113 protein-coding genes, 2 tRNA genes and 1 riboswitch (1 of these 116 cut by a window edge) are annotated in these 112,040 nt (G+C 71.9%); of the genes, 76 read left to right on the forward strand and 39 right to left on the reverse strand.

Annotated features, from left to right (window positions below):
- Positions 1-512, reverse strand: partial view of a glycosyltransferase family 4 protein gene (locus P2424_RS08475; RefSeq protein ID WP_276475164.1) — the beginning only. The gene continues 880 nt to the left of window position 1, outside the view; only the first 512 of its 1,392 coding nucleotides appear in the window; it begins with the start codon at positions 510-512; its stop codon lies beyond the left edge, outside the window.
- A gap of 260 nt (positions 513-772) precedes the next feature.
- Between P2424_RS08475 and P2424_RS08480 the strand changes: the two genes are divergently transcribed.
- Complete coding sequence (locus P2424_RS08480; protein ID WP_276475165.1) at positions 773-1,426, forward strand: TetR family transcriptional regulator; 654 nt, start codon at positions 773-775, stop codon at positions 1,424-1,426.
- 53 nt (positions 1,427-1,479) lie between these two features.
- Here the strand turns inward: P2424_RS08480 and P2424_RS08485 are convergent, their stop codons facing one another.
- The 3 genes from P2424_RS08485 to P2424_RS08495 are packed head-to-tail and all read right to left on the reverse strand — an operon-like array spanning position 1,480 to position 3,958.
- Positions 1,480-2,394 (reverse strand): biotin-dependent carboxyltransferase family protein, encoded by a 915-nt coding sequence (locus P2424_RS08485; RefSeq protein ID WP_276475166.1) that lies wholly within the window; start codon positions 2,392-2,394, stop codon positions 1,480-1,482.
- Positions 2,391-3,182 (reverse strand): allophanate hydrolase subunit 1, encoded by a 792-nt coding sequence (locus tag P2424_RS08490; protein WP_276475167.1) that lies wholly within the window; start codon positions 3,180-3,182, stop codon positions 2,391-2,393. The genes P2424_RS08485 and P2424_RS08490 overlap by 4 nt, the downstream gene beginning before the upstream one ends.
- Positions 3,179-3,958, reverse strand: coding sequence for a 5-oxoprolinase subunit PxpA (locus P2424_RS08495; protein ID WP_276475168.1), 780 nt, complete (start codon positions 3,956-3,958; stop codon positions 3,179-3,181). Before P2424_RS08495 ends, P2424_RS08490 begins: the two co-directional genes overlap by 4 nt.
- A gap of 124 nt (positions 3,959-4,082) precedes the next feature.
- Here P2424_RS08495 and P2424_RS08500 point away from each other — a divergent pair, with 124 nt between their 5' ends.
- The 11 genes from P2424_RS08500 (at position 4,083) to P2424_RS08550 (ending at position 16,606) form a co-directional block, all read left to right on the forward strand.
- Complete coding sequence (locus tag P2424_RS08500) at positions 4,083-4,793, forward strand: GntR family transcriptional regulator (RefSeq protein ID WP_276475169.1); 711 nt, start codon at positions 4,083-4,085, stop codon at positions 4,791-4,793.
- A 178-nt stretch (positions 4,794-4,971) separates the two neighbouring features.
- Entirely contained in the window at positions 4,972-5,724 is a 753-nt protein-coding gene (locus tag P2424_RS08505) for a DUF969 domain-containing protein (RefSeq protein ID WP_276475170.1), read from the forward strand.
- Positions 5,721-6,689 (forward strand): DUF979 domain-containing protein, encoded by a 969-nt coding sequence (locus tag P2424_RS08510; protein WP_276475171.1) that lies wholly within the window; start codon positions 5,721-5,723, stop codon positions 6,687-6,689. The genes P2424_RS08505 and P2424_RS08510 overlap by 4 nt, the downstream gene beginning before the upstream one ends.
- 51 nt (positions 6,690-6,740) lie before the next feature.
- Positions 6,741-7,403, forward strand: a complete 663-nt coding sequence (gene pcp, locus P2424_RS08515; protein WP_276475172.1) for a pyroglutamyl-peptidase I — start codon at positions 6,741-6,743, stop codon at positions 7,401-7,403.
- Positions 7,400-8,500: a DUF2891 family protein gene (locus tag P2424_RS08520; protein WP_276475173.1), complete on the forward strand. Its 1,101-nt coding sequence runs from the start codon at positions 7,400-7,402 to the stop codon at positions 8,498-8,500. Before pcp ends, P2424_RS08520 begins: the two co-directional genes overlap by 4 nt.
- A 270-nt stretch (positions 8,501-8,770) precedes the next feature.
- Positions 8,771-8,866, forward strand: a riboswitch (cobalamin riboswitch).
- Positions 8,867-9,069: 203 nt separating this feature from the next.
- Entirely contained in the window at positions 9,070-10,392 is a 1,323-nt protein-coding gene (locus tag P2424_RS08525; RefSeq protein WP_276475174.1) for a prenyltransferase/squalene oxidase repeat-containing protein, read from the forward strand.
- Between the two features lie 290 nt (positions 10,393-10,682).
- Positions 10,683-11,339, forward strand: a complete 657-nt coding sequence (locus P2424_RS08530; protein WP_276475175.1) for an SCO2322 family protein — start codon at positions 10,683-10,685, stop codon at positions 11,337-11,339.
- Between the two features lie 3 nt (positions 11,340-11,342).
- A complete protein-coding gene (locus P2424_RS08535) occupies positions 11,343-12,821 on the forward strand; it encodes an energy-coupling factor transporter transmembrane component T (RefSeq protein WP_346660071.1) in 1,479 nt (492 codons plus the stop codon).
- The gene (locus tag P2424_RS08540; RefSeq protein WP_276475176.1) at positions 12,818-14,560 is read left to right on the forward strand and encodes an ABC transporter ATP-binding protein; all 1,743 of its coding nucleotides are present in this window, start codon (positions 12,818-12,820) and stop codon (positions 14,558-14,560) included. Before P2424_RS08535 ends, P2424_RS08540 begins: the two co-directional genes overlap by 4 nt.
- A gap of 89 nt (positions 14,561-14,649) precedes the next feature.
- Positions 14,650-15,528 carry an ECF transporter S component gene (locus P2424_RS08545; RefSeq protein ID WP_276478883.1) on the forward strand — a complete coding sequence of 293 codons (879 nt, stop codon included), beginning with the start codon at positions 14,650-14,652 and terminating at the stop codon, positions 15,526-15,528.
- Between the two features lie 484 nt (positions 15,529-16,012).
- Positions 16,013-16,606 carry a TetR/AcrR family transcriptional regulator gene (locus P2424_RS08550; protein ID WP_276475177.1) on the forward strand — a complete coding sequence of 198 codons (594 nt, stop codon included), beginning with the start codon at positions 16,013-16,015 and terminating at the stop codon, positions 16,604-16,606.
- Positions 16,607-16,666: 60 nt separating this feature from the next.
- Here the strand turns inward: P2424_RS08550 and P2424_RS08555 are convergent, their stop codons facing one another.
- A complete protein-coding gene (locus tag P2424_RS08555; protein WP_276475178.1) occupies positions 16,667-17,542 on the reverse strand; it encodes an AraC family transcriptional regulator in 876 nt (291 codons plus the stop codon).
- Between the two features lie 137 nt (positions 17,543-17,679).
- Between P2424_RS08555 and P2424_RS08560 the strand changes: the two genes are divergently transcribed.
- The gene (locus P2424_RS08560; RefSeq protein ID WP_276475179.1) at positions 17,680-18,090 is read left to right on the forward strand and encodes a DUF2000 domain-containing protein; all 411 of its coding nucleotides are present in this window, start codon (positions 17,680-17,682) and stop codon (positions 18,088-18,090) included.
- On the opposite strand, the gene P2424_RS08565 is transcribed toward P2424_RS08560, so the two are convergent.
- Both P2424_RS08565 and P2424_RS08570 read right to left on the reverse strand, forming a co-directional pair.
- Positions 18,011-20,134, reverse strand: coding sequence for a bifunctional glycosyltransferase 87/phosphatase PAP2 family protein (locus P2424_RS08565; RefSeq protein WP_276478884.1), 2,124 nt, complete (start codon positions 20,132-20,134; stop codon positions 18,011-18,013). The two genes, P2424_RS08560 and P2424_RS08565, sit on opposite strands and share 80 nt — an antisense overlap.
- Positions 20,135-20,689: 555 nt before the next feature.
- Positions 20,690-21,709 (reverse strand): helix-turn-helix transcriptional regulator, encoded by a 1,020-nt coding sequence (locus P2424_RS08570; protein ID WP_276475180.1) that lies wholly within the window; start codon positions 21,707-21,709, stop codon positions 20,690-20,692.
- 85 nt (positions 21,710-21,794) lie between these two features.
- On the opposite strand from P2424_RS08570, the gene P2424_RS08575 reads away from it, so the two are divergent.
- Together P2424_RS08575 and P2424_RS08580 are read left to right on the forward strand one after the other, a co-directional pair.
- Positions 21,795-22,091, forward strand: coding sequence for a hypothetical protein (locus tag P2424_RS08575; protein WP_276475181.1), 297 nt, complete (start codon positions 21,795-21,797; stop codon positions 22,089-22,091).
- A gap of 373 nt (positions 22,092-22,464) precedes the next feature.
- Positions 22,465-22,827, forward strand: a complete 363-nt coding sequence (locus tag P2424_RS08580; RefSeq protein WP_276475182.1) for an antibiotic biosynthesis monooxygenase — start codon at positions 22,465-22,467, stop codon at positions 22,825-22,827.
- 1 nt (position 22,828) lies between these two features.
- Here the strand turns inward: P2424_RS08580 and P2424_RS08585 are convergent, their stop codons facing one another.
- The 4 genes from P2424_RS08585 to P2424_RS08600 all read right to left on the reverse strand — a co-directional run bounded on the left by P2424_RS08585 (position 22,829) and on the right by P2424_RS08600 (position 27,651).
- A complete protein-coding gene (locus tag P2424_RS08585; RefSeq protein WP_276475183.1) occupies positions 22,829-23,488 on the reverse strand; it encodes an HAD-IA family hydrolase in 660 nt (219 codons plus the stop codon).
- Between the two features lie 180 nt (positions 23,489-23,668).
- The gene (locus P2424_RS08590; protein WP_276475184.1) at positions 23,669-24,874 is read right to left on the reverse strand and encodes a peptidoglycan-binding protein; all 1,206 of its coding nucleotides are present in this window, start codon (positions 24,872-24,874) and stop codon (positions 23,669-23,671) included.
- A gap of 125 nt (positions 24,875-24,999) precedes the next feature.
- The gene (locus P2424_RS08595) at positions 25,000-26,988 is read right to left on the reverse strand and encodes an MDR family MFS transporter (protein WP_276475185.1); all 1,989 of its coding nucleotides are present in this window, start codon (positions 26,986-26,988) and stop codon (positions 25,000-25,002) included.
- Positions 26,989-27,066: 78 nt separating this feature from the next.
- Positions 27,067-27,651, reverse strand: a complete 585-nt coding sequence (locus tag P2424_RS08600) for a TMEM165/GDT1 family protein (RefSeq protein ID WP_276475186.1) — start codon at positions 27,649-27,651, stop codon at positions 27,067-27,069.
- A gap of 484 nt (positions 27,652-28,135) precedes the next feature.
- Here P2424_RS08600 and P2424_RS08605 point away from each other — a divergent pair, with 484 nt between their 5' ends.
- Together P2424_RS08605 and P2424_RS08610 are read left to right on the forward strand one after the other, a co-directional pair.
- Complete coding sequence (locus tag P2424_RS08605) at positions 28,136-28,816, forward strand: HNH endonuclease family protein (protein WP_276475187.1); 681 nt, start codon at positions 28,136-28,138, stop codon at positions 28,814-28,816.
- Positions 28,817-28,963: 147 nt separating this feature from the next.
- Positions 28,964-30,682 (forward strand): alkaline phosphatase D family protein, encoded by a 1,719-nt coding sequence (locus P2424_RS08610; protein ID WP_276475188.1) that lies wholly within the window; start codon positions 28,964-28,966, stop codon positions 30,680-30,682.
- Positions 30,683-30,725: 43 nt separating this feature from the next.
- On the opposite strand, the gene P2424_RS08615 is transcribed toward P2424_RS08610, so the two are convergent.
- Positions 30,726-31,385, reverse strand: coding sequence for a superoxide dismutase family protein (locus P2424_RS08615; protein ID WP_276475189.1), 660 nt, complete (start codon positions 31,383-31,385; stop codon positions 30,726-30,728).
- Between the two features lie 214 nt (positions 31,386-31,599).
- Between P2424_RS08615 and P2424_RS08620 the strand changes: the two genes are divergently transcribed.
- On the forward strand, positions 31,600-32,430 hold the full coding sequence (locus tag P2424_RS08620; RefSeq protein WP_276475190.1) for a VTT domain-containing protein: 831 nt from the start codon (positions 31,600-31,602) through the stop codon (positions 32,428-32,430).
- On the opposite strand, the gene P2424_RS08625 is transcribed toward P2424_RS08620, so the two are convergent.
- Positions 32,399-33,436, reverse strand: a complete 1,038-nt coding sequence (locus P2424_RS08625; protein WP_276475191.1) for a chitinase — start codon at positions 33,434-33,436, stop codon at positions 32,399-32,401. The genes P2424_RS08620 and P2424_RS08625 overlap by 32 nt on opposite strands.
- A 350-nt stretch (positions 33,437-33,786) precedes the next feature.
- Here P2424_RS08625 and P2424_RS08630 point away from each other — a divergent pair, with 350 nt between their 5' ends.
- The gene (locus P2424_RS08630; protein WP_276475192.1) at positions 33,787-34,680 is read left to right on the forward strand and encodes a GH25 family lysozyme; all 894 of its coding nucleotides are present in this window, start codon (positions 33,787-33,789) and stop codon (positions 34,678-34,680) included.
- A 4-nt stretch (positions 34,681-34,684) separates the two neighbouring features.
- A complete protein-coding gene (locus P2424_RS08635; RefSeq protein WP_276475193.1) occupies positions 34,685-34,945 on the forward strand; it encodes a hypothetical protein in 261 nt (86 codons plus the stop codon).
- Positions 34,946-35,129: 184 nt separating this feature from the next.
- Here the strand turns inward: P2424_RS08635 and P2424_RS08640 are convergent, their stop codons facing one another.
- Positions 35,130-35,705: a CGNR zinc finger domain-containing protein gene (locus tag P2424_RS08640; RefSeq protein WP_276475194.1), complete on the reverse strand. Its 576-nt coding sequence runs from the start codon at positions 35,703-35,705 to the stop codon at positions 35,130-35,132.
- 82 nt (positions 35,706-35,787) lie between these two features.
- On the opposite strand from P2424_RS08640, the gene P2424_RS08645 reads away from it, so the two are divergent.
- Complete coding sequence (locus P2424_RS08645) at positions 35,788-36,960, forward strand: epoxide hydrolase family protein (protein WP_276475195.1); 1,173 nt, start codon at positions 35,788-35,790, stop codon at positions 36,958-36,960.
- Positions 36,961-37,322: 362 nt separating this feature from the next.
- Here the strand turns inward: P2424_RS08645 and P2424_RS08650 are convergent.
- Positions 37,323-37,397 (reverse strand) — tRNA-Val (locus P2424_RS08650).
- Between the two features lie 1,447 nt (positions 37,398-38,844).
- On the opposite strand from P2424_RS08650, the gene P2424_RS08655 reads away from it, so the two are divergent.
- The gene (locus P2424_RS08655) at positions 38,845-39,633 is read left to right on the forward strand and encodes a GntR family transcriptional regulator (RefSeq protein WP_276475196.1); all 789 of its coding nucleotides are present in this window, start codon (positions 38,845-38,847) and stop codon (positions 39,631-39,633) included.
- Here the strand turns inward: P2424_RS08655 and P2424_RS08660 are convergent.
- On the reverse strand, positions 39,617-40,627 hold the full coding sequence (locus tag P2424_RS08660) for an XRE family transcriptional regulator (RefSeq protein ID WP_276478885.1): 1,011 nt from the start codon (positions 40,625-40,627) through the stop codon (positions 39,617-39,619). The genes P2424_RS08655 and P2424_RS08660 overlap by 17 nt on opposite strands.
- A 660-nt stretch (positions 40,628-41,287) precedes the next feature.
- On the opposite strand from P2424_RS08660, the gene P2424_RS08665 reads away from it, so the two are divergent.
- The 18 genes from P2424_RS08665 (at position 41,288) to P2424_RS08750 (ending at position 53,525) form a co-directional block, all read left to right on the forward strand.
- Positions 41,288-41,503 (forward strand): hypothetical protein, encoded by a 216-nt coding sequence (locus P2424_RS08665; protein WP_276475197.1) that lies wholly within the window; start codon positions 41,288-41,290, stop codon positions 41,501-41,503.
- A 122-nt stretch (positions 41,504-41,625) separates the two neighbouring features.
- Entirely contained in the window at positions 41,626-41,898 is a 273-nt protein-coding gene (locus P2424_RS08670; protein ID WP_276475198.1) for a hypothetical protein, read from the forward strand.
- A complete protein-coding gene (locus P2424_RS08675; protein WP_276475199.1) occupies positions 41,895-42,551 on the forward strand; it encodes a GGDEF domain-containing protein in 657 nt (218 codons plus the stop codon). Before P2424_RS08670 ends, P2424_RS08675 begins: the two co-directional genes overlap by 4 nt.
- Complete coding sequence (locus tag P2424_RS08680; RefSeq protein ID WP_276475200.1) at positions 42,548-43,543, forward strand: DUF2637 domain-containing protein; 996 nt, start codon at positions 42,548-42,550, stop codon at positions 43,541-43,543. Before P2424_RS08675 ends, P2424_RS08680 begins: the two co-directional genes overlap by 4 nt.
- The gene (locus P2424_RS08685; protein WP_276475201.1) at positions 43,540-43,662 is read left to right on the forward strand and encodes a hypothetical protein; all 123 of its coding nucleotides are present in this window, start codon (positions 43,540-43,542) and stop codon (positions 43,660-43,662) included. Before P2424_RS08680 ends, P2424_RS08685 begins: the two co-directional genes overlap by 4 nt.
- 91 nt (positions 43,663-43,753) lie before the next feature.
- Positions 43,754-45,985 (forward strand): cell division protein FtsK, encoded by a 2,232-nt coding sequence (locus P2424_RS08690; protein ID WP_276475202.1) that lies wholly within the window; start codon positions 43,754-43,756, stop codon positions 45,983-45,985.
- 142 nt (positions 45,986-46,127) lie between these two features.
- Complete coding sequence (locus P2424_RS08695; RefSeq protein WP_276475203.1) at positions 46,128-46,376, forward strand: hypothetical protein; 249 nt, start codon at positions 46,128-46,130, stop codon at positions 46,374-46,376.
- Between the two features lie 27 nt (positions 46,377-46,403).
- Positions 46,404-46,592 carry a hypothetical protein gene (locus tag P2424_RS08700; protein WP_276475204.1) on the forward strand — a complete coding sequence of 63 codons (189 nt, stop codon included), beginning with the start codon at positions 46,404-46,406 and terminating at the stop codon, positions 46,590-46,592.
- 11 nt (positions 46,593-46,603) lie between these two features.
- Positions 46,604-46,828 (forward strand): hypothetical protein, encoded by a 225-nt coding sequence (locus tag P2424_RS08705; protein WP_276475205.1) that lies wholly within the window; start codon positions 46,604-46,606, stop codon positions 46,826-46,828.
- The gene (locus P2424_RS08710) at positions 46,825-47,082 is read left to right on the forward strand and encodes a hypothetical protein (protein ID WP_276475206.1); all 258 of its coding nucleotides are present in this window, start codon (positions 46,825-46,827) and stop codon (positions 47,080-47,082) included. Before P2424_RS08705 ends, P2424_RS08710 begins: the two co-directional genes overlap by 4 nt.
- A gap of 23 nt (positions 47,083-47,105) precedes the next feature.
- Positions 47,106-47,360, forward strand: coding sequence for a hypothetical protein (locus tag P2424_RS08715; RefSeq protein ID WP_276475207.1), 255 nt, complete (start codon positions 47,106-47,108; stop codon positions 47,358-47,360).
- Between the two features lie 3 nt (positions 47,361-47,363).
- Positions 47,364-47,726, forward strand: a complete 363-nt coding sequence (locus tag P2424_RS08720) for a hypothetical protein (protein WP_276475208.1) — start codon at positions 47,364-47,366, stop codon at positions 47,724-47,726.
- 88 nt (positions 47,727-47,814) lie between these two features.
- On the forward strand, positions 47,815-48,699 hold the full coding sequence (locus tag P2424_RS08725) for a bifunctional DNA primase/polymerase (RefSeq protein ID WP_276475209.1): 885 nt from the start codon (positions 47,815-47,817) through the stop codon (positions 48,697-48,699).
- Positions 48,696-49,856 carry an AAA family ATPase gene (locus tag P2424_RS08730; protein WP_276475210.1) on the forward strand — a complete coding sequence of 387 codons (1,161 nt, stop codon included), beginning with the start codon at positions 48,696-48,698 and terminating at the stop codon, positions 49,854-49,856. The genes P2424_RS08725 and P2424_RS08730 overlap by 4 nt, the downstream gene beginning before the upstream one ends.
- On the forward strand, positions 49,853-50,074 hold the full coding sequence (locus P2424_RS08735) for a helix-turn-helix domain-containing protein (RefSeq protein WP_276475211.1): 222 nt from the start codon (positions 49,853-49,855) through the stop codon (positions 50,072-50,074). Before P2424_RS08730 ends, P2424_RS08735 begins: the two co-directional genes overlap by 4 nt.
- Positions 50,071-51,282 (forward strand): site-specific integrase, encoded by a 1,212-nt coding sequence (locus P2424_RS08740; protein WP_276475212.1) that lies wholly within the window; start codon positions 50,071-50,073, stop codon positions 51,280-51,282. Before P2424_RS08735 ends, P2424_RS08740 begins: the two co-directional genes overlap by 4 nt.
- 1,239 nt (positions 51,283-52,521) lie before the next feature.
- Positions 52,522-52,968 carry a GntR family transcriptional regulator gene (locus tag P2424_RS08745; protein ID WP_276475213.1) on the forward strand — a complete coding sequence of 149 codons (447 nt, stop codon included), beginning with the start codon at positions 52,522-52,524 and terminating at the stop codon, positions 52,966-52,968.
- A gap of 2 nt (positions 52,969-52,970) precedes the next feature.
- Entirely contained in the window at positions 52,971-53,525 is a 555-nt protein-coding gene (locus P2424_RS08750) for an HD domain-containing protein (protein ID WP_276475214.1), read from the forward strand.
- A 4-nt stretch (positions 53,526-53,529) separates the two neighbouring features.
- On the opposite strand, the gene P2424_RS08755 is transcribed toward P2424_RS08750, so the two are convergent.
- Together P2424_RS08755 and P2424_RS08760 are read right to left on the reverse strand one after the other, a co-directional pair.
- Positions 53,530-54,003 carry an NUDIX domain-containing protein gene (locus tag P2424_RS08755; protein WP_276475215.1) on the reverse strand — a complete coding sequence of 158 codons (474 nt, stop codon included), beginning with the start codon at positions 54,001-54,003 and terminating at the stop codon, positions 53,530-53,532.
- A gap of 14 nt (positions 54,004-54,017) precedes the next feature.
- Positions 54,018-54,773, reverse strand: a complete 756-nt coding sequence (locus P2424_RS08760) for a helix-turn-helix domain-containing protein (protein WP_276475216.1) — start codon at positions 54,771-54,773, stop codon at positions 54,018-54,020.
- Positions 54,774-55,973: 1,200 nt separating this feature from the next.
- Between P2424_RS08760 and P2424_RS08765 the strand changes: the two genes are divergently transcribed.
- The 16 genes from P2424_RS08765 (at position 55,974) to P2424_RS08840 (ending at position 68,696) form a co-directional block, all read left to right on the forward strand.
- The gene (locus P2424_RS08765) at positions 55,974-56,591 is read left to right on the forward strand and encodes a GGDEF domain-containing protein (protein WP_276478886.1); all 618 of its coding nucleotides are present in this window, start codon (positions 55,974-55,976) and stop codon (positions 56,589-56,591) included.
- A gap of 205 nt (positions 56,592-56,796) precedes the next feature.
- Positions 56,797-56,979, forward strand: coding sequence for a hypothetical protein (locus tag P2424_RS08770; protein ID WP_276475217.1), 183 nt, complete (start codon positions 56,797-56,799; stop codon positions 56,977-56,979).
- A gap of 118 nt (positions 56,980-57,097) precedes the next feature.
- Complete coding sequence (locus P2424_RS08775; RefSeq protein WP_276475218.1) at positions 57,098-57,355, forward strand: DUF6284 family protein; 258 nt, start codon at positions 57,098-57,100, stop codon at positions 57,353-57,355.
- Positions 57,352-58,635: a hypothetical protein gene (locus P2424_RS08780; protein WP_276475219.1), complete on the forward strand. Its 1,284-nt coding sequence runs from the start codon at positions 57,352-57,354 to the stop codon at positions 58,633-58,635. The genes P2424_RS08775 and P2424_RS08780 overlap by 4 nt, the downstream gene beginning before the upstream one ends.
- Positions 58,632-58,970, forward strand: coding sequence for an RRQRL motif-containing zinc-binding protein (locus tag P2424_RS08785; protein WP_276475220.1), 339 nt, complete (start codon positions 58,632-58,634; stop codon positions 58,968-58,970). Before P2424_RS08780 ends, P2424_RS08785 begins: the two co-directional genes overlap by 4 nt.
- An 85-nt stretch (positions 58,971-59,055) precedes the next feature.
- Positions 59,056-60,627, forward strand: coding sequence for a hypothetical protein (locus P2424_RS08790; protein WP_276475221.1), 1,572 nt, complete (start codon positions 59,056-59,058; stop codon positions 60,625-60,627).
- A 1-nt stretch (position 60,628) separates the two neighbouring features.
- Complete coding sequence (locus P2424_RS08795) at positions 60,629-62,791, forward strand: hypothetical protein (protein ID WP_276475222.1); 2,163 nt, start codon at positions 60,629-60,631, stop codon at positions 62,789-62,791.
- A gap of 212 nt (positions 62,792-63,003) precedes the next feature.
- Positions 63,004-63,444: a hypothetical protein gene (locus tag P2424_RS08800; RefSeq protein ID WP_276478887.1), complete on the forward strand. Its 441-nt coding sequence runs from the start codon at positions 63,004-63,006 to the stop codon at positions 63,442-63,444.
- Positions 63,445-63,454: 10 nt separating this feature from the next.
- On the forward strand, positions 63,455-63,643 hold the full coding sequence (locus P2424_RS08805; RefSeq protein ID WP_276475223.1) for a hypothetical protein: 189 nt from the start codon (positions 63,455-63,457) through the stop codon (positions 63,641-63,643).
- Positions 63,644-63,662: 19 nt separating this feature from the next.
- Entirely contained in the window at positions 63,663-63,980 is a 318-nt protein-coding gene (locus tag P2424_RS08810) for a hypothetical protein (protein WP_276475224.1), read from the forward strand.
- 13 nt (positions 63,981-63,993) lie between these two features.
- Entirely contained in the window at positions 63,994-64,452 is a 459-nt protein-coding gene (gene ssb, locus P2424_RS08815) for a single-stranded DNA-binding protein (RefSeq protein WP_276475225.1), read from the forward strand.
- A 95-nt stretch (positions 64,453-64,547) separates the two neighbouring features.
- Positions 64,548-65,426: a bifunctional DNA primase/polymerase gene (locus tag P2424_RS08820; RefSeq protein ID WP_276475226.1), complete on the forward strand. Its 879-nt coding sequence runs from the start codon at positions 64,548-64,550 to the stop codon at positions 65,424-65,426.
- A complete protein-coding gene (locus P2424_RS08825; protein WP_276475227.1) occupies positions 65,423-65,755 on the forward strand; it encodes a hypothetical protein in 333 nt (110 codons plus the stop codon). The genes P2424_RS08820 and P2424_RS08825 overlap by 4 nt, the downstream gene beginning before the upstream one ends.
- Positions 65,752-66,984 (forward strand): DUF3631 domain-containing protein, encoded by a 1,233-nt coding sequence (locus P2424_RS08830; protein ID WP_276475228.1) that lies wholly within the window; start codon positions 65,752-65,754, stop codon positions 66,982-66,984. Before P2424_RS08825 ends, P2424_RS08830 begins: the two co-directional genes overlap by 4 nt.
- A gap of 165 nt (positions 66,985-67,149) precedes the next feature.
- Complete coding sequence (locus P2424_RS08835; protein WP_276475229.1) at positions 67,150-67,410, forward strand: excisionase family DNA-binding protein; 261 nt, start codon at positions 67,150-67,152, stop codon at positions 67,408-67,410.
- Positions 67,411-67,490: 80 nt separating this feature from the next.
- Positions 67,491-68,696: a tyrosine-type recombinase/integrase gene (locus tag P2424_RS08840; RefSeq protein WP_276475230.1), complete on the forward strand. Its 1,206-nt coding sequence runs from the start codon at positions 67,491-67,493 to the stop codon at positions 68,694-68,696.
- A 114-nt stretch (positions 68,697-68,810) separates the two neighbouring features.
- On the opposite strand, the gene P2424_RS08845 is transcribed toward P2424_RS08840, so the two are convergent.
- Positions 68,811-68,882, reverse strand: a tRNA-Val gene (locus P2424_RS08845).
- A 169-nt stretch (positions 68,883-69,051) separates the two neighbouring features.
- On the opposite strand from P2424_RS08845, the gene P2424_RS08850 reads away from it, so the two are divergent.
- Both P2424_RS08850 and P2424_RS08855 read left to right on the forward strand, forming a co-directional pair.
- A complete protein-coding gene (locus P2424_RS08850; protein ID WP_276478888.1) occupies positions 69,052-70,308 on the forward strand; it encodes a hypothetical protein in 1,257 nt (418 codons plus the stop codon).
- Between the two features lie 292 nt (positions 70,309-70,600).
- On the forward strand, positions 70,601-71,272 hold the full coding sequence (locus tag P2424_RS08855; RefSeq protein ID WP_276478889.1) for a DUF4383 domain-containing protein: 672 nt from the start codon (positions 70,601-70,603) through the stop codon (positions 71,270-71,272).
- 10 nt (positions 71,273-71,282) lie between these two features.
- Here the strand turns inward: P2424_RS08855 and P2424_RS08860 are convergent, their stop codons facing one another.
- From P2424_RS08860 to P2424_RS08870, 3 genes are all read right to left on the reverse strand, one after another.
- A complete protein-coding gene (locus P2424_RS08860) occupies positions 71,283-72,239 on the reverse strand; it encodes an HAD family hydrolase (protein WP_276478890.1) in 957 nt (318 codons plus the stop codon).
- Between the two features lie 38 nt (positions 72,240-72,277).
- Positions 72,278-74,776 carry a phosphoribosyltransferase gene (locus tag P2424_RS08865; RefSeq protein WP_276478891.1) on the reverse strand — a complete coding sequence of 833 codons (2,499 nt, stop codon included), beginning with the start codon at positions 74,774-74,776 and terminating at the stop codon, positions 72,278-72,280.
- Between the two features lie 80 nt (positions 74,777-74,856).
- Positions 74,857-76,023, reverse strand: a complete 1,167-nt coding sequence (locus tag P2424_RS08870; protein WP_276475231.1) for an HpcH/HpaI aldolase/citrate lyase family protein — start codon at positions 76,021-76,023, stop codon at positions 74,857-74,859.
- 271 nt (positions 76,024-76,294) lie between these two features.
- On the opposite strand from P2424_RS08870, the gene P2424_RS08875 reads away from it, so the two are divergent.
- Positions 76,295-77,515 (forward strand): TerD family protein, encoded by a 1,221-nt coding sequence (locus P2424_RS08875; RefSeq protein ID WP_276475232.1) that lies wholly within the window; start codon positions 76,295-76,297, stop codon positions 77,513-77,515.
- 113 nt (positions 77,516-77,628) lie between these two features.
- Here P2424_RS08875 and P2424_RS08880 read toward each other — a convergent pair whose 3' ends face one another.
- The 6 genes from P2424_RS08880 to P2424_RS08905 form a co-directional block, all read right to left on the reverse strand.
- The gene (locus P2424_RS08880; RefSeq protein ID WP_276475233.1) at positions 77,629-78,390 is read right to left on the reverse strand and encodes a Tellurium resistance; all 762 of its coding nucleotides are present in this window, start codon (positions 78,388-78,390) and stop codon (positions 77,629-77,631) included.
- 131 nt (positions 78,391-78,521) lie between these two features.
- Positions 78,522-79,682, reverse strand: a complete 1,161-nt coding sequence (locus P2424_RS08885) for a DUF475 domain-containing protein (RefSeq protein WP_276475234.1) — start codon at positions 79,680-79,682, stop codon at positions 78,522-78,524.
- A 96-nt stretch (positions 79,683-79,778) separates the two neighbouring features.
- Positions 79,779-80,357, reverse strand: a complete 579-nt coding sequence (locus P2424_RS08890) for a TerD family protein (RefSeq protein WP_276475235.1) — start codon at positions 80,355-80,357, stop codon at positions 79,779-79,781.
- A gap of 192 nt (positions 80,358-80,549) precedes the next feature.
- Entirely contained in the window at positions 80,550-81,125 is a 576-nt protein-coding gene (locus P2424_RS08895) for a TerD family protein (RefSeq protein WP_019356026.1), read from the reverse strand.
- 187 nt (positions 81,126-81,312) lie between these two features.
- Positions 81,313-81,771 carry a peroxiredoxin gene (locus P2424_RS08900; RefSeq protein WP_276475236.1) on the reverse strand — a complete coding sequence of 153 codons (459 nt, stop codon included), beginning with the start codon at positions 81,769-81,771 and terminating at the stop codon, positions 81,313-81,315.
- 226 nt (positions 81,772-81,997) lie between these two features.
- Positions 81,998-82,435 carry a DUF3052 domain-containing protein gene (locus tag P2424_RS08905; protein WP_276475237.1) on the reverse strand — a complete coding sequence of 146 codons (438 nt, stop codon included), beginning with the start codon at positions 82,433-82,435 and terminating at the stop codon, positions 81,998-82,000.
- Between the two features lie 503 nt (positions 82,436-82,938).
- On the opposite strand from P2424_RS08905, the gene aceE reads away from it, so the two are divergent.
- The gene (gene aceE, locus P2424_RS08910; protein ID WP_276475238.1) at positions 82,939-85,686 is read left to right on the forward strand and encodes a pyruvate dehydrogenase (acetyl-transferring), homodimeric type; all 2,748 of its coding nucleotides are present in this window, start codon (positions 82,939-82,941) and stop codon (positions 85,684-85,686) included.
- Between the two features lie 133 nt (positions 85,687-85,819).
- Here aceE and P2424_RS08915 read toward each other — a convergent pair whose 3' ends face one another.
- Together P2424_RS08915 and P2424_RS08920 are read right to left on the reverse strand one after the other, a co-directional pair.
- Complete coding sequence (locus tag P2424_RS08915) at positions 85,820-86,227, reverse strand: peptidase inhibitor family I36 protein (protein WP_276475239.1); 408 nt, start codon at positions 86,225-86,227, stop codon at positions 85,820-85,822.
- A gap of 504 nt (positions 86,228-86,731) precedes the next feature.
- Positions 86,732-88,345 carry an MFS transporter gene (locus P2424_RS08920; RefSeq protein WP_276475240.1) on the reverse strand — a complete coding sequence of 538 codons (1,614 nt, stop codon included), beginning with the start codon at positions 88,343-88,345 and terminating at the stop codon, positions 86,732-86,734.
- Between the two features lie 110 nt (positions 88,346-88,455).
- Here P2424_RS08920 and P2424_RS08925 point away from each other — a divergent pair, with 110 nt between their 5' ends.
- The 6 genes from P2424_RS08925 (at position 88,456) to P2424_RS08950 (ending at position 95,220) form a co-directional block, all read left to right on the forward strand.
- Positions 88,456-89,085, forward strand: coding sequence for a TetR family transcriptional regulator (locus tag P2424_RS08925; protein WP_276475241.1), 630 nt, complete (start codon positions 88,456-88,458; stop codon positions 89,083-89,085).
- A gap of 159 nt (positions 89,086-89,244) precedes the next feature.
- The gene (locus tag P2424_RS08930) at positions 89,245-90,504 is read left to right on the forward strand and encodes an alpha/beta hydrolase (RefSeq protein WP_276475242.1); all 1,260 of its coding nucleotides are present in this window, start codon (positions 89,245-89,247) and stop codon (positions 90,502-90,504) included.
- A gap of 122 nt (positions 90,505-90,626) precedes the next feature.
- Complete coding sequence (locus P2424_RS08935) at positions 90,627-91,502, forward strand: DUF4429 domain-containing protein (RefSeq protein WP_276475243.1); 876 nt, start codon at positions 90,627-90,629, stop codon at positions 91,500-91,502.
- A complete protein-coding gene (locus tag P2424_RS08940; protein ID WP_276475244.1) occupies positions 91,499-92,950 on the forward strand; it encodes a sensor histidine kinase in 1,452 nt (483 codons plus the stop codon). Before P2424_RS08935 ends, P2424_RS08940 begins: the two co-directional genes overlap by 4 nt.
- A gap of 16 nt (positions 92,951-92,966) precedes the next feature.
- Complete coding sequence (locus P2424_RS08945) at positions 92,967-93,701, forward strand: response regulator transcription factor (RefSeq protein ID WP_276475245.1); 735 nt, start codon at positions 92,967-92,969, stop codon at positions 93,699-93,701.
- Positions 93,702-94,029: 328 nt separating this feature from the next.
- Positions 94,030-95,220 (forward strand): alpha/beta hydrolase, encoded by a 1,191-nt coding sequence (locus P2424_RS08950; RefSeq protein WP_276475246.1) that lies wholly within the window; start codon positions 94,030-94,032, stop codon positions 95,218-95,220.
- Positions 95,221-95,393: 173 nt separating this feature from the next.
- On the opposite strand, the gene P2424_RS08955 is transcribed toward P2424_RS08950, so the two are convergent.
- Positions 95,394-95,933, reverse strand: a complete 540-nt coding sequence (locus P2424_RS08955; RefSeq protein WP_276475247.1) for a MerR family transcriptional regulator — start codon at positions 95,931-95,933, stop codon at positions 95,394-95,396.
- An 85-nt stretch (positions 95,934-96,018) separates the two neighbouring features.
- Between P2424_RS08955 and P2424_RS08960 the strand changes: the two genes are divergently transcribed.
- A complete protein-coding gene (locus tag P2424_RS08960; RefSeq protein ID WP_276475248.1) occupies positions 96,019-96,834 on the forward strand; it encodes a serine hydrolase domain-containing protein in 816 nt (271 codons plus the stop codon).
- Between the two features lie 70 nt (positions 96,835-96,904).
- Here the strand turns inward: P2424_RS08960 and P2424_RS08965 are convergent, their stop codons facing one another.
- Entirely contained in the window at positions 96,905-97,597 is a 693-nt protein-coding gene (locus P2424_RS08965; RefSeq protein ID WP_276475249.1) for a pirin-like bicupin family protein, read from the reverse strand.
- A 207-nt stretch (positions 97,598-97,804) separates the two neighbouring features.
- Between P2424_RS08965 and P2424_RS08970 the strand changes: the two genes are divergently transcribed.
- From P2424_RS08970 to P2424_RS08990, 5 genes are all read left to right on the forward strand, one after another.
- Complete coding sequence (locus P2424_RS08970; RefSeq protein WP_276475250.1) at positions 97,805-98,992, forward strand: helix-turn-helix domain-containing protein; 1,188 nt, start codon at positions 97,805-97,807, stop codon at positions 98,990-98,992.
- Positions 98,993-99,092: 100 nt separating this feature from the next.
- Positions 99,093-100,040 (forward strand): ACP S-malonyltransferase, encoded by a 948-nt coding sequence (locus P2424_RS08975; RefSeq protein ID WP_276475251.1) that lies wholly within the window; start codon positions 99,093-99,095, stop codon positions 100,038-100,040.
- A 21-nt stretch (positions 100,041-100,061) separates the two neighbouring features.
- A complete protein-coding gene (locus P2424_RS08980) occupies positions 100,062-101,096 on the forward strand; it encodes a ketoacyl-ACP synthase III (RefSeq protein WP_276475252.1) in 1,035 nt (344 codons plus the stop codon).
- Positions 101,097-101,167: 71 nt separating this feature from the next.
- Entirely contained in the window at positions 101,168-101,416 is a 249-nt protein-coding gene (locus P2424_RS08985; protein WP_276475253.1) for an acyl carrier protein, read from the forward strand.
- A gap of 79 nt (positions 101,417-101,495) precedes the next feature.
- A complete protein-coding gene (locus P2424_RS08990) occupies positions 101,496-102,761 on the forward strand; it encodes a beta-ketoacyl-[acyl-carrier-protein] synthase family protein (protein ID WP_276475254.1) in 1,266 nt (421 codons plus the stop codon).
- Positions 102,762-102,975: 214 nt separating this feature from the next.
- On the opposite strand, the gene P2424_RS08995 is transcribed toward P2424_RS08990, so the two are convergent.
- Positions 102,976-103,890: an NAD(P)-dependent oxidoreductase gene (locus tag P2424_RS08995; protein WP_276475255.1), complete on the reverse strand. Its 915-nt coding sequence runs from the start codon at positions 103,888-103,890 to the stop codon at positions 102,976-102,978.
- 129 nt (positions 103,891-104,019) lie between these two features.
- Complete coding sequence (locus P2424_RS09000; RefSeq protein ID WP_276475256.1) at positions 104,020-104,514, reverse strand: DUF3145 domain-containing protein; 495 nt, start codon at positions 104,512-104,514, stop codon at positions 104,020-104,022.
- Between the two features lie 303 nt (positions 104,515-104,817).
- Here P2424_RS09000 and P2424_RS09005 point away from each other — a divergent pair, with 303 nt between their 5' ends.
- Positions 104,818-105,786, forward strand: coding sequence for an SGNH/GDSL hydrolase family protein (locus P2424_RS09005; protein ID WP_276475257.1), 969 nt, complete (start codon positions 104,818-104,820; stop codon positions 105,784-105,786).
- Between the two features lie 203 nt (positions 105,787-105,989).
- On the opposite strand, the gene P2424_RS09010 is transcribed toward P2424_RS09005, so the two are convergent.
- Positions 105,990-106,418 carry an organic hydroperoxide resistance protein gene (locus tag P2424_RS09010; RefSeq protein WP_276475258.1) on the reverse strand — a complete coding sequence of 143 codons (429 nt, stop codon included), beginning with the start codon at positions 106,416-106,418 and terminating at the stop codon, positions 105,990-105,992.
- A gap of 181 nt (positions 106,419-106,599) precedes the next feature.
- On the reverse strand, positions 106,600-107,649 hold the full coding sequence (locus P2424_RS09015; RefSeq protein ID WP_276475259.1) for an NADP-dependent oxidoreductase: 1,050 nt from the start codon (positions 107,647-107,649) through the stop codon (positions 106,600-106,602).
- 89 nt (positions 107,650-107,738) lie between these two features.
- Between P2424_RS09015 and P2424_RS09020 the strand changes: the two genes are divergently transcribed.
- Complete coding sequence (locus P2424_RS09020; protein WP_276475260.1) at positions 107,739-108,182, forward strand: MarR family transcriptional regulator; 444 nt, start codon at positions 107,739-107,741, stop codon at positions 108,180-108,182.
- Here P2424_RS09020 and P2424_RS09025 read toward each other — a convergent pair.
- Positions 108,151-108,804: a TetR/AcrR family transcriptional regulator gene (locus P2424_RS09025; RefSeq protein ID WP_276475261.1), complete on the reverse strand. Its 654-nt coding sequence runs from the start codon at positions 108,802-108,804 to the stop codon at positions 108,151-108,153. The genes P2424_RS09020 and P2424_RS09025 overlap by 32 nt on opposite strands.
- Before the next feature lie 140 nt (positions 108,805-108,944).
- Here P2424_RS09025 and P2424_RS09030 point away from each other — a divergent pair, with 140 nt between their 5' ends.
- Complete coding sequence (locus P2424_RS09030) at positions 108,945-109,337, forward strand: cupin (RefSeq protein ID WP_276475262.1); 393 nt, start codon at positions 108,945-108,947, stop codon at positions 109,335-109,337.
- 264 nt (positions 109,338-109,601) lie between these two features.
- On the opposite strand, the gene P2424_RS09035 is transcribed toward P2424_RS09030, so the two are convergent.
- Positions 109,602-110,702, reverse strand: coding sequence for a Ku protein (locus tag P2424_RS09035; RefSeq protein WP_276475263.1), 1,101 nt, complete (start codon positions 110,700-110,702; stop codon positions 109,602-109,604).
- A gap of 30 nt (positions 110,703-110,732) precedes the next feature.
- Here P2424_RS09035 and ligD point away from each other — a divergent pair, with 30 nt between their 5' ends.
- Positions 110,733-111,629: a non-homologous end-joining DNA ligase gene (ligD, locus tag P2424_RS09040; RefSeq protein WP_276475264.1), complete on the forward strand. Its 897-nt coding sequence runs from the start codon at positions 110,733-110,735 to the stop codon at positions 111,627-111,629.
- Between the two features lie 123 nt (positions 111,630-111,752).
- Here the strand turns inward: ligD and P2424_RS09045 are convergent, their stop codons facing one another.
- Complete coding sequence (locus P2424_RS09045; RefSeq protein WP_276475265.1) at positions 111,753-112,040, reverse strand: YtxH domain-containing protein; 288 nt, start codon at positions 112,038-112,040, stop codon at positions 111,753-111,755.

Here is a 112,040-nt window from a genome sequence, read left to right on the forward strand (position 1 = left end):
TGGTGGATGGTGGTCACCAGCGGGGCGCCCAGCGCGCGGGGGCCGCCGAGCAGGCCGTAGCCGAGCGTCTGGTTGTCGTGCACGACGTCGAACTCGCCGTGCCGCGCCGCCAGGTGGCGGCGGGCACGGAGCGAGAAGGTGAGCGGCTCGGGGAAGCCCCCGGTCCACATCGTGGCGACCTCCAGCAGGTCCACCCAGTCGCGGTACTCGCCTCGGCGGGGGGTGCGGAAGGGGTCGGGCTGGCGGTACAGGTCGAGGCTGGGCAGCTCGGTGAGGGTCAGCCGGCCGGGTGCGGCCGCGGGCCGCTCGCCGCCGGGCCGCGGTTCGGGCCGGCCGGGGTCGTCGAGCACCGGGTAGGGCTGCGCTCCGATGACCTCGACGCTGTGGCCGAGGCGGGCGAGTTCCCGGGACAGATGGCGTACGTAGACGCCCTGGCCGCCACAGAAGGGGTTGCCCTTGTAGGTCAGCAGCGCGATGCGCAGCGGGCGGTCGGTTACGGCCTCTGCGCTCACTCACGGCCCCCTTCGTCACTGCGTTCCGCCGGAGCGTAGCCGCTCGCGCTAACCTAGAACAAGTTTCAGGATTCACTTTCGGGAGGGCCGGATCCCGTGCGTGTACGCCGCGGACCCGTGCCCGGACTCAAGAATTTACCGGCCAGTCACATCGGGGGAGCCACCGCGGCAGGTGATTCGCGCCACCTCGGCGGCGCCTGTAAGAATGCACGGCTCCCCACAGGGCTTTTGAACGCCACGGAAACGGGACCTACCACGCGATGCCGACACCGCCGCAGCCCAGACCCAAGCCCCGGAGCGGGGCCGGTGCCCTGCCGGCCCCGTCCCCCGCCGCGCCGCTGACCGAGCGCCAGGAGGCGAGGCGCCGCCGCATCCTGCACGCGAGCGCACAGCTCGCCCGCCGCGGCGGGTTCGACGCGGTGCAGATGCGGGAGGTCGCGGAGTCCTCGAACGTGGCGCTCGGCACCCTCTACCGCTACTTCCCCTCCAAGGTGCATCTGCTGGTCGCCACCATGCAGGACCAGTTGCAGCACATGCACGCCACCCTGCACAGACACCCGCCGGAGGACACCGGGGCAGCCGCCCGGGTAGCCGCGACCCTGATGCGCGCCTTCCACGCCCTGCAACGGGAGCCCCAACTGGCGGACGCCATGGTGCGGGCCCTCAACTTCGCCGACCGCTCGGTCAGTCCGGAGGTGGACAGGGTCTCGCGGCTGACCACGGCGATCATCCTGGACGCGATGGACCTGCCGGATCCGCCCGCCCCCGAGCAGCTCTCGGCGGTGCGGGTGATCGAGCACACCTGGCACTCGGCGCTCATCACCTGGCTCTCGGGCCGGGCCTCGATCGCCCAGGTGAAGATCGACATCGAGACGGTATGCAAACTGATCGAGGCGACCGCTCCCCGGGACTGACCGGCCCCGCAGCTCCCGGGACCGGCCCGGCGCCGCGCGCCGCCGCCCGTTCGTCAGCGGGGCGGCGGGACCTCGGCTGCCCCCGGGACCGACCCGGAACGCACCGGCGTGAAGCGGACGGCCGTACCGGGTGCGGCCTGCGCCGCCGCGCTGAGCGCGGCCGCCGGGACGACGCCGATGACCGGATAGCCGCCGGTCGTGGGATGGTCGGCGAGGAAGAGCACGGGCCGCCCCTCCGGCGGCACCTGGATCGCGCCCAGCGGCATGCCCTCGCTGGCCAACTCCCCCTCCCTGCGGCGGGCGAGGGCCGGGCCCTCGGTCCGCAGGCCGATCCGGTTGCTGGCCGCCGCCACCCGGTAGGTGCCGGTGACCAGCGTGCGCAGCCCCTCGGCGGTGAACCAGTCGTCCCGCGGCCCGTAGCCGACCGGCAGCACCAGTTCGGGCCCCGGTGTCCGCCAGGGCGCCGCGTCCGGAACAGCGCCTCCCCCCACCGGGCAGGGCACACCCAGCGGAAGCACCGCACCGTCGCGCAGCGGGGTCGGACCGAGTCCGGAGAGCAGATCGGTGGCACGGCTGCCGAGCACCCGCTCGGCCTCGACGCCCCCGGCGAAGCCCAGATAGGAGCGCACTCCGTGGGTGGCGGCACCCGCCTCCAGGACCGCGCCGGCCCGGAGGCGCACCGGCTGCCCCCAGGGCGCCGGCCGCCCGTCGACCGCCACCGGACAGGGCGCCCCGGTGACCACGGCCGTGGTGGGTGCCAGCACCCGCACCGCGCAGCCAGTGAGCGTCGTCTCCAGCGTCGCGGCGCTCTCCGGGTTGCCGACCAGCAGGTTGGCGAGCCGGTGCGCGGTCAGGTCGAGCGCCCCGGAGCGGGGTACCCCCAGGTGCGCGTACCCGGGGCGGCCCAGGTCCTGGACGGTGGTGAGGGCTCCGGCCCGCACGGTCGCCAGTCCGCCGTCTGTGGTCACGGGCGCTCCTCTCGGTACGGAAGCCCGTCCGCGTGCGGCGGCCGGTCTCCGTCCGGCGAGGGCCGGTCCCCGTCCAGGGGGACGAAGCGGACGCGGGTGCCGGGGGCCAGCAGCGCGGCCGGGGTACGGGCGGTGTCCCACAGCACGGTCTCGGGAGCGGTTCCGATCAGCTGCCAGCCGCCGGGTGAGGAGCGGGGATAGACACCGGTGTAGGCACCGGCGAGCCCCACGGCACCGACCGGCACTCTGGTGCGCGGGGTGGCGCGGCGGGGCACGTGGTACGGCTCGGGCAGCCCGGTCAGATAGCCGAAGCCCGGCGCGAATCCGCAGAACGCGACGCGGAACTCGGTGGCCGCGTGCCGCCGGGCCACCTCGTGGGGCGCGACGCCCCACAGCGCGGCGACGTCGGCGAGGTCGGGGCCGTCGTAGCGGACGGGTATCTCGAGCACCGCTCCGCTCCCGGCGGTGAGCGGCGGCACCTGCCAGCCGGGGAGTTCCGCGGCCAGCCGCCTGGCCTGCGCGCTGCTGCCGAACTCGTCGAGCAGCACCGTCCTGGCCCCGGGCACGATCTCGGCCACGGGCGGCAGGCTGCCGTCGGCGCGGCGACGCAGCAGTTCGGCGTGGAGGGCCTCGGTCTGCTCGGCGGTGGCGAGCTCCACCAGCAGGCCGCGGCTGCCCACCGGGCGGATCACCGGCGGCGCCGGCACGGTGGTCCGGTCGGCGGGGGCGGCCGGGACGGGTGCGGCCGGCGGGTCGGGCGCGGCGGTGTGGTCGGCCGGGGCGGTCATACGAAGGCCCGGACCTGGACGCCCGCGGTGGCCAGTTCCGCCCGGATGCGCTCGGCGAGCCGGGCGGCCGCGGGGGTGTCGCCGTGCACGCAGAGCGAGCGGGCCGCGGTGCCCAGGACAGTGCCGTCGGCTGCGGTGATCTCCCCGTCCCGGGCCAGCCGCACCGAGCGCTTGACCACCTGTGCGGGGTCGTGCAGCACCGCGTCCGGTTCGGAGCGCGGCACCAGAGTGCCGTCGGCCCGGTAGGCGCGGTCGGCGAACGCCTCCTCGACGGTGGGCAGTCCGGCCCGCGCCGCGGCGGCCAGCAGCCGGGAGCCGGGCAGCCCCAGCACGGGCAGCGGCCCGCCCGCACCGGTCGCGGCCCCGGACATCCGGACCCCCGCGACGACGGCGGCGGCCTGCTCCGCGTCGTGCACGGCCCGGTTGTAGAGGGCGCCGTGCGGTTTGACGTAGGAGACGGCGGAGCCGGCCGCGCGGGCGAAGACCTCCAGGGCGCCGATCTGGTAGGCGACCTCGGCGGCCAGTTCGGCGGCGGGTACGTCCATCGCCCGGCGACCGAAGCCGGCCAGGTCGCGGTAGGAGACCTGGGCGCCGATGCGGACGCCGCGCTCGGCGGCCAGCTCGCAGACGCGGCGCATGGTGGCGGGGTCGCCGGCGTGGAAGCCGCAGGCGACATTGGCACTGGTGACCGAGGCGAGCAGGGCCTCGTCGTCGGTGAGCTGCCAGCGGCCGAAGCCCTCACCGAGGTCGGCGTTAAGGTCGATCTTCCGGTCCATCGGCAGCAACGTAAGCGATTGTTGAACAATCCGGCAAGAGGTCCGCGGTCTCGCACTCCGCGACACCCCTGTCACCCGCCGCATCCGGGACCGGCCGGCGCCCGTCCACCCGAGGGAGACCACGATGACCGCCGACCCCTCCGCCGCCCTCTCGGCGCTCGCCGCCGACCGGGGGCTGCTCGGCCGCACGAGCACGGCCGAGCGTGTGGCGGCGATCCTGCGCGAGCGGATCGCCCAGGGGGCCTTCCCACCCGGCATCCGGCTCTCCGAGGAACGGATCTGCACCGCGCTGGGCGTCTCGCGCAACACGCTGCGGGAGGCGTTCCGACTGCTGACCCACGAGCGGCTGCTCGTGCACCGGCTCAACAGGGGCACCTTCGTGCGCGTGCTGAGCGACACCGACATCGAGGACATCTACCGGGTGCGCCACCTGATCGAGTGCGCCGCCGTACGGGGGCTGGGCGCGCCGCCGTACGACGTGCCGGAGGTGCGGGCGGCCGTCTCGGCGGGCGAGCGGGCCGCGGCCGAGGGGCGGTGGCAGGAGTGTTCCACCGCGAACATCCGCTTCCACCAGGCGCTGGCCGGGCTGGCCGGGAGCGCCCGCACCGACGAGATGATGCGCGGCGTACTGGCGGAACTGCGGCTCGCGTTCCACATCATGGGCGATCTGCGCCGCTTCCACGATCCGTACCTGACCCGCAACCAGGAGATCGTGCGCGCCCTGGAGGCAGGTGACGCGGCGGGCGCCGAACGGCTGCTGGACATCTACCTGGCGGACTCGCTGCGGCAACTGCTGGACGCCTACCCCCAGGAAGCGGCGGACGCCGAGGACTGACGTCCGCACCCGCGTACGACGTACCGGGCCGGGTGGCCGTCGCCGCCCGCGCACCGGGGAGCCCGGCCGCGGATTAATCGGAGGATCACGTTCCGGATAAGTGGCGTGCCCCACTCTTGTCGGATCGTTCAACAATCCCCTAGCCTCCCGAGGAATTCGCTCACGGAAGGCGGACGAGATGATCGTTCTCCTCGGCGTCCTCGTAGTGGTCCTCGGCTTCGCGACGCGCCGTAACCCCCTGCTCGTCGTCGGCGTGGCGGGGATCGTCACCGGACTGCTGGGCAAGCTCTCCCCCGTCGAGATCCTCCGGACCTTCGGCGAGAGCTTCGCGTCCAGCCGCTCGGTGACGATCTTCGCCATCACGCTGCCCGTCATCGGCCTGCTGGAGCGCAACGGCCTCCAGCAACAGGCCCGCACGCTCATCGGCAAACTCGGCACCAACCTCACGACAGGGCGCTTCCTGACCCTGTACCTGCTCCTGCGGCAGCTCACCGCCGCCGTCGGCCTGCAGACCATCGCAGGGCCCGCGCAGAGCGTCCGCCCCATGATCGCGCCGATGGCGGAAGCCGCCACCGAGCGCCGCAACGGCGGACGTCCGCTGCCCGAGAAGGTCCGCGAGAAGGTCCGCTCGCACTCCGCGGGCACCGACACCGTCGGCCTGTTCTTCGGCGAGGACTGCTTCCTGGCCATCGGCTCCATCCTGCTGATCACCGGCCTGGTCAACAGCACCTACGACACACATCTGGAACCGCTGCACCTCGCGCTGTGGGCGATACCCAGCGCCGCGTGCGCCTTCCTCATCCACGGCGGACGGCTGCTGCGGCTGGACCGCGCGCTGGAGCGTGACCTGGTCACCGCGAACGCACAACTGGCCGTCGAGCGGGCGGACGCGCAGGACGGCCGCAGCGAGGAAGACGGGGCTGCCAAGTGATCAAGTCCGAGTGGTTCTTCTGGCTCGTCGGAGCCGTCTTCCTCGCCATGGCGGCGCAGATGGTCTTCGACCGCAGCAACCCCAAGCGCCACGGCACCGCGGCCTTCTGGGGTCTGCTGGGCGCCTGCTTCTTCTACAGCACCTGGGTCAACGAGAAGTCACTGCCCGCCGAACCGCTGGGCGTGGCCGTACTCGTCCTCATCTGCCTGGGCGGATTCAACCTCACCGGCAAGGGCAGGCCCGACACCACCGACGAGGGCGAACGCGCCCGGCTGGCCGCCCGCTTCGGCAACAAGCTGTTCATCCCGGCACTGACCATTCCACTGGTCGCCATGGTGTGCGCCGTCCTCGCCGACAAGTGGCGGATCGGCGGCACCCCGCTGCTGGAAGAGGGCAGCGAGACCATCCTGGGCCTCGGCCTGGGCGCCGTCCTGGCACTGGGCGTGGGCATGTGGGTGCTGCGCGAACGCCGGCCGAGCGTGCCGCTGCACGCCGGCCGCGGACTGCTGGAGTCGATGGGCTGGGCCCTGCTGCTGCCGCAGTTGCTCGCCGTGCTGGGCGCGATCTTCCAGGCCGCGGGCGTCGGCGACCAGGTCGGCAAGATCACCGAGTCGGTGCTGCCGGACGGACAGAAGCTGGCCGCCGTCGCGCTGTACTGCGTGGGCATGGCGGTCTTCACCATGATCATGGGCAACGCCTTCGCGGCCTTCCCCGTCATGACCGCCGCCGTCGGCTGGCCGGTGCTGATCGAGCAGATGGACGGCAATCCGGCCGCCGTGCTCGCCGTCGGCATGCTCGCCGGGTTCTGCGGCACGCTGTGCACCCCGATGGCGGCCAACTTCAACCTCGTCCCGGCCGCGCTCCTCGAACTCAAGGACCAGTACGGGCCGATCAAGGCCCAGGTGCCGACCGCCGGGGCGATGCTCGCCTGCAACATCCTGATCATCTATCTCTTCGCGTTCTAGGCGCCGGGGGCCCACGGCCCCCGAGCCCGAGCGCTGAGCGGAGCTGAGCACATGTCTTCCACCAGAGTCCTGGTCACCGGATTCGCGCCGTTCGACGGCGCGGAGGTCAACCCCTCCTGGCAGGCGGCCCGGCTGCTGGCCGCCGACCCACCGGACGGACTCGAGGTCACCGCCACCGAACTGAGCTGCGTCTTCGGCACCGCGCTGGAGGAACTGCGCGCCGCGGTGGACGCCGCGGGGCCCGGCCTGGGACTGGTGCTCTGCCTCGGCCAGGCCGGCGGGCGCACCGACCTCACCGTCGAACGCGTCGCCGTGAACGTGGACGACGCGCGCATCCCCGACAACGCCGGCCGGCAGCCCGTGGACGAACCCGTCATACCCGGCGGCCCCGCCGGATACTTCAGCACCCTGCCGATCAAGGCGTGCGTGGCCGCAGCGCGGGCCGCCGGGGTTCCGGCGTCGGTCTCCCAGACCGCCGGAACCTTCGTCTGCAACCACGTCTTCTACGGCCTCGCGCACCTGCTCGCGACCGAACACCCGGACGTGCGGGGCGGTTTCGTGCACCTGCCGTTCTCACCGCAGCAGGTGGCGGGCCGCCACCCGGCCCCGCCCTCGCTCTCCGTGGCCGACGCCGTGACCGGACTGGCCGCGCTGCTCCAGGCGGCCGCCCGCACCACCACCGACCTGCGCGAACCGGGAGGGGCCACACATTGAGCACGGCACCGGATGCGGCGGACCCGGCACTGTCCGAGCACGCGGCGGCGTTCGCCGAGGTGGCACTGGCCAACATCACCCGCGAGTACCCGAACGCGCCCGCGCACCTGCTCGCCGGGCCCGAGGAACTCCTCCCGCCCCGACTGCTCCATCCCGCCTTCTACGGCGCCTACGACTGGCACTCCTCGGTCCATATGCACTGGCTGCTGCTGCGGCTGCTGCGGACACCGTGGCGCGGCGGCGACCACGAGCGGCGCGCGGCCCTGGTGCGCGCACTGGACGCGCATCTGACCCCCGACGCGCTCGCGGTGGAGGCGGCCTATCTGCGCGCCCACCCGTCCTTCGAGCGGCCCTACGGCTGGGCGTGGTTGCTGGCGCTCACGAGTGAGAGCGGCGTGGACGTTCCGGAGCGCCCGGCCGCAGGAGGAGCAACACCCCCGGACGAGAGCGGTGCTCCGGCGGCGCGGCGGCGGTGGCGGGCAGCGCTGGCCCCCGCCGCGGAGACCGTCGCCGACCTGGTCCTGGGGTGGCTGCCGAAGGCGACCCGGCCGGTACGGCACGGCACCCACACCAACAGCGCGTTCGCGCTGGGCCTCCTGCTCGACAGCGCCGCACGCGCCGGACAGCCGCAGCTTCTGGCGCCCGTCGAGGCGAAGATCCGCGCGTGGTATCTCCCCGACCACGGGGCCGCCACCCGATGGGAGCCCTCCGGACAGGACTTCCTCTCCCCGCTGCTCTGCGAGGCGGACGCGGTGCGACGCGTGCTGCCGCAGGACGAGTTCGCCGAGTGGCTGGGACGCTTCCTGCCCGAACTGGACCACGCCACCGGGCCGGAGTTCCTGCCCCCTCCGCACGTGCCGGACGCCGCCGACCCGCAACTCGGGCATCTGCTCGGGCTCTGCCTCAGCAGGGCCGCCGCACTGCGCGGCATCACCGCCGCCCTCCCGCACGGCGATCCGCGGACGGCGACACTCGGCGCCGCGGCCGAGGCCAACCTTGCCGCGGGTCTCCCGGCGGTCGTATCCGGCGACTTCACCACGGACCACTGGCTCGCCACGTTCGCCGCGCCGGCCCTGGGCAGCGGGATCGCCGACTGACGACCGGCGCACTCACGGCCGGTTCCCCCACGGCCGTGAGGCCCCGTGCCCCGGGTTCCCCGCGGTCGCCGTCACCGGTGCCCCCGCGCCGCGGCACCGTCCGCCCCGGCATCCCCGGTCACCCGGACCGCCCGGCCGGGCCGCGAGCCGCCACCGCACGCCCGCGGACCGGCCCTCCACCTGGCCGCACACCGGCGGAGCGGGCCGACCCGACAGCCGCGCGGGCCGCCCGGCTACAGTGGCCGACAGCCAGACAACGCCTCCGCCCGGGGGAAGCCGGTGCGAATCCGGCGCTGACCCGCAACCGTGAGCGGTCCGCCACACCGTCGCGTACGTCGGACACAGATCGCCTCCCGCGATCCGGCCGGTGTCCGCCACGCGGCACGGCCGACCGCGAGCCGGAGCGCCCGTGCGGAGGCGGGCTCCTGTGGCCGCCCAGGCCACCGGCCCGTCGAGGTATACGGAGCCGAGCCCGGTGCACCGTGGTGCGGGCCGCGCAGTCGCGCGCCCGCCCGGCGGGGCGGCCGTGCCCGGCTGCGGTCCGCTCCCGTCATCGAAAGGCATCCGCAATGTCACCGCGCCGCCGCCGCGCCACGGTCCTCGCCGCCGCCACCGTGCTGAGCGCGGCCGCCGCACCCGTGGCATCCGCCGCCGCACCGGCCACGTCCGTCGCGGCTTCCCCGGCCCGGGCCACGGCGTCCGAGCTGCCGGACGGGCTCTACGGAACGGCAGATCCCAAGTACAACGGAGTGTGGCGGCAGTCGATGGCGCTGCTCGCGCTGGACGGCGCGGAGGCCGTCCCCGCGCGGAAGGCCGTGGACTGGCTCACCGGCCAGCAGTGCGCCGACGGCTCGTTCGCCGCGTACCGCGCCGAACCCGGCAAGAAGTGCGCTCCGGACGACACTCCGGCGGACGTCAACGCGACCGCGCTGGCCGTCCAGGCGCTCGCCGCCGTGGGCGGCCGGAGCGACGCGGTGCGCGAGGGGCTGGAGTGGCTGGTCTCCGTCCAGAACAAGGACGGCGGCTGGGGCTTCGCGCCACAGGCCGACTCGGACGCCAATTCCACCTCGCTGGTCATCGGCGCGCTGCACGCCACGGGCCGGAACCCCGCCAAGACCACGGCCGAGGGCGGCGGCTCGCCGTACGACGCGCTGCTGTCCTTCCAGCTCACCTGCGGCTCGAAGGGAATCGAGGACGCCCCGGGCGCACAGGGCGCGTTCACCTACAAGCCGGACAAGAAGGGCAGGCTCGCGCCGAACAACGACGCCACGGCGGCCGCCGTCCTGGCCGCGCTGGGCGAGGACGCGCTGCCCGAGCCGCCGGCCGAGAACGCCAAGAACACCCCGGTCACACCGCTGAAGTGCGCTTCGAGCGCGGACCAGGAGAGCGGAGAGGGCGTCCCGGGCGGCCGCAAGGCGGCCGCGGGCGCGGGTGCCGCCCACCTGGCGGCGACGCTGAAGAAGAACGGCGGTCACTTCACCTCGGTGGCGCCGGGCTCCTCGGACGAGCGGCCCGACTACGCGAACACCGCGGACGCCGTCGTCGCGCTGGCCGCGGGCGGGCACCGGGACGCGGCCGCCGCCTCGCTGTCCTGGCTGGCCGACAACCTCGACAAGTGGGACAAGGCGCGGAAGGACCCGGCCGCCATCAGTTCCCTGATGCTGGCCTCCCGTGCCACGGGCGGCGATCCCACCCAGCTCGGCGGCACCGATCTCCTCTCCCGCCTCAACCGCACCGGCCCGAAGCCCGCCAAGATGCCCGAGGACGAAGCCGCCGAGCAGAAGGACTCCGGCGCCACCATCCCCATCTGGGCCTTCGTCCTGATCGGCCTCGCCGTCGGCGCCGGATTCGGCATCCTGCTCAGCGGCCGCCGCAAGAGGCAGCAGTCGTGAGGGCCCGGTTCCCCGCCGGGAGGGGCGGACTCGGCACGGTCGGCCTGGGCGGTCCGCGCCGTAGGTCCGGCGCTCGGCACGGGACCCGCACGCACCACGGGACGGCCACGGCCCGCGGAACGGCCACGGCCCGCGGAACGGCGGCGGACCTCCGGACGGCCACGGGTGGGCCTGCGGCGGCGCGGAGCCGGGCACCGCGGTGGGGGGCGACCGCGGCGGCCGCGCTCGCCGGCCTCGCGGCGCTCGCGGGTCTCCTCCTGCTTCCGGCCCCGCAGGCGCACGCCTCGACCGTGCGGCAGCCCGCCGCCGAGTCGAGCGGCTACCGGTACTGGTCGTTCTGGCAGCGGCAGGAGGGCGGCTCCTGGTCGTACGCCACCGAGGGACCGGCCACCCGACGCCCCGAGGACGGAGACGTCCTGGGCTTCCGGTTCGCACTGAGCGAGGACTCCGACCAGGCCGACAAGCCGCGCGGAGCCGGGAGTTTCGCCGCCGCCTGCGAGGGGACGAAGGCCGCGAAGGACAGCAAGCGGGTGGCCGTGCGGATCGACTTCGGGACCCGCGCCGACGCGCCCGGCGGCGAGTCCGGGGACCCGCCCGCCGCCCGTACCGGCTGCGCCCGGATACCGGAGAACGGCACCGCGGCGGACGCCCTCGCCAAGGTGGCGTCCCCGCTGCGCTACAACTCCGACGCCCTGCTGTGCGCCATCGACGGCTACCCCGCGACGGGATGCGGTGAACAGGCGAAAGGCAGCGGCGGCAGCGGCAGGAGCGAGGACGGTGACGGCGGCGGCACGGCGGACACCGGGGGCCGGAGCGGCGCGGACGGCGAGGACGACGGCGGCCGGGGGGAGGGCGCGTCGACCGCGGCGGGCGTCGCAGCCGGGGCGGCGGCCGTGGCGATCCTCGGCGCCGCGGCACTGTGGCAGGCCCGCCGCCGGAAGCGCTAGCCGATGCCCCGCTCCACATCCAGAGCAGCGCTCTCCCGGGCGGCGCCGTCCTCCCGGCGGACGGCGGGCTCCGGAGCGCGCTCCGGAGTGACGAAGCCCCGGGCAGAGCGCGGGGCGAGCACCGGAGCGGTCATCCGCCCTCCTCTGCGAGCGCCGCTCTCCACCCGTAGCACCGCCCTGCACCCGGGGGCGTGGTGGCTCTGGGCCCTGGGCCTGGCCACCGCCGCCTCCCGCACCAGCAACCCCCTTCTCCTCGGACTGCTGATGGCGGTGGCGGGCTACGTCGTCGCGGCCCGCCGCTCCGACGCGCCCTGGGCCCGCTCCTACACCGCGTTCCTGAAGCTGGGCCTGCTGGTCCTCGCCATCCGCCTCGTCTTCGCCTTCCTCCTCGGCTCGCCCATCCCCGGCAGCCATGTACTCGTCGCACTCCCGGAGGTGCCGCTGCCCGACTGGGCCCGCGGGGTGCGGATCGGCGGACGGGTCACGGCGGAGGGCATGGTCTTCGCGCTGTACGACGGGCTCAAGCTGGCGACGCTCCTGGTCTGCGTCGGCGCCGCGAACGCGCTCGCCAACCCGGCGCGGCTGCTGAAATCCCTGCCCGGCGCCCTCTACGAGGCGGGAGTCGCGGTGGTGGTGGCGATGACCTTCGCCCCGCACCTGGTGGCCGACGTACGGCGGCTGCGCGCGGCACGGCGGCTGCGGGGGCGGGACGACCGCGGGCTGCGGGCGGTGGCGCAGGTCGCGCTGCCGGTCCTGGAGGGCGCATTGGAGCGCTCGGTCGCGCTCGCGGCGGCGATGGACGCCCGGGGCTACGGCCGGACGGCACGCGTTCCGGCCGCCGTGCGCCGCACCACCACGGCGCTGACGCTCGGCGGGCTGCTCGGCGTGTGCGCGGGTACCTACGGTCTGCTGGCGGCCGCGGGCGCCGGGTTCGGGCTGCCGCTCCTGCTGGCCGGCGTGGTCCTGGCGCTGGCCGGGCTGCGGCTCGGCGGCAGGCGGGCCGCCCGCACCCGGTACCGCCCCGACCGCTGGGGAGTCCGGGCGTGGCTGGTCTCGGCGTCCGGCGCCGCCGTGGCCGCGCTGCTGACCGCGGCGGCCGGTGCGCTGCCCGACCCGATGAACCCGCCGGCCGTCCCGCTGGCCGCACCCCCGTTTCCGCTCTGGCCCGCCGCCGCCGTCCTGCTCGGCCTGCTGCCGGGCTTCCTCGCACCCGCCCCGGCCCTCCCCGGGAACCGGGGGAACCCGCCCGGTGACCACCCCGGGGGTGGCCGCGACCAAGGCAAGGACCGCACCGGCACCGGCAGCGGCAGCGGCAGCGGCAGCACCGGCGACAGCAGCGACGCCCGTACGGACCGCACAGACAGCGGCAGCAGGCGCGACCCGCATCCACGGGAGGCGGGAGCGTACCCGCGGACGACGCCAGGGGCCCGGATCCCGCGGGCGCTGCGGGACCGGCAGCACGACGAGGAGAACACTCGGTGATCACCTTCGAGCAGGTCAGCGTCGTCCACGACGGTGCGGAGGGCCCCGCCTTCCCGGTGGTGGACGCCCACATACCCGAGGGCGAGCTGTGTCTGCTCGTCGGCCCCAGCGGAGCGGGCAAGTCCACCCTGCTGGGCACCGTCGCGGGCCTGGTCCCGCACTTCACCGGCGGCACCCTGCGGGGCCGGGTGACCGTGGCGGGCCGCGACACCCGGAGCCACAAGCCGCGCGAACTCGCGGACGTCGTGGGCACGGTCGGCCAGGACCCGCCGGCCCACTTCGTCACCGACACGGTCGAGGACGAACTGGCCTACGGCATGGAGTCCCTGGGGCTGCCGCCGGGGACCATGCGCCGCCGCGTGGAGGAGACCCTCGACCTGCTCGGCCTCAACGAGCTGCGGGACCGCCCGATCGCCTCCCTCTCCGGTGGCCAGCAACAGCGCGTGGCCATCGGCTCGGTCCTCACCCCGCATCCCCGGGTGCTCGTCCTCGACGAACCCACCTCGGCGCTGGACCCGCCCGCCGCCGAGGAGGTCCTGGCCGTGCTGCAACGACTCGTCCACGACCTGGGCACCACCGTGCTGATGGCCGAGCACCGGCTGGAGCGCGTGGTGCAGTACGCGGACCGGGTGCTGCTGCTGGCGCCGGACGGCGAACGGGGCGGGGCCGCGGAACCGGCAGGCGCGGACGCCCCAGGCTCCGGAACCTCCATTCCCGGCACCTCCGGCACCGCCGACTCCGCTCCGGCACCGCCGGGCAGCGGCGCGGACCCGCGGGGTACGGCCCGCATCGGCGATCCGGCCACCCTGCTGGCGGTGTCCCCGGTGCGGCCCCCGGTGGTGGAGCTGGGCGAACTCGCGGGCTGGGACCCGCTTCCGCTGTCGGTACGGGACGCCCGCCGCCGCGCGGACGCGCTGCGCCGGCGCCTGGCGGACCGGCCCGCGCCCGCTGCCGCGCCCGCGGTGGCGGACTCCCCGGTGACCGAGGTGCGGCCGGTCGCCGAGGTCTCCCGGCTCGGCCTGGTCCGCGACCGCGTCACCGCGCTGCACGAGGTCTCCCTCACGCTGCACGCCGGGTGCACCACGGCACTGATGGGACGCAACGGCGCGGGCAAGTCGACCCTGTTGAACACACTGGTGGGAATGCACCGGCCCACCTCCGGCCAGGTCTCCGTCGGCGGCCGGAGCCCGCACCGTACGCGGCCGGCCGAACTGCTGCGGCACGTCGGCCTCGTCCCGCAGGAGCCGCGCGATCTGCTCTACGCGGAGACCGTCGCCCGCGAGTGCCGTACCGCCGACGCCGACGCGGACGCCGCGCCCGGCACCTGCCGGGCGCTGGTCTCCCGGCTGCTGCCCGGGGTACCGGACAGCACCCACCCCCGTGATCTGTCCGAGGGGCAGCGGCTGGCCCTGGCGCTGTCGATCGTGCTGACGGCCCGGCCGCCGCTGCTGCTGCTGGACGAACCGACCCGGGGGCTGGACTACGCGGCCAAGTCCCGGCTGGTGGTGCTGCTGCGCGAGCTGGCGGCGCAGGGCCATGCGATCGTGCTCGCCACCCACGACGTCGAGCTGGTGGCGGAGCTGGCGCACCGCGTCGTCATTCTCGCGCAGGGCGAGACCGTGGCGGACGGGCCCACCGAGGAGGTCATCACCTCCTCACCGGCCTACGCCCCGCAGGTCTCCAAGATCCTCGCCCCACAGCCCTGGCTGACGGTCGGCCAGGTACGGGAGGCGCTGTGAGCGGCCGTACCCCGGCGCCGGGCACCGGCCGTGCCCGGCGCGAGGACCGGGCCGGGCGCGAGGACCGGGCCGGACGCCCCGGCCGGGCCGTGCGCGCGGTGCGACTGGGCCCGCGGTCGGTGACCGCACTCGTGCTCACCAGCGCCACCGGTGTGGCGGCCTTTACCTGGCCCCTGCTGGCCGACCGGGCGTCCGGGCTGGCGCACTCACGGGACGCCCCCTGGCTGTTCGCGGCGCTGCTCCCGCTGCTGCTGGCGGTCGCCGTGGCGACCGTCTCCGAGACCGGGCTGGACGCCAAGGCCGTGGCGATGCTGGGCGTGCTGGCGGCGGCCGGTGCCGCGCTGCGGCCGCTGGGGGCGGGCACGGCGGGCCTGGAGCCGATGTTCTTCCTGATGGTGCTCTCCGGCCGGGTGCTGGGGCCGGGCTTCGGGTTCGTGCTGGGTGCCGTCTCGATGTTCGCCGGGGCGCTGCTGACGGGCGGGGTGGGCCCCTGGATGCCCTTCCAGATGCTCACGATGGGCTGGGTCTCCATGGGCGCCGGGCTGCTGCCCGGCCCGGCGACGCTGCGGGGCGGCCGGGAGCGGGTTCTGCTCGCGGGCTACGGAGCAGTGTCGGCACTGCTCTACGGGTTGATCATGAACCTGCAGGGCTGGCCCTACATCGCGGGCCTCGGCTCGGGCATCTCGTTCGTGCCCGGTGACCCCCTGCCGGAGAACCTTGCCCGGTACGGGGCCTACGTGCTGGCCACCTCGCTCGGCTGGGACGTGCCCCGGGCGCTGCTGACCGTGATGCTCACCCTGACCCTGGGCGGCACCGTGCTGCGGGCGCTGCGCCGGGCCACCCGGCGTGCCGCCTTCGACGCGGCACCGGTGTTCGCGGAGCCGGGTCCGGAGCCGGACCCGGGCGAGCGGAGGGGCGGCGCGGCCTCCGCGCCGCCGCCGGGTTCCGGGGGATCATCGGCGGAGTGAGGTCCCGTGTTCCCGCCCGACCCCGACGGGCAGGAACACGGGTCTCAGGGCGAGCCCGCGGTCTGCGGAGGCTCGCGGCTCTGCTCCCGGCGTCCGGCCCGCGACCGCGGTCCGGGACGTCCGGTGCGGTCGGCGAGGGAGCGCCGGAACCGGTTTCCGTGCCGGGAGGGGTGCGCGCGGGCGCGGCCCGCGCGCAGGGCGGCCCCGCAGCGCGCCGCTTCCCGGCCGGCGCCTTGGCGGCGGGCTGCGCAGGGCACTCGGCCCGGTCGGCGGCACCGTGGTGTCCGTGCCGACGACGACCGGGACCGCATCCGGTCCGGTCCCCGCCGGCTCACCCGAGCGCGCCGCGTACCGCGGCGGGTGCTCGACCACGCTCGGGTCCCCCGTTTCTCCCCGTTGCCGGTCGGAGAACGCTCGTTCTCCGACCGGGCAAGACAGTATCGTAGAGAACGGCGGTTCTCAAGACGTGGGGAGAACGGGGAGTATGGACAGCGACGCCACGACCGAGGCGCGCATCCTCAGCGCGGCGGATGCGCTCTTCTACGCGCACGGCGTGCAGACCGTGGGCATGGACCGCGTCCGGGACGCCAGCGGTGTCTCGCTGAAGAAGATCTACAAGTGCTTCCCGTCCAAGGGCGCCCTGGTGGAGGCGTATCTGCGCCGCCGGGACAGGTGGGCCAGGAACGCGCTGGAGGAGCGGGTCTCCCGGCACACCGACCCGGAGGAGCGGGTACTGGCGGTCTTCGACTGGCTCTACGACTGGGTGGACGGGCCGGACTTCCACGGCTGCGCGTTCATCAACGCCTTCGGCGAACTGGGCGCCGACTCCCAAGGCGTGGTCGACGCGGTGCGCGAGCACAAGGGCGCCGTCCGCGGCTACCTGCGGGGCCTGGCGCACGAGACCGGAGCGGCGGAACCGGAGTGGCTCGCCTCGCAGTTGGCCGTGCTGCTGGACGGCGCGATGAGCAACGCCTCCATCACCGACTCCCCGGCCCCGGCACAGCACGCGCGCTCCGCCGCGGAGACCCTGCTGCGGATGGCGGCCACCCCGGCACCCGCGGCGGACCCGGCCCGGTAGCCGGCCGCGCAGCGGTTTCCCCGCGGCCTCCGGAGCGGCCGCGAGAAGCTGCGGGCCCGGCTACCGCCGAGCGGCCCCCGGCACACTCCCGGCCCGCGCGTAGACGCCCGGAGTGACGCCGTAGCAGCGGACGAACCAGCGGTGCAGATGCGCCTGGTCCGCGAACCCGCAGACCGCGGCGGCCTCGGCAGCGGTGGCACCCTCCGAGAGCATCCGGCGAGCGCCCCGGAGCCGCAGTTGCCGCTGGAAGTCGCTGGGCGGCATCCCCGACTCCGCCCGGAAGGCCCGGTAGAGGGCGAACCTGCTGCAACCGGCCGACCGCGCCAGCAGCTCCGCCGGAACCTCCCGGTCCCAGCGCTCCGCCAGCAGCTCCCGGGCGCGGCGCACCGCCGCCGAACCGACCCGCGGGACGGCCGTACGAGCCGGGGTGCGCGCACTGCGGCGCACCATCGCGACCACCGTCTCGGTGAGCCGCTCCTCGCGCACCAGCGCGCTCGCGGCGGGTCCGCCCGCCAGGGCGGCGTGCAGCCGCAGCAGCGCCGTCCGCAGTACCCGGTCGGTGCGCACCGGCTCCGGGAACAGCGGCATCGGAGCGTCCCGGCCGACGGCGTCGGTGAGGACGGAGCGCACCAGATCGGGCCCCAGGTGGACGATGCGGTAGGTGAAGCCGGCCGGTGCCGCCGACTCGCCGTCGTGCGGATCGTCGGGATTGAAGGCCATCACCATGCCCTCGCCACTGGTGTGGTCCCCGCCGCGACAGCGGAACCGCTGGGCTCCGGTCTCGGTCACCGCGAAGGAGTACGCGTCGTGGCTGTGCCGGTGGAAGACATGGCCGGTGAAGTGGGCCCGCATGGCCTCCAGCGGCTGGTCCGGCGCCCGCCAGTAGCGCACCCAGTCGCCGGGCGCCGCACCCGCGGGCCCGAAACCCTCACCCATACCGCGGCCCTCCTGTACATCCCGTCTCGCGGCACGTTCCCCCAGGTCACAGTCTGCCAGTCCGGCTGCCGGGCCGTCGCGCCGCCGCCGCACCCGCGTTCAAGACGGCCGGGACCGGACGCACCCAGAGTGGGCGCATGCGTTTCGACACCAAGGCCGCCGTGCTGGTCCGCCCGGACCTCGCGGACTGGCAGAAGCTCAACGTGACCGCCTTCCTGGCCAGCGGGATCGCCCGCGTCTCCGACGAGATGACCGGCGAGCCCTACGAGGACGGCTCCGGCAACCGCTACCTGCCGCTGCTCCGCCAGCCCGTGCTGTGCTTCGCCGCCGACCGGGAAGGGCTCGCCGCGGCCCACCGGCGCGCGCTCTCCCGCGGGCTGGCGATCGCCGTCTACACCGACGAGATGTTCGCCACCGGCAACGACGCGGACAACCGCGCGGCTGTGCGGGCCGTCGAGGCGGAGAAGCTCAGTCTCGCCGGGCTGGCACTCCACGGTCCGCGGAACTCGGTGGACCGGGCGGTGAAGGGGCTGAAGCTGCACCGCTGACCGCGTCCGGGCCGTCCGGCAGGGCTCCGGGGCCGCTCCGTGTGCCGGGCGGCCCGTCGCCCCGGCCGCCCTCGGCAGTGCCCCGGCCGGGGTCGTCGGCGCACGCGCCGGCGGCCCGGTCCCCGGTCGGCTTCCCCGCGCCCCGCATCCGGGCGAGCCGGCGCTGGCCGTAGAAGCCCGCCGCCACCACGGCGACCCCGCCCACCGCGTCGAGCAGATAGTGGTTGGCGGTCGCCATCACCACGAAGGTGGTCAGCAGCGGATAGAGCGCGCCCAGCGCCGGCAGCCAGCGGTTCCGGGTGAGCAGGAAGACGACGATCGCACACCACAGCGACCAGCCCACGTGCAGCGAGGGCATCGCCGCGTACTGGTTGGAGAGCTGGGTGAGCGCGCCGAAGTCCGGGTCGGACAGATCCTGCGGGCCGTGCGCCGTGTCGATGTAGCCCAGCCCCGGCATCAGCCGCGGCGGTGCCAGCGGGTACAGCCAGAAGCCCGCCAGCCCCAGCAGGGTGGCGAAGCTCAGCGCCGTACGCGCCGCGCGGTACTGCGGCACGCGGCGCACGTACAGAAAGCCCAGCAGGACGATCGGCACCAGGAAGTGGAACGTCGTGTAATAGGTGTCCCCGGCCTCCCGCAGCCATTCCGTGCGCGCGGCCAGCTTGTTGAGGCCGTGCTCGACATCGAGGTGCAGGAACCGCTCGGCGGTCAGGATCTGGTGGCCGTGCCCCTCGGCGAGGGAACGCGAGTCGGGCGCGTGTCCGCGCACATAGGAGTAGGCCCAGTAGCCGACCCGGATGAGCAGCAGCTCCAGCATCAGGTTGGGGCGGCTGAGCGGGCCCGAGGGCTGCGGCGCGGCCCAGGCCGGGGCCTCCCGCAGCAGGAACGGCACGACGCAGGAGGCCAGCAGGGCCGCCAGCAGCACCGCGTTCTCGCCGAGCATGCCGAAGGCAGCGATCTTGGGGACGAGCGCGCTGCCGTCCAGCGTCATCACCATCACCACGAAGACCGGCCACACCAGCCGGTCCCCGGTGCGCCGGCCGACGCGCCCCACGATCGCCAGCAGCACCCACAGCTGCTGGTGCTGCCAGGCGGTCGGGGAGGCGGCCACGGCGGCGCAGCCCACCACAGCGGCGGCGAGCAGGAGCTGCCCGTCCCGCGCGTACCGCACCGCCCGGCGCAGCGCCAGCCATCCGACGGCGGGTACCAGCACCGCCAGCAGCGCCACCTCCGGCGCCCCGTGCACTCCGGCGCGCAGCAGCGCCCCGTGCAGCGACTGGTTGGCGGTCGCGTCCGCCGCGTCGCCCAAGCCGACCCCCGCGACATGGTGTACCCAGTAGGTCCAGGAGTCGTCCGGCATGGCGGCCCAGGCGGCCAGGGTGCAGATCACGAAGGTCCCGGCGGCCGAGACGGCGGCCCTGCGTCGCCCGGTGAGCCACAGCAGCGGGACGAAGAGCAGGGTGGCGGGCTGCAGCGCACCGGCCACCCCGATCAGTACACCCTGCGCCTTCCCGGCGAGCGCCACCGCAGCCTGCCCGCGGGGGCCGGCGAACGGCCCGCCCACCGCGCCGCGCTGCTCCCGATGCCGGTCCGCGCCGCCCGCCAGCCAGCCGACCAGCACCAGCAGCACCGGAAGGATGCTGGTCTGCCCGAGGTGGAAGGTGTTGCGCACCGGGATGGAGAGCACCAGCAGACTCAGTGCGGCCGGGAGCGCGAAGAGCGCGGTGCGCCGCGCGACCGGTCCGGGCAGTGCCCGGACCGCCACGGCGCCGACGGCAGCGACCAGCAGCAGCGTGCCGAACGTCCAGACCACGCCGAGCCCCTGCTCGGCGGCCCGGGTGAGCGGCTTGAGCGCCAGACCCGCGAACGGCGTCCCGGTGAACGCCGCGTCCCCGTCGTAGAGCGAACCGTGCACCCGCAGCACACCGTTGTCGCCGGTCCAGGCGAACAGGTCGACGAGGCGTTCGTCCCGGGGAAGCCGCAGCACGGCGGCCGCCTGCCGGACGGCCAGCGCCAGCGCCAGCAGCCACAGCCCCGCCAGCAGCATCCCCGCGCGGGATCCCAGCCGCCCCCACGGCCCGGGAAGTCTCCGCAACGGCCCGCCCCCGGGCAGGTGCCGTTCGCCGCCCCGGTCCGGCCCCTCGCCGTTCGCCACCGTTTCCGCCGCCACGCCCCGCCGTCTCCGTCCTGTCCGCCGGTGTTCCGTCCGCGTTCCCCCGCGGACACCCGGATCCGCTCCACCCCCCGAGGGCGAGCCCTCAGGTTCAGACGCGAGAAACCTACTCGCTACCTGACATCTCCGCGCGCCCGGCCGCATGGACGGGAGGAGCCGTCCCGGGGACCGGCAGGCGCGCGGGGCGTCCGCACCGGGCCAGTCCGCGCAGGGGACGGCGCGTCGTTGCGGGGTCGGGCACCGGGGCGCGGCCGCCCCGGGCGCCGGGCCGGGCCCCGGGCGGCGAGCCGGCACGAGGCGGTGCGGCAGGATGGGCCCATGAGCATCGGCAGGATCAAAAACGCTGTCACGCTACGCACATGAGCAGTCTCCCGGGCCACACTCCAGGTCCAGGGCAGGCACGGCGGCCGGGCCGACCGGCAGGAACCGTCAGCAGCGAGCCTCTGCCTTGACCAGAGCGTCGCGGTGCTCCTTCGTCCACGGCGCCCTTTGCTGGTCGGCAGGCAGGCCCGCCAGTCCGGCCCTTATGTGGTCGGCAGCGTCCACGTACGCCTTCAGGCCCAGGTTCGCCAGGCCCAGGTTCAGCCGCTGGAAGTTCGGAGTCAGCCAGTACGCCGTACCCGGCGGCTGGTCCTGGGCGGCGTCGGACAGGCCCATGGCTTCGTCCAGGAGCCGCCGCGCGGCGTCCGTCTGACCCAACTCACCCAGGCCCTGGGCCACTTGGGCGGCGTCCCCCATGCGCTGGGGAGCGCTGGCGCCCGGCGTGTAGTACGCGGCGGAGAACCAGCGAACCATGCCACGGGGGTTGCCTTGCTGACGCGCGATGTACCCCCGGAAGTTCAGGGCCTGGGCCGCCAGCGCACCGGAGCCCACTTCGTCGGCAAGGGCCTCCGCTTCGGTTAGCCGCTTCACGGCCTTCGCGTCCTGGCGCGTGGAGGCGTACAGCCACCCCGTGAACTGGACCGACTCCGCAGCGACTTCGGCCAGAGCGGCACGGTACGGGCCCCGGGACTCCTTCAACAGGCCCAGAAGCGTGGCCGTCTGGGCCTCCACGGGCCCGATGAGCGGGGAGGGGCCCAGGGTGTCGTCAAGCCTTCGCTGGACCGCCAGGACGTCCCCAAGGGCCTCCACGGCCCTGCCGTCGATGCGGGTCGGGTGAGCGATGGCGTGCGCGACGCGCTCCCCGCTGTCCTCCGCCAGACTGGCGGCCAGGCTCACCAGTTCCCCGCCAGCATCCAGGAGCCTGTCCAGGGCCTCTGCCAGTTGTGGCGACGGGAGTTGCTTCCCGGCCAGGACACGCGACAGGTACGCATGGTCGTAGACCAGCTCCCGGGCGGCTGCGCGAATCGACATGCCCCGAGCCTTCAGCGCGGCACGCACGGTCTGACCGAAATCCCCGCCCGTCATGGTGACAGGGTACCCAGTCACCGCGCAATCACCATCTGTCATCAGCGAAAAAGGGGAGGCTGGCTCACGTAGGCGCCCCGGCGACGCGGCGAACGTCCCGGGGCCGGCCGACTGCGAAGGAGTCGACATGAGCACACTACGGCGCCTGCCCTGGGACGGGCCCGAGGGCAAGCCCGCGTACGTACCCGAGGGCGGGCACGGGGAGATCACCCGACTTGCCGACGCGACGGAGGCCAAGATCCTGACCATGGCCCGCGTGGACGTGCAGCGCGCCCGTTCCCTGGCCGAGGACGACAGTGTCAGTCCAGCGGAATTGCGCCTGGCCGTGTGGTATCTGGCCAGTGCCGTGGAGGAGGCCGCCAGGGTTGCCGACCTTCGCGGAGAGCGGCTGCCGGGCCTGGACAGCGAAGGGGCGATCCGATGACGTACCCGCTGGAGACCCAGGCGTACCCGCCGTGCGAGTGTCCCCGCTGCCGACCGGCCCGGGAACGTGAGGCCCGGGGGGAGGCGGGCCTGGCCGGACTGACCGGCCGGGCGGACGGTGACGCGGACACCCCCCGGCGGACACCTCCGGCCGGTAGGCGGTCAGCGCGGACAGCGACAGAAGCCCCAGCGGCCTGACAGACAGGCGTCACCGGGGCTTCGTCGTGAACGGACATGCGGCGGGCAGGCTCCGGACAGGCCCCTTGCGGGGCGGGGCGTCGTTGCGGGACCGGGCACCGGGGCGCGGCGGCCCCGGGCGCCGGGCCGGGCCCCGGGCGGCGAGCCGACACGAGGCGGTGCGGCAGGATGGGCCCATGAGCATCGTCAAGATCAACGCGCTGACCGTACCGGCCGACCAGCGGGAGGTGCTGGAGCAGCGGTTCGCCGCGCGCAAGGGCTTCGTGGAGGGCGCGGACGGATTCGAGTGGTTCGAGCTGCTGCGCCCGTTGGAGGGAAGCGACCGCTACCTCGTCTACACCCGGTGGCGGGACGAGGAGTCCTTCCAGGCGTGGATGAACGGTCCCATGAAGGAGGCCCACCAGCGGGCGAAGGGTGACGACGGCGGCGCGGAGGGCCCGGGGTCCGGCGACGGGGGCGCCGAGCGGCCGAAGCCCGCGGCGACCGGCTCGGAGACCTGGTCCTTCGAGGTCGTGCAGCAGGCGCCGCCGAAGAAGTGACTCAGCCCTCGAAGGTGAGGCGCACCCGCCCGTCCTGAAGGCGGGTGGCGCGCACCTGGTCCAGGTCGGCGACGTGCACCGTGGGGCCGTGCTCGGCGGCGCGCGGGCCGACGCCGACGACCGGCATCCCGGCGGCCAGGCCCGCGGCGACGCCCGCGCCCGAGTCCTCGAAGGCGACGCATTCGTGCGGCGGGAAGCCCAGTTCGGCGGCGCCCTTGAGGAAGCCCTCGGGGTCGGGCTTGCCGGCGCCGACGTCGGTGGCGGTGACCCGGACCGCGGGCATGGCCAGCCCGGCGGCCGCCATCCGGGCCGCGGCCAGCTCGGCCGTCGCGGAGGTCACCAGGGCGTGCGGCAGGCCCCGGAGCGCCGCCAGGAAGGCGGGGGCGCCGGGTACGGGGACGATCCCCTCGGTGTCGGCGGTCTCCCGGGCCAGCAGGACGCGGTTCTCCGCGCGGTTCTGCTCCATGGGGCGGTCCGGCAGCAGGGTGGCCATCGTCAGGTGGCCCTGGCGGCCGTGCGCGACGGACATGACGTGGTCGGGGTCGAGTCCCTGTTCGGCGGCCCAGCCGCGCCAGACCCGGGTGACGACGGCGTCGGAGTCGACGAGCGTGCCGTCCATGTCGAGCAGCAGCGCGCGGACGGTGAGCTGTGGTGCGGGCATGCGAAAGGCTCCCGGGATCGCGGTCGGCGCGCAGGGCTCGCGCATGGACGGGAAGGACAGATGGCCCGCCCGCCGGTCAGGGACGCCCCTTCCGTCAGGTGAGGGGCACGGGCGGAACCATTTGTTTCCTCATCATACAAAGCGGGGGCGGTCCCGGGCCAGCCCGGACGCGGCCCCGGCTCACCCCGACGTCCGGGCCTCCAGATGGCGGCGGGTCGCGGGACCGTACACACCAGGGGTGTCGTCCCACAGCCGGTAGTGCGCCTGGTACCGGAAGACGGCCTCCTGGACGCGCGAGGAATAGACGCCGTCCTCCTCGGCCCGCAGGTCGTAGTAGCCGGCCTGCTTCAGCCTGCGCTGGAGCTCGACGACCGCGACGCCGGAGTCGCCGGGGCGCAGCGTCTTCCCCGAGGGGCGCTCCGGATGCTCCGGGCGCGGACGTACCCGCTCCCGTCCCCCGGACCGGCCCGGGGGCTCCGACGCCTCTTCCCGGCCGCCCCCGGAGGGCGACGGGCTCGCCGTGTGCTTGCCGCTGTCACGGTCGGCGCGCGGGGTCGCCGGGGCGCTCGACCGGGAAGGAGCCGGCTCGGGGCGTTCGCGCTGCGGCGTCGTCGGGGTCGCGGACGGGGTGACGGAGCGCGGGCCCTCGTCGGGCGCTCCGGTCGGCATGTGGCGCAGCGCGCGGCCGTCCGCGGCACGGCTGCCGTCGTCGGTCAGCAACTGGGTGGTCAGCAGACCGCCACCGAGCACGGCGGCCACCCCGACCCCGGCGAACACCGCGGTGCTGGGTCTGCGACGCTCGGCCATCCGGCGGTGCCGTACGGAAGCCGTCCCCCCGGCCGCGGGGCGCTCCGCGCGGCCGAGGCCCGTGGCGTCGGGCCCCCGGCCGTCCGGTCCTGCGGGGTCCGGCCCCTTTCCGTCCGGTCCTGCTGCGTCCGGGAGCCCGGCCGTCTGCCGCGAATCCTCCCCCGCGTCCCGGGCTGCGGGCGGAGCGAGGCCGGGCAGCGGTACACGGGCGTCCGGCACCGGCGGCGGACCGGAGCTCTCCGGCGCATCGGCCGGAGCGCTCTCCCGGCCCTCGCCCGGTACTTCCTCACCCGAGGTCCGCACCGGGTCGTTCCCCAGCAGGCGCACATAGGGGCGGATGTGCAACGGGTCGGCGGACGCGGGCTCCCGGGCGGTGCCCGGGACCGGCTCCCGGGCCTCCGGGCCGCCGTCCTGCCCGGCTCCGCCGCCGCAGCCGGCCCGGTCGGCGGACGTGCACTCCGCCGCGCTCCGGCCGCACCCGGGACATCGTCCGTCCCCCGCCATCCCGCTCCCCTCCCCCGGCACCAGCACGCCGTCCGGTTCACGGCCGCCGTGCCCGAATCGCCAGTAACTGTCCAACGCTGGACGATACGCGGTCCGGGTCGGTCACGGTCAAGCACACAGGAAAAGCCGACAGTGCGGGAAAGGTCCCACGGCGGACGAGTCGGCCGATGTCGCGACGCGCGCGGTCACCCGGCCGGGCCTCACCCCGGCCGGGGCGGCTGCGACCGGCCGCTCTCCGCGGTCAGTTCGCGCACCAGTTCCGTCAGGTCCGTGGGGCGGTCGGGCGTCCACCAGTCCCCCAGCAGGTCGGCCAACTCCTGCTGACGGGCGTCCGCGAGGGCCCGTGCCGCCTGCTCGCCGCGCGGTGTGGCCACCAGCTCCAGGCCGGCCCGCGTCGCCAGCCCGCACCCCTCCAACTCCCGCGCCCCCTCGGCGACCACGTGCGGCGGCACCGCCCCGGAGTCCTCCAGCAGCGCGGGCTCGACGGGACCGTCGTAGTGGACGCGCAGCAGCATCCACACGGCGGCGGGAGCCAGATCGAGTCCGGCACTGCGGGCGATCTCCGCGTACAGGCCGCGCCGGCCCTCGATGGTGCTGAGCCGCGAGAGGGCGCGGGTGACCTCGTCCACCGAACTGCGCTCGACCGGGCAGGCGCCCAGCGTCTCGCTCTCGTCCGGCACCTGCACACTGCGGCGCAGCCGCTGCTGGCGCAGCAGCCAGGTCAGCGCGAACGCGAGCGCCGCCAGCGGCGCGGAGTAGAGGAACACATCCGTGATGGAGGCGGAGTAGGCGTCCAGCACCCCGCGCCGGGCGCCGGGCGACAACCGGCCGATCGACTGCGGGTCGCGCCGCAGGGTGTCGGGGCTGATCCCGGCGGGCAGGGCCCTGCCACGCAGCGCCGCGGAGAGCTCGCCGCCCAATCGGGAGGCGAACAGCGCGCCGAAGACCGCCACTCCGACGGCGGCGCCCACCGAGCGGAAGAAGGTGATGCCCGAGGTGGCCACGCCCAGGTCCGCGTACCCCACGGCGTTCTGCGCGACCAGTACCAGCACCTGGAGCACCAGGCCGAGGCCGAGGCCGAAGACGGCGAAGTAGCCGCCCATCTCCCACTGCGAGCTGTCCGGGGTCATCCGGTGCAGCAGGAGCAGCCCGACCGTGGTCACCGCGGTGCCCAGCACCGGGAAGACCTTCCAGTGCCCGGTGCGGGTGATCAGCTGCCCGGAGAGAGTGGAGGAGAACAGCAGCCCCAGCACCATGGGCAGCATGTGCACGCCCGACATGGTGGGCGTGATCCCGTGCACCACCTGGAGGAAGGTGGGCAGATAGGTCATCGCGCCGAACATGGCGAACCCGACGACGAAGCTGATCGCCGCACACAGGGTGAAGTTGCGCACGGTGAAGATGCCCGGCGGCAGGACCGGCTCCGCCGCCCTCCGCTCGACCGGCACGAAGCAGCCCAGCAGGAGCACCGCGAGCACCGCCAGCCCGTAGACCTGCCCGGAGTCCCACGGCCAGGTGGTGCCGCCCAGCGAGGTGACGAGCACGACGCAGGTGGCGGCGGACGCGATCAGGAAGGTGCCGAGGTAGTCGATCCGGTGCCGCTCGGAGCGCACCGGGATGTGCAGTGCGAGCGCGATGACCGCCATCGCGACGGCGCCGATCGGCAGGTTGACGTAGAAGACCCAGCGCCAGTCGAGGTGCTGGGTGAAGAAGCCGCCCAGCAGCGGTCCGAGCACGCTGGTGGCTCCGAACACCGCGCCGAACAGGCCCTGGTAGCGGCCCCGCTCCCGGGGCGGCACCAGATCGCCGACGATCGCCATGGACAGGGTGATCAGCCCCCCGCCGCCCAGGCCCTGCACCGCGCGGTAGCCGATGAGCTGCGGCATGTTCTGCGCCGCCCCGCACAGCGCGGAGCCCACCAGGAAGATCACGATCGCGGCCTGGAAGAGGCGCTTGCGCCCGTACTGGTCGCCGAGCTTGCCCCACAGCGGGGTGGCAGCCGTCACCGCCAGCAGATAGGCGGTCACCACCCAGGAGAGGTGGTCCATGCCGCCGAGGTCGCTGACGATGGTGGGCAGGGCCGTCGCCACGATCGTCTGGTCGAGGGCTGCCAGCAGCATCCCGAGCAGGAGCGCCCCGATCGGCAGCAGCACCCCGCGGGGCGCCGGTGCCGCGTGTTCCCCGCTCATACCCCCACGGTGCAGCGCCGGGGGGCGCGCAGCCCGCCGGCCGCCTCCGTTCGGGGGACGGCGCGGCGGGCGCTCCGGTCACGGAGCGAGCGCCTCGTAGAGGCTGAAGGCGGCCAGCGCCAGCATCAGCAGCGCCGCCACCCGGGTGATCAGCCGCAGCGGGACGTATTTCATCAGGGTGCGGCCGCCCAGGATGCCCAGCGCGGCCACGGCCCACAGGGCGAGGACGGCGCCCAGGCCCACCGAGAGGGGGTCGTCGTAGCGGGCGGCGAGGTTGGCGGTCATGATCTGGGTCAGATCGCCGAACTCGGCGACCAGGATCAGCGTGAAGCCGCTGCCGGCCACCTTCCAGAAGGACTGGTCGGCGGGCGTGCGGGCCTGCTCCTCCGCGTCGTCGTCCTTCTTGAACAGCAGCACCGCGGCGCCCAGCAGGAACAGCACGCCCACGATGCCCTGCACCAGCCGGTGCGGCAGCAGGGTGAGGACGCTGCCCGCCGCGACGGCGAGCGTGACGTGCACGAGGAAGGCGGCGGCGACGCCCGCGAAGACGTAGGAGGCGCGGTAGCGGGTGCCGAGCATCAGCCCGGCCAGGGCTGTCTTGTCCGGCAACTCGGCGAGGAAGACGACGCCGAAGACGACGGCGGCGACGGAGAGGCTGAGCACGGGATCCTCCGTGGTCGGGCTGCCGCACCGGCGCGAGCACACACTTCGGCACGGCAGCGTCATGGCTGTCCGTGCACGGGGCACGGGTGAGGACACTGCGGGCCGAAGGTCTCGCCGGCGTGACGTCCGCCACCTGTGGCGGACGTCACGCTCCGGGCGCCGGGTCCGCGCGCGGCGGGCCAGTATGTCGACGGTCCGGCGAAGAGCTACTCCCCTTCAGACGCCCACGACTCTACGCGATGCCCGCCCCCCGACGCGATCGTCGCTCCGCCGGCCTGCTCCGGCGGGACCGGGGCAGCGGCGGCCGCGGTGACCAACTCCCCTACGGCTTCCGTCGGATGGGTGTATCGCGGGTGGCCGGAGGCGGATTCCCGGGCAGGCTCTTGATGTGACGTGCACACGACCGCCAGGCTGTGTGCCGCACGGTCCGAAGCAACGACTCTCGCAGAACTGCTCGACTTCCCCCCACATCACGGGAGTTCGCATGACGCACACGCACCGGACGACCCCCGCCCGCTACGCGCGTCGACGCTGGACGGCGCTCCTGGCCGTCCTCGCCGCCGCCGTCAGCGGCCTGCTGGTGGCGCTCACCCTGGGCGCCTCTCCGGCCGCTGCCGAGCCCCCCGCACCACCGAGCGCAGCGGAGGCACGCACGATGCTCGACGGCCTGTCCGAACAGGCCGAGGGCTCGATGGACGGCTACTCGCGCGACAAGTTCCCGCACTGGAGCAGCCAGGGCGACAACTGCAACACCCGCGAGGCCGTCCTCGAGCGGGACGGCGAAGGGGTGGAGACCGGCGACGACTGCTACCCCACGCAGGGGAGCTGGACCAGCCCCTACGACGGCGAGACCTGGACCCAACCCTCCGACCTGGACATCGACCACGTCGTCCCGCTCGCCGAGGCGTGGCGCTCGGGTGCCTCCGGCTGGACCCAGGACAAGCGCGAGGAGCTGGCCAACAACCTGGAGATCGCCCAGCTGCTCGCGGTCACCGACAACGTCAACCAGGAGAAGGGCGACAAGGACCCCGCCGCGTGGATGCCGCCGTCCTCCGGCTACCACTGCACCTACGCGCGCATGTGGGTCTGGGTCAAGGACACCTACGGCATGACGGCCGACGCCGAGGAGAAGTCCGCCCTGGAGAAGGTGCTCACCGGCTGCTGAGCCGCGGGTCCCGGCCCCCGGCCGCCGCTTCCGGCGTCCGGGTGGGCCGGGAAGCCGCCAGAAACTGGTCGGACGACTCCCTCGTTCCGTACGGTGCGGGTCCAAGGCCCGCACCGTACGGGTGCCACACGGACGAGGGAGATGCGCATGACCGGCCTCCGACTGGGCCCGCTGCTGCGCTACGTCGACCAGGACACCGCCACCGTCTGGGTGGAGACCTCCGGCCCCAGCCGGGCCGAGGTGCACTGCGAGGGCACGACGGCGGGCGGCTCGGCCCGCACCTGGCAGGTCGCCGGACACCACTACGCGCTGATCACCGTCGTCGGCCTGGAGCCGGGCACCGAGACCCCCTACCGCGTCACACTCGACGGTGAACAGGTCTGGCCGCTGCCCGACTCGTCTTTCCCCACCAGCGTCATCCGCACCCTGCCGCCGCCCGAGGCGGCCCCCGAGGAGACCGCCCCGCTCCGGATGGCCTTCGGGTCCTGCCGTTGGGCCGCCCGCCCCGCGGGCTCCCGGCACGACCCCATGGGCCCCGACGCGCTGGACGCGCTGGCCCACCAGATGCTCTCCGGCGGCCCGCGTCCGGACGTGCTGCTCCTGCTGGGCGACCAGGTCTACGCGGACGAGACCTCCGAGCGGGTCCGCGCGAAGCTCGCCCGCGACCGCGACCTGGCCGAGCCGCCGTGGGGACAGGTGGCCGACTACGAGGAATACACCGAGCTGTACTACGAGTCCTGGCTGGACCCCGAGGTGCGCTGGCTGCTGTCCACCGTCCCGAGCTGCATGATCTTCGACGATCACGACGTGATCGACGACTGGAACACCAGCGAGGCGTGGCAGCGCGAGATCCGCGCCACCGACTGGTGGCGCGAGCGCATCCTGGGCGGTCTGACCTCCTACTGGGTCTACCAGCACCTGGGCAACCTCTCCCCCGCCGAACTCGCCGAGGACCCGGTCCTGGCCGCCGTACGGCAGGCCGACGACGGGGCACCGCCGCTGCGCGCCTTCGCCGAACGCGCCGACCAGGACCCGACCGCGGCCCGGTGGAGCTACCGCCGGGACTTCGGCCGGGTCCGGCTGGTGATGATCGACACCCGGGCGGGCCGGGTACTGCCCGAGGACGAGCGGCGGATGCTCGACGACGAGGAACTGGACTGGCTGCACGAGCAGGTGCTCGACGGCGGCCCGGGCGCCGTCGACCATCTGGTCCTGGGCACCTCGCTGCCGTGGCTGCTGCCGCCCGCCGTGCACGGCCTGGAGAGCTGGAACAACGCGCTGTGCTCGGGGGCGCGCGGACCCCGCTGGGCCCGGTTCGGCGAGAAGCTGCGGCAGCGCGCCGACCTGGAGCACTGGGCGGCCTTCCCGCGCTCCTTCCGCGCTCTGACCGAACTGATCGAGCGGGTGGCGACCGACCAGGAGGCCCCCGCCTCGGTGAGCGTCCTCTCCGGCGACGTGCACCACGCCTACGTCACCGAGCCGGAGTTGGACGGACTGAAGGTCTCCGGGGGCGGCCGGCGGTCCCGGGTGGTGCAGCTCACCTGCTCACCGATACACAACGACATCCCCGCGGTGCTGCGCTCGGGCTTCCGCTTCGGCTGGAGCCGGGCGGGGCGGCGGCTCGGTCAGGCGCTGGAACGGCACGCCCGCACCGAGAAGCCGCCCTTCCGATGGCGCCGCACCGGGGGCCCCTGGTTCGGCAACATGCTGATGACGCTGACCCTGCACGGCCGCGACGCCTCCTACGCGCTCCACCAGGCGCGTCCGGCGACCTCCGCGCCGGACGGCACCCCCCGCTCCGGCCTGGAGCGCGTCTTCACCGGCCGGCTCGACCAGGCCGACTCCACCACGGGCGGGGCGGGCTGACCCCCGCTCGCCCGGGGTCGGGCACCCGCCGCCGCCCGGCGGATCAGCCGCCGCTGAGCGGGACCGTGAAGCAGCCCAGCCGGGCACCGGCCGCACCCGCGTGACCCTCCCCGGTCCGGGTCGCCCGCTCGTGCAGCACGACCGAACCGGCCCCGCCCGGCCGGAAGGTCCAGCCGTGCCGCGAGACGGCACTCCCCCGGCCCGCGGCGTCGGTGGTGACATCGAGCCACACCTCGTTGCGCGGATTGGCGTAGCGGGGGTCCGTGGAGGGCTGTCGCGAGTCCCGGCGGTGCTGGTAGTGCGGCCCCGCGTCACCGGGCCGGCCCCCGCACGGCCGGGTATGGACATGCGCCCCGTAGGTGCGGTCCGGGAGCAGGCCGCGCACCCGCAGCCACACGGTGGTGCCGTGCCGGGTGGCCCGCCGCGCCACCGTGATGCCGGCCCCGGCCGGGACCCGGGCGCGGTCGTAGGTGATCGCCTCGGGGCTGATGAAGGCGTTCGCGGGTGAGAACTGGTCCTCGCGCACCAGGAACGGCTGTGGGAACGGCTGCCGCCGGGCGGCCACGTCGGACCCGACGGCCTCGTCCGCCGCACGCGGCGGGCCACCGTCCGCGGCCCGTTCCCCGGCCGTGCCCGTCCCGCTCCCCGCGAGCAGCGCCGCCACCGCGGCGGCCGCGACCCCCACCGCTCCCGCGGTGCGCATGCCTACCCTCATCCCGGCCTCCACTGCCGCTGGTGCTCCGCTGGTCCGATCTTGTGAGATCGGTGTCCGGCGGGGCCGCAGGAGTGTCACGGCACGCCCCCAGCGCCCCTGAGCGAGGGATCCGGGCGTACGCTGTACGGCGGTAGACCGCCGAACGGCGAGAGACCGGGCAGGGGAAGAAACGGGGACAGCAGTGCCGGAAATCCTGGGGTCGGTGACCGGATCCCCGTGGATCTACGTGGTCATCGCGGTGTCCGTACTGCTCGATGTCTTCGTACCCGTGCTGCCCAGCGGCGTCCTGGTGATCGCCGCCTCCACCGCAGCCGCCGGGACGACCGCCGCGGACGCCGCCGACCTGCCCGGTGCCGCAGCACGCAGCGCGGCAGGAAGCGGCCAGCCGGTCGAGGTCCTGCTGTTGATGCTGTGCGCCGCCTGCGCCTCGGTGCTGGGCGACCTGGCAGCCTGGCGGCTGGCCTGGCGGGGCGGCGACCGCTTCGACCGGGCCGTCGCCCGCTCCCGCAGGCTCACCTCCGCGCAGGAACAGCTCGGCCGCGCGCTCTCGCAGGGCGGCGGCGCCCTCGTCGTGCTCGCCCGGTTCGCGCCCGCCGGACGCTCGGTCGTCAGCCTCACCGCAGGCGTGACACACCGCAGGGCACGGGAGTTCGTGCCCTGGTCGGCGCTGGCCGGGGTGGCCTGGGCCGCCTACAGCGTGGGGCTGGGCTACCTCGGCGCCCAGTGGCTGGGCGCCAGTTGGCTGGGCACGGCCGTCTCGGTGCTGGCGCTGTTCCTGGCGGGCGGGCTCGCCGCCTACCTGATACGCCGTGAGCCGGACGCGGACGCCGACGCCGCGGCGGAACCGGAGCGGACGGTCACCTCCCCCGCGGCGGACCCGGCGCCGGAGGTGTCCATCACGGGCTCCCTGCTGCCCGGCCCGACCACCTTCCCGGTGCTGCCGGTCTTCGCGACGCTCCCGGCGATGCGCGCGGGCGGCGAAGCCGCCGAAGAGGCCGGCGTCACCACGGCGCTCCCGTCAACGCCCGGGTGAACTCCCACGGCCGCTGGGCCACTCCGGAACAGCGGTCGGCCGCCGGGTAGGACAGCGTGCCGCAGGGCCGGTCCCGGTTGACCGACCAGAACGCCAGCCGGGCCAGCCGCCGACCGCGCGCGTACCGCGCGATCGTGCGGAAGTCCGCGACGGTGACGCGCTCCTGATGCCCCGTGATGCCGTTCATGGTGGAGATGCCGCTGTGCGCGTACGCGGTGGCCGCGTCGTAGCCGTACGCCGCCCGCAGCCGCGCGGCCAGCCCCTCGGCCGCCCGCACCGTGGCGCGCCCCATGTCCAGCTCGCGCGCCTGCTGCACACCGCTCGGGGTGGTGGGCGGCCCGCTCCCGAAGGCGAACGGCATGATCGTCCAGGAGTCCGGTTCCAGTCCGGCCCGCGCGGCGGTCCCGATCAGCCGGGCGTCCGGCCCGCTCCGGCCGCTGGGCAACGTCACATGGATGGCCAGCCCGGGGTGGGCCGCCTTGACCCGCTTGAGCGCCTCCACCGTCCGGCGGCGGGCCGCGGCGCTCTCGTAGGTGCGCGTCTCGATGTCGATGTCGATTGCACGCAACCCGTAGGCGCGGATCACCTTCCGGTAGGCCCGGGCCAACGCCGCGGCGTCGGCGCAGTCCTGCTCCAGCTTGCGGCCGGTGCCGCCGCCGAAGGAGACGACGGGCTCACCACCCGCGACCCGCACCGCCCACAGGGCGCGCTCGTCCGCCCCGCCGGTCAGCGGCCGCACCCCGTCCCAGCGCGGCTCACACCCGCCGGCGCTCAGCATGAAGGCGAAGGTGAACCCGTCCACTCCCGTCTTCCGCAGGACCGCTCCCGGGTCGGGCGGATCGCCCCAGCCCTGGGAGAAGTACGGCACGACGACCGGCCGCGGACGCTCCGCCGCCACGGCCGGGGCACCGCTTCCCGTCGCCGCTCCCAGTACGGCGAGCACGGCCGGCAGCAGTACCGCCGCTCGACCCGCCGGTCCGCGTCCGCGCACTCTCGTCGCCCTCATGACGTCCATCCCAGCCCGCGGCGGACCGGCTGCCCGGCAGCCACCCCAGCAGTTCATACCAACTGATGAACATCCTTGGCGATCGCCTCGCACTGTCCGGCGGCCCGGCGGTCCCGACCGGGCGAAGGCGGTGTCCAGGCGGTGTCCGACAGCCGCAGCCGGCGGCCGCGGAGCCCGCTCTCCCGCGACGTCTGCCGGCGGTACGGAGCACTCGGCCACCGCCGTGGACCAACCGCACCGGGGCTGCTTCTTCCGGATCGGGCAGGAAGAGACGCGCCGGGGAGCTTCGGCCGGTCGATTCGCGGGAAAGTCCGCAATATCACCCATGTGCCGGGCCACGGGAGCGGACGATGGCTGATCACATCAAGGGCATCGACGTGGCGTCGTACCAGTCCGAGAACTACGGCACCCGAGGGCTGGACTTCGTCATCATCAAGATCACCGAGGGGACGTCCTACACGAACCCCAAATGGGTGGCACAGCGACAGACCGGCCGGGACGCCGGGCTGGTCACCGGCTTCTACCACTTCGTGCGGCCCGGCAGCATGAAGGCGCAGGCCGACTACTTCCTCTCGAAGATCAACCTGCGCGCCGGGGACGTCCTCGCCCTCGACTGGGAGGACTCGGGCGTCTCCTCCGCCGACAAGGACGCCTGGATCAGATACGTGCAGGGCAAGGCCGAAGGGCACCGGGTGCTGCTCTACTGCAACGTCGACTTCTGGCTGAACCGCGACACGTCCTCGTTCGCGGGGGACGGCCTGTGGATCGCCCAGTACAACGGCCGCCCCGGACAGCCGAGCATCCAACACCCGTGGCTGCTCCACCAGTACACCAGCGACCCCATCGACACCAATCTCGCCCGGTTCGACAGCCGCGCGGCGATGCGCGCCTGGGCGACGGGCGGCCAGGAGGACGACATGCCCAGCCAGCAGGAGCTCTACGACGGAGTATGGGAACTCGACGGCCGGATGACCGTGCCCTGGGGCAGTGACGCCAACCCCGAATGGAAGCCCAAGAGCGTCCTCATCCACATCGGCGAGGTCGCACGGGAGACCCGCGGCCGCGTCAAAGGGCTGGAGAACGCCGTGGCCGAACTGACCGCGAAAGGCGCGGCCCGGGACGCCGTCCTGGCCAAGCTCGCAGAGGGCGGCGGACTGACCGCCGCCGAGATCCAGGCCGCGGCCGAAGCCGGCGCCCAGGCCGCCCTCGACAGGCTCGCGGACGCGCTCACCACGGAGGAGTGACCCCATGCAGGCGGACACCAAGCGCGCCATACGCACCGTCCTCCAGACAGCCGTGGCCCTGGCCGTCCTGCTGCCGGCGGTCGTGGAGGCGTCCGGCATCCCGGAATCCCTGCCGTGGGTGGCCGGAGCGCTCACCGTCGCCGGTGGCCTGGCCCGGGTCATGGCCCTCCCCGGGGTGCAGCGGCTGCTGCCGGAGTGGCTGCGCACGGGAGGCGACACGGACGGCGACCTCGCCGGGCCGGCGCTCCGCGCCCGCGGCGAGTGACACCACAGCACCATGGCGGTCGGCCGCCGGCCCCTTGCCCTCCGGCGCCGACCGCCCACGAGCCGGCCACGTGCCGGCCGATGAAGTCCGCGTCGTCCGGCCGCCCCTCGGCACCTTCCCCTGGCACACGCCGACCGGTGCGGGCAGCGCAGAACAGGTCACGCTCGGACGGACCGAGCGACGCTCACTCCGCCGGTCCGGAGTCCTTGCGCCGGTTGGCATTGAAGCGCGCTTTCTTCTGACGATTCCCGCAGGTGTTCATGTCGCACCATTTGCGGGTGCGGCTCTGGCTGGCGTCGAAGAAGGCGGCCCGGCAGGTCGGTGATGCGCACAGGGCCAGCTTGCCGTCCCGTTCACCGGCGATGATCTCGATCGCGTCGGCGGCGATCACACTGAGGGCATCCTCCAGGCGGGAAGCCGGACCGAGCTGCCATTGCCGCATGCCGCCGGGCGTCAGAATCGCGGCGGCCCGCCCCTGGACGCTGCGGTCGTTGATGACCTGAACGGCGGATGCGGGGAGAGCGTCCTGGAGTGCCGCCGCCGTCGCGGCGACGTCGATCGCCTCCCGTAGTTCCCGGGCGATTTCGAGCTGGGTGTCGGTGCAGGAATCCACGGCGAGGCCGTACAGCGCCAGCCAGTCGACGAGCCGCTGCGGCGTGGGAATGCGCTCCACGGCGTCGCCATGACGCTCCGTCAGAGTCGCCGTGAAGCTGGTGGCCAGCACATTGCCGAGGCGGAAGTCGGGAAACCCAGCACGCATGGAACCACCATAGCCGGTTGCAGCTCCACGTGACACCATGCTAGAACCATCTAAGCCGGTTCCATAGTGGCCAGGAGGTCCCATGCCCCGTCCGACCAGCGACGTCGAAGCATTTGAAGCCCACGCACCTGACGCCGACCTCGACGATCTGCGCGCACGGCTGGCCGCGGCGCGGCTGCCGGAAGCCGAGACGGTCCATCGCGCCGCGCCCGGCCCAGGCCGCTGGGACCAGGGCGTCCCCCTCGCCGACCTCGTCGATCTCGTGGACTACTGGCGCACCGGATACGACTGGCGGTCCTTCGAAGCGCGCCTCGACCGGATCGGCCAGTTCCGCACGACCATCGACGGTCTGCGCATCCACTTCCTGCACCGCCGCTCCACACGTGCGGATGCCACCCCGCTGCTGCTGACGCACGGCTGGCCGGGCAGCATCGCCGAGTTCGTCGACGTGGTGGACGAACTGGCGGATCCGGAGGACGCGGACACGCCGGCCTTCCACGTCGTGATCCCCTCACTGCCGGGCTTCGGTTACAGCGACAAGCCGACCACCACCGGCTGGGGAACCGAGAGGATCGCGGCCGCATGGGTGGAACTGATGGAAAGGCTCGGCTACCGCACGTTCGCAGCGCACGGCGGCGACTGGGGCGGCAACATCACCACGGTTCTCGGCGGCAGGTTCCCGGAGCACCTCCTGGGCATCCACACGACGTTCGCAGAGGCACCGCCCGGGCTGACGACTGACGGGCTGACGGCTGCCGAGCGCCGCTGGACCGAGGAAGCCCGCCACTTCTGGCGCCACCGCGCGGCCTACGCGAAGCAGCAGGCCACCCGGCCGCAGACCATCGGCTACGCGCTCGTCGATTCACCGGTCGGACTCCTCTCCTGGATCCTCGACAAGTTCGCCGAGTGGTCGGACACCGAGGACAGCCCGTTCGAGACGATTTCCCGGGACCGCGTTCTCGACGACGTCACCCTGTACTGGCTGACGCGGACCGGCGCCTCGGCGGCCCGCATCTACTACGAAAGCCACAACTCGCTCGATCCCGAACTCCGGGTCGACGTCCCCTCCGCGATCAGCATGTATCCCCGCGACATCGAGAAGAGCCCCCGCCCCTGGGCGCAGGAACGGTACCGGCAGATCGTCCGGTGGAATGCGCCCGAAAGCGGCGGCCACTTCCCTTCGCTGGAGGTCCCCGAGTACTTCGTCAAGGATCTGCAGGAAGGTCTCGCGGCAGTACTGGCCGCCACCCGGTGAACGCGACCGGGCGCCCCGGCGCACCGCGACCGGCGACAACGGCAGCACGCTGCTCGGACCCGGGTCCGCCGGCCCTCGCAGATCACCGGCAGCGACCGGGCCGCGCCGGTCATCGGAACAAGGAGGAGGTCCGGCAGCCGGATGCGCTTCAGAGCCGCTGGGAAAAGGCCACGCGAACCGGCACCCAGGACACAGGGGCACACGGACGGGGCCGACGCCGCCACGGCGGGCCCCGCCCGGCCCGCACATCCGGGCCGAGGCCGGACCCGGGAGACGACCGGAAGGCGGCGCCCGGGCCGCCCAGGAACAGGTCAGGGGCCCGCCGACTTCCGTCGGTGGGCCCCTGACCTGCATCTACGGTGTGGGCACAACTGGGATCGAACCAGTGACATCCTGCTTGTAAGGCAGCGCCGGACCCCTCGCACGAGGTACTTCCCCCGCCTCTGACCTGCGGCGGAGCGGTCATCGACGTTCGCCGTTGTTCGCTGAGGTTCGCGGCGGTTGTCACGCAGTACGTCACGCAGGACTGAGGGGAAGTCGCCTCCGGCTCCTACGACCTCGGATCCGGCTACGCCGGATGGCTGGAACATCCCCGGGCGCCCCTGGATGTTCCAGCCGTCTGCGCCGGACACCAGGACAGGGAGAGAGGGAAGAAGAGCGGACACCCGGACAGTCGGACAGCACCAGGCATGAGCCGTCCGGGCCATTTCTGCAGTTCACAAGCCTGATCGGACAGTCGGACAGTCGGGACACCCATCGTTCCTGTAGGGATAGCGAGACCGTCGCGGCTGCCTGCCCCGCTTCCCTGACAGCAGAACGAAGGTGCCCTCCTCATCCGCCCCCATGGACTCTGGGGCATGCTGAAGGAGTACTCCAGCAAGCAACGATAGTTGCTTTTTGACGGCGCATTCTCGCAACTTCGCATCAAACTGAGGTTCGATAGAATGCCAGGTTTCTGGTACACGAAGCACGGAACCAAGGCTGAATTTCGTCCTCACCCAAGAAGCGACTCCCGCAGGTCAACGGTGCAGCAGTTGACCGGAGGCCAAGGTGACGCCTTATCAAGCACCGAGCCCTGCACGCAAAAAAGCTGCCTTGACCAGCAGCTACCGGATCTAGTGGTTGGAGGAGCAAGCGGCACCACAAGTTGTGTTCCGAGGTGTCGAGTTGGCGGCCTTACGCCGTATCCTGGGGTTCGTTGCCGCCGGAGGCTCTCAACAGCTCGCCCATCCCCGGGCGAACCACCCACCCGTGGGTGGAACTTCGAGCCTCTGGAGGCAAGGGTGAAAGACCCGACGAGTGAAGTGGCAGGACCTGATCCGCAGCCGGGAGACAACGGGCCCGACTGGCGTCAGATCCTCCTGGACTGGCTACCGGTTGTAGCCGGTGTCAGTGATCTCGTCGTGCGGCTCTTCTCCTAGAGGAGAGCATGGTGGGCACCGGACGGAAGGCTTGGGCAAGCAGTGAGCCCGGCCGCCTGATATTCGGCCGGGCTCACTCGACGCACAGCGGGTAGAAGGGGTCTGACTTGGCTGGCACCAGGTCAGGCCCCCACCGTTGTCCACTGCGCAAGCACATCGCTCAAGCGATGTGCATCGCCTGTCTCGATCCTACGGGACCTTGCTCGGTGGGCAAGCCCAGGGACAGGCATCAGCAGAACTTCGTGCCGCATCCGGGATCGCCACCGCTCTTGAACCCCCTAACCGGACGAGTGGAACCGCGACCAGCTATCACAGCAGGTCAGGGGCACACCCGAGCAGTAGGACAGGCCGGGCACTCCCAGCGATCACGGTCCAAGGTGAAGCCCGGAATGCTCGCCGGAGGCGGAGAGCCCGACTCGGTACGCTGGTATGCACCACTTCAGAACGGAGAGTGCTTCCGCGGATGGGACCGAAGACGGCCAAGGTCTACGAAATGCTTCGCGCCCGACTCGCCTCCGGCGAGTACGGCGCCGGCGACAAGCTGCCCTCCGAACGCACACTCGTCGACGAGCTGGGCATCGGCAGGACAGCGCTCCGGCAAGTGCTGGCCCGACTTGTCGCAGAGGGGGCCTTGGAGGTCAGAGGGCGAAGCTCGTACCGCGTTCCCGGCGCCGTGAGCGTCGCAACGCCGGAGGGCCCCGAGCCATGGCGTATCCATGGCGAACGGGACCTGTACGACAACCGATGGGTGAGGCTTCAGCTCTGGGATGTGGAACCACCCGGCATGGAGCGCTTCGAACACCACGTAGTGAAGCTTCAGCATGTGGCCATCACGGCGGTTCTGGACGATCGGGACCGAGTGCTGATGATGTGGCGCTACCGCTTTGTCCCCCAGCAGTGGGGATGGGAGCTCCCAGGTGGAATCGTGGACGAGGGCGAGGACCCTGCCGACACGGCGTCGCGAGAGGTCGTTGAGGAAACCGGCTGGCGGCCCAAGAAGCTGGAGCACGTCGTCACCTTCCAGCCCATGGTCGGCATGGTCGACTCGCCTCACGAGATCTTCGTAGGCCACGGAGCTGAGCAGATCGGCTCACCGACGGACCTTGAGGAAGCAGGACACATCGAATGGGTGCCGCTGGCGGATGTCCCTGGGCTCATGTCCCGCGGTGAGTTGATGGGCTCCGGGACGCTCGTTGCGCTGCTCCACATCCTGGCGAATCGCGGTAAGCCTGGCCCTACAACCGCGCGCTGAGCAGCTCGATCCGGCGACGTTGGCGAACCGATCCCGTTCGGTTCGCCAACAGGCGCGCCTTCCGTAGGTGGGTACCGGCATCGTCGTACTCGGCACGCACCAAGTGAGCCTGCGCGAGATCAGCATGTAGCCCAGCCTGAGCCCGGACAAAGGTCGGATCGACCACTTCGAGGGCCCCGTACAGGCTGGTCACCGCCTCAGAGTCACCCAGCAGGGCCAAGACGTTCCCACGCCACCGAGCCAGATGTCCCCCGTTGAGGAAGATGCTCAGCATGTCAGGATCCCGGTCCTCGGGCCCAGGCGGAATGCTTGCTGCTGCACGGTCAAGGGCTCGCTGGCAGTCATCTGACAGGCCAACGTGAGCGCACAGTTCCGCCTCAGCCGAGTACAGCCAGGCCCGAAGGCGAGGTGACCCACCTTGCCCAAGAATCCGTTGGGCATCGCGCACCAAATCGAGGCCGAGTGACGGTCGGCCGGCCTCGCACAGCACGTACGCCTGCTCTCCCATGGCGTGAGCCAGGTACATGGGCTCTTCAGCATCACGCGCGGCCCGCTTCGCAAGCTCGTAGTGGCGCCAAGCGCGTTCCACCGCCCCGGCGTCGATTGCCTGCCACGCTGCCAGCGTCGACGCTCCCGCGAGTGCGAGCGCTACGGGTCGGCGCGCGCTGGGGAGCACTGCGAAGTCAAGGGCGTCTTCCAAGCGAGAAAGATGCCCAGTCATCTGATCAACGAGGCCGGATGCCCCCATCTGTCGGTCCATCGTCCGCAGCAGTTCGGTCTGGTCGTTGAACGCTTTCACCATGGATTCACTGACACTGCCAGCCGAGTCGATTCGGCTGAGTAGTTCGTCGTACCCGTCGGCCGTTGCGGGCCCCGGCACGGACGCTCGTCCCCCTCGCAACTCTGCGTCCGTGACTCCCAGAAGTTGCCGCAGGATCACGGCATAGCGATCCGAGAGGGTGCGCTTGCCGTTCTCCCACTCGGACACGTACACCCGCAGACTCGCAGTCGACGCAACGTCGACGAGTTGGCGTCGGGCATACAGCTCGATCTCGCGAACCAGTCTGTCCTGGGACCAGCCACGGGCAGCACGCGCGTCCTTCAGTCCTGTACTCACAGGCCACCGCCAGGCATCAAGCCTCCTCACTGACTGCCCCAGCATGCCTCACGTTCCCGCAGGTCAACAGGGGTTAACAGCACTGAAGTTAAGGCTTGTTGGCTACCGCGTTCCCTGTTCAAGCCTGTCTTCTGGGAGTGCGCCAAGGAGAGAAGCCTCCGGCTCGAATCGGTGAAGCCGTCTTGCATCTGGTGCGCACCAGATGCTCTACTGGTGCGCACCAGATGGAGCGCTGATCCGCTCCCTGGCGCTAGCAACGTCCGGAGGGCTCCGTGAAACGGGCCCGAAGGAAGCGTCCGTCGCTTGAGAACTCCATAGGGACATCGAGATCAGGCAACTGCGACAAGCCGTGGGCCCTGCCTGTGCGAGCAGCACGCACCTTCTCCCATGCCGCCCTTCCCGGGTGGACAAGTGATCCGTACGCCAGGTGAGACAAGGGCAAAGATCGCCGCACCCCTTCCGGGGGTCCGCGCCCCCGCACCGGTTCCGGTGCGGGGACCAGGACAGCCGGAATCGAATCCAGACAGGAGAAAGCCCATGTTCGGACGCAAGCGCGCTGCCGGAAGTGAGGAGCCGATCGAGGTCGGCGCCACCTACGACGACCGCCGGTACGGGCACCGGAAGGTGACCGTCACCGGGACCAGGCAGCGGGACGGAGAAACGGTCATCGACTACGAGGTCCATCGCCCCTGGGGCTCGGAGGGCCGGGAGGCCGCGACCGAGAGCGTGTTCCGCGAGGACTACCGCGGCTGACGCTCTGCGGGCTCAAGCCCGGCAGGCACCACCCATCCCGCCCACCTTCCCGGGGCGGCGGCTCCCTACCACTTCTGAGCCCCGCCGCCCCGGGCCCGCCATGACCCGTCAGGAGAACCGACATGAGCATGCGTCACTACATCGGTGACCAGCACGTCATCGCCGACGACGAAGCGCTGGAACTCGCCCTGGACCTGTACTTGGGCGAGGACGGCGAGAGCGACGAGGAGGCCGCCGCGCGGCTGGATGCCGGCCGCGACATCCTCGCCGCCGACCCCGAGTTGTTCGACCGTGCGGCCCGCGTGGTCGCCGAGGCCCTGACCGCCGCTCCGCGCAGCAACGTCGTGCCCTTCCGGGCCCGGCAGCGCGCCGCATACGGGGAGGTGGCCGCGTGAACCGGCTCGCCGCCGCCCTGGCCCTGCCCTTGGCTGCCGGTTGGGGGCTGCACACGTTCGCTCTGCGGCGCCGTCTGGACGAAGCGCGCCGGGACCCGCTCACCGGGTTGTGGACCCGCGAGCCGTTCGAGGAAGCTGCTGCCCGGCTGCTGCGCGCGGGACCGTGCGCGGCGGTCATGGCCGATCTGGACGGACTCAAGTCCGTGAACGACACCTGGGGCCACGCCGCTGGGGACAGCCTGATCCGTGCGGCTGCCTGGCGCCTGGACCAGTGCGTCACGCACGTCATGTCCGGTGCGGTCGGGAGGCTCGGGGGCGATGAGTTCGCTGCCGTCCTCCCCCTGCCGCACAGCACCGAACTGCCGCTGGAACTGGGCAACATCTGGGACTGGCTCGTCAGCGACGCCGTCAACGTCGGCGGACGCTCCGTGTGGCTGGGCGCGTCCATCGGCGCGGCCCACACCGACGACATCGGCAGCCGTCACCTTCCGACCGTCCTGCGGCGGGCCGATGAGGTCATGTACCTGGCCAAGCGTGGCGGGGGCGGCTGGCTTTCCGCCGCTCCCGGCGCCCCGGCCCTGCCGACGGTCAACGGCCGTCGCATCGGCCGCACCGGCACCCACACCGAGCCCGAGGGGAGGGCCGAGGCATGAGCGTCGACCTCACCAAATCCCCGGCCCCCGGCACGGCCGGGGTGCCGGCGCTCAGCAAGCAGGAACGCGGGCTGCTGGCCGCGGTCGCCGTCTTCGCCGTCGGTGTCGGCGGTCTCGGGCTGGCCTCCAGCTTCGACGCGGTGCAGGGTGCCGCGGTCCGCTGGGGGTTCGGACAGCCGTGGATGCTGCCGGTCGGTATCGACGTGGCGATCCCGGTCTTCACCGCCGCCAACCTCCTGCTGATCCGGGTGAACATGCCGCTGGGGTGGGTGCGGTTCGTGCCCTGGGCGCTCACGGCGGTGACCTGCTGGCTGAACGTGGCGGCCGGTCACACGCTCTCGGCGCGGCTGGCGCACGGCACGATGCCGCTGCTGTGGGTGGTGCTCTCCGAGGTGGCCGCGCACGTCTACGCCTCCCGCATCGGCGCAGTGACCGGCGCGCGGATGGAGCGTATCCGCCGCTCGCGGTGGCTGCTGGCCTTCCCCTCCACCTTCGCGCTGTGGCGCCGGATGGTGCTGTGGGAGGTCACCAGCTACAGCGCCGCCCTGGAACGCGAGCGCGAACGCCAGCTCGCCCGCGCCGAGCTGCGCGAGGAGTACGGGCGCCGCTGGCGGCGTAAGGCTCCTCGCCGTACCCGCGTGATGCTCAAGCTCGGCGAGCTGGCCCCACACGACACCGCCCCGGCCCCGGCCGAGCTTCCGGCACAGGAGACCGCCCCGGAACCGGTAGCACCCGAGCCGACCCCGGAGCCCGTGAAGCAGCCGACTCGGCGCCGACCCGCGAAGAAGAGCAAGCCCAACAAGGCCCCGCGGCTCTCGTTCGAGGAGCTGCTGGAAAAGGCCCGTGAGATCACCGCCGAGTGGCCGTTCGAGCGGCTGGAGGCCGCACCGATCCGTGAAGCGGTCGGCTGCGGGCAGACCCGCTCCCGGGAGCTGCGCGAAGCCCTGAAGGCCGAACGCCGCGAGCAGGGACCTGCGGGGGTGGCCGCGTGAGCGCCGCGCTGCCGACCGGCGAGCTGCGCGCGTGGTGCGAGCAGTGCCACCACGGCACCGCCCGCGCGACCCGCAAGAGCCGCCCCGACCCGAACCAGGGCGGCCTGTTCGATCTGTAACCCGCACACCCCCAGGGCCCGGCCTCCTACCGCCAAGCAGCGGCCGGGCCCCGGGGCACCTCACAACCGCCTGATTGGAGGCACGTCCATCGTGTCCGAGACCTACGTACCTCACCAGCCCGACGAGCCGGACGAGGGCCCGACGGACAACGTCGTCCCGCTGCGCAAACCGTCGGCCGACCCTGCCCCGACCACCCGCCCCGACCTTCCGGCCGACCCCGGGCCCGACCCGTCGACCACGACCGCCCCGACGGAGTCGGGTGAGACCGGACCGACCGAGACCGGGGAGGAGTCGGGCGGGGTCGGGCGGCCGGTCGACTCGCCGACGCTTCCCGGGTCGGGTGTCACGTCCGAGAAGCGCCGGCCGATCCTCGCGGAGTGGCTGACCGACCGGCGGGACTTCAACGCCACCGCGACCCGCGCCCTCAGGCGCGCCGCCTACGCCACCGGCTACCACGGCGTGCGTGCCGTCTCCGGGGTCTATGTGGCTTCCCTGGCCCGGTACGCGCCCCGAGGTGCGGCGCGTGTCATCGGGGGCCGGATGCGGTGGGTGTCCGACGCCGAGGGGGAGCCGCTGCGGCAGGCCACCGCCATGCAGGGCAACGCGGGGGTGGCCGACTATCTGAAGCTCTCCCGGCAGCGGGATCGTCGGGTGCGTTTCCGGTCGGCGGTCATGACCACCGGGTTCGTGGTCGGGCTGCCGCTCACGCTGGCCATGTTCGTTCTGGCCCCCGGCTGGCTGTTGGCCCTCTCCGGGGTGGTGGTCACCTGCGTGATGGGCATGGTCGGGCAGCCCGAGGACCGGCCGGTGATCGGCCCTGCGGTGCTTAAGACGGAGGTGCCCAAGCTGACGTCCACGATCGTGCTGCGCGGCCTGGGCGCCATCGGGAACGCCGCGATCAACGCCGCCATCAAGAAGGGCGGCGACATGAACGGCATGCGCTTCACCTCCGACATCCAGCGCGACGGCCCGGGCTACCGCGCCGAGATCGACCTGCCCTACGGCGTCACCCCCGAGGACGTGATGGAGGAACGCCAGGCCCTCGCCTCCGGGATGCGGCGCAAGATGGGCTGTGTGTGGCCGTCGGGCGACCCGACCGAGCACGAGGGCCGCATGGTCCTGTGGGTGGGCGACAAGCCCATGAACGAGACCGACAAGCCCGCCTGGCCACTGTTGAAGTCCGGCAGCGTGGACCTGTTCAAGCCAGTCGTGTTCGGCAACGACCAGCGCATGCGGGACGTGTCGGTGACGCTGATGTTCGCTTCCGTGGTCGTCGGCTCCATCCCCCGGATGGGCAAGACGTTCCTGATGCGGCTTCTGCTACTTGTCGGCGCACTCGACCCGCGGGCGGAAGTCCACGCCTACGACTTCAAGGGCACCGGCGACTTCGGCGCCCTGGAGCCGGTCTGCCACCGCTACCGGGCCGGGGATGAGGACGAGGACATCGAGTACGTCGTCCACGCGCTGCGGGAGCTGAAGGAGGAGCTGCGCCGGCGTGCGAAGGTGATTCGCTCCCTGCCGCGCTCGCGGTGCCCGGAGTCGAAGGTCACCCCGCAGTTGGCCAACGACAGGAAGCTTCGGCTGCATCCGATCGTGGTCGGGTTCGATGAGTGTCAGGTGCCGTTCGAGCACGAGAAGTACGGCGCCGAGATCGAGGACATCTGCACCGACATCACCAAGCGCGGCCCCGCGCTGGGCATCATCGGCATGTTCGGCACCCAGCGGCCGGACGCCAAGTCCCTGCCCACTGGTATCAGCTCGAACGCGGTGCTGCGGTTCTGTCTGAAGGTCATGGGCCAGCCCGCCAACGACATGGTGCTGGGCACCAGTATGTACAAGGCGGGATACCGGGCCACGATGTTCTCCCGTACCGACCGCGGCATCTGCTGGATGGCCGGCGAGGGCGATGACCCGCGCATCGTGGCCTCCGCGTTCGTGGACGCCGTCGGCGCCGAACAGATCGTCGCCCGCGCGCGGAAGATGCGCGAGGAGTACGGCAACATCACCGGCCACGCCATCGGCGAGGAGCCCGACAGCAACGGCGGGAGCGACATCCTCGCCGACGTCCTCGCGGTCGTGACGGCTGAGGAGGAACAGGTGTGGTGCGAGCGTGTCGCCGCCCGGCTGGAGGAGCTGCGGCCCGAGGCGTACACGGGGTGGAAGGGCGAGAACGTCACCTCCGCGCTCAAGCCGCACGGCGTCAAGACCGGGCAGGTGTGGGGCACCACCGACGAGGGCGAGGGCAAGAACCGGCGCGGCATCAAGCGCGCCGACCTCGCCACGGTGGTTGCGGAGCGTGACCGTAAGCGGTCCTCGGACTGACCTCTCACGGCTGCTAGACCTAGCACCCCCAGGTGCTAGGTCTAGCAGCCCCGCTAGCACCCCATCTGGCCCCTGGCCAGCGATCTAGCCTCTAGCGCCCCCATCTGCGGAAACCCCGAAAACCCGCCCCGGAGGGCATTCGATGACCCCTGCGCTGACTGCTATACCCGCACTCGCATTCATCACTCTGTGTTACGGGTTGCTGTGTGCGGCCTCGCCGTTCGGCGACTGCCGCCGCTGCGGCGGGCTGGGCTTCAAGCTCCGGCAGACCCGCTCGGGCAAGCCCAAGCGCGGCAAGGACTGCCGCCGCTGCCACGGGCACGGCAAACGCGCCCGCTTCGGCCGCCTGCTGTTCAACTACGCCGCCCGCCTCTACCGCGAGGGCCGCTGACCTCGCCACCGGAAGGAGGCCACCCCCGTGGCCGTGACCATCTCGCTCGTCTTCATCTTCGCCCTGGTCCTCGGGCTGCTGCTCAGGTCCAAGTCCCTCGGCCCCGGCTCCGCGTTCGTCGCCGCCGGGTTCGGCTACTTCCTCGCCTCGACCGGCGCGTCCGGCCCGATCAACCAGCTCGCCGCGGCCCTCGCCGACGCCGTGGCCGCCATGTGACCGGAGGAGCCATGGACCAGCACACTGCCGCGCCGCCGGGCGCCGGACACATCACGCTCATGGCCGCCGGCGAACTGCGCGACGCCCTGACCGCCGCACAGCACGGCGACCGCGCCACCGCCCTCGCCGCGCTGATGGCCATCGACGCCGATTCCTGGCAGGCCATCGCCGACCGCCTCAGCGCCCTGGGCGGCTCCCTGCCCGAACTCCTCACTCTCCTGGGAGATCAGCCGTGAGCCCCGAACTGATCACCGCCGCCCTGCTGGCCGCCCCCGCGGCCGTCCTCGGACCGGTCTGCATCGCCGGACACCTCATCACCGCCCGCCACGACGAGAGGGCGCTGGCCGCCGCCGTGGCCGCCCGGCCCACACCCGGCAACCCCGGCGGACCCGGCGGACCCGGCGAGGGCGAACCCCTGCCCGACCCCGCCGACCTCGCCGACCTCGCCGAGGTCATCACCCTCCACCCCCGCCGCGACCACGCGGCCTGACCACGAAGGGACGGGACTCACCCGTGAACGAGGACTACGACCAGCTCACCGACCACGACGTGATGAGCACTGACGAGATGGCCGCCTACGACCGCGACACGGAGTTCGCCCTGGACGCGGCCGACGAAGCCCGCGCCCACGACGAGCAGCGCATCGAGACCACCGAGCCGGACGACCCGGACGAGTGCGCTGCCGAGTTCATCGACGGCACCTGGGACGGCACGTTCTGCGGCTGCCAGGACTGCCACCGCCGCGCCTACGAAGCAACGGAGGGCTGAGACATGGCACCGGAAGAGCTGGCCCAAGCGGCTGCCGACGCGGTCCGCAACCTCAACCACGCCACCCACGCCAACGGCTCCAGCAAGAGCTGTGAGGGGCTGGAGTACCCCGGCGACGCCTACGCCGTCCTCGGCGCGCTCAAAGAGCTGACCCAGCGGCTCCCGCAGACCTGCGGCCAGATCGGCGCCTTCCTCGAAACCCAGCACCGGGACGGACACCTGACCGCCGGCCACGGCACCACCGACGAACACCTCACCGCGCTGCACGCCGCGCTCATCAACGCCAGCGCCGCCTCCGCGAAGCTGACCAACGCGCTCAGCCACGCACACAGCGCCCTCGGACCCATCGGCCACACCAGCACATAGATACGCCGGGGGCGGCGGCTCCCTACCACAGAAGCCCCGCCGCCCCCGGCTCCCTGCCCGCCATGAGACAGAACAGGAGGCATCCAGTATGCCCACAATCCCGGCCTCGCCGCTGCCCCACGCCGCCCAGAACGCGGCGGAGCGCGGCTGGAGCGTCTTTCCCCTCGTACCCGGCAACAAGCGCCCCGCCGTCCGTTCCTGGGAGCAGCGCGCCACCACCGACCCCGACCGCATCGCGCGGTGCTGGGCGGCCGGTGACTACAACATCGGCATCGCCACCGGCCCCAGCCGCTTGGTCGTCATCGACCTCGACACGCCCAAGGACACCAGCGACGCCCCGCCCCCGGACGCCCCCGCCGGCGTCATCTGCGGTGAGGATGCCCTGGCCGCTCTCGCCGAGGAGCACGGGCAGTCCTACCCCTGCGAGACGTACACGGTGCGCACCGGCTCCGGTGGCACGCACCTGTACTTCGCCGCTCCCGCTGGTGCGGAGCTGCGCAACACCGCCGGGCGGCTGGCGTGGAAGGTCGACACCCGGGCGGGCGGCGGGTACGTCGTCGGCGCGGCCAGCGGTGTGGACGGCCGCTCGTACACGGTGCTGCACGACGCCCCTGTAGCGCCGCTTCCCGCCTGGCTCGCCGCGCTGCTGGCCCCCGCGCCGCTGCCGCCGCAGCAGCCCATCACGGTGCCGCTGAAGGCCACGGAACGGCACAGCCGCTACGTGCGCGCGGCCGTCGACGGCGAGCTGACCCGTATCGCCAAGGCGGGGCGCGGCGAGGGCAACAACGCTCTGTACCACGCCTCCGTCGCCCTCGGCCAGCTCGTCGCCGGAGGAGTCCTGAAGGAGGCGGAAGCAACCGCCTATCTCACCGAAGCGGCAACTCGTAAGGGACGTGCGGAGCGGGAGAGCGCGGCCACGATCGCCTCCGGTCTGCGGGCCGGTGCCAAGCGCCCGAGGAGCGTGGCCGCATGAGCAGCGCCCCGCTGATCCCCAACCACCTGCACCCCGTCCCGCCGCCCGGGAACGGCGACCAGGGCGCTCCGGTGAAGGAGCGCGCCCGCACCGCGTGGACTGCCGATGAACTGATGGCAGCCGAGTTCCCCGAACCGCGCTGGGCGGTGCCCGGCATCCTCTCCGAAGGCGTCAACCTCCTGGCCGGACCGCCAAAGGTCGGCAAGTCCTGGCTCTCCCTCGGCCTGGGCCTGTCCGTGGCCGCCGGGGGTATGGCCATGGACACCGTGCCCGTAGAGGGCGGTCCGGTGCTCTACCTCGCGCTGGAGGACACTCCCCGCCGTCTTCAGTCCCGCATGGGCAAGGTCCTGGGCGGTCGTCCGGCCCCTCCCGGGCTGACGCTGGCGACCACATGCCCGCCGCTGCCACAGGGCGGCAACGAAGCCATCTGTCAGTGGCTGGAGCGCAACCCGGACGCGCGCATGGTCGTCATCGACGTCTTCGCCAAGATGCGCGGTCCGTCTGCTCCCGGCGCCTCGGCCTACGACGCGGACTACGCAGCCGTAGGCCACGCCAAGCGCATCGCCGACCACTACGGCGTCGCCGTCGTCCTCGTGCACCACGTACGCAAGGCAGGCTCCGACGACTTCCTCTCGGAAGTCTCCGGCACCAACGGTCTGGCCGGTGCCGCTGACGCCACGCTCGTGCTGAAGCGCGCCCGCGGGAAGGCCGACGGAGTTCTCCACGTCACGGGTCGCGACGTGGACGAAGCCGAGTACGCGCTCCAGTTCCACGCCGCCGCCGGCGCCTGGCAGATGCTCGAAGGCCCAGCCACCGACCACACCATCGGCGACACCCGCTCCGCCATCCTGCGGCACCTGCGCACGCATCCGGGCGCCAAGCCGAAGGACATCGCAGCGACGCTGCCGGACGTCGACGCGGACACCGTTCGACGCAACTGCTCCCGCATGGTCGCCGACGGCCAACTCACCAAAGACGCATCCGGCCGCTACTACCCGTCCGGCGAGACCGGACAGGACGAACAGGGGGTGTCCGAGCTGTCCGACTGTCCGGTTACCCCACCTGACCAGCAGGAACTACCCGGACAGCCCTCAGCCCACGCTGTCCGACTGTCCGACTCCGCGCAGACTGCTCATTCTTCTGGGAGGACTTCGTGAGCGCCGCTGACCTGGAAGGCAGCACTTCACCGGCCCCTGTGCTCTACCGCGTTTCAGATGCCGTACGCGCCACCCGGCTCGGCAAGACGAGGGTCTATGAGCTGATCCGGACCGGGCGGCTCAGGACGGTCAAGGAGGGGCGGGTTCGCCTCATCCCTGCGTCCGCGCTCCGGGAATACGTGGCTCTTCTCGAACAGGAAGCCGAGGAGGGCCGGTGAGCAAGCGACGCAGCCGCGGGGACGGCGGTCTCCACTGGGACGAACGGCGTCAGCGCTGGATCGCAACAGCGAGTCTCGGCTTCGATGCCGCAGGAAAGCGCATCGTCAAGCGTGGGAGCGGGCGCACCAAGACAGAAGCGAAGAACAAGCTCAAGGAGGTATTGCGGGACCACGAGGACGGACTGGCGATCGGGCCCGGTGACGTGACCGTGGCCGACGCTGTGAACGACTGGCTGAAGTACGGGCTGTCCGGACGCAGCGAGAAGACCGTCAAGGACTACACCGACGTGTGCATGAACCATGTGATCCCGGCCATCGGTGCCCGGAAGCTGCGGGAGTTGGGCGCTCAGGACGTTGACCGGTGGCTCGCTGCCAAGTCGGCCTCACTGAGCACTCGCACCTTGCGCATGCTGCACTCGTGCCTGAACCGCTCCGTCAAGCGCGCCATGGCCCGGGACAAGGTGAAGCGCAACGTGGTCGAACTGTGCAGCGTGCCGACGGGACAGGCTGGCCGTCCGTCCAAAGCGCTCACGCTGGCGCAGGCGCATGCGGTGCTGAATGCCGCAGAGGGCAGATCGCTGCACGCCTACGTGGTCGTCTCGCTCCTCACAGGAGCGAGGACGGAGGAAATGCGCTCCCTCACCTGGGATCACGTCGACCTGTATGGCGGCCCCGACATGGAACCTCCCATACCTCCGTACATCGCAGTCTGGCGCTCTGTCCGTGCAGGCTCCGACACCAAGACCCGGAAGTCACGGCGCACACTCGCACTGCCGGCACGGTGCGTGGAGGCGTTGACGGCACACCGAGAGCAGCAGCAGCGCCAGCGGAAGAGAGCAAGCAAGAAGTGGCACGAGCACGGGCTAGTCTTCGCCTCTCGCGTGGGGACGGAGTTGCAGGCCCGCAACGTACGCAGGGCCTTCCGGACCGTGCTGCGCGACATCCCGGGGATGGACCCCGAGGAATGGACGCCGCGGGAGCTCCGGCACAGCTTCGTCTCGCTGCTCTCGGACGAGGGGGTCCCGATCGAGGAGATATCCCGATTGGTGGGGCACCGGAGTACGGCGGTCACTGAGACCGTCTACCGCCGTCAGATCCGGCCCGTGATCCAGACGGGAGCAACCACCATGGACAAGATTTTCGGCGGAGACGAGGAGGAGGACGACCCGGCACAGGAGGGGACTGAGGAGCCGGATTCGGAGTCTTAGTCACACAGCTAGTCACTCAGGAACAGGTCAGGGGCCCGCCGACATCCGTCGGTGGGCCCCTGACCTGCATCTATGGTGTGGGCACAACTGGGATCGAACCAGTGACATCCTGCTTGTAAGTCAAGTGCGCCCCTCCGGGGGCCAGGGCAAGCACCGCTCCTGAGCTGGGAAAACAAGCATGGTGCGTCCATTACCGTCCACGGCGCTTCGGGAGGTGTTGCTCCTCGTGGCTCCCCTCCTGGCTCCCTGCAAGACGGGAGGTTGTGCACTCCGTGGCCGAGTCGGACGCCGATTGCCGGGAGCAGGCCGCAGGATGCCACGTGGAAAGCGGACCTGCTGCTCTTCCATGACTCTCCCCTCCTGGAAGACACCTGGGGAAAGAGTCGCGCGGAGCGGCCGAGATGCTCTGGCGGTCAGAAACACGCCATCTACTACTGGGCGGCTCCCTAGAACCCTCTAATAACTTCTAGAAGATGCGAGAACCTGCCAACCGCAATCAGGCAGGACGTCGACCACCCCCGCCCCTCCTGCAAGTGTGACGCAAGACACAAAAATCGGTGACACCTCGCCCCTGACGTGCTCAAACCGTAGGCAGGTAGTCCTCAACGTGTAGCGAGACTGCACCCGCACCAGAAGACAGAAGAACTCACAGGAACAGGCGGTGGCTTGAGGCCGACAAGTGCTGTCACCGTCGCCCGTAAACTCCGTGCAGAAGAGGAAGCGCCAGCCAGCGTGGCGTCGGAACCTTACTGGCAAGCGCTTCCCCTCGACTCCAACCAAGCGAGTGACTGGAAGGAACCTGCATGGATTCTAAGCGTCTCCGCATGCATCACTACCGACGCCTGGCGACCGCGCACTTCATCCGCGGATCCAGCTATGCCGCTGGGAGTGCTTTGGTAACGGCGATCATTTGGTGGGCTCAGCGACGGTAACTCCCACCAGCCCCGTCCAAACGGTGCGGGCCTGGTGCGACCACCGCCGGGCCCGCCAGGCAGGCCGCGGGCAGCCACACACCCCCGTACCGGCTGCAGTGTTCTTGCGCTCCACTCAAGTGCACCCCTCCGAGGCTCAGGCGAGTACCGTTCCTGAGCTGGGAAAACAGGGCCTCGTGCGTTTATTACCGTCCATGACGCTCCGGGGTCCCGACACTCCCCCACCTGACTTCCTGAAAGACGGGAGCTCAGACAGCCGTGGCAGAGTTGGACCCTGGTTGCAAGTAGTGCACCCGGAGGAGGCTACGTGGCGCAGGCCAGTCCCAGAGGCACCTACGCGCAGGTCGCCGAGACACTGCGCAAGAAGATCAGTAGTGGGAAGATCCGCGAAGGGCTGCCGTCCGAGGCGAAGCTCATGGAGCAGTACGGGGTCAGCCGGAGCACGATCGTGCGTGCCCTCAAGACACTGAGAGCAGACGGAGTGATCGAGTCGGTCCCGGGTTCGGGCTGGTTCGTGGCGGGGACCGGCGACCGGCGCCCTCTGGTTGACCGGGTCGAGGACTTCCTGGTTGCCCAGGGCCTGGCCGTCGGGGACCCCTTCCCGAGCGAGAACGCTCTCTGCTCAGAGTTCGGGGTCTCCCGTACCGCGGTGCGGTCGGCGATTGCCCAACTCGAAGGGCGGGCCATCGTTGAGATGGGCCCTGGACGCAGACGACGTATCCGAAACATCCCAGGCCAGAAGGAGCGGACGTAGCCATGACCTCCGTGGAGCTCACCGAAGACGCTTACGCGCTCGCCGAACAAATGCTTGCCGAACCGCTCCCCCGCCGCTGGGCCCATTCATTGGGAGTGGCCGAGCGGGCACGCTCCCTGCGGTCAGTCCTCGGGGCCGACGCCGAGCTGCTGGAAGCGGCTGCCGTCCTGCACGACGTCGGCTACTCCCCCGGCATCGCTCACACCGGCTTCCACCCGCTCGACGGCGCGCGCTTCCTCCGCGAGCGCGGTTTCGACGAGCACGTTGTCCGACTCGTCGCTCACCATTCCTGTGCGCTCCTGGAAGCCGAAGAACGGGGGCTGCGGGCCGAGCTCGCCGACTCCTTCCCGACAGAGCAACCGCACCTCATGGATGCGCTCATCTACTGCGACATGACGACGACGCCGCACGGCAAGCCGACGACGTCTGACGAGCGTGTCTCCGAGATCGTGGGGCGATACGGCCCCGACACCATCGTGGGCCGGTTCATCCAGCGGGCAGCACCTGAGATCCACGCCGCAGTGTCCCGCGTTCGGGGACAGCTCGCTTCGGCGTGACCGCTCAGCCGATGTAGGGATCAGTGCGAGTCGCGTCCAGCCCATGCCTGATGCGAAGCATCATCGACGGATGGATTGCCAGGGCGTCGAGGTCCGCCGGGTTTACCCAGCGGACCTCTTTCGATTCCGAACTGGTCCGCAATGTGCCGGCAACCGGCTGCGCACGGAAGCAGATGGAGAATTGCTGGCGCACCTCGCCATCGTCGTAGGCCATCACGTGCTTCGGGTCGGTGTAGAGCCCGACCACACTCAGCACTTCGACTCGGATTCCGGTCTCCTCTTCGACCTCGCGGACAACCGTCTCGCTGATGCTCTCTCCGACGTCATGCCCACCACCCGGGAGTGCCCACAAGTCATTGTCGGTCTTGTGAATGAGGAGAAGACGCCCCTCAGCGTCCTGGACGGCCGCTGTCACGGAAGGCACCACAGAGTTCGCAGCCGGCGCCGCCGGGTCTTGGTAGTAGTCGATCCGACTCATTCGCTCCGTGCCTCCTAAATCTCGCTCGGGGAAGTGATCGAACGAGCACCCTCCCACACCCGCTCGACGCTCTCCGCATAGGTGTCGAAGAGCTCCCCGCCCGGCACCCGCTGGAGATGCAGTACCGGGGCCATGTAGGCGCCGACGCCATATACGTGGCCATTGGCCAGCAGCTCGTGATCGGCTCGGTAGATCGAGTTGTACAGCGTCGTTTGATGCAGCCGGAACTCGACTCTCGGGAGGCCGAAGAGAGGGCCGTAGTTCATCAGCGCGTTTCGGATCTTTGCCGCCATAGAAGCGCCGATCCCCTCGTCTTCACCCCGCACTGCTACCGCTGGGCTGGCGGGATCCCCCAGCATGAATCTCACAGGGACCCCCGCAGTCGACTTCTCCCTGACCAGCCGGTGGAAGCCCGGGTCCTCCGTGAGCCAGAAACCGGAGTACACAAGTACGTCGAAGTGTGCGGTCGCGTCTGCGTAGAGCTTCGTCCAGAGTTCGGTAGGCACAGCCGAACGGTGCGGGTACAGCTTCAGCAGCTCGAAGTCACTGGACGTTACGACTTCTTCTACTGTGCGCTCGTCACTCCACAGGTACGAGACGTCACGGCGTAGCAGCGATGCGGCCGCGTACTGGAATCTCCGGTACGGCTTCCGGTTCGGCTCCGTGATCCACCGATCAACCGTCTTCGCTGAAACACCGAGACGGGACGCGACCTGTTCGACCGTCAGGCCACTCTCCACGATGGCGCCGCGAAGGCGCTCGTTCGCCATGCACCCTCCCCCTCGCGTGGGACGTTCCGGGACGACTTCGACCGTACAGAGTCGTCCCGAAGCCGTACAGCACGTGCCTACAACGTCACGCAACTCGCGGGCACGCTGGTCATGTGGCGTTCAGGGCAGACCAGTTCGGCCCCTCTAAGACTCATCGGCTTGACGAACCTGTCCCGCACTGCCATCTTGAGAGTCATGTACTACATGACTCTCTTAGAAGTGAGTCATGAAGCCGCATGGTGCACACGAACGCCCGGAGGGCCCTGTGAGACGGGTTCGAAGGAAGCGGCTGCTGCTTGAGAACTGGAGATATGTCCGTTGCGTCGGGTGACGCGCCTCGGTGGCCTTCCGTTCGGGAGGTGACCGGGGCCCCGAAGTTCGATGGGTCTTCCGCTGGGATCGATGGCGGGAGGAGGTGACCGGCGGAACGCCCTGATGGGGGCGTGGCGGACGTATCCGATACGGCGGTCGGGGAGGCCAGAACATCCTCGAACGTACGGCTGGTGGCTGTCCTGGGTACTCCGGGGCGGCTGTGCTGAGCGAGCGGAGCATCTCCATACCCGGCTGCCGGGCAGATGGGCGCAATTGACCGAAGCGGTAGGCCGTACGGAGCCAAGGGCGGCACATGGGCACCTGGAGAAGGCCTGTCTGAATGCCGTACCTGCGAACTCACATACGTGAGGGCAGCCCGGCCTGATGACCCGGTCTGCCACTCGTCATGCGGACAGGAATCTGCCGGCCGTCGGGTCGGCCGCCTGTCCGCTTGATGAGCACTCGCTCAACACAGGTGCGGCGACCGGAGGTGCAACTCCGGTCGCCGCATACAGGCACCCACTTGGAAGGAACATGCCTGTGATCACCAATATGGCACGGCTCGTGCTGGCCGTGCACCCCAGCGATTCCGACCCTGACATGGACGAGGCCCTGCGCCGGGTCCGGGCGGGCGGTGGTCGCTGATGACGTGCACAAGTTGCAACGGCGCCGGTGGCCAGACCGAGGACACCAGTTCGGACGGCGTGACCCGGCAGAACTGGGTTCAGTGCTCGTCGTGCGGCGGACGGGGTGAGGTCGGATGACCGAACGGAAGGCGCGCCGCCTCGAAGAAGAAGTGAGGCGACTCAAGGAGCAGCCCGAGCAGAACGTTGCGGCCCAGGGGGCCCGGTGAGTGGGCTGATGCCGCTGGCGGCCGGGGTGGCTCCGATGGCGGCGGCATGGAGCTCCCACGCGTGGTGGTTACGCCGTCGTCTGCACCGGGCCCGCCGGGATCCACTGACCGGACTGCCGACGCGGACTGAGTTCGAAAAGCGCGCGGCACGGATGTTACGCGCCCGGCCGTGTGCGGTGGTCGTCGCTGATCTGGACGGGTTTAAGCAGCTCAATGACTCTTGCGGTCACGCTGCGGGAGACGCCGCGATCTGTGAGACGGCGACGCATCTGACAGCTTGGCTCACCGCCTACGAGGACCGCGGGTTGGCCGCCCGGCTGGGTGGCGATGAGTTCGCCCTCGTTCTCCCGCACGGGCCCCATCCGGACCATCTGACAAGTGGGCTGTCACTCCTTCGGGAGGGGCTTCGCCAGCCTTTCAGGTTCGAGGGTCAGGACGTGCAGGTAGGGGCCTCGATCGGCGCCTACCTGTGCAGTGCCGGCACCTTCCCGGCGCACGCGCTGCGCCGGGCGGACGAGGCCATGTACACCGCCAAGGAGAGCCGGAGTCGGGGCGGGGGCGGCGTCTTCGTCACCGACCTGCACACCGTAGTCCGGGCGACATGGAACGGCCGTCGCGCCGGACGCTCCGGCACTCACCACACCAGCGCATAGCTGGCCTGCTCACCCGCGCACACCAGGGCGCCGCCGGGGACGTCACGTCCCCGGCGGCGCCCTGCTCTTCCCGGCCTTTGACTGACTGGAGATCGCGATGAACAGCGCCCATCTGACTCTCTCCCCGCACTCCGCAGCTATGCGGTGCGGTGCCGCCGCAGACAGCGCGACTGCGTGCGTCGGCCCTCACGCCATCGTGCGGATCGTGGACCGGGACGGGAATGAGGCAACCGGCTGTGTCGAGCACGTGGCCACCCTCTACACCGTCTGGATCGGCGCCCGCCTCTACCCCGCCCCTGGCCACACCGAAGCCGTCCTCGATGTCTACGCCCGCGCCCGGATGCTCACGACCCGACTGGACGAAACCGTCACGTTGAGGGCCGCATAAGAGCCCGTTCACCTTGCGCTGCTCATTAGTCAGCGCTTCCTCCGCAGACGGCGCGGTCCCGGTGGTGCAACACCGAGACCGCTGTTGGGCCGTCTCGACTCCGGAAGGAACACGACCCATGTCCAATCGAGAACGCCATCATCTGACGGTCATCTCCGACAACGGCCCCTCCTTTGCCCAGTTGGACGCCATCGAGGACGAGATGCCGGTCATCGGCGCCGAGGTGGAGTTGCTGGACGCGCAGATCGCCGTGCTGGACCGGATGCCGAGCGAGGTGGACCGGCAGCGGCTCCGCCGCACGGAGCACCGGCTGCTGGCCGCCCGGCGTGACCTGGCCAACCGCAGCGGCGGCAAGGCGTTGGGGGGTGCGGCATGAGCACTCTCCTGGCGTGGGTGCAGGGGCACCCGCTGCTGGCGGCTGTCGCCGGTGTGCTGCTGGTCGCCTCGGTGGCTGTGCTGGTCCATTCGGGTCGTAGGGCCGGGCGGCGTATGCCGGCCGCTGTGCTGGTTGCCGCGCTCGCCGCCATGGGGTGCACGGCCTACAGCGCGGATACGAGCTGGCGTTTTGCTGAGCACCGTCTCGATATGGCCTCCGCCATCGAGCGGGGCGTCATGTTCGCGGCGGCGGAGCTGGCGCTGTTCGCGTGTGCGCTGATGGCCAGGCAGAACCTGCGTACCCAGGGCGCCCCGGGTACGCCCGGTGTACTCGTGTGGATGATCACCGGGGTACAGGTGATTCCCGCGTACTCCGAGTCCGGTCTCGTCGGCGGCACCGTGCAGGCCGTCGTCGGCCCCGTACTCGCCGCACTCCTGTGGCACCTGGCCATGGGCATCGAGCTGCGGCACGCCAGGCCGGACGCCGAGTCCACCTCACTGCCCGCTGTACTCGCCCGCGAGGTACGCGAGCGGCTGCTCTCCCGGCTCGGCCTGGCAGTGCGCGACCGGTCCGCGGAGCAGATCTCCCGCGACCGGGCCACGGTCAAGGCGGTCGCCCTGGCCGCGAAGCTGGCCGAGATGAAGCCAGGTCAGCGGCGCCGAGCCCGTGTGGCGCGGCGGCTGTCGGTGGCCGTGGGCAAGGCGCAGGCAGGCGCCTGCGACGAGCAGCGGCACAAGCTGCTGGACCTGCTGGCGGCCCGCCGCCACGCCGCGTCCCTGGCCACCATCGACCTCCCCTCGCCGTGGCAGGAGGCCCCGCAACGGGCTGTCGAGTACGCCGAGCCGGTTGACACGGCCCCGTACCCGGCGCCGTCGAACGCCGTACCCGAAGGGATGCGGCTGCTGCCGATCGTCGCCCGGCCCCAGCCGCGGACGTACGAGTTCGGCTCGTTCCGCGAACAGTTGGAGCTCTCGGGCCAGCCTGCCGTACTCGCTGCCGAGTACGACCGCACCCGCCCCGAGGTACACACCGAGTACGTACCCGCCGAGCAGCCCGACCCCTTACCCGACGGTACCGAGGGCAACCCGGCACAGGCCGACCCGCTCACCGAACTGGGTCTGGACTGGGCAGCCGAGCAATTCAAAGAGGAACTGCTCAACGGGGACATGCCCTCCATCCGCGCCATCAAGTCCCGACTGTCGGTAGGCCAGAACCGGGCCAAGGAGATCCAGGACGGATTCCGCCAGGCCCAGGCGGCATGGAAGCTGGTGACCTCGTGAGTGACACGCTGCCGGTCTACCGGTGGCGCCTTGCCCCCGACGGCCTGGCCACCCGCCGCCAGCTCCGCGCGAAGGGGCTGCGGCCGGGTGGGCAGGAGGTGGCCGCGGTCATCGAGCGGTCCCGCCGCCGGCGCGGCCCGCTGGTCGCCTACCTCTACCGCATCGACCTCGCGAAGCCCGTACGGCCGATGACCCCGGCGCGCGGTCGTGCGCTCGCAGCCGCGTTGAGGGCACGGCGTACCTGTCCGGTCTGCCGGGTGGTTCGCCCCTACTGCATTTCCCGGTCGCTCGGCGAGTGCGTGCACTGCGCTGACGCTCCCGGGCTCGCCGCATGACCCGACAGGCGAGAGCCCGGACGCTGCCGACCAAAGCACTGCGTCCGGGCCCTCTCTCGACTCCTTGGAAGGAGTGCACACCAGGATGACGGACACCACGATGAAGCCGGTAGAGGCCCCCGAGACACCGCCGGCCGCCGAGATTGCACCGCCCGCCCGGACCGAGACCACGCCGGCGCACGAGACGGCCCCGGCGGTGGAGCACACGCCGGGTGGCTGGCCGGTCGTCCCGCTCGCGTTGACGGGCACGAACGCGACGGCTTCGCTGCTGGGTTCGGCTGCGCTTGTGGGCGGTCCGGCCGCGCTGGCGGTCGCTGCGACCGGGGCGGCTGCGCTGGGGACCGCGGCCGCGGTCCGCACCCGCCGCGACCGGACGAAGCCGCATGCGCGCTCTGCCAGCAGGAAGGCCGCGGCCGGCGGACGCAGGGGCGCGGGTGGAGGTGTGCCGCGCCAGTCCCGTGGTTCGGCGCCGGGAACATCGGGCCGCAAGCCGGGCAAGGGCTCGGGCAAGGGCGCCGGAGTGGGACGCAGGTCCGCGTCGGCGGGTTCGGCGTCCGGCGGGCTCACGGCCCGGAAGGGCAAGGGCCACGCGTCCTCGAAGGCCGGTGCTGGCGCGCCCGGTTCGACTGGCGCGGGGAAGTCGCGCGGGCGGGTGGGGCAGGTCAAGGCCCTGCGGGAAGCCCAGCGCAGCGCGGCGCCCACGCGTGCGCAGCGCCGCGCTGCGGCCAGTGGTGCCCGGCGGTCGGCGGCCGATGCCCGGCGGGATGCCAAGTCCCGGGCTAGGAATGCGGCGTCGTCCGGCAAGGGGTCGGTGGGCCGCACGCTGGCGAGGGGGCTGGACCGTGCGGGCAGGGCCCGCGGCGCTGCCGTGGACAGGTCCCGCGCGGCGCGTGACCGGCAGGCGGCCGGGAGGGTGGCCGACCAGCGTTCGGCGCTGCGCAGGGCACCGGCCCGCAACAGGGCGCGTCGGGCGCTGCTGCGCTCCGCTTCCCGCTATCAGGGCCGCCGTCTGCTGGCTGTGCTGCTGGCCGGCGCCCTGGGCGTGATCGGGCTGGTGAGTACCCCGCTCGGCAGGCGGCTGGGGGTGTGGTGGATGCAGCACCCGGGCCGCCGTCTCTACGCCCGTATGACCGGCACGGCCGCCCAGCAGCGCACCGACCGCGACCAGTCCATCCGCGCAGCTCAGCAGGACGAGGAGGCTGCCGCCGAGGCCGAGGCGGCCGACGACGGCAGCGAGGAGATCAAGGACCGGGCCGAGCGCCCGGAGACACCCGTACCAGCCCCGAGCGAGGACACGACCGAAGGAGAGCACATGTCCGGTTTCAGGTTCGAGGACCACGCGGCCGAGATGGAGACCGCCGCACAGAGCTACGACCCCGACAACGCCATGGAGATCCTGGCCATGGTCGAAGGGCTCCCCGCCGCAATCACCTCGGTGGCGAACGTGATGAAGACCCTCGCCGAGCGTGCCGACTCCGAGTTCCCGCTGGAGAAGGAGGTCGCCGACGGCTTCAACGACATCTTCGGCGCGGTCATGAGCGCCGTGGCGGTCGCCGAGGACATGGGCCCGCTCTTCCGCCAGGCCCACGAGCAGGACATCGCCCGCCACGAGGACCCCCGCAACGGCCCGGAGGCCGAGAAGGGCTGGAACGTCTGAGATGAGCGCCCCCACCGTGAACCTGAACAAGCAGCCGAAGAAGACCACCACGCGGTCGAAGAAGTCGGCTGGCGGTGGGCCGGTGTGGGACTGGGCGGCCGGTCACGGACCCGTGACCGGCGCCCTGTCCGCCACCACCGGTGCCTTCGCCCTGGCCACCACCGGCGCCGCCGCCCACATGCCGCCCGGCTGGGCCCTGGGTATCGGGGCGGCCGGAGCGATCGGCCACACCGCGACCAGCCTCCGCGACAAGCTCTCCGCCCGCACCATCGGCATGCGCGCCGCCTCCTGGCTGGTGGGCGCGGGGTGGACGACCTGGGCCATGGCCACCGGCCCCCTCTCCTGGGCCGCCCTCGGCTCCCTGGCCACCCTCGGCGTGGGTATCGGCGCCTCGGCGCGCTCCACGCTGCTGCACGAGGAGGCGCGCGAGTTGGAGGCCACCGCCGCCGCTGAACGCCAGGTCGCCCGCGAGCTGTCCGCCGAGCGGCGGGCGATCGCCACCGAGTGGGCCGAGCGCATCCAGCGCGTGTGCGGCGTGACCGTGCGCGTGGTCGCCGTCGAGATGTGGCCCACCGGTACCGGCTTCACCCTCGACGCCGAACTCCCCGCAGGCGGGGTCACCTACGACAAGATCGCCCGCGAAGCGGGGCGCCTGTCGGGGGATGCTCGCCTGCCGCACGGCTGCACCGCCTCCGCCTCCCCCGGTATCCACCAGGGCCGGGTGCTGGTGGATGTGGCCACGGTCAACGTGCTCTCCCAGGAGCGCACCTACCCCACCGACTACGCCCCGCTCAGTCTCCTGTCGGGGCTGCCGTGGGGGATGCGGACCAACGGTGAGGAGTGGCGCGCCTACCTGCGCGAGCAGTGCGCCCTGGTGGTCGGGCCCACCGGCTCGGGCAAGACGAACATGGTCCACACGATCCTGGCCGGATTCGCCCGCGCCACCGACGTGCTGACCTGGGTCATCGACCTCAACTCCGGATCGGTCGGCCTGCCCTGGGTCAACCCCGCTCTCAACGACGACGGCACCTTCGCCGAGGGCATGGCACCGGGTGTGGACTGGCTCGCGGCCACCGAGGAGGAGGCCGTGCTCATGCTGGATGCGGCCATCGCGGTGGCCAAGGAGCGCAAGCGCTCCTACCAGGACCTGCTCTCCCGCGCGAACACCGACCTGCTGCCGGTCTCCGCGAAGATCCCGCAGATCATGCTGGTCATCGACGAAGGCGCTGAGATCCTGGCCAGCACCGACCGCGCCACCCGCAAGCTGGGCGAGAAGATCCTGGAGGTCATCCGCATCGCCCGCGCTATGGGTGTGCGCACCGTACTGACCGCGCTCGGGGCCACCGGGTCGGTGCTGGGCAACCTGATGATCCGCCGGGAAGGAAAGGTTCGCGTCGCCCTCACCGGAGGCGAGAGCGAGGGCATGGACCTGTCCAAGATGTTCCCCGGCTCCCGGGGCCTGCGCACCGACCAGGCCCCCTACAAGGGCGCCGGCTTCATGGGCACTCCCGAATCGGCGGCCGCGCTGTTCAAGGCATGGCGCATCCTGCCCAACCAGATCCGCGACATTGTCGCCGCCACCGCGGACCGACACCCGCTCCTGGACGCCAAGTCCGCCCGCGCCGCCGGCGACGCTTACACCCGCCGATGGGAGTCCGAGCGCACCGCCTGGTTGCGGGACGAGACCCCCGGCCCGAACGCCGGCAGCGCGGCGGACGACCGCCACGGTGGGGGGCTGAACCTCTCCGCCCTGCGGGACCGGCAGCCGCCGCCCAGCAGCAGGCCGGCCGACCAGGACGCGCTCCTGCAGAAGTTCCGCGCCCAGATCGACGCCCAGTTCGACACCGCACCCGACCACCGCGCCGAGCCGCCCGCGGCCGAGCAGCCGCCCCCCGCGTCGGGAGGCGGACTGCACCTGTCCGCACACGAGGACAACCCGGCCCGGGATGCCGCCCTCGCCCTGCTGCTGGCCGCCGGCCCCGAGGGCACCGGAGCCTCCGCCATCGCCCGCGGCCTGGCCGAGGAGTACGGCACCACCCGGCAGACCGTCGTCGGCTGGCTCAAGTCCTGGACCGACGACGGCACCGCCCACCGGGTCGGCACCGGCACCAAAGCCCGCTACGTCCACCACCGCCACACCCCCGGCAACGACACCCACAACTGAACGCTTGTCGCCTGTCGCTTGTCGCCCCGAGAAGACCCCTGCACGGCCCTCAGAGGCCCGAAAAGGGGCTTTGACCTGCGAGACGACAAGCGACAAGACAAGACAAGCGACAAGCCGCACGACAAGCAGACGACGGGCAGCACCCCCCCAACCGGGGCGCTGCCCGTCGCTCGTGAAGGGAGCAACTTGTGCACCCCGACACCACACACGAGATCCCCGCCCCCCGCGTACTCCACCCCCGACCCCTCACCCCGACCCCCATGACCGCCGCCGAGATCCCGCCCGGAGTCGAGGTCGTCACCCTCCCCGACGGACGCCGCACCCTCGCCTACACCCAACCCCCCAACCCCGCCGGGCGCCCGCAGACAGCACCGCCCGCGGGGGTGCCCGGGTGGGCGAAGACGACCGCGCTCCTGGCCCCGACCGTCGGCGCGGGAATCGGCGCCGGCGGCTTCGGCCTCTCCTACGCCGCACCCGGAGTCATCGCCATGACCGACGCTCTCTGGGCCACCGCCGCCCTCATCGCCACCGGATGCGGCGGCGCCGCTCTCCTCCTGTCCCGCTGGCGGAACCGCACCCCCGCCCACATCACCCAGAACATCACCGCCCACGGCCTCTTCGGCCGCGCCAACGGCACCATCAACAACCGCTGAGGAGCACGCCATGACCGTCTCCTTGTTCGTCCTGCTCGCTGCCGTCGTCTTCTTCCTGCTGCGTTCCCGCTCCGTCGGCACCTGGGCCGCGATAGCCGTCTTCCTCCTCGGCTTCTACACCGCCAGCACCGACGCCCGCTCCACCATCAACAACCTCGTCTCCTCCATCACCCACACCGCCAACAGCGTCGGTGGCTGACCGAAGGAGAACGCACGCCATGACCGACACCGCCCCCGAGAGGCAGACCAGCTACCTCTGCCTCGTCGACGAGGCAGAGGACTGGGGATGGGACGACTTGACGGCCGTCGTCTTCCCCGGCCATCTGCCTGACCGCATCGTGTGGGCCGCGCTCAACGCCCGCGCGCGGATCGTCTGGAACGACCCGCTGCACACCTACACCCCCGGGCAGCCGCAGCACCTCTACACCCGCCCCATCCCGTGCCCGGACCCCGCCTACTGCGGCTGTCACACCACCCACCCCGAAGCAACCGAGACCCCCACCTCGAACCCCATCACCTTCGTCGACTTTCTCTGAAAGGACGCCACCCATGGCCATGGGAGACACCCCCATCACGATCACCGGCAACCTGACCGACGACCCCGAGCTGAAGTTCACCACCTCCGGCGCCGCACTAGCCCGCTTCACGGTGGCCTCCACACCGCGGCAGTTCGACCGCGAATCGGGCCAGTACAAGGACGGCACCGCGATGTTCCTGCGCTGCTCGGCCTGGCGCGGCCTGGCCGAGAACACCGTCGCCTCCCTGGGCAAGGGCCACCGCGTGGTGGTCTCCGGACGGCTGCGGCAGCACAACTGGCAGACCCCCGAGGGCGAGAACCGCTCCATGCTCGCCATGGAGGTCGACGAGATCGGCCCCTCCCTGCGGTTCGCCACCGCCCAGCCGGTCAAGGCCACCGGCAGCAACACCGGTGGGTCCGGCGGCCCGAAGGCCGAGGGCGCAGACCCGTGGAACAGCAAGCCGCAGTACAGCGACAACCCCCCGTTCTGAACACGCCCCGGGGCGAGCGCCCGCTCTCGCCAAAGATGCGCGCTCGCCCCGGCTCTCCCCCATCCCCTACTTCGACAGGACAGGAGACCTCCAGCATGCCCCAACAACCCCCGTCCACGCTGCTGGCCGCAGCCCTCGACCTGGCGGCGCACGGGCTGCCCGTGCTGCCCCTCAGCCGCGGGAAGCGCCCCTTCGGCAACTGCACCGCCTGCACCGGCAACGCCTGCGGCGGACGGCCGAACATGAAGCACGCCGGCGCCTGCCACTGCCCGCACGTGTGCCACGCATGGGCAGCCGCCACCACCGATCCGCACGTGCTCACCTCGCGCCCCTGGCAGGCGGCCTGGCAGCGCGCCGCCCACCTCGCCTACCACCCGGCAGGCGCCGGGCTGACCGTCGTCGACCTCGACAACGCCGAGGCCGTGGCCTGGGCCCGCGCCACGCTCCCGCCCACACGGAACGTGGACACCTCCCGCGGGCAGCACTGGATCTACCGAGGGGTCATGTCCTCGGCCAACCGCGTGCGGCCCGGTGTGGACCTCAAGTCCCACGCCGCCTACGCCCGCTGGCTGGGCACCGGCACCGGCACCCCGGCCCCCCTGCCCAGCGTGGTGCGGGCGCTGGTCGAAGAAGAGACCACCCGCCCCCGCGCGCGGGTGGTCTCTTCACCCGGAGCGTCCGGCACCTGGCAGCGGCGCCCGGCACACGGCTGCCGCCACACCGAGGGCTACGTGCGCACCGGGCTGGAGCGCGGCCTGGCCAAGGTCCGCGCCCGCACCGAGCAGGGCGCCGGATCGCAGGCGTTCGGCGTCGCCCAGTTCCTCGCCACCCGCCACACCGCCTGCCCCGGCCCCTGCGGCCTCGACACCCTGGCCGAGCAGATCGTGGCCGCCGCCGTCTCCGTCGGAGTCCCCGAGCCCTACGCCCGCCGCGCCGTCGCCAACGGCATGACCGCAGGCCAGGGGACAGCATGACCAGCCCTCCCGCCACCGCGCACCACAAGCCGGCGCCGCCACGGGCCACCGCACAAGAGAAGGTCGCCCGTCAGGGCGCCCTTTCAGCTCTTCCCCCCGACCAGCAGCCCACCCGGCCGCCTGCCCGCGGCGGCCGGTATCCCGTGGCCTGGCTGACCGTCACCGCGCCCGGCCGCGGGACCGTGCCCACCGCCACCTCGGTGTGCGGCTGCGGACGCAACCGCAGCGCCGTCGGTCACCGCAAGGTGGCCGCGCTGGTCGAGGAACACACAGCCCACCGCACCATCTGCCCGCTGCTGAACCGCACCGAAGGGAGGGCGGCCGCATGACCGAGCCCATCGACGGCGCCGCACTGCTCGACGACGTCGAGCGCTTCCACCGCCGCTTCAACGTCTTCCCCACCGAAGCCGCCTACGTCGCCGTGGCGCTGTGGGACGCGCACGCGCACCTGATCGACGCCTTCGACGGCACAGCCCGCATCGCGTTCCTCTCCCCGGAACCGGGCTCGGGCAAGTCCCGGGCTCTGGAGATCTCAGAAACCCTCACCCCGAACGCCGCGATGCTGGTCAACGCCTCCGCCAACGCGCTCTTCCGGCTGGTGGAGGCGTCCGAGGGCCTGCCCACGCTGCTCTTCGACGAGATCGACACCGTCTTCGGCCCCAAGGCCGGAGACAACGAGCCCCTGCGCGGCTTCCTCAACTCCGGCTACCGGCGCGGTGCCAAGTCCCTGCGCTGCGTCGGAGACGGCGCCAACCAGAGCGCGGGATGGTTCCCCTCGTTCTGCGCGGTCGCCGTGGCCGGACTCGGTTCCCTCCCGGACACGATCCTGACCCGCTCGGTCATCATCCGGATGCGCAAGCGCGCCCCCAACGAGAAAGTCGAGCCCTACCGCCGCCGCGTCCACGAGAAGCAGGGCCACGCCCTGCGGGACCGGCTCGCCGAGTGGGCCGCCACCGTCCATGACCAGGTGGCCGAGGCATGGCCGCAGATGCCCGAAGGCGTCACCGACCGCCCCGCCGACGTATGGGAGCCCCTCCTCGCCGTGGCCGACGCCGCCGGCGGGACATGGCCCGAGCGGGCCCGCGCCGCCTGCATCGAGCTGGTGACCGCCGGCCAGGACAACGAGGAAGCCTCCCTCGGCATCCGGCTTCTCACCGACCTGCGCGACCGCGTCTTCTGCGGCGCCGACCGCATGCCCACCGCCGTCATCCTCGAATGCCTCCTGAGCATGGACGACGCGCCCTGGGCCGACATGGACGACAAGCCCCTCAACGCCCGCGGCCTCGCCCGCGTGCTGGGCCAGTACGTCAGGCCGGACAACAAGCCCATCAAACCGCGGGGAATCCGCACCCCCTCCGGCTTCCCCAAGGGCTACTACGCCGAAGACCTCGCGGACGCCTGGGAGCGCTACTGCCCCCCACCCCCCGAGAAGTCCGCCACGTCCGCCACGTCCGCCACACCGCAGGTCAGCGGCGGTGCATCCGTGGCGGAAAGCCCCTCCGACAGCCGCCACACGCCGCCGGAAACCGACACACCGCCGCTGAGCCTGGTGCGCTGACCAGCACCCACACCGGGACGCATCCGCGCGCCCCGGTGTGGCAGCACCAATCCGCCACACAACCGCAATCCGCCACACCCGCAGCCCTCTGACCTGCGGTGTGGCGGCGTGGCGGACGTGGCGGATTCCCCAGACCGGAGACGGAGAGCCCCGAAGGAGCCACACATGGCCCACCCCCAGAAGCTCAAGCTCAGCGAAGAAGAGATCGGAGCGAGTGCCCCCCAAGCAGCTCCGTCCGTCCGAATGCACAGCGTCGAAGAGGCGGGGCGAATGCTCGGTCTGAAGCGCTCGATCACGTGGGAGGAGATCCGGTTTGGGCGGTTGAAGTCTGTCCGGGTCGGCCGCCGGCGTCTCGTCCCGACCGAATACATCGAGCAGTACGTCGAACTGCTCAAGCGCGAGGCTGACTCCGACCTCGCCGCGTAGTCCATCCAGACATCTCATAAGCCGAGCCGGGCCGCCCGAGGGCGGCCCGGCTCTTGTGCGAAAGGACCACGACTCAGCTCATGGCCGACCACGGCGAGAACAAGCGGGGCCAGGGTGAGGACTCGATCTACTGGGACAAGTCCAAGAACCGGTACGTCGGCGCGATCTCGGACGGCTTCACTCCGTCCGGCAAACGCCGCCGCCCCAAGGTGACCGGCAAGACCAAGACCGAAGTCCGGCGGAAGCTGCGAGAGCTGCGCAAGGAGCTGGACGCCGGCACGCGAGTCCCCGCCCGCTACACCGCTGGCGAAGCCGTCAAGGACTGGCTCAAGCGCGGACTGACCGGCCGGGACGATTCGACGGTCGAGTTGTACCGCGGCTTCGCGGAAAAGCACGTCATCCCGCTCATCGGCAAGACGAAGTTGAAGGAGCTCAGCGCCGACGACGTTGACGACTGGCTGCACGACCGGGCCCAGTACGTCTCCACGCGGACCCTGCGCATTCTGCATTCGATCCTGCGGCGCTCAATCACCCACGCCCAACGCCGTGACCGGGCCGTGCGTAATGTCGCCCTGCTCGTGACCACTCCGGAAGGTCTGGAAGGCCGGGAGAGCAAGTCATTCTCGCTGGAAACGGCGAAGAAGATCCTCGTGACGGACGAAGGCTCCCGAACACATGCCTACGTCGTCACCTCACTTCTCGGGGGCGCCCGCCCGGAAGAGGCGCGGGCCCTCATCTGGGGACACGTGCATTTGGACCCTCCTGCGGACTTGGGGGACGACGCGAGAGAGGAGTGGTGCCCGTACTTGGAGGTATGGCGCTCCACCCGGCGGCACGGCGACACCAAGACCAGAAGGAGCCGGCGCACTCTGGCACTGCCTGCCTACGCTGCCGAGGTCCTGCGACTGCACCGCGCTCGGCAGCAACGGAGCCACGCTCGCCGGAAGCGGCAGTGGGACAGCTCTACACTCGTCTTCGCCACCCGGGACGGCGGCAAGCTCGCCGCGGGGAACGTGCGGCGCGACTTGCGGAAGCTGCTGACGAAGGCTGATGTCGAAGACCCGGATGACTGGACGACCCGGGAGCTCCGAACCACCTTCGTGTCGCTGCTCGCGGATCACGGTCTGTCGAGCGAGGACATCGCTCCCCTGGTGGGCCACCGCAGCACCATCACGACGGAGGTCGTCTACCGGAAGCAGATCCGCCCAGTGATCAACAAGGGAGCGAAGGCCATGGACGACGTCTTCGCCGACATCACGAAGAAGGACGACCCACAGCCCGAGTGACCCGAAGCCGTGGCTCCCTGTTTGGCTCCCCGGGGAGGCATGTACACAGCAAGGGGTCCCCGCAGATCTCTGCGGGGACCCCTTGCGTTGCTGGTCAGAGCCTTGACGGCACAGTGGGCACAACTGGGATCGAACCAGTGACATCCTGCTTGTAAGGCAGGCGCTCTACCGCTGAGCTATGCGCCCGGAGCATGTGCGGGTCGACAGCGTACCTTGCCTGGTGGCGGACAGTGCAAACGTGAGGTACGGGAGCACCCGCGAACGAATCAGCTCGTGTGTTCGTTGAGCCCAGGTGGGAGAATGAGCACCGGTCCAGGAGTCACAGGCACATACGGGGAGAGGTCACGTGACGGCGATGAACGGCGGTGGAATCCGCCGCTGGGGCTGGGGCAGTGGCCGCGCGGACCAGCTCCGGGCCGACGCGCAGACCGCGAAGGACTCCGCCGCCGCCGCGTTCTACGAACTCGACACCGCCCAGCGCGAGCTGCGCATCTCCATAGAGACCATCAGCGCCGTCGACAGCTCGCCCGCCGGGCGCAAGGCCGCGGCGGACTTCGCCGAGCTCGGCAGGCGCATCGACAGCGTCAGCCACGACTACATCACCGCGGTCGACTCCCACGACCTCGACCGCGACGATCTGGACGGCGCCGCCGCCTCCCGTGCCCGCACCGAGCTGGACCGGGCACGCGGCGAGCTGGAGCGGGCCAAAGGCGACCTGGACCGGTTCGCGCAGAGCCTCGGCCCGTTGCTGAGCAGCGCGGAGAACCAGCTCGCCCGCCTCGCCCCCGCCGTCGAGCGGGCCCGGCAGTCGCTGCTGGCCGCCAGCAACGCGCTGGACGCGGTGCGGGCCGAGGGGCTGCGCGCCGACGACCTCGCGGGGCGGCTGGCGGCGCTCTCGCCCGAGCTGACCAAGCTCAACGAGGGCGCGGGCACCCACGGGGTGCAGGAAACCGTCCAGCGCGCGGACCGGGTCGTACGGGAGGCCGAAGCGATCCGCGCGCAGGCCGAGGGGCTGCCGCAGCAAGCGGCCGACATCGACAAGCGGATCGCCTCCCTGCGCACCCGCACCGAGGCACTGCAGAACCGGGCCGGGCAGGTGGAGCCGGTCCTCAGCGAACTGCGGCGGCGGTTCAGTGCCGCCTGCTGGCAGGACCTGCAGCAGGTGCCGCAGCAGGCGGAGCGCTCGGCACGGCAGGCGGGCGAGAAGCTGCGCGAGGCCCGCACAGCCCGCGAGGAGCAGCGCTGGCCGGACGCGACGGCGCTGCTGTCGACCGTACGGGCGCTGCTGAACACCACCGACGAGGCGGTGAAGGCCGCCGGGGACCGGCTGCAGCGGCTCAACGAGGTCTCCTTCGACCACAGCGGTGAGGTCGAACGCACCCGCTTCGCGATCCGCGACGCGCAGCGGCTCGCGATGGCCGGGCGTGCCACCCCTGACCCCCGGCATGCGCAGCCGCTGGACAACGCGGTGGAGCGGGTGGACCGCGCGGTCGCCTCGCTCACCGGCCGCCACCCGGACTACTGGCACCTGCTGACCGAGCTGGACGCGGTCAAGGAGACGGTGCAGCAGGTGGTCGACCAGATCCGCCAGGAGCGCGCGTCGGGCAACTGAGGCCGCGTACCGCCGCAGCCCCCGGCCCCGTGCGCCGTCCCGGCCTCGTGCGCTGTCCCGGCCCCGCCGCGCCGCCGCGGGCGGCACTGCTGGGGGCTCGGGGTCGGGGTCGCCCGGGCCGTCACCGAGCGTCGCTGTTGAGGCGGGACCGCTGCGGGCTGATGCTGAAGGGGACAGCCGAGCGCTTTCCAGCCGCCCCGAGGGGGTTCCCGTGGCCGCGTCGCCGTCCCCCGCCCGCGCCTCTCGCCACCGCCGCGTGCTGCCGCGCGGGCGGCGGGTTCTGGACGAGCACATGCCGGTGCACCACAAGCTGAGCAGAGTCTATCGACTGGGCTCGGCTCTGGTCGGTGTCATCCTGACCTTCTTCGGCGTCCTGGGGCTCACCGACAACATCGGGTTCTTCGACACCGGTGGCGACCAGGTGGGCGGACTGAGCACGAATGGCGCACTCAGTGTGCTCTCCGTCGTGGTGGGCCTGCTGCTGTTCGCCGGGATGGTGCGCGGCGGGAACTTCGCCTCCAGCCTCAACATCACTTTCGGCGGTCTGTTCCTGCTCAGCGGATTCGTCAATCTGGCGCTGCTGGAGACCAGCTTCAACATGCTCGCGTTCGAACTGCAGAACGTGCTGTTCAGCTTTGCCGTCGGGCTGCTGCTGCTCGTCTTCGGGATGTACGGGCGCGTGGGCAGTGCCCTGCCGTACGACAACCCGTACTGGCAGCAGCGCCACATGGACGAGGCCGCCCGTGCCCGGCGGGGGCACGGGCGGAACGAGCAGCGGACGCGTGCCCGGTTGCGGGGCGAGGAACTGCGGCGCCGGGCCTCACTCTTCGGCGGAGCGGAGGACGCGGGGAGCTCCGGCGGGAAGGAAGAGCTGCATCCGGGCGACGACGGCGGGCAGCGGGGCGCGGACGGCGACAGGGACGGCGACGGCGAGAGCGACGGCGGACAGCGGGACGGCCGGTGACCGGGCCCTGTCACCCCTCCGGCAGCGCCGCGGGCGGCGGCCCGATCGGCTCCGCTCCCCTCGGCGTCAGCCCGCCCGGCTCGGTCCTGACCGGCTCCGGGTCGGTCAGCTCGGCCAGTGCGGAACCCATCCCCAGCAGTACGGCCTCTCCGGCCAGGACGCCGCGGTCGGGCAGCACCCGCAGGTGCGGCAGCCGCAGACCGCTGTCGGCGAGTTCGCCGTGCGCGGGGCGCCACGCCGTATCGGCGAAGCGCAGCAGATCGGCGTCGAGCAGGGAGTCGCCCGCCGCGAAGGTCCGCGCCGCACCGGTCCGGCGGGCCACCTCGGCGACGGCGGCGCTCTTGGTGAGCGGATTCGGCACGGCGTAGATCTTGCGCCCTTGCAGGGAGACGCTCCAGCCCTGCGGGCCCGCCCAGTCGGCGAGCTCCCGGACCCAGGAGCCGGGCAGGAGCGCCCGGTCGACCACCAGATAGGCGAACAGTCCGTCCGCGACGCGCTCCTTGAGCAGCCACTCCGGGCGGGCCAGGCGCAGCATGTGGGCGCGGACCAGATCGAGCGGGGCGCACGCGGTCAGCCGCTCGCGCACCCGCTCCCGCCACGCGGGATCGCTCACTCCGTCCACCAGCAGATGGCCGCCGTTGGCGCAGACCGCGTAGCGGGGCGGCGGGCCGGGCAGCCGTACCCGGCGGTACTGCTCGGGGGTCCGCGTGGTGGCGGGCACGAAGACGGTGCGGTCCGCGAGCTCGCTCAGCAGCCGGGCGGCGTCCTCCGTCATGAAGGACAGCGGACGGCTCTCGTACGTCTCGACGCACAGCAGCCGGGGCGCCCGGGCGTCGGGCATGGTCAGTTCCAGCGCCGCGGCGGAGTAGATGAGCGTGCGGTCCAGATCGCTGGCGACCAGGGTGCTTCCCGCTGCCGGGGCCGGGGCCGGTCCCGTGCCCCTGTCCGGGCCCGCGTCCGTGCCCATGCCGAGCCCCGGGTCCGGAGTCGGCGGTGTCGGCGGGGTCATCGGGCGGCCTTCCCGTCGGCGCCGGTGGCACCGCGCGTGTAGCGCGGGTGGACGATACCGACACAGCGGTAGGGCAGCTCCTCGACCTCCTCGACGGGTACGCCGCGCTGGGCGGCCAGCAGCCGTACGTGGTCGAGGTCGGCGCCCGCGCCACGCCGCGCCAGGATGCGCCACGGGACGCGGCGCAGCAGGACCCGGGTGGTCTCGCCCACCCCCGGTTTGATCAGATTCACGTCCCCGATGCCGTACGCCTCGCTGATCTCCTCCACAGCCTGCCAGCCCGCCCAGGTCGGGGTGCGGTCCGCGGAGGCCGCCGCCGCGGCGTCCCGGGCCGCATCCGCCCGGACCGCGGGGAAGCACGCCGAGACCGTGTCCACGAAGTGCCCCGACAGATCGCTCCCCGACAGCTCACGGTAGAACTTCGCGCCGTGGAAGTCGTGCGGGCCCACCAGGTCCGCGCGCAGCACCGTACGGGAGATCAGCCCGGAGACGGTCGAGTTCAGACAGGCGGAGGGGATGAGGAAGTCCTCCCGGGTGCCGAACGTGCGCACACAGGAACCGGGGTCGGCCAGCACCGCCAGCTCCGGGTCGAACCGGGGGTGCGCGGCGAGGGCCTGGGCCAGCTCGTGGGTGATGGCGCCCTTGCCGGTCCAGCCGTCGACGAAGACGACGTCGGCCGGGTCGTGATGGGCGGCCAGGTAGGCCAGCGCGTTGGTGTCGATGCCGCGGCCGCGGACGATCGAGACGGCGTAGTGCGGCAGGTCCAGGCCGTGCGCGTAGCGCGCCCAGCGGCGCATCAGCACCCCGACCGGCGTACCCGCCCGGGCCAGCGAGACCAGCACGGGGCGCGGCCCGCGCTCGGCGAGCACCGTCTCGGTGACGGTGCCGACCGCGCGGGCCAGCCGCTCGGCCGCGGACTCCAGCGCGTCGTGGAAGAGCCGCTGGTACTCCGCGGACGGCTGGTACTCCACGGGCAGCGACTCCGCATAGTGCGCGCCGCCCGCCTGGATGGCCTCCTCGCGCTCCTCGGTGGGCGCCTCCAGTTCGACGTCGGACAGATCGCGCAGCAGCCACGCCACCTCGTCCTGCGGGTACGAGGAGAAGGCCGGGCCGTGCAGCGGCGCGGGAAGACGCCGGGCGGTACCGTCCGGAACGTAGGAGGGGACGACGGACAGCACCACCTCGGGGACACATCCCGCGAGCTGGTCCAGCAGCCCCCGGGGGGCGTGCAGCGCGGGGGTGTCGCCCACGCTGTCCACGACCGCCACGACGGCGTCGAAGCCCTGACCGGCGATGTTGTAGGCGTAGCGCTCAACGGGGCCGTGAGCACCACCCGGGTCTGCCCCGTCGGCCCCGTCGACCTCGTCGGCCCCGTCGGCCGTGCTGTCCGGTCCGTCGTGGGGCGGCAGGTCGTGCGCGGGGAAGCGCAGCGCGGTGCGTATCGCATACCCCGGGTCGTCGACGGCCAGGACGGGCGAGCGGGTCGTGGTGGAGAAGCGGACCTCCGCCCGCCCCTCGGCGCGCCGCTCCAGCTCGGCCGCGAGCATGAGCGGCGCGTACATCAGCTCCTCGCTCCCGAGGACGAGGACGCGAGGCGGCGCGCCGTCCGCGGGCACCGCAGGGACGCAGTCCAGCGCCCGGAGCACCCGCTCGGCCATGCCCGGCAGCGCGGCCTCCAGACGGAGCTGCTCGCGCGGCCCGAAGCCGTGCCGCGCGCCGTCCGGAAGCCCCTGCGGCCAGTCCGGTTCCACCCGGCGCACGGCGCCCCGCGCCTCCGGCGGCGGTGCGGGACGGGGTCCGCCGCGATGCGCCGCGACCAGTTCCCGGCCGCGCTCCAGCACATCGTCGGGGAGCCCTACTCGGCCGGCGGCCAGCGCCACCACGTCGATGCGGGCGCCCAGCTCGGCGGCGAACTTCTCCAGCGCTGCCACATCCGCCCCACCACGGGTGTCGACCAGCGCGGCCACGACATACCGGTCGCGGGGGTGGGCGGCGTGCAGCGCCGCGACGGTGTTGCGCACCGTCCGGCCGGTGGAGAGCTCGTCGTCCACCAGCACCAGCGGCCCGCCGGTGCGCAGCGCGCCCGGATCCTCGGGCAGCAGCAGGTGCGAGGTGGCGTGGCTGTGCTCCTCCTCGAAACCGCCGAACCGGGCCACCCCCGGCACCGGGCGCCGCGTGGAGTGCAGCGCGCTCACGCGGCTGCCCATGCCGTGCGCGACGGTGAGTCCGAGTCCGGTCGCGGTCTCCGCGAAACCGAGCACCACGGAACGGGCGGCCTCCGCTGCGCCCAGCCGCTCACGCACCCGCTCCCCCAGACGGCGGCCCGCATCCAGGACCGCCGAGGGGCGCTGCGGAACATGCTTGCCCAGAACGGTGGAGACCAGCAGATGGGCGCGCTTGGGATTGCGCCGCAGCGCCAGGCCCAGGAGCTCGCGCAGCCCCTCGTCCTCCAGCCGCACCCCGAGCCGTTCGGCCACCCATGTGCCCGTCCACACCTCCGGGTCCGTCTCCGCCGTAGTGTGCGGGCCGGCCCCGGCCCGCGTCCCGGCCGCACCGGCCTCCCGTACACTCGCGTTCACTTGACTCCCGCCGCCAGCAGTTCCACGAAACTCACGCCCTCGCGCGCCACCCCGAAGACCTCGCCGCGCAGCAGTGTGCGCTCGGCCCAGGCCCGGTGCGGCTTCACCTCGTTCATCTTGTTCGTATACGCGGAGCGGACCACTCCGCCACCGCCGCGCTCGGGGCGCAGCACATCGGTCGCATCGCAGAACTCCTCGTGGCTGACGACCGACAGCGCGTGTACGGGAGCCACGTGCGAGGGATGGATGCAGGTCTTGCCCAGCAAGCCGTTGGCCCGGTCCAGTTCGATCTCGCGCAGCAGACCGTCCAGATCGTGCTCGATCAGCGCGGCGCGCACGTCCTCGGCGCGGCCGCTCAGGAACGGACTCCGCCGCAACTGCGGCTTGAACATCCTCTCCTGCTGCCGGAAATATTCCCATACGGGCCCGGTCACCGTGAAGCCGGTGCCGTCGGCCCGGCCCAGCACGTTCACCACATCCGCGATGACCGAGGCGACGATCTGCACGTCGTAGGCGGTCATCTCCGGCGTGCGGCGCAGCCCGTAGGCGGCACAGAAGTCGGTGACGCCCAGCCGCAGCGCGAGGACCCGCTCGCGGTACTTCTCCAGAGTGCGGGCGATCCCGGCGAGCGCATCCGTGCGGGTCTCCCGGTGCAGCAGTTCGGGCGACTCCAGGACGGGCATCGCGAACAGCCGCCGCCCGGACGCCGCCTCCGCCTCGGTGAGCGCCTCCAGGAACGGCACCGAGCGGTCCCCGGTGAACTTGGGCAGCACGAAACCCGACAGCAGCCGCGCCGCCGGGCCCAGCCTGCGCACCAGACCGGTGATCTGCCCGGACTCCCGCACCCGTACGAACAGCAGTGGCAGGTCGTCCGCCCCAGCCCGGTCCGCCAGGTCCCGGAGCTGACCGACGAGGTTGTCCTCGGCCAGCGGCACCTCGGCGTCGGCGATCGAGTCCTCCAGGCAGAGCACCATCGAGACCACGCCGCGCGCCGCCTGCTTGAGCACGTCGTCGGCGAGCGCGGCTCTGGTGGCCGGACTGTAGAGAGTGGCGCCGAGCGCGATCGCGAGGGTGCCCGCGTCCGCTTCGGAAGTGAACTCGGCCGGCTCACGGTGGAAGAGCGCGCTTCGGCGCTCAGGCGTCAGATGCCTGAAATGCCGCATGGATATCCCCGTCCCGCCGTCCCGGCGCCCGTGCGCGTCGCTCCGGCGTACCTGTGGCGTCACGCGGTGGCGGTGGTCCTGCCGGGGCCGCCGTGGTGCCGCGTCGCTGCTCATCGTACGTTCGAGCGTCGCTCTCGAGTTCCCCTGCCTGGACAGCGGCCGCACCCGGCCCGCTCTGCGGAGCCGCCGGGCGCCCCCGCGAACACGCCCCGTCGCCGCCGCGGCACATCCCGCGTTGTCGAGGGGGGCCGTCCGGGGGCAGGATGAAGACATGACGCACGCGATGACGAAGGGGTCGAACATCCCGCTGGAGTCCAGGACGGTCCGCGCCGTGCTCTGCTGGGCCCCCGGCGCCGGAGTACCGGATGTCGATGCCTCGGCTCTGCTGCTCGGCCCGGACGGCAAGGTCCGCTCCGACGACGACTTCATCTTCTACAACCAGCCCCGCCACCCCTCGGGGCTGGTGCGGCACCTGGCCAAGAAGCGCGAGCCCGAGGGGCTGCGCGACACCGTCGAGGCCGACCTGGGTGCGCTGGACGCCTCCGTGGACCGCGTGCTGCTGGCCGCCTCCGCGGACGGCGGCAGCTTTGCCGCCGTCCGGGACCTGCGGCTGCTGCTGCACGACGCGGGCAACCCGGACGGCGGAACCGAGCCCGGGCCCGGCGGAGCACTCCTCGCCCGCTTCGACATCGAGCCGGAGACCGGCGGCGAGACGGCCATGGTCTGCGGCGAGCTCTACCGGCGCGGAGACGGCTGGAAGTTCCGGGCACTGGGGCAGGGCTACGACACCGGGCTGGTCGGCCTCGCCACCGAGTTCGGCATCACCGTCGACGAGAACGAGGCCCAGGCCGGAGCCGGACGGCGCACCGACCCGGGGCGGACGCACTCCCCCGAGCACGATCCGGACGCGACCGTGGCCCACTCGCCCCGGCCCGACACGCTCGGCTCCGAAGACTTCCGGCTCAGCTCACCCGCCGGGACGGTGCCCCAGCCGCCGCCCGAGCCCGGCTTCCCGGAGCCCGACCCGGTACCACCCGAGCCGCACCCGGAACCCGGACCGCCGCCGGAGCCCGGCCCCGAGCCGGTACCGCCGGGCCCGCCCGGTCCGCCGCCGGGGCCCACCCCCGGCCCCGGTCCCGGCCCCGGACCGGACCCCGCGCCGCCGCCGCAGCCGCAGCCGCCCGCTCCGGAGCCCCCGGAGCCGCAACCGGATCCGGCCGGGGTGGCGGCCTCGGCCGTCACAGCGCAGGTGCCGCCGCCCGGCGCGCCGCCGTTCGGGCCTCAGGGAGCAGGGCCTCAGCGGGTAGCCGGTGTCCCGGCTCCGCCGGAGCAGCCGCCCGGCTACGGCTACCCGCAGCCGCCACACCATCCGCCTCAGCAGCCACCCGCCACCCAGCCGGCCTACGGCTACCCGCAACCCACCTACGGCTACCCCCAGCCGGACCCGGCGTTCGCGCTGCCGCCCCAGGGGCCGCAGTTCCTGAACCGCTGAGCGCGGCACCTCCGGCGCCGGAGGCGGCTGTCCACGGCGCCGGGGGGCGGCCCAGCACCAGGGCGCCGCGGCGGAAGTACGGCGGGTGGGGCAGCGGGCCGGGCCGTACCGGCTCAGACCTTCTGCGTCTTGTAGCCCCGGCCCCACTGCAGGCCCCAGCCGTAGAGCCGGTCCAGCTCCGCCTGGAAGCCGTAGACGTAGCGGACCTCCCGGCGCACCTTCAGCTCGCCCTTGACGTTCTCCATCAGCAGCACGGCGCACGAGCGGGCCTGCGGAGCGCGCTCGTCCAGACCCACCTCCACATGGGGGCCGTTACTGGGGATGAGCGTGACGACCGCGTGCGTCCGGTCGAAGGCCGGGGTGCCGTCGTAGATGTAGACGAAGAAGAGCAGCCGCTTCAGCTCCTCCCGGTGGTCGAGGTTGACATAGAGCGTCTCCCCGGAGGGCGAGCCGAACCGGTCGTCACCGGTGAGCTTGATGTAGGGGGGCGCGTTCCAGTCCCCCAGGAAGTTGCCGAGCGGCTGGACGACGCCCTTGGTGCCGTCCGTCAACTCGTACATGCACGCCAGATCCAGGTCGACGTTGACAACACCCTGGGTGTGGGCCTGCACCACGGTCGGCTTGAACGCTCTGAGCGGGTGCCGTAGCGAACCGCCGGTCCGCCGGCCGACCCCCTCCACATCCGAACTGCGCATCCGCCAGGAGAGGTTGACCTGCAGACTGCCACTGTCGGCGCCCTGCTTGGTCAGCGACAGCTCCGCGTGCCGCTTGGTCAGCTCCATCGCGTACGTCGACGGACCGCCGACCGTGTCGAACTTGGGTCCGCGCCGGGACATGCCCACACCCCGCCGCCAGTTCTCCCACAGGGAGACCATCCCGCACCCCCACTCGCGCTCGAGCCCCGATCCACCGCAGCGGGGCGGCTCCGGGACGGCCGTACGGACCCCTTCGGCCCGCACCGTCACAGAAGCCGCCCCGCTGGGAGCGTTCCTCAATCAGCAGCCGGTCACACGCGCGCGGTGACCTCGGATTGCTCGGGATCCTCCCCGTCGTCCCCGCCGTCCCCGTCTCCCCCGGCCACCTCGAGCGCGCGGTTGCGGCGCAGCGAGGACCAGAAGGAGAGCGCGATCAGCACGACACCGACCAGACCGGTGATCACTTCGTTGATCTGATACTTGACGGTGACGAGCAGGATCACCGAGAGGGCGCCGATGGCGTAGTGCGCACCGTGCTCCAGGTAGATGTAGTCGTCCAGGGTGCCCTGGCGCACCAGGTAGACCGTGAGGGAACGGACGTACATCGCGCCGATGCCCAGGCCGAGCGCCATCCAGAAGATCTGGTTGGTGACCGCGAAGGCGCCGATGACGCCGTCGAAGGAGAACGACGCGTCCAGGACCTCGAGGTAGAGGAACATGAAGAAGGCCGCCTTGCCGGCCAGTCCGACGGCCGAGGGCTGCTTCCCCGCCTTCTTGGCCTGCTCTTCTTCCTCCTGCTCGCGCTCCTCCTCCTCTTCGAGTTTGTCCTCGAAGTGGCCGGAGAGTCCGTTGACGATCAGATAGGTGATGAGACCGGCGACACCCGAGAGCAGCACCGTGCCCGACTTGTCGGCGTGCCCGACGTGCTGGTGCGCGGTGGTGGCCAACGTGGTCGCCGTGACCAGCAGGGCGATCAGGGCGATGCAGACGGAGAGTCCGTCGATCTTGGAGAGCCGGGCGAGCGGGCGCTCCAGCCAGCCGACCCAGGTCTCCTCCCGCTCCTCGAGGATGAAGTCGAGGAAGATCATCAGCAGGAACATCCCGCCGAACGCGGCGATGGCCGGATGCGCGTCCGTGACCAACTGCTCGTAGCGGTCGGGGTTGTCCAGAGCGACCCGTACCGCCTCGATCGGGTCGACCTGCGCGCTGATGGCGACAATGATGACCGGGAAGACCAGCCGCATGCCGAATACCGCGATCAGAATGCCGATGGTGAGGAAGATCTTCTGCCAGAAGGCGTTCATCTTCTTCAGCACGCCGGCGTTGACGACCGCGTTGTCGAACGACAGGGAGATCTCCAGGACGGAAAGGATCGCCACGAGGGCGAACGCCTCCCACCCCCAGAAGAACGCCGCTGCAGCCAGTCCGACGGCGGTGACGCCGAAGGACCAGCCAAAGGTTTTCAGGAGCACTGGCTTCCCAATCCGCTGTCCGGTCTGCATAGGTTCACAACAGGGCGAGCGCCCTTTGACGGCTGCGACTCCGAAGTCGTCTAACTCCGAAGTCGGCTAGGCGACATTGACGCCGAAGTCTAGAGCGATGCCCCGCAGGCCCGACGCATACCCCTGACCGACGGCACGGAACTTCCACTCCCCGCTGTAACGGTAAAGCTCTCCGAAGATCATCGCCGTCTCGGAAGAGGCATCCTCGGTGAGGTCGTAGCGGGCCAGCTCGACCCCGTCCTCCTGGTTGACGACGCGGATGTACGCCTCGGCGACCTGGCCGAAGGTCTGGTGCCGGCTCTCGGCCTCGTAGATCGAGACCGCGAAGACGATCTTGTCCACCTGCGGCGGCACCAGCGGAAGGTCCACCAGGACCGTCTCGTCGTCGTCACTGCCGGTGCCGCCCACCAGCTCGTCGCCGGTGTGCTCGACGGAACCGTCCGGACTCTTGAGGTTGTTGTAGAAGATGAAGTACTCGTCGCCGAGAACCCGGCCGCCGGAACACAGCAGTGCGCTGGCGTCGAGGTCGAAGTCGGCGCCCGTGGTGGATCGGGCCTTCCAGCCCAGACCGACCCGAGCCTGGGTCAGGTTCGGTGCGGCCTTCGAGAGGGAGACGTTTCCCCCTTTGGCGAGCGTGACGCTCATGTTTCTGGTCCTCTCCCCGGCTGGTGGCTCGGCCGTGCGGCCCGCGCCACAGTGCGTCCAGTCTCTCCGTACCACCGGGCGCCGCACACCTCCGGGGCACGGAAGTCTGCGGCGCCCGTGGCTGCCGGTCTCCGGCAGGCGCGCCCTGTCGGCCCGTCGGCCGGGCCGGTGGGCGCATGCCCTGCGGGTCCCTCAGACGTTCACGCCGAAGTCCTGCGCGATGCCGCGCAGGCCCGAGGCGTAGCCCTGGCCGATGGCACGGAACTTCCACTCCGCACCGTGCCGGTAGAGCTCACCGAAGACCATCGCCGTCTCGGTCGACGCATCCTCGCTGAGGTCATAGCGCGCCAGCTCGGCGTTGTCGGCCTGGTTGACGACGCGGATGTAGGCGTTCCGCACCTGGCCGAAGCTCTGCTGGCGGCTCTCCGCCTCGTAGATCGAGACGGGGAAAACGATCTTCTCGACATCGGCCGGTACCCCAGCGAGGTTCACCTTGATGACCTCGTCGTCGCCTTCGCCCTCGCCGGTGAGGTTGTCACCGGTGTGCTCGACGGAGCCGTCGGGGCTCTTGAGGTTGTTGAAGAACACGAAGTTCTGGTCGTTGGCGACCTTGCCCTCCGCGTTCGTCAGCAGGGCACTCGCGTCGAGGTCGAAGTCGCTGCCGGTGGTCGTACGGGCGTCCCAGCCGAGACCGACGATGACCGCGGTCAGATTGGGCGCTTCCTTGGTCAGCGAGACGTTGCCGCCCTTGCTGAGGCTGACTCCCACGAGTCCTCCTGGTCAGTTGTTTCGTGAGGACACCACGTGCCCCCGTTTCGGATGCCGTCGGATCAACGATTCGATCCTAGTGAGCGGTTCCCCCGGACACAGCCCTCTTACCGAGCGGAATCGGAGGTGTTCCGAGCGTTGCCGGAGCGCTCGGAGGCGCGCCCCGGCGCGACGGTCCGGCCGGCCGTCAGAGCTTCTCGAGTTCCCGCTCGTACTCCTTGAGGTCCCGCGCGTCGGGCAGCCCGTTGACGACGGTCCAGCGCACGGTGCCTTCCTTGTCGATGATGAAGGTGCCGCGCACCGCGCAGCCCTTCTCCTCGTCGAACACTCCGTAGGCGCGCGACGCCGCACCGTGCGGCCAGAAGTCGGACAGGAGCGGATACTCCAGCCCCTCCTGCTCGGCGAAGACGCGCAGCGCGAACGGCGAGTCGTTGGAGACCGCCAGCAACTGCACGTCGTCGTTGACGAAGCGGGGAAGCTCGTCCCGCAGGGCGCACAGCTCCCCCGTGCACACGCCGGTGAAGGCGAACGGGTAGAAGAGCAGGACGACGTTCTTCTCGCCTCGGTAGTCCGAGAGCCGCACGGTCTGGCCGTGCTGGTCCTTGAGCTCGATGTCGGGTGCCTCGGCACCGGCCTCGATCGCCATGGCGGGTTCCCTTCGGTGGGCGGACACGGTCGCCCCCACCCTATGCACCGAGCCCCTGCCGGCCGGGGGCCGGTCAGGGGCTCGGTTCGTTCGCGTCGGAGCGCGTCGGACACGCACCGGAAGCGGTCATGAGGCGGTAAGCGGCGGCGGCGCGGAAGGAGAGCCCGCGGGCGCGGTCTTCGCGCAGTACCGTCCGTGGTGTACCGATGCGGGGCGCAAGCGCTGGTCAGCGCTTGTTCGGGGAACCCTTCGGAGTGACCAGACGGCTGCCCGTCCAGTCCTTGGCCGCGTTGAAGCTCTTGGTCTGGGCGAGCCCGGCGGTCTGGGACGCCTCACCGATGTCGCTGGGCTCCACATAGCCCTCACGGCCCGTCTTGGGGGTCAGCAGCCAGACGGGGGCACCTTCGTCGATCATCGTGGTGGCGTCCACCAGCGCGTCCGTCAGGTCGCCGTCCTCGTCGCGGAACCACAGCACCACGGCGTCGGCCACATCGCCGTAATCCTCGTCGACCAGTTCCGCGCCGGTGATCTCCTCAATGGACTCGCGGAGCTCCTGGTCGACGTCGTCGTCGTAGCCGATCTCCTGGACCACCTGTCCGGGCTGGAAACCCAGCCTTGCGGCGGGGTTGGTCCGCTCCTCCGCGTGGTCCGCGGTCGCGCTCACGGATTGCCTCCAGTCATGTCTTACGAATATGGGGTTGCGACCCCGCGCGTACGCGAGGCATGGGCCGTAGTCCACACGGGCGGGCCGGATCACGCAAGTACCCGGCCTTCCATCCCGCCCAAACGTTGACGTCTCATACCACAATGCCTGATGGAGAGTGATTCAGGCCACATTGCAGCCACCAGGATCTGCCAGGTTTGCCCCGGCTGACCCGGGGGAGCCGTAAGGGTGCCCGGAGGGCCGAACGCACGTTTGGGGTGTCGGTGCGGAGCGCGGACCTCATCCCGGGACGGGCGTAAGGTGGCAGGTCGACCGTGTCGTTGCGCCTGCGTACACCCCTTTCCGGCCCGCCTCGAAAGGCGCTGGGTTACTTATCGGTAGAGATGACGTCACAGCAGCGGCGGTCCACGATGGAGGCGGCGCGCCGCTCCACTGAGCACGATCCAGGGCGTCCGCCGCCGCCGGCCCCGAGCACCATCCGACCGATACAGCGAAGGAACAGCGTGGCTTCCGGATCCGATCGCAACCCGATCATCATTGGCGGCCTTCCCAGCCAGGTCCCGGATTTCGATCCTGAAGAGACCCAGGAATGGCTCGACTCGCTCGACGCAGCCGTCGACGAGCGCGGACGGGAACGCGCCCGCTACCTCATGCTCCGGCTCATCGAGCGCGCCCGCGAGAAGCGCGTCGCCGTCCCGGAGATGCGCAGCACGGACTATGTGAACACCATCGCGACCCGGGACGAGCCGTTCTTCCCCGGCAACGAGGAGATCGAGCGCAAGATCCTCAACGCGACCCGGTGGAACGCGGCCGTCATGGTCTCGCGTGCCCAGCGGCCCGGGATCGGGGTGGGCGGCCACATCGCCACCTTCGCCTCCTCCGCCTCGCTCTATGACGTGGGCTTCAACCACTTCTTCCGCGGTAAGGACGAGGGCGACGGCGGGGACCAGATCTTCTTCCAGGGCCACGCCTCCCCCGGTATCTACGCTCGCGCCTACCTGCTCGACCGGCTCAGCGAGGCCCAGCTCGACGGCTTCCGACAGGAGAAGAGCAAGGCTCCGCACGGCCTGCCCAGCTATCCGCATCCGCGGCTGATGCCGGACTTCTGGGAGTTCCCCACCGTCTCCATGGGATTGGGCCCGATCGGTGCGATCCACCAGGCGCGGATGAACCGCTACATGGAGTCCCGCGGCATCGCCGACACCTCCAGGTCCCGGGTGTGGGCCTTCCTCGGCGACGGCGAGATGGACGAGCCCGAGTCCCTCGGGCAGCTCTCCCTGGCCGCCCGCGAAGGGCTGGACAACCTCACCTTCGTCATCAACTGCAATCTGCAGCGGCTGGACGGACCGGTCCGGGGCAACGGGAAGGTCATCCAGGAACTGGAGTCCTACTTCCGCGGCGCCGGCTGGAACGTGATCAAGCTGGTGTGGGACCGCTCCTGGGACCCGCTGCTGGCCCAGGACCGGGACGGCGTGCTGGTCAACAAGCTCAACACGACGCCGGACGGCCAGTTCCAGACCTATGCGACCGAGAGCGGCTCCTACATCCGGGAGCACTTCTTCGGCGGCGACCAGCGACTGCGCAAGATGGTCGAGGGCATGACCGACGACCAGCTTCTGCACCTGGGCCGCGGAGGCCACGACCACCGCAAGGTCTATGCGACCTACAAGGCGGCGGCCGAGCACAAGGGGCAGCCGACCGTCATCCTGGCGCAGACGATCAAGGGCTGGACGCTGGGCCCGAACTTCGAGGGCCGCAACGCGACCCATCAGATGAAGAAACTGACGGTCGACGATCTGAAGGGGTTCCGCGACCGGCTGCATCTGCCGATCCCGGACAGCGAGTTGGAGTCGGGCCTGCCGCCCTACTATCACCCCGGCCGCGACTCCGAGGAGATCCAGTACATGCACGACCGCCGCCAGGAGTGCGGCGGCTATGTGCCGACCCGGGTCAACAGGGCCAAGCCACTCCGGCTTCCGGACGAGAAGGCCTACGCCACGCTGAAGAAGGGCTCCGGGCACCAGCAGATCGCCACCACGATGGCTTTCGTGCGGCTGCTGAAGGACCTGATGCGGGACAAGGAGATCGGCAAGCGCTTCGTGCCGATCGCACCCGACGAGTACCGCACCTTCGGAATGGACTCCTTCTTCCCCTCGGCCAAGATCTACAACCCGCTGGGGCAGCTCTACGAGTCCGTGGACCGGGAACTCCTGCTGGCCTACAAGGAGTCGCAGACCGGACAGATGCTGCATGACGGCATCTCGGAGGCCGGCTGCACCGCCGCCACCATCGCCGCGGGATCCGCCTACGCCACTCACGGCGAACCGATGATCCCGATCTATGTCTTCTACTCGATGTTCGGCTTCCAGCGGACCGGCGACCAGTTCTGGCAGATGGCCGACCAGATGGCCCGGGGCTTCGTACTGGGCGCGACCGCGGGGCGCACCACGCTCACCGGCGAGGGACTTCAGCACGCCGACGGCCACTCGCAGTTGCTGGCCTCGACCAACCCCGCGGTGGTCGCCTACGACCCGGCCTTCGGCTTCGAGATCGCCCACATCGTCCGGGACGGGCTGCGCCGGATGTACGGCTCCAGCACCGAGCACCCGCAGGGCGAGGACGTCTTCTATTACCTGACGGTCTACAACGAGCCCATCCAGCAGCCTGCCGAGCCGGAGAATGTGGATGTGGAGGGGATCCTCAAGGGTCTCTACCGCTACCGGGCGGCCGAGCGGGGCACCCATGCGGCGCAGATCCTGGCCTCCGGCGTCGCTCTGCCGTGGGCGCTGGAGGCGCAGCGGATCCTCGCCGAGGAGTGGGACGTGAAGGCCGATGTCTGGTCGGCAACCTCCTGGAACGAACTGCGGCGCGACGCCGTGGAGGTGGAGGAGCACAACCTCCTGCACCCGGACGAGGAACAGCGCGTCCCCTACGTCACCAGCAAACTGCAGGCGGCCGAGGGGCCCAAGGTGGCGGTCTCGGACTGGATGCGGGCCGTGCCGGACCAGATCTCGCGCTGGGTGCCGGGCACCTACCAGTCGCTGGGCGCCGACGGGTTCGGCTTCGCCGACACTCGGGGTGCCGCGCGCCGCTTCTTCCACATCGACGCGCAGTCGATCGTGCTGGGTGTACTGACCGAACTGGCGAAGGAGGGGAAGGTGGACCGCTCCGCGCTGAAGCAGGCCATCGACCGCTACCGGTTGCTGGAGGTCGCGGCGGCCGACCCGGGTACCGCCGGAGGCGACGCCTGATTCGAGCACCTTCGGCCGGGAGCCCGCAGGCTCCCGACCCGGCTCCGGTGGCGGGGTGCGGTCCAGAAGCGGACCGCACCCCGCCACCGGGTCGCGGGATGCGTGCACCCGCCGCGCGTGCCCGGTGCGCACCTCAGTGCTCCCATACCTTGAAGGCCCGCACCCGGTAGGGCAGTTCGGGCGTCCACGAGCCCGAGGGGTGGGTGTGGAACTCGGCCGTCTCCGCGCACTCCTCGCTCTGGTAGAGGGTGACCGGTCGGCCGGTGCGATTGGCCGCCGAGGTGGCCGAGGCGCCACCCGCCAGCGGGATACAGCTCTCGATGTCGATACCGCGCAGTTCATGGACGCGTGATTCGCCCCGGAACTCCGTACGCTCCCACAGACAGAGCTCCCCCGGTCCGCACTCCCCCAGCCTGGGCGCGGCCTTCCGCTCGACGGCCTGGTGGTGGGGCACGGCAGAGCCCCGCGCCACCGCCTGCTGCTGGGGCTGCGCCCCCACGGGCTGTGCGGCGGCTGTCAGCGCCACCGCCAGCGCGGTCACGGCCAGGATTCCGGCCGCCCTCCTCGGACCTCGTCCGAACATGCCTTGCACGGCTGATCACTCCCCCGCTGAAGGCCGGGCACGTCGTCGCCCGGCGTGTGACCAGCATGTCCGCGCCGCGGAAGGGCAGCCAAGAGTAAACGGCCCGGTTCACCGGGACAGGTGGTGGAGTTGTCCACAACTCGCGAGTTATCCACCGTCACCGGCGAGACCGGGCCGGGAAGAGATCCGATACGCCACGCTGTGTCCGGCCAGTACGGGCAGCGAGCGGAGGCAGCAGTGGGGTGTGTCGAGCGCGGGTCCACCGGGCCCGGAGCGCGCCGGAGCCGAGAGTGCGCCGGAGCAGGGATGCGCCTGGCACGGGAAGCCACGGTTACCCGTCGGCGGGTCGGCAGCGTCGGCCGCATCGGCCGACGCTGCGTTCCGTACCCCGCATCCGGCGGCCGACCGCGGCAAGCCGTTCCCGAAGGGCCTCGCGTGCGGCCCTTCGAAAAGGAGACCGCCTCAGACGTGCACGGAAGGCCCGGCGTCGTTCTTGCCGCGGCTGGTGAAGACGGCCACGCCGGCGGCCAGGACCGAGACGGTGCCCGCGCAGACGAACGCCAGGCCCATACCCGAGACGAAGGCACCGTGCACGGCGTGCTCGATCGCCTCCGCCATCCGTTCCGGCGTCCCCTTCGGCACGGGCGCGATGCCCACTTCGGCCGCGTCCCTGAGGGCCGACTCCTTCTCTGCCGACAGCGGAGGCAGCTTGGCCTCCGCCCACTTGCGGGGGAGTTCGCTGCCGACCCGGGAGGCCATCACGGCACCGAGTACGGCCGTGCCGAGGCTCCCGCCCACCTGCATGGCGGCCTGCTGGAGCCCGCCCGCGACACCCGCGTGCTGCAGCGGCGCGTTGCCGACGATCACTTCGGTGGCGCCGACCATCACCGGTGCGAGCCCGAGGCCCAGCAGGGCGAACCACAGCGAGGTGACTCCCATGCCGCTGTCCGCCTCCAGGGTGGAGAGCCCGAACATGGCGACGGCCGCCAGAATCATGGCGCCGGCCAGCGGAACGCGCGGGCCGACCTTGGTGATGACCGTGCCCGCCAGCGGGGAGGCGACGATCATCATCGCGGTGAGCGGCAGCAGGCGCAGTCCGCTGTCCACCGGCGAGAGGCCGTTGACGTTCTGCAGATAGAAGGTGACGAAGAAGATGCCGCCCATGAAGCCGAAGGCCATGAGCACCATCAGCACGGTTCCGGCGGTCAGCGGTATCGAGCGGAACATGCTCATCGGCAGCAGTGGTTCCGCGACCTTGGTCTCCCAGAAGCCGAAGACGGCGAAGGCCAGCGCGGAGACGGCCAGGAATCCGAGGGTCCTGGGGTCGCCCCAGTGCCAGTCGGGCGCCTTGATGATGGCCCAGACGAGGCAGAACATGGCACCGGACAGCAGGAGGATGCCGAGCAGGTCGAAGGAGCGGGGCGCGTCCTTCGACCGCCGGTCCAGCAGCAGGACGAGTCCCATCACCAGTGCGAGCGCGCCGACCGGGATGTTGATGAAGAAGACCGACTCCCAGCCCTTGTGTTCGACCAGCAGCCCCCCGACGATCGGCCCGGCCGCCGTCGAGGCGCCGATGACCGCGCCCCAGATGCCGATGGCCGCGTTCAGCCGCTCGGCGGGGAAGGAGGCACGCAGGAGGCCCAGTGCGGCCGGCATCAGCAGAGCACCGCACACGCCCTGGAGCACCCGGAAGGTGATGACGAGCGCCACGCTGCCGGACAGGCCGATCGCGGCGGAGGCGGCGGCGAAGCCGACCACGCCGCCGAGGAAGGTCTGCCGGTGTCCGAAGCGGTCGCCGAGCTTGCCCGCGGTGATCAGCGAGACGGCGAGCGCGAGCAGATAGCCGTTGGTGATCCACTGGACATCGGCCAGGGAGGCGTCGAGGTCGTGCTGGATGGCGGGGTTGGCGATGGCGACGATCGTCCCGTCGAGGGCGACCATCGCGACCCCGAAGGCGACGGTGACGAGGGTCAGCCACGGGTGTCCGCGCAACCCGCTGCGGGGCTCCGGGCCGCCGCCGTCGGCGGATGCTGGGTCCGGCGCGTCGTCCGCGACGGTGCTGGTCTGGGTGGTCATGGCCGGAGGATAATGACAGCCGCTGACAATTGACAAACTAAATTATTAGTCGGTAAATGTCAGTTGTCACTCACGCATCGTGAGCGCATCGCCGGAGAGAGGAAACGGCATTGACGGGGCTGCGGGAACGGAAGAAACAGCGCACAAGAGACGCGCTGATCGTGGCCGCCCACGAACTCTTCGTCACGCAGGGCTACGAGGCCACCACGGTCGACCAGATCGCCGAGGCCGTCGACGTCTCCCAGCGCACCTTCTTCCGCTACTTCGCGAACAAGGAGGAGGTCGCACTCTTCCTGCAGAACATGGTGGAGCGCATCTACTACGAGGCCGTGTGCGCCCGTCCGGTGGCCGAGTCGCCGCTGGAATGCCTGCGCGGCACTCTCGACGACGTGTGGAACGACGTCGGAGTGGCTGTCGAGGAGATCACCCCGCTCCCTCTTCACCTGAAGATGTGCCAGGTCATCGAGGTGACCCCGCCCCTGCTGGCCGCACATCTGCGGTACTCGCTGCTGATGGAGGAGAAGCTCGTCCAGGAAGTCGCCCGGCGCACCGGGGTGGACGCCGACCGGGACCCGCGGCCGCGGGTACTGGTCGCCGCCTTCACCGGGGTGATGCGCACCGCCGCCCGGCAGTGGAGCATGCGCAACGACGCCTCCCTCGAGACGGCACGCGAGGTCACCCGCGACTACATCGCGCAACTGGGGCCCGCACTCGCCTCCGACTGGGGCCGACGGAGCTGAGCCCGACACCCGGACCCCGTACGGCAGTTGCACACCGTGACCGCCGCCCGTTGCGGACGCGCGACCCCGACCCGACCGCACAGTACGAAACGTGAGATGACTCACCCGGGGTCTCCGAATGCGGGACCGCTCAGCGGCATCTCCTAAGGTGTCGCCCCAGTGACTTACTTCCCCGCACCAGGCAACCCGTTGTCCGGACTCGGCGTTCCCGCACCGGGCGCCCCGGGCATCACGGTCTGGCGTGCGGTGCTCGCCCTGGCCGTCGTCCTCGTCCTGCTGGCGACATCCGGCTGGACGGCGGCGCGCAAGCACCAGGCGGAGCCCGGGCCGCGCGCAGCGGCGGTGCACGCCTGGAAGAAGGCCTCCCTCGCCGGGCGCCCGCTGCCCGCCCCAGACGCCCCGCCCGGCAGGATCGCCCACTACTTCCACGAGCTGAGCAGGGCCCAGCAGCGCGACCTCGCCGCACGCTTCCCGCTCGTCGTGGGCAACCTCGGCGGCGCACCCCTGGAGCTGCGCTACCGGGCGAACCGCACCGCGCTGCTCCAGGCGCGCGACACCGAGCGCAAACGGATGCGGGACGAGCGGCTGACCGAGGAGGGCCGCAGCCAGGCGAAGCACCGGATGCACCGCTTCAACTCGATGCTGAGCCCGCAGCGGCAGATCCTCGCCTTCGACCCGACGGGGCGCGGCCGGGCCGCCGAGGTCTTCGGCGACCTGCGCGACGCCCGGCGGGTCTCGGTGGTCGTCCCCGGCGTCGACACCGAGCTGCTGACCTTCGAGAAGTCGGCACGGCAGTACTCGGCCCCGGTCGGCATGGCCGACGCGCTGCAACAGCAGCAGCACACCACCCGCCCCGGCGCGGACACGGCGACCATCGCCTGGGCCGACTACACGGCGCCCGCCGGGCTCGGCGTGGACGCCGCCTCGGGCGGAGACGCCGAGGACGGCGCGGTACGGCTGGACGCCCTGGTCCGCGCCCTGCCCGCGACCTCGGCCGCGGCCGCTCCCGAGGTCGCGCTGTTCTGCCACAGCTACGGATCGGTGGTCTGCGGGGTGGCGGCGCACCGGCTGCCGGACAGCGTCACCGACATCGCCGTCGCCGGCAGTCCGGGGATGCGCGCCGACAACGCGGCGCAACTCGGCACCCGCGCCCACATCTGGGCGATGCGGGACGCCGACGACTGGATCGCCGACGTCCCCCACCTCGACGTCGGAGGGCTCGGGCACGGTGCGGACCCGGTGGCGGCCGGCTTCGGCGCCCGGCGTCTGTCGGCCCGCGACGCCGTCGGCCACACCGGCTACTTCGTGCCGCACACCGGCAGCCTCGCCAACTTCGCCGCGATCGGCACCGGCGCCTACCAGGACGTCGTCTGCGCCTCATCCGACCCGGGGTGCTCCCTCGTCCCGGACGCCTCCTGACAGCACATACCGGGCCCGCAGCACTCCGCCGGGCCGCATCCCGCCCCCGAATCTGCGCGCGTAGCACCACGGAGAGCGGCGGAGGGGGGACGGACGGCGGACCGCCGCATACGATGGCCCACATGGGTGACGTACTGGCTGGAATTCACTCCACCTGGGAGTTCACGACGGACTCCGTGCTCATCCGCTTCGAACGGGGGATTCGTACGCCGAAGCTCTTCCAGGTACTCGGGGAACGGCGTATCCCGTATGAGGCGCTGAGCACCGTCGAGCTGGCCCCGGGCGGCAAGCGCGGCACCGTCGTACTGCGCGCCGTGCCCCGGGAGGGCGCGGACCCCCTGCTGGAAGCGGCAGCCGGACAGCTCAAGGAGAGCTGCGATCCCTACCGGCTGGTGCTGCCCGCAGAACGCGAGCCGCTGGCGGACCGCTACGCGGCCGAGCTGCGGGCCGTCCTGCCCCAAGAGGCGGCCAAACCGGCGCCGGACCACCTGGTCGCCGCGCCCTCCGCCCCGCAGAGCTTCAAGGCGTACGACGGCAAGGCGTCCTTCGACGGCACGGGCGTCGGCTTCCGCTGGTTCTGGACGGGTGCCTCGACGGCCAAATGGAAGGCGGGCGACCAGTACTTCCCCGTCGGCGAGCTGGAGGGCGTCGAGTGGAGCTCGCCGGAGGGACCCGGCGGCCACCTGCGGCTGCGCCCGCGCGGAGCCGAAATCCTCGCGGAGGCCGACCAGGACCCGGCCTCCGTGGTGTTCGGCCTCGGCTACGGCCCCGTCTACGAGTCCCTGCCCTTCGCCGCCTCGGTCCTGGAGGCGGTACGGGCGGCCGGGCCGGTGCGGGACACCGGGAGCGTCTGCTCGCCCCCCACACCGACGCCACCCCGTTCGGACCCGGCGGATGTGGCCGAACGCATCCGGCACCTCGGTGAGCTGCACGACGCCGGACTGCTGACCGACCACGAGTTCACCGCCAAGAAGGCGGAGCTGCTGGCGGAGCTGTGACCCCGGGATCCGCGCTCTCCCCGCTGTGGGGGCAACTGCGCTCACTCGCCGCCGCACTGGCCACCCCCGCCGCCTCGCGTGAGCCGCTGCTGGGGCAGGCGTCCTCCCGCGCCGTGCGACTGCTGCCCTATGTGCTGGCGTCCGGCTTCGCGATCGTCCTCCTCCCGGTGACCGCCCAAGTGCTCTCGCACGACTTCGCGGTACCCGGCGGCTGGGCCGGTGCGCTGAGCGTGGCGCAGACCGCGCCCCTGCTCCTGGCGGTGACCCGGCCGCTGCCCGCCTGGTGGATCGTCTTCGGTGCGGACCTGGCCGGTGCCCTGGTGCTGCTGATGACGGGCGGAGGCGCCGGACGGCCCTGGCCATGGCCGCCGATGGTGATCGTGGGCTGCCTGGTGCTGTATCTGGCGCTGGCGCTGCGCGAGAGCCGCCGCACGCTGCTCGCCGTCTGGCTCGTGACGGTGGCCGCCTCACTCGCGCTGGGGTTCGCCGCGCCCGAGCGCAGCGAGGGGACCAACGTCCTGCTGATCGTGTTCAGCGGCGCCGTGCTGCTGCTCGGGGCCACCTTGCGGGAGCGAGCCGAGGCACAGCGGCGACTGGCCGAGCAGGAGCACATCAGCGAGGCCGAACGCGCCCAGCGCACCCTGCTGGAGGAGCGCGCCCGGATCGCCCGGGAGCTGCACGACGTGGTCGCGCACCACATGTCCGTCATCACCGTCCAGGCCGACAGCGCGCCCTACCGGATCGCGGAGATGCCGCAGGAGGCGCGCGAGGAGTTCGGCTCCATCGCCGCCGCCGCACGCGAGTCGCTGACCGAGATGCGCCGTCTGCTCGGCGTCCTGCGCAGCGAGACCACCCGCGGTGAACGTGCGCCCCAGCCCGGCCTGGAGCGACTGGAGCAGCTCGTGGAGGCGACCGTACGGGCCGGAGTGCCCACCGAGCTGAACCTCTCACTGCCCGGGGCGCAGGACGGGGCCGCGACGGGCGACGAGGCCGGTGCGGCGGATGCGGAGGGCGTTGTGGCGCCGACCGTGACGCTCTCGGCGTACCGGATCGTCCAGGAGGCGCTCGCCAACGTCGTACGGCACGCGCCCGGAGCCCGGACCCGCGTCTCGGTGACGGTGCCGGACGAGGGCTGGCTGTCCGTACTGGTCGTCAACAGTGCCTCGCCGGAACCGGAAGCGGCCCCGCTGGAGACGACCGGTACCGGGCACGGCCTGGTGGGGATGCGGGAGCGGGTGCGGCTGGTCGGCGGGAGCCTGCAGGTCGGCGCACTGCCCGAGGGCGGATTCCGGGTCGCGGCCCGACTGCCGCTGCACCCGGCCCCCTCCGCTGAGTCCGGACCGCACGACGAGGCGTCCCCCCGGGCCGACGCGCGCGACGCGGAGCAGGACCGGGCACCCGAGCACACACCCGACCCGCAGCACACCGGCTCCACCCCGCCCGTATGAAAGGCACCCTCTCAGCATGAACGGCATCGGCACGTCCGGCGTTTCCCCGACCGGCCGGGTGACCCGCCTGGTCATCGTCGACGACCAGGCCATGGTCCGGGCGGGATTCGCCGCGCTGCTGGCCGCCCAGAGCGACATCGACGTGGTGGGCGAGGCGCCCGACGGCGCGGCCGGCGTCGAACTGTGCCGCCGCGCCCACCCCGACGTGGTGCTGATGGACGTGCGGATGCCGCGGCTGAACGGCCTGGAGGCGGCCGAGCAGCTCCTCGACCCGCCGCCGGGGGTCACCCACCGGCCCAAGGTGCTGATGCTGACCACGTTCGACGTGGACGACTATGTGTACGAGGCGCTACGGCTGGGCGCCAGCGGCTTCCTGCTCAAGGACGCGCCGCCGGCCGATCTGATCGCCGCGGTGCGGGTGGTCGCCGAAGGCGAGGCTCTGCTGGCGCCCTCGGTGACCCGGCGGCTGATCGCCGAGTTCGCCCGGCAGCGCTCCGGGAACGGCCCGCGGCGGGGGCGGGCCCCGGCGTCCGAACTGCGTCTCAAGGCACTCACCGAACGGGAGACCGAGGTGCTGGAACTCGTGGCCCGCGGACGGTCCAACACCGAGATCGCCGAGTTCCTGGTGCTGGCCGAGCAGACGGTGAAGACTCATGTGAGCCGCGTCTTCGCCAAGCTGGGACTGCGCGACCGGGCCCAGGCCGTGGTCTTCGCCTACGAGGCGGGGCTGGTCGCGCCGGGCGACCAGTAGCGGCACCGGCCCGCGGCTGCGCGGGCCCCTGCCTCCACCGGCCCAGGGCAGCCCCTGGCCCCTGGCCCCTGCGACCTCGACATTCGGCCCACCGATCCGGGGCTCCAGCGGCTCTCGACCCCCGGCCCTGGCCCCGGCGGTCCATCGCCTCACCGGCCCGGGGCTCCGACGGCCCTCCGGACGCGGGCCCGCAGGCCCTGCGCCACCCCCTACCCCGGTAGCACCCCGCGGTTGGCTCCGCAGTGTGACGCCCCACGTACGACCGGCGCCGCACGCTCCCTCTGCCGCCTCCGGAGACTCCGCGGGCGGCGGGAGGAGGGACAGGCCCATGAAGCGCCGCCGCACGCGTGCTCTGCTCGTCGCCCCGCTCGTGGGAGCGGTGCTCGCCACCACGGTGGGTGTCACCAGCGGCACCCAGCAGACTCCGGTGACCGGGCCCGCGCCGGGAGCCGCCGCCTGGCGCGCGGACCGTGCGCTGGGGCGCACGCTGCCGGACCCCGCAACGGCGAGCCCCGAACGGGTGGCCGGATTCTTCGCGGAGCTGAGCGGGAGCGAGCAGCGGAGGCTGGTGCGGAGTCATGCGATGACGGTGGGAAATCTGGACGGCGTCCCCCTGCGTGTGAGGTATCAGGCGAACCGGCTGGCGCTCAAGCGGGAGCAGCGGACGCAGTCGGCGCGGGCGCGGGCGGAGGGGCTGACCCGGGAGGATCACCAGGAGGCCCGCAGGAAGGTCCGGCGATACGCCCGGCTGCTCGCCCCCGGACGGCAGATCCTGGCCTTCGATCCGCGCGGCCGGGGCCAGGTCGCCGAGGTCTTCGGGGACCTCGCGCACGCCACCCGGACCGCGGTCGTCGTACCCGGCTCCGACATCGACCTGGCCGGCTTCGACCGCGGCGGCGGAAACCGATACGGCAGGCCCGCCGGGATGGCCACCGCGCTGCACGCCCGGATGGTACGGCGCGCCCCGCACACCCGCAGCGCCGTCGTCGCCTGGGTCGGCTACACCACCCCGGTCGGCCTGGGCCCGGACGCCGCGACGGGGAAGCTCGCGGACGCCGGAGCGCCGCGGCTGGTGCGCTTCCTGAAAGGGCTGGCGCAGAACGGGACTCCGGCTCCCGCGGTGCTGTGCCACAGCTACGGGTCGGTCGTGTGCGGCCGGGCCGCCTCCCGGATCGACCGGTCCGAGGCCGCCGGGCTGATCGTCTTCGGCTCCCCCGGGATGCGGGCCGACTCGGTGGCGGGCCTGGACACCCCGGTGCCGGTGTGGGCGGCACGGGCCGCGGAGGACTGGATCGGCCACGTGCCGCACGTGCAGCTGCTCGGCCTGGGGCACGGCACCGACCCCGCGGACCCGGGGTTCGGAGCCCGTGTCGTCACCGCGTCCGACGCGGGCGGACACAGCGGCTATCTGAAACCGGGCACCGATTCGCTGGACAACTTCGCCTCGATCGCGCTGCGTGCCTACGGAGCGGTCCGATGCGCCCCCACCTCCCGGGAGTGCGCCGACGCCGCCCGCTGAGGTAGGCGCGCCGCGGGCGGTGATCCACGCGCCGGGGGCGGGTACCAGGCGGGCCGGCCGGATACCGGACGAGGCGCCGCGGCCCCGGCGCACCGAACTCGGACCGCAGGATGCCGAGGCGCGCGGCGGGACTGGGTTCACGCGGCGCGGGCGCCGCCGGCCGGTGACCGCGGCTACGCGTCCGCGGCCGAGTGCGGGGATCGCGGCTGGGCGGAGGCGTCCGGGGCGGCCACGGCCGTGACCGCGCGGGTCGCCGGGAGATCGCCGGTGTTGCGCGAGTAATGGTCGATCTTGTAGTCGAGGACCTCGAGCGTGTCGTGCAGCTCGGCGATCCGGGCGAGCACGTCCTGACGCGTGGCCTCCAGCAGGGCCTTGCGCTCACCGAACGTCTGCTCGCCCTGGCGCACCATTTCCGCGTAACGCACCATGTCCGCCACGGGCATCCCGGTCAGCCGGAGTTTGCCGACCAGATCCAGCCAATTCAGGTCCCGGACGGAGAAGCGGCGCTGGCCGGTGTGGGACCTGTCCACGTGCGGCATCAGGCCGATCCGCTCGTACCAGCGCAGAGTGTGCGCGCTCAGTCCGCTCAGTTCCGCGGCCTCGCTGATGGTGTAGCGGTGCTGCCCGTCGGGCTGTCGGCCGGTGCGGGGGGCCTCGGCGCACCGCACCGGTGCGGGGGGCTGCGATGTCGGCGGTTTCTCCGGCTGCGTCATGCTCACAAGTGAACGCTACGGACCTGGAGTGCGCTCGAAGCAAGGGGGGAATCGTCGGCACTTCGGTGCCGTTAGGCTCGGTGCCATGGACAGCCTGCGGATGATCGAGACCTGGCCGGTGCCCACAGCCGCGGCGGCCGTCGTACACGCCGACGGGACCGTGGCCGGAACCCGCGGCCCGGCCACGCAGCGCTTCGCGCTGGCCTCGGTCACCAAGCCGTTGACCGCCTACGCGGCGCTGATGGCGCTGGAGGAGGGCGCCGTCGAACTGGACGAGCCCGCCGGGCCCGAGGGGTCGACGGTCCGGCATCTGCTGGCCCACACCTCGGGGCTCGCCTTCGACGAGCACCGGACCATGGCCGAGCCCGGCACCCGCCGGATCTATTCGAACGCCGGTTTCGAAGCGCTGGCCGACCACCTCGCCAAGGCGACCGAGATGCCCTTCCCGCAGTACCTGCGCGAGGGCGTGCTCGAGCCGCTGGGCATGACGGGCACCGAACTGGACGGCTCGGCCGCCAAGGACGGCTTCTCCACCCTGGCCGACCTGACCCGCTTCGCCGCCGAACTGCAGTCCCCCACGCTGCTGGACCCCTCCACGGTGCGGCAGGCGACCTCGGTGGTCTTCCCCGGGCTCAGCGGGGTGCTGCCCGGCTACGGTCACCAGAAGCCGAACGACTGGGGCCTGGGGTTCGAGATCCGCGGGGCCAAGTCCCCGCACTGGACGGGCGAGACGTCCGCACCCGGCACTTTCGGGCATTTCGGCCAGTCCGGCACGTTCCTGTGGGTCGACCCGCGGGCGGGCGCGGCCTGTGTGGTGCTGACCGACCGGGACTTCGGCCCCTGGGCGGTGGAGGCGTGGACACCGTTCACGGACGCGGTACTGGCGGAGCTGGCCGGCTGAGGCACGCACACCGGCGGAAGCGGCGGGCGGCCGCTCTGCCGCGGAGGCTCGGTGGCGGACAGGGCGCGGCTCAGCCGTAGGCGGGTTCCGCGTGCATCTCCCACAGCAGCAGTTCGGCCCCGCCCTCGGCGCGCAGCTCCCCGCCCCTCTGCTGTCCGGTCAGCCGCGCCGCGTCGCCCTCGCCCAGCGCCGTGCCGTCCCGCGCCGCACCGTGCAGCAGCACCCGTCCGCGGGCGACATGGAGGTAGCAGTACGCGGCGTCGGGCAGCGCCGTGCGCTCCCCGTCGGCGAGGCGGCGCACGTGCAGTACGGCCTCGGTGCGCGGCAGCGCGAACGGGGTGCTGTCCGCGATGCCCCGCACCACCTCGTACTCGGGTGCGGTGCCGAACACCCCTGGAACCAGCCACATCTGGACAAACCGGAGCGGAGTGGTGCCCGCGTTGCGCTCGCTGTGCCGCACACCGCTGCCTGCGCCGAGCCGCTGTACGTCGCCGGCGCCCACCACGGTGGCGTGCCCGGTGGAATCGGTGTGCTCCAACTCGCCCTCGACGACCCAGGTGACGATCTCCACATCGCGGTGCGGGTGCGTGTCGAACCCGGCGCCCGGTGCGAGCCGCTCCTCGTTGCAGGCCACCAGGAGCCCGAAGCCGGTGTTGCCGGGGTCGTAGAAACCGGAGAAGGAGAAGGCGTGCCGAGTGTCGATCCCGGCACCCGGGTCACCGCCCCGGTACCTGTCCTCGGCCCGCCACACAACCTGCGCCATGCACCCCACGGTAGTCGCGGGGCCGGCGGGCGGGGCACGGCCCCCGACAGGCGCGCGGGCGGCGGGGAGCGCCGTGCGGTGGCCCTCGCGCGCGGCGGGGCACGCCATGCCCCGGGGCCGCCGAGCAGGGTCCGCTCCTGGACCCTTGGCGGATCCCCCTCGCGCCCCCGCGCCCGGCACGGGCATCCGGTAAGGCAGGCTTGTCCCGTGCCCGAAGCCTCAGATCCACCACCCCAGCACCCCCATCTGGCCACCCTTCGCCGTCTGGAACAGTCCTCCGGGAAGCTCGCCGCCGCCGCCATCGCGCGGATGGACGACCAGCTCCCCTGGTACCGCGCGATGCCGCCGGAGAACCGCTCCTGGATCGGCCTGGTCGCGCAGGCGGGCATCGCGGCCTTCACCGAGTGGTTCCGGCACCCGGAGACACCGCAGGCCATCAGCACCGATGTGTTCGGCACCGCGCCGCGGGAACTGACGCGCGCGATCACCCTGCGGCAGACCGTGGAGATGGTCCGCACCACGATCGAGGTCGTCGAGGCGGCGATCGACGAGGTGGCGGCACCCGGCGACGAGGCGGTGCTGCGCGAGGCGCTGCTGGTGTACGCGCGGGAGATCGCCTTCGCGACCGCGCAGGTCTACGCGCAGGCCGCCGAGGCGCGCGGCGCGTGGGACGCCCGGCTGGAATCGCTCGTCGTCAACGCGGTGCTCTCCGGGGAGGCGGACGAGGGCGCCGTCTCCCGGGCCGCGGCGCTGGGCTGGAACTCCCCCGAACATGTGGCCGTGGTCCTGGGCACCGCGCCGGACGGCGACAGCGAACTGACCGTCGAGGCCATCCGGCGCGCCTCCCGGCAGGCGAAGCTGCAGGTGCTCACCGGGGTGCTCGGCAGCCGCCTGGTGGTGATCGCCGGAGGCACGGACGACCCGCTGAAGGCGGCCAAGTCGCTGATCGGGCCGTTCGCGGCGGGTCCGGTGGTCGCGGGGCCCGTGGTGGGCGACCTGCTGGCCGCGACGCGCTCGGCGCAGGCCGCGATGGCCGGCCTGAAAGCGTGCGCGGCCTGGCCGGACGCTCCTCGCCCGGTCCTCGCGGACGACCTGCTGCCGGAGCGCGCGATGGCGGGCGACCCGGTCGCGCGCGAGCTGCTGGTGGAGGAGATCTACAGACCGTTGGAGGAGACCGGGTCGGCGCTGCTGGAAACGCTCAGCGTCTATCTGGAGCAGGCGAGTAGCCTGGAGGGCGCCGCACGGATGCTGTTCGTGCATCCCAACACCGTCCGCTACCGGCTACGACGTGTGACGGACGTCACCGGGTGGTCGCCGTCGGATGTCCGGTCGGCATTCACTCTGCGTGTCGCACTGATCCTGGGGCGTCTCGCCGACTTCGGAGGTCAGCCGTAAGCTGGCGGGCACCTTTTGTCGAGGGTCCACAATTACCCTCCCCGTTCTTCGTCTCGGTCCCCACCGGCCGAGACCCGTGTCCACAGGAGAGAGTGAAAGAGTGCTCGTACTCGTCGCTCCCGGCCAAGGCGCCCAGAAGCCTGGCCTGCTGACCCCCTGGCTCGAACTCCCCGGCGTCGCCGACCGGCTGGCCCAGTGGTCCGCCGCCATCGATCTGGACCTGGTGCACTACGGCACCGAGGCCGACGCCGACGCGATCCGGGACACCTCCGTGGCCCAGCCGCTGCTGGTGGCCACCGCCCTGCTGTCCGGCGACGCGCTGCTGGCGGCCGAACCCGCGCAGGACGCACCGGGCCGGGCCGCCGCCGTCGGTGCCTTCGCCGGGCACAGCGTCGGCGAACTGGCCGCCGCGGCGCTGAGCGGGGTGCTCACCCCGTTGGAGGCGCTGCGCATCGTCCGCGCCCGGGGTGCGGCGATGGCCGAGGCCGCCGCCGCTGCCGAGACCGGGATGTCCGCCGTGCTGGGCGGGGATCCGGACGTGGTCGCCGGGCATCTGGAGAAGCTCGGCCTGACCCCCGCGAACAGGAACGGCGCGGGCCAGGTCGTGGCCGCCGGTACCGCCGAGCAGCTCGCGGCGCTCTCCGCCGACCGCCCCGAGAAGGCGCGGGTCATCCCGCTGAAGGTGGCCGGGGCCTTCCACACCGACCACATGGCGAGCGCGCTGCCCGCCATGGAGGCGGCCGTCGCGGACGTGACACCGGGCGCGCCCGTCACCCGCTATGTCTCCAACTTCGACGGCGACGTCGTGGAGTCCGGCCCGGACGTGGTCCGCCGGCTGGTGCACCAGATCTCGGCACCGGTGCGCTGGGACCTGTGCATGGAGACGTTCCAGCGGCTGGGCGCCACGGCGCTGATCGAACTGTGCCCCGGCGGCACCCTGACCGGCCTGGCCAAGCGCGCCCTGCCGGACGTACGGACGCTGGCGCTGAAGTCGCCCGACGACCTCGCCGCGGCACGGGACCTCGTAGCCGCCCACACGTCCGCCTGACCTCCAAGGAGCCCGAGAAGCATGACCGCGAAGATCAAGCCCGCGCAGGGCTCGCCGTATGCGCGCATTCTCGGCGTCGGCGGATACCGACCGACCCGGGTGGTACCGAACGAGGAGATCCTCAAGCACATCGACTCCTCCGACGAGTGGATCCGCTCCCGTTCGGGCATCGCGACCCGACACTGGGCGGGACCGGAGGAGACGGTCGCCGAGATGACCCTGGAGGCCGCGGGCAAGGCCGTCGCAGACGCCGGAGTCACCCCCGACCAGGTGGACGCGGTCATCATCTCGACCGTCTCGCACTTCAAGCAGACCCCGGCGGTGGCCACCGAGATCGCCGACCGGATGGGCGCGGGAAAGGCGGCGGCCTTCGACATCAACGCGGGCTGCGCCGGCTTCGGCTACGGCCTCACCCTGGCCAAGAGTCTGATCGTCGAGGGCAGCGCGCGACACGTGCTGGTGGTCGGCGCCGAGCGGCTCTCCGACCTGACCGATCTGACCGACCGCTCCACGGCGTTCCTGTTCGGGGACGGCGCCGGAGCCGTCGTCGTCGGACCGTCCGACGAGCCCGGTTTCGGTCCCTCGATCTGGGGTTCGGAGGGCGACAAGCGGGACGTCATCTCGCAGACCGTCGCCTGGGACGGCTTCCGGGTCGGCGACGTGGCGCAGCTTCCGCTGAGCGAGGACGGCTCGGTGAAGTTCCCCGCCCTGCGCCAGGAGGGCCAGACGGTCTTCCGCTGGGCCGTCTTCGAGATGGCCAAGGTCGCGCAGCAGGCCCTGGACGCCGCCGGGATAACTCCCGAGGACCTGGACGTCTTCATCCCGCACCAGGCCAACATGCGGATCATCGACTCGATGGTGAAGACTCTCAAGCTGCCCGAACACGTCACGGTCGCCCGGGACGTGGAGACCACGGGCAACACCTCGGCTGCCTCCATCCCACTGGCGATGGAGCGGCTGCTGGCGACGGGGAGGGCGAAGAGCGGCGACACCGCCCTCGTCATCGGCTTCGGGGCGGGTCTCGTCTACGCCGCCACGGTCGTTACTCTCCCCTAGTCAAGATCCGAGCAGCCCCGTACGACAGGGTCGGGCGCTGCGGACTCACCGCTACACGAAGGAGCGCCGCAATGGCCGCCACTCAGGAAGACATCGTCTCGGGCCTCGCCGAGATCGTGAACGAGATCGCCGGTATCCCGACCGAGGACGTCCAGCTCGAGAAGTCCTTCACGGACGACCTGGACGTGGACTCGCTGTCCATGGTCGAGGTGGTCGTCGCCGCCGAGGAGCGCTTCGGCGTGAAGATCCCGGACGACGACGTCAAGAACCTCAAGACCGTCGGCGACGCGACCGACTACATCCTCAAGCACCAGAGCTGAGACATCCGTTGACGCGTTTGTCGCCACCCGGCATGCGGGTGGCTCAAACGAATCACCCCCTACCGTGGAGAGAATTCCAGTGAACGCGACCAATCACTCCGTGGTCGTCACCGGTATCGGCGCAACCACACCGCTGGGTGGCGACAGCGCATCGACCTGGGAAGGGCTCGTCGCCGGGCGCTCGGGCGCGGCGCTCCTCGAGGAGGAGTGGGCCGCCGACCTGCCGGTACGGATCGCGGCCCGGGCCGCTGTCGACCCGAGCGAGGTCATCCCCCGCCCCCAGGCCAGGCGGCTGGACCGCTCGGCGCAGTTCGCGCTGATCGCGGCCCGCGAAGCGTGGGCCGACGCGGGCTTCACCGCCCGGGCCGGTGAGGACGCCTCCGTCAACCCGGACCGGCTGGGCGCCGTGGTGGCGTCCGGGATCGGCGGCGTGACCACGCTGCTGGACCAGTACGACGTGCTGCGCGAGAAGGGCGTCCGCCGCGTCTCGCCGCACACGGTGCCGATGCTGATGCCGAACGGTCCCTCGGCCAACGTGGGTCTGGAGGTCAACGCCAGGGCCGGGGTGCACACCCCGGTCAGCGCCTGCGCCTCCGGCTCCGAGGCGGTCGGGTACGCGATCGAGATGATCCGCACCGGCCGTGCCGACATCGTCGTCGCAGGCGGTACCGAGGCGGCCATCCATCCGCTGCCGATCGTCGCGTTCGGCAACATGATGGCGATGTCCAAGAACAACGAGGACCCCCAGGGCGCCTCCCGCCCCTTCGACGTGGACCGGAACGGGTTCGTGCTCGGCGAGGGCGCCGGAGTGATCGTGCTGGAGTCGGCCGAGCACGCCCGCCGCCGCGGAGCCCGGGTCTACGCCGAGGCGATGGGCCAGGGCATCTCGGCCGACAGCCACGACATCGTGCAGCCGGAGCCCTCGGGCAACGGCATCGCGCACGCGCTGCAGCACCTGGCCGCCAACACCGACCTGGACCCGGCCGAGGTCATGCACATCAACGCGCACGCGACCTCGACACCGCAGGGCGACCTGGCGGAGCTGAAGGCGCTGCGCAAGGTGTTCGGCGACGACGTCGACCACATGAGCATCTCGGCGACCAAGTCGATGACCGGGCATCTGCTCGGCGGCGCGGGCGGTGTCGAGACGGTGGCCACGCTGCTGGCGCTGCACAACCGCACGGCGCCGCCGACCATCAACATCGACAACCTCGACCCGGAGGTGGACGGGGACATCGTGCGCGATGTCGCCCGCGAGCTCCCGGCCGAGGGCCGGATCGCCGCGCTGAACAACTCCTTCGGCTTCGGCGGCCACAACGTGGTGCTGGCGTTCCGTACGGTGTGATCCCGATCGCGGACCGGGTCCCGGACCGCGATCGGAACCGCGTCCTGTCGCGACAGGGGTGAGGGGCGGCCTTCCCGGGGGCCGCCCCTCACCCCTTCGTTGTCCCCGCCCTCCGCCCGGTGGTGCCACCGCCGCCTGGTCCTCGGGGGACGGCGGCAGCGTCGGCAGGGCGGCACCACCGCCGGCCGGGTGGCGGAAGCCGGAGCGGGCGCCGCTACGCCGCGCCCCGGGCGTCACCCCTGCCGTAGTCGGACGCCTCGTAGCTGGCGAAGTACGAGGCGACCGCGTCGTCCCCGCCGTGCCCCTGCGCCTCGGCGCGCCGCAGCCGCTCGGCCACCGCGGGCACCGCGTCGAGCCGCACCCCGCTCTCGCGGGCCGCCCGGACGATGAGCTCGGCGTCCTTGCGGGCGCCGGAGAGCGGGAAACTCGCCTCGTAGCCGCCCTCCAGGGCGAGCCGGGCCTTCGCCTGCAGATACGGCGCATCCAGCGGGCCGCCCGCGACGGCGCCGAGGAACGCGTCGGGATCGACACCGAGGCCCTCGGCGAGCGCGAGGGTCTCGGCGGTGCCGTTGATGAGAGTGAGGACCCAGTTGTTGACCACGAGCTTGAGGCGGCTGGCGGCACCGGGTTCCGAACCGAGCCACAGGGTCCGGGCGCCGATGGCGTCGAGGACCGGGGCCGCGCGCTCCCGCACCCCGGGGTCGTCCGAGGCGCCGGACACCAGCACGGTCAGCTCGCCCGCCTCGGCGGGCGCCTTGGTGCCGAGCACGGGTGCGTCCAGGAAGCGCAGCCCCTGCGCCCCGGCGAACTCGACCAGCGGTCCCAGCCCGTCCGGCCCGACGGTGCTGGTCTGAAGCCACACGGTGCCCTCGGACAGGCCCGGGGCGGCTGCGCGCATGGCGTCCAGCACGGCGGGACCGTCGTGCAGGGAGGTCAGGACGGTACCGGCACCGCGCACCGCCTCGGCCGCCTCCTCCACGACGCCGACGCCGTGCGCGGCCAGCGGCTCGGCCCGGCTGCGGGTACGGTTCCAGGCGCGGACCGTGAGCCCGGCCGAGGACAGGTTGCGGGCCATGGCGGCCCCCATGGTGCCGGTTCCGAGCACCGCGACAGAGGTTTCGTACGACATGCCGGAACGGTAGGCGTTCGAGCACGCTCGAGGGCAAGCGGCGCGCATACGCGGCGACTGGCTTCCGGCGAACGGCACGCGCGGGGGCCCTGCCGGAGGCCCAGGCCGGCCACGGAGGCACGACCCGGGTCAGACCACCTGGTGCAGCCAGCGGACCGGAGCGCCCTCGCCGGCGTAGCGGAACGGCTCCAGCTCGTCGTCCCAGGGCTTGCCCAGCAGTCGGGAGATCTCCGCTTGCAGGTCGCTCTCGCCGCGGCCCGCCCGGGCGACGGCCGCGCGCAGCCGGTCCTCGGGGATGAGGATGTCGCCGTGCATGCCGGTGACCGCGTGGAAGATGCCGAGGTCGGGGGTGGCACTGTAGCGCTCCCCCTCGGCCGCCGCGCACGGCTCGGCCGTCACCTCGAACCGCAGCAGGTGCCAGCCGCGCAGCGCGGAGGCCAGTTTGGAGGCGGTGCCGGGATCCCCCTGCCAGGAGAACTCGGCCCGCCAGGTGCCGGGAGAGGCGGGCTGTCTGATCCAGTCGAGGTTGACGCGCGCGCCCAGCACACCCGCGACCGCCCACTCGACGTGCGGGCACAGGGCGCGGGGCGCCGAGTGGACGTACAGAACTCCACGTGTCGTCACCGGGACCTCCAGTGCGCTCCGAGGGTCGCCACCGGGCGGCCTCGATCACCTACCGGTCACGCGCCGGGAAAGCGCCTGACATTTTGCACCACCGGTCACTTCCCTACCAGCTCCCGAGGTTACGAATAGTAAACACCATTGCGCTCAATTCTCCCTGAAAGGGACAGGAAGTGACGCGAGGTAATATTTACCAGTCGCCGTGCCGATCGACCCACCGCACATCGACCACGGCACAAGCTATCGCGAGGCGGCACGTGGTGGGTGACGTACCGTCGGTCGGGCACGGGTGAAACAGGGGGGCGGATGACGGAGAGCCACGAACCGGGGAACGCGCATTCGGCACACCCGCAGCCCACCGTACGCAAACGCTCCCGTACCGTTGCGATCTGCACTTTCGTGCTGATCACCGTAGCGGGTCCGGTGCTCGCCGTGTCGTGCGGCGACTCCTCGGGTGGAGGCGACGAGCGCGGCGCGCAGCGCGCCGACGGCTCCTCGCGCCCCCACTCCTCGCCGACTCCGCGGAAGATCTGGAACCGCGAGCCCGATTCCCTCGCGGCGGTCGGGGACTCCATCACCCGCGGATTCGACGCCTGTTCGCTGCTGGCCGACTGCACCGAGGTCTCGTGGGCCACCGGCACGGCGCCCGGTGTCGACAGCCTCGCGCGGCGGCTGCTGGGCGACCCCGAGGAGACGAGCTGGAACTATGCCGCCAGCGGCGCCGTGATGGCCGATCTGCCCGGACAGATGCGCCGGGCCGCCGCCCGGAAGCCGGACCTGGTGACCGTCATGAGCGGCGCCAACGACGCCTGCCGCAGCACGACCGGGCGGATGACCCCGGTCGCGGACTTCCGTACCGACTTCCGCGCGGGACTGCGCGCGCTGCGCGCCGACGCGCCCAAGGCGCAGGTCTACGTCTCCAGCGTGCCCAACCTCAAGCGGCTGTGGCGGGAGGGCAGAAAGAACCCGATAGGGCAGCGGGTGTGGGGGCTGGGCATCTGCCAGTCGATGCTCAAGGACCCGCAGTCGATGGCTGCCGCCGACCGGGAGCGGCGGCAGGAGGTCCAGGACCGGGTGATGGCCTACAACACCGTGCTCAAACAGGAGTGCGCCAAGGACCTGCGCTGCCGCTACGACAACGGCGCGGTCTTCGACTACCGCTTCACCGAGGCCGAACTGAGCAACTGGGACTGGTTCCACCCCAGTAAGAAGGGCCAGCGCAGCCTGGCGGAACTGGCGTACGAGGAGATCACCGCGCGGCGTCGCGCCGGATGAGGCAAGCGGTCCGGCCGGGTGAGGCCGACGGCACCCGAGGGCCGTGGCGGACCGGCCGGGCCTCGCCGGGCGCGCCGTTCTCCGCGGCGCACTCCTGAGCCGCCGGACTCCCGACCGGAAGGCGGACGACGCTGCCGGGCCCGGACCTGTCCGGGCTGCGGGGCGCCGCCGGTGCGGCAACGCCCCGCAGCCCCACCGCAGGATCAGGCTGCCTGCAGAGTGACCTCGATGTTGCCGCGCGTGGCGTTGGAGTACGGGCAGACCTGGTGAGCCTTCTCGAGCAGGTCCTTGGCCGTGGCCTCGTCCACGTTCGGAATGGTGGCCCGCAGGCTCACGGTGAGGCCGAAGCCGCCCTCGGGAGTGTTTCCTATGCCGACCTCGGCGGTCACGGTCGAACCGGAGATGTCGGCGCCCTCCTTGCGGGCCACGACACCGAGCGCCCCCTGGAAGCAGGCGCTGTACCCCGCGGCGAAGAGCTGCTCGGGGTTGGTGCCCGCGCCGCTGCCGCCCATCGCGCGCGGCGGGTTGACGACGACGTCGAGCTGGCCGTCATCACTGGCCACGCGGCCGTCGCGGCCGTTCTCCGCGGTGGCGACGGCGGTGTACTTGACGTCGATCGGCTGTATCGCCATGGATTTCCTCCTGTTGATGGCACGCCCGGCGGAACTCGCGCCCAGGTTCCCTCCGGTGCGGTGCCCAGCGTAGGCGCTCGGTCCGAGGACGGTGCAGGGAGCCCGGGCCGGGCCCGGCCTGACCGGGTGCCCGGCCTGACCGGGTGCCCGGCCGAACCCGGCCTGACCGGCGCTCAGCGCTTCAGTCGCCGAGGGTGACGATCATCTTGCCGACGTTCTCGCCCCGCAGCAGGCCCAGGAAGGCCTCCAGGTTGTTGTCGATGCCCTCGACCACGGTCTCCCGGTACTTCAGCTCTCCGGAGCGGACCCAGGGGGCCACCTCGTCGACGAACTGCTGCTGGAGGTCGACGTGGTCCATGACCAGCAGCCCCTCCATCCGGAACCGCTTGGCGATGATCTGGGCGAGGTTGCGCGGTGCCGGGGTCGGTTCGGTGGCGTTGTACTGCGAGATCATCCCGCACACCGCGATCCGGCCGTGCAGGTTCATGGCGTCGATGGCGGCCTCCAGGTGCTCGCCGCCGACGTTGTCGAAGTAGACGTCGATTCCGCTCGGCGCCGCCTCCCTGAGCTGCTCGCCGACCGGGCCGTGCTTGTAGTTGAAGGCCGCGTCGAAGCCGTACTCGTCGGTGAGGACCTTGACCTTCTCGTCGGAGCCGGCCGAGCCGATCACCCGGGAGGCGCCCTTCAGCCGGGCGATCTGGCCCACCTCGCTGCCGACCGCGCCGGCCGCGCCGGAGACGAAGACGGCGTCGCCGGGCTGGAAGCCGGCCACCCGCAGCAGACCCGCGTACGCCGTCAGGCCCGGCATGCCCAGCACTCCGAGGTAGGTGGAGAGCGGAGCCGCCTGGGGGTCGACCTTGGTGGCGTACTTGGCCCGGAATGTCGCGTACTCGCGCCAGCCCAGGTCGTGCAGCACATGGTCGCCGGGTGTGAAGGCGGGGTCCTCGGAGGCGAGCACGACACCGATGGCGCCGCCGGTCATGGGCTCGTTCAGCTTGTAGGGGTCCACATAGGACTTCGCCGAGCTCATCCTGCCGCGCATGTACGGGTCCACGGACAGGTGGATGTTGCGCACCAGGATCTGCCCCTCGGCCGGAGCCCGGACCGGCTCCTCCCGCAGCGCGAAGTCGTCCGTGGTGGGCCAGCCCTGCGGCCGGGCGGTCAGGTGCCAGGCCCGCCCGGTGTCCGGGATCCGGTTCTCGGCGGAGTCGGGGGATACGGATGAGGTCACGCTGTCGCCTCCAGAATTGCTTCAGGTACTGAAACAACCATGCGGGCGGATATTTCATGTTGTCAAGCATCGCCCGCTAGGCTGGTCGCATGGCAGGAGGAGACGGTCGCACCCCGGACGCGCTCAGCGTCGAGGTGGCCGAGCTGATCGGGACGGTGGTCGCGCGCTACCACGAGGAGTACGAGCTGGCCGCCGCCGAGCACGCGCTGACCGGCGCACAGGCGCGGGTCCTCACCCTGCTGTCGCACCGGCCCACTCCGATGCGGCAGCTCGCCCGCCACCTCAAGTGCGAGCCGTCGAACGTGACGGGGATAGTCGACCGACTGGAGGCGCGGGGCCTGGTCGAGCGCAGACCCGACCCCGCCGACCGCCGGGTCAAGGTCGCCGCCGCCACCGAGGAGGGCCGCACCACCGCGACCCGGCTGCGCGGCGAGCTGGACTTCGCGGGGGAACCCCTCCAGGAACTCACTCCGGCCGAACGCAGACTGCTGCGCGATCTGCTCAGGCGGATGCTGGGCGGGACCGCGCACTGAGCCCGGCCACCAGCAGATCGAGCCCCGAGCGGAACTCCTCCAGACGGTCCCCCTCGGCCGAGGCCGTGGCGATCTCCACCACCCGCGGATAGCGCTCCTCCGGAAGCGTCCGCCCGCGCTCGATCACCTCGTCGGCCGAGCCGCCCGCCAGGCGCAGCGAAGCGGCTCCCGACTCGCTCTGCGCGAAGCCGATGACGAACCCGACCACCAGCCGGAAGGCCACCAGCAGGTCCCGCCCCGACCGGCCGCCTCTGGCCAGCGCCTCCAGCATCCGCTCCCCGAAGGCCAGCGTCGACTCGTCCGTCGTGCGGCGCGCCACGATCAGCGGCACGACCTGGGGATGGCGACGGACGGTCGCCCAGTACGACTCGGCGAGGATCCGCACCTCCTCGCGCCAGTCGGCTGCGGGTTCCGCCGGATAGGCGGCGTGCCGGACGACGGCCTCGATCACCAGCGACTCCAGCCCCTCCCGGCCGTCCACGTAGTTGTAGAGCGTCATCGGACCGGTGCCCAGCCGCGTGGCGAGAGCGCGCATCGAGAGGGCGTCCAGCCCCTTGTCGTCGGCCAGCTCCAGGGCCGCCGAGGCGAGTTGGTCCCTGCTGAACTTCTTCGGTGCGGGCACCGGGCATCCGCCCTTCCTGGCCGAACTCCGGCCACTGACCGTTCCGGCCCTCCCTTGACCACGTACGCCGTACGTGTTCCACTGTCATCACGTACACCGTACTTGATGAACTGGATGAGCTTGACGAAAGGGTGGCCATCATGACCGCGATTGACCTGTTCTCCTCCATGATCCGGCTCGGACCCGACGGCGACGTCCGGACCGAGGAGCGCCGGATGTCCCCGGACGTCGGCGGCTGGACGGTGGTGACCCTGCATGTCGACAACGACGCCGACGCGCATCCCGAGTCATGGGAGTGCCACACGGACGGCGAGGAGGTGATGTGCGTGCTGACCGGCGCCGTGCAGGTCCACTTCCGCAGCGAGACCGACCCCCAGGACCCCGACGGGGAGCCGGCGGCCCGGCTGGGCCCGGGCACCGCCTGCGTCATCCCGCGCGGGCGCTGGCACCGCATCACCGTGGAGGAGCCCAGCGACATCATGGCGTTCTCACGGATCGCGGGGACCCGCATGGAGCGCCGCACCGGGTGGTGAGCGGCGGCGCACCGACCGGGAGCACATCTCCGGGGGCGTCCGAACGCGCGCGGTCGGCAGGGGCGGTACGAGAGGGGCGCGGCGCACCGCAGGCTGCTGAGAGGGTGCGCGACAGGCCGACAGGTTCTCCGCGGATGGCCGTCAGGATCCATGAGCGGTGTGGCAGCAGGCGCGAGCGGTGAGGGCCCCGTACCGACGTCGCCCGCCGGCCGCCGACCGGCGCGGTGCACCGGCCCGTCGGCCGAGTGCACGGGGACGCCCCGGTCAGGCGGTCTTGCGGGGTCGTGTGGACTTCTTCGCGGCGGTCTTCTTCGCCCCGGTCGTCCCTGCCGACTTCTTCGCAGCCGTCTTCTTGGCAGCGGTCTTCTTGGCAGCGGTCTTGTTGGCGGTCGCCTTCTTGGCAGCGGACTTCTTGGCGGCGGATTTCTTGGCGGCGCTCTTCCCGGTGGCCGACTTCGCGCCGGATTTCGCGGCACCGGACCCGCCGCTCCCCTTGCCGCCGCTCCGCCCGGACCCCGCCCGCTCGCCCGCCTCCTTCCGGCGGTCCGACAGCTCGTGAACGGTCGCCTCACTCTCCTGCTGCCCGCTTCTGGCTTCCTGGACGCTGCGCTCCAGCACGGACATCAGGTCCACCAGCTTGCCGCCGCCCGCCTCGGTACGGCGGCGCAGTTCCTCGGGTGCCGGCTCGGCGCCCTCCGCCTTGGCCCGGACGAGCTCTTCCAGCGCCTCCCGGTACTCGTCCCGCAGGTCGCCCCAGTCCAGCTCACCGAGGGTCTCCATGAGGGTGTCCGCGAGGTCGAGTTCGGCGTCCCGCACCGTGACCTCCTCCTCGGGTGCGACACCGCTGACCGAGCGGATCTCGTCCGGCCACAGCATCGTGTGCAGCGCCAGCGCGTCCTCGTAGACGCGCAGCATCCCGAGGCTCTCCCTGGCCCGCAGGGCCAGCTTGGCGACAGCGACCTTGCCGGAGCGCTTCAGCGCCTCACGCAGCAGGACGTAGGGCTTGTCGGCACGCTTGCCGTCGGCGGCCAGGTAGTAGGAGCGGTCGAGCTGGATGGGGTCGATCTCCTCGGCGGGGACGAAACCGAGGATCTCCACGGTTTTGGCGGTGGGCAGCGGGAGGGCTGCCATGTCGTCGTCGGTCAGCAGCACGGTGCGGCCCTCTTCGGTCTCGAAGCCCCGGCCGATCTCCTCACGCGGTACTTCCTCCTCGTCCAGCTCGCACACCTTGCGGTACCGGATGCGGCCCTGGTCGGCCGTGTGGACCTGGTGGAAGGAGACGCTGTGGTTCTCGGTGGCGGCCACCACCTTGATCGGGATCGAGACCAGCCCGAACGAAATGGCCCCTTTCCAGATTGAACGCATACTTTGTCCCTTCTATGGGACTCTCAGGTTATGCCGCACACGGAGATCGGGGGCCACCGTCTGGCCCTCAGCAACCTCGACAAGGTGCTCTATCCGGCGACGGGTTTCACCAAGGGCGAGGCGATCCGCTACTACGCCGCCGTCGCCGGGGTCCTGCTGCCCCACCTCGACGGACGCCCCCTCTCTTTCCTGCGCTTCCCGGACGGCGTGGAGGGCGAGAAGTTCTTCACCAAGCACGTTCCGCCCGGCACCCCCGACTGGGTGACGACGCGCAAGATCACAGTGGTGAGCAGGACGCCGCTGAACCAGGTCCTCATCCAGGACGAGGCGACGCTGGTCTGGGCGGCCAATCTGGCGGCACTGGAGCTGCACACCCCGCAGTGGCAGACCGGCCACCAGGCCGAGGCGGACCGGCTGGTCTTCGACCTCGACCCGGGTGAGGGCGCCGACATCCTGGACTGCCGCAGGCTCGCCGACTGGCTGCGCGAGCGGGTGGCCGACGACGGGATCACCCTGCTGCCCAAGACCTCCGGTTCCAAGGGTCTGCACCTGATCGCGGCGATCGAGCGCACCCCCTCCGACCGGGTCTCGGCGTACGCGAAGCGGCTCGCCCAGCAGGCCGAGGCGGAGCTGCCCGAGCACGCCGTCAGCAAGATGGCCAAGGATCTGCGGCCGGGGAAGGTCTTCGTCGACTGGTCGCAGAACAACCAGGCCAAGACCACGGCGGCGCCCTACACGCTGCGCGCCAAACAGCGCCCGACCGCCTCCACGCCGCTGACCTGGGCCGAGCTGTCCGCCGCCGAGCGGCCGGAGGACCTGGTCTTCCTCGGCACCGACCTGCCGGAGCGGATCGAGGAGTACGGCGACCTGCTGGCGCCGCTGCTGGAGGGCGCCGCCGGGAGCGGCCGGGGCCGCATCCCGGCGTAGCGGCCGCCCCCGCCCCCCGGGCCATCCGACAGCACGCCGGGGGAGGACGGATGCGTCACCGCCGCGTCCGTCCTCCCCCGGCCCGCTTCCGCGGCGGCTCCCGGAAAGGGCCGCCGAGCGGCTTCAGTGCGCCTCCGCACCCCAGTCGCTGCCCGCGCGGGCACGGTAGTCGCGAGCCGTGCGGACCCGGTCGGCCACCGAGGAGGGGAGCCGGTCCTGGACGGCATCGGCGGCCTTCACCGCGGCCTGCCGGCTGCTGAGCGCCGCCGCCTCCCCCGCATTGCGCACCGCCGGGTTCTCCACGATCCTCCGCACGCCCTTCCTGATCTGCTCGTAGCGCTCGCGTCCCGCGCGGGCGCCGAGCACGTAGCCGACGGCCAGTCCGGACACGAACGTGAGCCGGTAGCGCAT

This window comes from Streptomyces sp. WMMB303 (assembly GCF_029351045.1).
In the GTDB taxonomy this organism is placed as follows: domain Bacteria; phylum Actinomycetota; class Actinomycetes; order Streptomycetales; family Streptomycetaceae; genus Streptomyces.

What these genes read in the sequence shown, in the direction of transcription:
- P2424_RS08480 (WP_276475165.1), top strand. Translation starts at nt 773, where the DNA reads ATGCCGACACCGCCGCAGCCCAGACCCAAGCCCCGGAGCGGGGCCGGT.
- P2424_RS08490 (WP_276475167.1), bottom strand. Translation starts at nt 3,182, where the DNA reads ATGACCGCCCCGGCCGACCACACCGCCGCGCCCGACCCGCCGGCCGCA.
- P2424_RS08495 (WP_276475168.1), bottom strand. Translation starts at nt 3,958, where the DNA reads ATGGACCGGAAGATCGACCTTAACGCCGACCTCGGTGAGGGCTTCGGC.
- P2424_RS08500 (WP_276475169.1), top strand. Translation starts at nt 4,083, where the DNA reads ATGACCGCCGACCCCTCCGCCGCCCTCTCGGCGCTCGCCGCCGACCGG.
- P2424_RS08505 (WP_276475170.1), top strand. Translation starts at nt 4,972, where the DNA reads ATGATCGTTCTCCTCGGCGTCCTCGTAGTGGTCCTCGGCTTCGCGACG.
- pcp (WP_276475172.1), top strand. Translation starts at nt 6,741, where the DNA reads ATGTCTTCCACCAGAGTCCTGGTCACCGGATTCGCGCCGTTCGACGGC.
- P2424_RS08525 (WP_276475174.1), top strand. Translation starts at nt 9,070, where the DNA reads ATGTCACCGCGCCGCCGCCGCGCCACGGTCCTCGCCGCCGCCACCGTG.
- P2424_RS08535 (WP_346660071.1), top strand. Translation starts at nt 11,343, where the DNA reads ATGCCCCGCTCCACATCCAGAGCAGCGCTCTCCCGGGCGGCGCCGTCC.
- P2424_RS08550 (WP_276475177.1), top strand. Translation starts at nt 16,013, where the DNA reads ATGGACAGCGACGCCACGACCGAGGCGCGCATCCTCAGCGCGGCGGAT.
- P2424_RS08555 (WP_276475178.1), bottom strand. Translation starts at nt 17,542, where the DNA reads ATGGGTGAGGGTTTCGGGCCCGCGGGTGCGGCGCCCGGCGACTGGGTG.
- P2424_RS08560 (WP_276475179.1), top strand. Translation starts at nt 17,680, where the DNA reads ATGCGTTTCGACACCAAGGCCGCCGTGCTGGTCCGCCCGGACCTCGCG.
- P2424_RS08565 (WP_276478884.1), bottom strand. Translation starts at nt 20,134, where the DNA reads ATGCTGCTGGCGGGGCTGTGGCTGCTGGCGCTGGCGCTGGCCGTCCGG.
- P2424_RS08570 (WP_276475180.1), bottom strand. Translation starts at nt 21,709, where the DNA reads ATGACAGATGGTGATTGCGCGGTGACTGGGTACCCTGTCACCATGACG.
- P2424_RS08575 (WP_276475181.1), top strand. Translation starts at nt 21,795, where the DNA reads ATGAGCACACTACGGCGCCTGCCCTGGGACGGGCCCGAGGGCAAGCCC.
- P2424_RS08580 (WP_276475182.1), top strand. Translation starts at nt 22,465, where the DNA reads ATGAGCATCGTCAAGATCAACGCGCTGACCGTACCGGCCGACCAGCGG.
- P2424_RS08585 (WP_276475183.1), bottom strand. Translation starts at nt 23,488, where the DNA reads ATGCCCGCACCACAGCTCACCGTCCGCGCGCTGCTGCTCGACATGGAC.
- P2424_RS08595 (WP_276475185.1), bottom strand. Translation starts at nt 26,988, where the DNA reads ATGAGCGGGGAACACGCGGCACCGGCGCCCCGCGGGGTGCTGCTGCCG.
- P2424_RS08605 (WP_276475187.1), top strand. Translation starts at nt 28,136, where the DNA reads ATGACGCACACGCACCGGACGACCCCCGCCCGCTACGCGCGTCGACGC.
- P2424_RS08610 (WP_276475188.1), top strand. Translation starts at nt 28,964, where the DNA reads ATGACCGGCCTCCGACTGGGCCCGCTGCTGCGCTACGTCGACCAGGAC.
- P2424_RS08615 (WP_276475189.1), bottom strand. Translation starts at nt 31,385, where the DNA reads ATGCGCACCGCGGGAGCGGTGGGGGTCGCGGCCGCCGCGGTGGCGGCG.
- P2424_RS08625 (WP_276475191.1), bottom strand. Translation starts at nt 33,436, where the DNA reads ATGAGGGCGACGAGAGTGCGCGGACGCGGACCGGCGGGTCGAGCGGCG.
- P2424_RS08630 (WP_276475192.1), top strand. Translation starts at nt 33,787, where the DNA reads ATGGCTGATCACATCAAGGGCATCGACGTGGCGTCGTACCAGTCCGAG.
- P2424_RS08635 (WP_276475193.1), top strand. Translation starts at nt 34,685, where the DNA reads ATGCAGGCGGACACCAAGCGCGCCATACGCACCGTCCTCCAGACAGCC.
- P2424_RS08640 (WP_276475194.1), bottom strand. Translation starts at nt 35,705, where the DNA reads ATGCGTGCTGGGTTTCCCGACTTCCGCCTCGGCAATGTGCTGGCCACC.
- P2424_RS08645 (WP_276475195.1), top strand. Translation starts at nt 35,788, where the DNA reads ATGCCCCGTCCGACCAGCGACGTCGAAGCATTTGAAGCCCACGCACCT.
- P2424_RS08655 (WP_276475196.1), top strand. Translation starts at nt 38,845, where the DNA reads ATGGGACCGAAGACGGCCAAGGTCTACGAAATGCTTCGCGCCCGACTC.
- P2424_RS08665 (WP_276475197.1), top strand. Translation starts at nt 41,288, where the DNA reads ATGTTCGGACGCAAGCGCGCTGCCGGAAGTGAGGAGCCGATCGAGGTC.
- P2424_RS08670 (WP_276475198.1), top strand. Translation starts at nt 41,626, where the DNA reads ATGAGCATGCGTCACTACATCGGTGACCAGCACGTCATCGCCGACGAC.
- P2424_RS08680 (WP_276475200.1), top strand. Translation starts at nt 42,548, where the DNA reads ATGAGCGTCGACCTCACCAAATCCCCGGCCCCCGGCACGGCCGGGGTG.
- P2424_RS08695 (WP_276475203.1), top strand. Translation starts at nt 46,128, where the DNA reads ATGACCCCTGCGCTGACTGCTATACCCGCACTCGCATTCATCACTCTG.
- P2424_RS08705 (WP_276475205.1), top strand. Translation starts at nt 46,604, where the DNA reads ATGGACCAGCACACTGCCGCGCCGCCGGGCGCCGGACACATCACGCTC.
- P2424_RS08720 (WP_276475208.1), top strand. Translation starts at nt 47,364, where the DNA reads ATGGCACCGGAAGAGCTGGCCCAAGCGGCTGCCGACGCGGTCCGCAAC.
- P2424_RS08725 (WP_276475209.1), top strand. Translation starts at nt 47,815, where the DNA reads ATGCCCACAATCCCGGCCTCGCCGCTGCCCCACGCCGCCCAGAACGCG.
- P2424_RS08730 (WP_276475210.1), top strand. Translation starts at nt 48,696, where the DNA reads ATGAGCAGCGCCCCGCTGATCCCCAACCACCTGCACCCCGTCCCGCCG.
- P2424_RS08750 (WP_276475214.1), top strand. Translation starts at nt 52,971, where the DNA reads ATGACCTCCGTGGAGCTCACCGAAGACGCTTACGCGCTCGCCGAACAA.
- P2424_RS08755 (WP_276475215.1), bottom strand. Translation starts at nt 54,003, where the DNA reads ATGAGTCGGATCGACTACTACCAAGACCCGGCGGCGCCGGCTGCGAAC.
- P2424_RS08760 (WP_276475216.1), bottom strand. Translation starts at nt 54,773, where the DNA reads ATGGCGAACGAGCGCCTTCGCGGCGCCATCGTGGAGAGTGGCCTGACG.
- P2424_RS08765 (WP_276478886.1), top strand. Translation starts at nt 55,974, where the DNA reads ATGGCGGCGGCATGGAGCTCCCACGCGTGGTGGTTACGCCGTCGTCTG.
- P2424_RS08775 (WP_276475218.1), top strand. Translation starts at nt 57,098, where the DNA reads ATGTCCAATCGAGAACGCCATCATCTGACGGTCATCTCCGACAACGGC.
- P2424_RS08780 (WP_276475219.1), top strand. Translation starts at nt 57,352, where the DNA reads ATGAGCACTCTCCTGGCGTGGGTGCAGGGGCACCCGCTGCTGGCGGCT.
- P2424_RS08790 (WP_276475221.1), top strand. Translation starts at nt 59,056, where the DNA reads ATGACGGACACCACGATGAAGCCGGTAGAGGCCCCCGAGACACCGCCG.
- P2424_RS08795 (WP_276475222.1), top strand. Translation starts at nt 60,629, where the DNA reads ATGAGCGCCCCCACCGTGAACCTGAACAAGCAGCCGAAGAAGACCACC.
- P2424_RS08805 (WP_276475223.1), top strand. Translation starts at nt 63,455, where the DNA reads ATGACCGTCTCCTTGTTCGTCCTGCTCGCTGCCGTCGTCTTCTTCCTG.
- P2424_RS08810 (WP_276475224.1), top strand. Translation starts at nt 63,663, where the DNA reads ATGACCGACACCGCCCCCGAGAGGCAGACCAGCTACCTCTGCCTCGTC.
- ssb (WP_276475225.1), top strand. Translation starts at nt 63,994, where the DNA reads ATGGCCATGGGAGACACCCCCATCACGATCACCGGCAACCTGACCGAC.
- P2424_RS08820 (WP_276475226.1), top strand. Translation starts at nt 64,548, where the DNA reads ATGCCCCAACAACCCCCGTCCACGCTGCTGGCCGCAGCCCTCGACCTG.
- P2424_RS08825 (WP_276475227.1), top strand. Translation starts at nt 65,423, where the DNA reads ATGACCAGCCCTCCCGCCACCGCGCACCACAAGCCGGCGCCGCCACGG.
- P2424_RS08830 (WP_276475228.1), top strand. Translation starts at nt 65,752, where the DNA reads ATGACCGAGCCCATCGACGGCGCCGCACTGCTCGACGACGTCGAGCGC.
- P2424_RS08835 (WP_276475229.1), top strand. Translation starts at nt 67,150, where the DNA reads ATGGCCCACCCCCAGAAGCTCAAGCTCAGCGAAGAAGAGATCGGAGCG.
- P2424_RS08840 (WP_276475230.1), top strand. Translation starts at nt 67,491, where the DNA reads ATGGCCGACCACGGCGAGAACAAGCGGGGCCAGGGTGAGGACTCGATC.
- P2424_RS08850 (WP_276478888.1), top strand. Translation starts at nt 69,052, where the DNA reads ATGAACGGCGGTGGAATCCGCCGCTGGGGCTGGGGCAGTGGCCGCGCG.
- P2424_RS08855 (WP_276478889.1), top strand. Translation starts at nt 70,601, where the DNA reads ATGCCGGTGCACCACAAGCTGAGCAGAGTCTATCGACTGGGCTCGGCT.
- P2424_RS08860 (WP_276478890.1), bottom strand. Translation starts at nt 72,239, where the DNA reads ATGGGCACGGACGCGGGCCCGGACAGGGGCACGGGACCGGCCCCGGCC.
- P2424_RS08870 (WP_276475231.1), bottom strand. Translation starts at nt 76,023, where the DNA reads ATGCGGCATTTCAGGCATCTGACGCCTGAGCGCCGAAGCGCGCTCTTC.
- P2424_RS08875 (WP_276475232.1), top strand. Translation starts at nt 76,295, where the DNA reads ATGACGCACGCGATGACGAAGGGGTCGAACATCCCGCTGGAGTCCAGG.
- P2424_RS08880 (WP_276475233.1), bottom strand. Translation starts at nt 78,390, where the DNA reads ATGGTCTCCCTGTGGGAGAACTGGCGGCGGGGTGTGGGCATGTCCCGG.
- P2424_RS08890 (WP_276475235.1), bottom strand. Translation starts at nt 80,357, where the DNA reads ATGAGCGTCACGCTCGCCAAAGGGGGAAACGTCTCCCTCTCGAAGGCC.
- P2424_RS08900 (WP_276475236.1), bottom strand. Translation starts at nt 81,771, where the DNA reads ATGGCGATCGAGGCCGGTGCCGAGGCACCCGACATCGAGCTCAAGGAC.
- P2424_RS08920 (WP_276475240.1), bottom strand. Translation starts at nt 88,345, where the DNA reads ATGACCACCCAGACCAGCACCGTCGCGGACGACGCGCCGGACCCAGCA.
- P2424_RS08935 (WP_276475243.1), top strand. Translation starts at nt 90,627, where the DNA reads ATGGGTGACGTACTGGCTGGAATTCACTCCACCTGGGAGTTCACGACG.
- P2424_RS08945 (WP_276475245.1), top strand. Translation starts at nt 92,967, where the DNA reads ATGAACGGCATCGGCACGTCCGGCGTTTCCCCGACCGGCCGGGTGACC.
- P2424_RS08950 (WP_276475246.1), top strand. Translation starts at nt 94,030, where the DNA reads ATGAAGCGCCGCCGCACGCGTGCTCTGCTCGTCGCCCCGCTCGTGGGA.
- P2424_RS08955 (WP_276475247.1), bottom strand. Translation starts at nt 95,933, where the DNA reads ATGACGCAGCCGGAGAAACCGCCGACATCGCAGCCCCCCGCACCGGTG.
- P2424_RS08960 (WP_276475248.1), top strand. Translation starts at nt 96,019, where the DNA reads ATGGACAGCCTGCGGATGATCGAGACCTGGCCGGTGCCCACAGCCGCG.
- P2424_RS08965 (WP_276475249.1), bottom strand. Translation starts at nt 97,597, where the DNA reads ATGGCGCAGGTTGTGTGGCGGGCCGAGGACAGGTACCGGGGCGGTGAC.
- P2424_RS08980 (WP_276475252.1), top strand. Translation starts at nt 100,062, where the DNA reads ATGACCGCGAAGATCAAGCCCGCGCAGGGCTCGCCGTATGCGCGCATT.
- P2424_RS08985 (WP_276475253.1), top strand. Translation starts at nt 101,168, where the DNA reads ATGGCCGCCACTCAGGAAGACATCGTCTCGGGCCTCGCCGAGATCGTG.
- P2424_RS08995 (WP_276475255.1), bottom strand. Translation starts at nt 103,890, where the DNA reads ATGTCGTACGAAACCTCTGTCGCGGTGCTCGGAACCGGCACCATGGGG.
- P2424_RS09005 (WP_276475257.1), top strand. Translation starts at nt 104,818, where the DNA reads ATGACGGAGAGCCACGAACCGGGGAACGCGCATTCGGCACACCCGCAG.
- P2424_RS09010 (WP_276475258.1), bottom strand. Translation starts at nt 106,418, where the DNA reads ATGGCGATACAGCCGATCGACGTCAAGTACACCGCCGTCGCCACCGCG.
- P2424_RS09020 (WP_276475260.1), top strand. Translation starts at nt 107,739, where the DNA reads ATGGCAGGAGGAGACGGTCGCACCCCGGACGCGCTCAGCGTCGAGGTG.
- P2424_RS09030 (WP_276475262.1), top strand. Translation starts at nt 108,945, where the DNA reads ATGACCGCGATTGACCTGTTCTCCTCCATGATCCGGCTCGGACCCGAC.
- P2424_RS09035 (WP_276475263.1), bottom strand. Translation starts at nt 110,702, where the DNA reads ATGCGTTCAATCTGGAAAGGGGCCATTTCGTTCGGGCTGGTCTCGATC.
- ligD (WP_276475264.1), top strand. Translation starts at nt 110,733, where the DNA reads ATGCCGCACACGGAGATCGGGGGCCACCGTCTGGCCCTCAGCAACCTC.
- P2424_RS09045 (WP_276475265.1), bottom strand. Translation starts at nt 112,040, where the DNA reads ATGCGCTACCGGCTCACGTTCGTGTCCGGACTGGCCGTCGGCTACGTG.